Source organism: Rhodococcus sp. NPDC127527 (genome assembly GCF_042672245.1).
Classification (GTDB): Bacteria; Actinomycetota; Actinomycetes; order Mycobacteriales; family Mycobacteriaceae; genus Rhodococcus_G.
In genome coordinates this window covers 1-111,862 of sequence record NZ_JBHXVP010000013.1, presented here as the reverse complement: position 1 = coordinate 111,862, position 111,862 = coordinate 1, and the positions used below count along the sequence as shown (strand labels likewise).

Below are 111,862 nucleotides of genomic sequence, written 5' to 3'. Positions count from 1 at the left end.
CTGCGTGCGTCCGTCGGTGAGGTGTGGGACAAGGGCGCCGCCGCGGTGTTCGAGGTGAAGGTCGAGTGCGAGTACTTCGTGGCGACCTGGTCGCTGTTCGCGCCCGGCTACGGCGGATTCGGCGGCGAGCGGGGCCCGTCCAAGCCCCCGGCGCCGGAGGGTGAGCCGAACCTGTCGACGGACCTGGCAACCTTCGAGACCCAGGCCGCGCTCTACCGGTTGACCGGCGATCTCCACCACATCCACATCGACCCGGCCGCAGCCGAGCGCATCGGCCAGCCGCGGCCGATCCTGCAGGGCCTGTGCACCCTGGCCGCGAGCACGCTGCCGCTGGCACGCGCACTGGGTGCGCACCCCGCCGACCTGGTGGAGCTGTCGGGACGGTTCTCCGCGCCGGTGTTCCCCGGCCAGGTCCTGCCCGTGCGCGGCTGGCGCGACGGCGACGCGGTCGAGTTCGAGGTCGGCGCGGACACCGTGGCGATCGCGGGCGCCCGCGCCCGGTTCGCGGGCTGACCGGGATGGCCGTCGCCAACCCCGCCGACTTCACCGGCACGTCGGTCCTGATCACCGGCGGTACCAAGGGAATCGGCCGCGTCGTCGCGGAGACCTTCCTCGGGGCCGGCGCTCAGGTGACCGTTTGCGCGCGAAGCGAACCCGAGACAGTGCCCGAGGCCGACGGTCGCCGGGCCGCGTTCGTGCCGGTGGACGTCCGCGACGCGGACGCGGTGCGCGCCATGGTCGAGTCCGCTCATGCCGCGATGGGCGGCCTCGACGTGCTGATCAACAACGCCGGCGGCTCGCCCGACGCCGACGCGGCGGAGGTCTCGCCGCGGTTCGTCGAGAAGGTCGTCGCGCTGAACCTGTTGGCACCCTTCTACGTCGCGCAGGCCGCGAACCGGCTGATGCAGCGGGAGAACGGCGGCTCGATCGTCAACATCGGGTCGGTGTCCGGCCAGGACCCGCAGCCGGGCACCGCCGCGTACTCGGCGGCCAAGGGCGGGTTGCTGGTGCTGACCAAGGCGCTGGCACTCGAATGGGCGCCGAAGGTGCGTGTCAACCACATCACCACCGGGCTGATCCGGACCGAGGCCGCGGCCGCGGTGTACGGCGCGGACGGCGGTGCCGCCGTCACCAAGACACTGCCGATCGGGCGGATGGCGGTGCCCTCGGACATCGCGGGCGCGTGCCTGTTCCTGGCCGGACCGCTCTCCGCGTACGTGAACGGTGCGGACATCGCCGTCCACGGCGGCGGCGAGTACCCGGCGCGCTACCTGGCCACCCATCCGGAAATCGGCTGAATCACTTCATGATCGGAGCATGAGCATGGGAATCCTGGACGGCAAGGTTGCGCTCGTCACCGGAGCGGGACAGGGCATCGGCCGCGGCATCTCGCTGGCGCTGGCCAAGGAGGGCGTCGCGATCGCGGTGGCCGGTCGCACCGAGTCCAAGCTGCACAAGACGGTCGCGGAGATCGAGGAGTTCGGTGGCCGCGCGATCCCGGTCCGCTGCGACGTCTCCTCCGGCGACGACATCGTCGCGGCGGTGGAGCGGACCGTCGGCGAGCTCGGCGGCGTCGACATCCTGGTGAACAACGCCAACGACTCCAAGCCCGGTCGGCTCCTCGACGTGGTCGACGCGGACTTCGAGCGGGCATTCGCCTCGGGTCCGCTGGCCACGCTGCGGATGATGCGGGCCTGCCATCCCCACATGGTGGCGCGTGGCGGCGGATCGATCGTCAACCTGGTGACCTCGGCCGCGGTGCGGTGGGACGCCAGCAACTACGGCGTCTACGGCTCCGTCAAGGAGGGCATGCGGGTGCTCACCCGTGCCGCCGCGGCCGAGTGGGGACGCGACGGCATCCGGGTGAACAACGTTGCCCCGCACGCGATGACGCCCGCGCTCGAGTGGTGGATGGACAAGAACCCGGAGGAGGCCGCCGAGTTCGTCGCCGGCATTCCGCTGGGCCGGGTCGGTGACCCGGAGGCCGACATCGGCCGCGCGGTGGTGTTCCTGTGCTCCGAGGACGCCCGCTACCTCACCGGCGCCACCGTCCCGCTCGACGGCGGCCAGTCCCGCTGGGGGTGATGCGAGGGCCTCTCAGCGTTCTGCCAGTTTGGCTGAGTAGATTTCGCTCAATGCACGCTCGACTCGTCACCGCGCCCCGCAACTGGCCGCTCGGCCTCGCCGCCCTCATCGTCGCGGTGGGCATCCTCGGCGTGTTCGGGCCGTGGGACATGAGCGACAACCCGATCATCCGAGCGTCCACCTCGCTGTACCGCTCGGTCGAATCGGCCACCGCCACCTGGCCCAGTGGATCGGGCACCCTCAGTGATCTCGTCGCCGAGGCAGGGCTGGTCGCCCTCGCCGGGATGCTGGCGCTCGCGCTGTGGTGGGGGCGGAGCAGTCCCCGCACCCTCGGGGTCGGCCTCGCGGCCGGTGCCGGCGTCGTCGGGTCGGCGATCGCGACCCTCGCGGTCAAGTCCGTGATCACCGAGGAACGCCCCTGCACCGCCGTCCCCGGTGTGCACGCGCTGTCGAAATGCCCGCCCCTCGGCGACTGGTCGTTCCCCAGCAACCACTCGGGCATCGCCGCCGCGCTCGCGACGGCGGTGGTGCTCACCGCGTACGCGGCCGGGCGGGTGTGGCTGTCGGTGCTGGCTGTCGTGACCGCACTGGTCGTCGGTGTCTCCCGCGTGGTCAGCGGCGTGCACTACCCGCACGACGTCGCCGCCGGACTGGTCTTCGGAACCTGCATCGCGTTGGCTTTCGCGGTGTTCCTGACGCCGGTGACCACGATGCTGGTGCAGCGATACATGCCCGTCCGCGCTCGGACGCGTTCCGCCCCGCGCGAGTCGGTCTCCTCCTAGGGGTCGGGCGTCAGCGCGCGCTCGACGGCGTCGGCGGCCGCGGCCGGGTCCTCGTGCTCCCACACCCGGACCACCACCCAGCCCGCCTCGGCCAGTCGGACGTCGGTGTCCCGGTCCCGCGCGACGTTCGCGGCCAGCTTGTCGGCCCACCACTGCGCGTTGTTCCTCGGCTGCGTCGCGTGCTCGGGGCAGCGGTGCCAGAAGCAGCCGTCCACGAAGACGGCGACCCGGGCGGCCGGGAACACCAGGTCGGCGCGTCGGCGCATCCCGGGCAGCGGCGCCCGGTCGACCCGGTAGCGGCGCCCGCGGCGATGCAGCTCGCGGCGCAGCGCCATCTCGGGGGCGGTGTCGCGGCGGCGCTGGGTCCGCATCCGCTCACGGGTCGACGGGGAGTCGGGGACCGGCGAGGGCATGCCCCGATTGTCTCGCAGCGCGTCAGTCGTCGCCGTCGTCGTCCGGATCCGACCAGGACGGTGCGAACCGGTTGCGGCGTTCGACCTCGCCCCGGACGATCGCGACGAACTCGTCGAACGAGAGCGTCTGCTTGACCGTCGGGCGTCCGTTGCGCGGCGGGGCCTCCTCGACGTCGAAGAACCGCACCGCGCCGCGATCCGGTCCGTCGGTCTCGTACAGCCCGATGAAGACCCGCTCGAACAGGTCGTAGCGAGTGTCCTCCGCGCCGAGGTCCACCCACGCCCGCTCCGACAGCCCGTGCACCGGTCGTTTCCCGCGGCCCGACCGCTTGGACAGGGTCATCACGTGGTGGGCGAACGACGACTTGCCGGTGTCGCTGGTCTTCGCGGGGTCGCCGTCGTCGCACGTCGCGTACGGCTCGAACATCACCGCGATCAGGACGCTGTAGGGCTGACGCTGGTGCAGCACCATCGCCTCGCCGCGCAGCTCGTGGTCGTTGCGCACCACGTTCTTCGTCCACCGGCCGAGCCGGCCGGACTTGGGGCTGTAGTCCTGGAAGCTGTAGGTCTTGATGGACACGCACAGCACCAGGCCGAGGGTGGGGTCGATCGTCTTGACGTCCAACCGTTTCCGGCCCTTCACGACGTCGATCTGGGCTTCCTGGCCCGCGCCGGTCGCGGTCGGGGTGATGTCCGGGTAGGTGGGGCGCAGCGCGTCCGCCACGGTCTGCGCGAGCTCGTTGGACAGTCGCTGCGCGTAGTTCTTCTTGGCGTCGCGCTCGGCCCGCGCGTCCGGCTTGTCGCCCGCGCCGTCCAGGGCCCGGCGCAACGGGGTGCTGCCGAGGCTCTCGCGCAGCATCGCCTCGCTCAGTAGCGCGTCCTCGGTGAGGTACTCGCTCACGCGGCCCTCGCCGGGTCGCCGCCCATGCGCTCGAGGTGCTCGGCGACGTCGTCGAGGAAACCGGGCACGAACCGCAGGTTCCCGGCGTTGGCGCGGCGCAGGAACCCGGCCGTCGCGCGGGCGGAGAGCAGCTTCGAGTCGTCGAGGAACCCGCCGAGATCCTCGTACGGGTGCTGGACCGGCCAGGTGCTCAGGTCGGCGCGGTGCGCGGCCCCGCCCCGACCCCAGGCGGCGGTCGGCCAGGGGTCGCCGGGCTTCAACGGCTTGTCCGCGGCGCCGTCGTAGGGCACGGGATCGGCCAGTCGCTCGCCGACCCACGACGACATGCGGGTGCTGACCGCGTTGCCGACCAGCTTCCACCGGTGCCCGGAACGCAGTCCCGGAACCTCGAGTGCGGGCAGCGTCCAGTCCGGGTCGAAGCCCTGCAGGCGTTCGGCACCGACGATGCCGGGGGTGACGATCTCGCCGGTGAGCAGCCGGACCGCGGGCGGGCTGGCGATGCCGATGGTCGACCCGCCCTTGAGGGTCGGCACCGCGTTGACGGCCCAGCCGAGTCCGCGGACGCCCTCGGTCCAGTAGAAGCCGCACGGGTGGTCGCCGGGTTCGCCCTCTGCGGCCGGTCCCGCGTCGTCGGCGAAGAGCACCTCGCGCGGGTCCTCGGTGCGGGAGGCGAGCATGAGCACGCGCTGGCGACGCTGCGGCAGGCCGAATGCGCGGGCGTCGACCACCCGGTACGCCCACATGTAGCCGAGGTCGTCGAGCGCGGAGGTGACGTGCCGCATCGCGGCGCCGCGGCCGAGCTGCAGCATGAACGGGACGTTCTCGAGCAGCAGCCAGCGCGGGCCCTTCTTGCGTTTGACCAGCCGGAACACCTCGTCGACCAGGCCCGAGCGGGAGCCGGTGATGCCGACCGTCTTACCGGCCTGGGACAGGTCCTGGCACGGGAAGCCCGCGGTGACCAGCTCGATGCCCGCGGGCAGCGAACGCAGGGCGGTCACGTCGGAGTGCAGGTCGGCCTCCGGGAACCGGGCGGCGAGCACGGCCTGGGCGCCGGCGTCGATCTCGCAGTAGAGCTCGGTGTCCCAGCCGTGCTCGCTCAAACCCAGTTCGAGTCCGCCGATGCCGGCGAACAGCCCCACAGCGCGCCCGCTCACATGACTCCTTAGTGCCGTCCTCAGATGTAAGGACCGTACCCGGCCACACCGACAGACCCATCCACAGCGATCTCCCCGATGTCACAGTCGTTCGACGACGACTACCGAATGTGACATCGGGGAGGTCGGGGCAGGTGTGGGGAGCCGGGGTCAGCGGGAGACGAGGGGGAGGCGGCGGCGGGGCTTCGCCGCGGCCAGCAGCTCGTCGACGTCGGTGATCTTGACCCGCGGCCGACCCGTCGCCGCCCCGCGGGACCGTTCGGCCGAGTCGATCGCCCGCCAGCCGCGGTAGTCGATGCGGGCGGGCTGGCGCTGCCCGACGAGCTTGGTCAGCTCCCGGCGACTGCCGACCTGTCGGACCAGGTGGCCCGCCTGGAAGTCCTCGAACAGTCGGGCGACGGTGTCCTTGGCGCACGACTTGTTGGTGCCGATGACACCGGACGGCCCGCGCTTGATCCAGCCGGTGACGTAGACGCCGTCGACCGGCGCACCGCCTGGCCCCGCGAGTACCCGGCCGTGGTCGTTGGGGATCGTGCCGCGGCGCTCGTCGAACGGGACGCCCGGTACCGGGACCCCGCGGTAGCCGATCGACCGCAGCACCAGCGAGGTGGGGACCGTCTCGGTGTCCCCGGTCGGTCGGGCGCTCAGCGTGCCGTGCTCGTCGGCGACGAGTTCGTTGCGCACCACGGTGACGGCGTCGGCACGGTCGGTGCCGAGCACCGCGGTCGGTGACGCCAGGTACCGGAACACGATCCGCTTGCGACCGGGATCGGTCGTCCGTCCGGAGAACTCGCGTGCCAGCTGCACCTTGAACGCCGTCGACGGCTCCAGCTCACCCCTTGCGAGCTGCCCGGCCGTCGCCTCGTCGAGTTCGAGTTCGGCGGGGTCGACGACGACGTCGACGCCGGCCAGGTCGCCGAGCGCCAGGAACTCCGGCGTGCTGTACGCCGCCTGTGCGGGTCCGCGCCGGCCCAGCAGGACCACTTCGCGAATATTGCTGTGGCGCAGCGCCTCCAGCGCGTGGTCGGCGATGTCGGTCTTCGCCAGCTCGTCGACGTCCATGGTGAGGACGCGGGCCACGTCGAGCGCGACGTTGCCGTTGCCGATGATGACGGCGCGCTCACCGGACAGGTCGAACCGGGCGTTCGCGTGGTCGGGGTGCCCGTTGTACCAGGCGACGAACTCGGTCGCGGCGTGGCTGCCCGGCAGATCCTCGCCGGGGAGGTCGAGCCGACGGTCGCTGGACGCGCCCACCGCGTAGATCACCGCGTGGTGGTTCGCCAGCAGGTCCTCGTGGGTGAGGTGCTTGCCGATCTCCACGCCCAGGTGGAACTGGAAGCCGTCCTTGGCCGCGGTCCACTCGAACGCCTCGGCAATCACCTTGGTGCCCGGGTGATCCGGCGCGACGCCCGCCCGGATCAGGCCCCACGGGGTCGGCAGCTTCTCGAACATCTCCACCTCGACGTCCGAGTGGATGAGCAGTTCCTCCGCCGCGTAGCACGCGGCGGGGCCCGCGCCCACGATCGCCACCCGCAGCGTCCCGAGGTCGGTCCGCTTGGCCTCGGCCGGCTGCAGCGGCTTCCAGCCCTCCTGCAGCGGGTACCGGTCGTAGTAGTTCGCGTTGATCTCCGCGTACCGGGCGTCGGACTCGCCGAGCTCGTCGGCCGGGAAGATCGCCGCAACCGGGCAGGCGTCCACGCAGGCGCCGCAGTCGATGCAGGTGTCGGGCTCGATGTACAGCATCTCGGTGGTCGCGAACTGCGCCTCGTCCGGTGTCGGGTGAATGCAGTTGACCGGACAGGTCGCGACGCAGGAGGCGTCGTTGCAGCACGCCTGGGTGATCACGTATGCCATGGGAGTCGTTCCTCTGTGCAGGAGCTGGGGCGTGGGGGCGGCACCGCCGTCAGAGCAGGTTGACCCGTTTGTAGAGGATCTTGCTGGGGCCGCCGACCAGACCGGACTCGGTGAGGAAGTGCATCAACTTGGCGCCGGACCTGCGCACCGTGTCCTGGTAGTGCCTGTTGTTCTTGGCCTCGGCGATCGCGCGCTGCGGGTCGAGGCCGGCGTTCGCATAGACGTCCTTGCGGATCATCGACTTCATGACGAAGTACACGACCACCGCGGTGTTGACCCGCTCGACGGCGAGTCGGGCCCGGCTCGCACCCTGCAGGCGCCGGCCCACCTCCTCGCGGGCGAACCGGATGTGCCGGGCTTCCTCGAGCACGTGAATCTTGCTGACGGTGCGGGTGACCGGCTGGACGCGCTCGTCCTTCATGAAGTCGCGCTGCATCATGTCGAGGATCTCCTCGGCGGCCATCACGCTGGCGTACGCGTTGGCGCCGCGGAAGTAGCTGCCCCAGATCCGGCCGAGCTTGTGGATGACGGGGTGCGGGCCGTAGCTCGGCATGCCGAAGCGCTCGCCGGCGCGGGCGAACATCACCGAGTGACGGCATTCGTCGGCGACCTCGGTGAGGGCGAACTGGACGTGCCGGGAGTGCTTGTCGCGGCCGTAGACGTCGCGCAGCAGCATCTGCATGAGCAGGATCTCGAACCACAGGCCGACACTCGAGACGCTCGCGGCCTCGTGCTTGGTCAGCTCGACCTTCTGCGCCATGGTCATCTCGTCCCAGAGCGCGGTGCCGTAGAGGGTGCTCCACTCGGGGGTCAGCCCGAACTTGTCCTCGGGCAGCGGCGCCTCCCAGTCGACCTCGATCATCGGGTCGTACGACTTGCGGGCGGAGGACGCCAGCAGGCGGCGGGCGGTCTCCTCGCGATCGGAGACCGCGGGGCGCTGCACGGGGAGAGCGGTGGTCATGTCGGCCCTTCGTTTCATGCCACGAGACGCGCGACGGCGTTTATGTGACAACGAGTAACAGGTAATGCGACTGTACTCGCGCCGCCCGCCTGTGACAACTGTCACCGCGCACAGCTCGAGGCAAGAAAGTTTGGGTTGCCGAACTTCTTGATATGGTGAGGCAAATAACGGTTCCGGCTGCGGGGGTTGACGTGGAAAGTGTGCGCACGGTCGATCTCGCGACCCCGCCCACCCGCAGGGGGCCGGGTCTCGGACGACTCATCGCACTGGTGGGACCGGCGTTCGTCGCGGCCATCGCCTACGTCGATCCCGGCAACGTCGCCGCCAACCTGACTGCCGGCGCCAAGTACGGCTACCTGCTGATCTGGGTGCTCGTGATGGCCAACGCGATGGCGGTACTCGTGCAGTACCTGTCGGCGAAGCTCGGTCTGGTGACGGGACGTTCGTTGCCGGAACTGCTCGGCGACCGGCTGCGCCCCGCCCAGCGGAAGGCGTTCTGGCTGCAGGCCGAACTGGCCGCCGTCGCGACCGATCTCGCCGAGGTGATCGGCGGCGCGATCGCGCTGAACCTGCTCTTCGGAGTGCCGCTGCCGCTCGGCGGCCTGATCACCGGCGCGGTGTCCATGGCCATCCTCTCCACCCAGGCTCGCGGCCAGCGGACCTTCGAATTCGTGGTGATGGGACTGCTCGCGATCATCACCCTGGGCTTCGTCAGCGGTCTGGCGTTCACCGACGTGTCCGGGCGGGACGCGATCGCGGGCCTCGTGCCGCGCTTCGAGGGAACCGAGACCGTTCTGCTCGCCGCCAGCATGCTCGGGGCCACCGTGATGCCGCACGCGATCTACGTGCACTCCGCGCTCGCGCGGGACCGGCACGGCAGGGGGATCAAGGCCGCGCTGCTGCCGCGACTGCTCAAGGCGACCAAGCTCGACGTCGGCGCGGCGCTGGTCGTCGCCGGCACCGTGAACATCGCGATGCTGCTGCTCGCCGCCTCGGCGCTGCGCGGAGTCGACGGGACCGACACCATCGAGGGTGCGCACGCCGCGATCTCCTCGGCGCTCGGCCCCACGGTCGCGGTGATCTTCGCGGTCGGCCTGCTCGCCTCCGGGCTGGCGTCCACCTCGGTGGGCTGCGCCGCCGGCGCCGAGATCATGCAGGGGCTGCTGCATTTCCGCATTCCCATGCCGCTTCGCCGGATCCTCGTGCTGATTCCCGCGCTGGTGATCCTCGCGATCGGCGCGGACCCCACGATGTCGTTGGTGATCAGTCAGGTGGTGCTCAGCTTCTGCATCCCGTTCGCACTGGTTCCGCTGGTGCGGATGACGTCCGAGCCCGGGCTGATGGGCGAGCACGTCAACCGTCGCGGCACCGCGATCGCGGCGTGGGCGGCGACCGCGGTGATCGTGGCCCTCAACGTCGCGCTGCTGGTGCTCACCGTCTTCGGCTGACCGCGGTCAGTCGCGATCGGTGAGCGAGACGAGATCCGAACTGTCGTCCGGGATCGCGTCGTCGGTTCGCCTCCGTCCCGGCGCACACACCCCGACCACGACGGCTGCCATCAGCAAGATGGCGCCCAGCGCGCGCGCCGCGTCCGACATCCCGTCCATGAAGACCAATCGCGCGAACGCGGCGAGCTGATCACCTTGCGGCCCAGCCATCTTCGCGACCTGCAGCGCCGCGGCGAGCGACGAGCCGACCGGTTCCTTCGCCGGCTCCGGCACCGCCTGCACGGCCGGCTCGATCCCCCGGCTGTAGGTCGCGGCGAGCAGGCTGCCCGCGAGCGCGATGCCGACGGCGGCACCGATCTCACGGGTCGTGTCGTTGACGGCCGACGCCACGCCCTGCTTGTCGTCGGGGGTGTTGTCGACGATCGCGTGGGTCGCCGGTGCGGTGCACAATCCGACGCCGACCGAGTAGATCAACAGGGCGAGGACGGTGGCGCCGTAGCCGCTGTCGGCGTCGACCCGGGCGAACACGAACATGCCCAGGCCGGCGAACACCAGCCCGGCCACGCTCAGCCAGCGCAAACCCACGCGGGGCAGCAGCCACGGGATAGCCGCCGAGAGCAGCATCGTCGGCACGATCATCGGTGCCAGCGCGAGACCGGACTGCAGCGGGCTGTATCCGAGCACGAGCTGCATGTACTGCACGATCAGGTAGAACAGTGCGAACGACGCGAGGAACTGCAGCGTGATCGAGGCGGCGCCGGCACCGAACTCCCGGTTTCCGAACAGTCGCACGTCGAGCAGTGGTTCGGCCCGCCGCAGCTCCACGACGGTGAACACCGCCGCACACAGCACGCCGACCACGAGCGCCGTCATCGGGAGCGGATCGGTCCAGCCGCGGATCGGGCCCTCCAGCATGCCGAGCACGAACAACCCGACCGCGACGATCGCCAACGCGGCGCCGGGCAGGTCGAAGCGCGGGGGACTCTGCTCCCGGGACGGGGCGATCGTCCACGAGACCGCGAACAGGGCAACCGCCACGCCCGTGAACCCGACGAAGATCGACTGCCACGACCAGTGCTCGAGGAGAAGCCCGGAGACCAGCAGGCCGGCGATGCCTCCGGATGCGGCGACCCCCGACCAGATCGCGACGCCGCGGGCCCGGTGCTCGGGAGGGAAGGTCGCGGTGAGCAGGGACAGCGTCGCGGGCATCACCAGCGCCGCTCCGATGCCGCCGACGGCCCGGAACGCGATCAGCCACGTCGGGGAATCGAGCCAGACCGGTCCGGCGGACGCGACCGCGACAATCGCCAGCCCAGCCAGCAGCACGCCGCGCCGCCCGAACCGGTCGCCGAGCGCGCCCGCGGGCAGCAGCAGTGCCGCGAGCGTGAGGGTGTAGCTGTCGACGATCCACGTCAGCTGGCTCTGGGTCGCCCCGGTCTCGAGCGCCATTGCAGGCAGGGCGGAGTTCAGGGCGGCCGCCGCAGCGATCACCATCGCCACCGCCGAACACACCACTGTCAGCGTCCACACCTCACGCGCCGACATGCGGACGTTGCCGGACTCGGTGCGTGCGGTCATGTGTGGCCTCCCCGATCCAAACGAGACTGTCAGTATTGTTTGTAGAACGGGGGTTTCACAACCCCGAGATTCGTTCGGAGGTGACATGGACCGGGGAGATGTCGTGGACGCCGATCCGCGCGAGGACCCACGCAAGGCCCGATCCCGGGCACGGCTGCTCGATGCCGCGACCACGCTCCTCGCGCGCGGCGGCGTCGAGGCCGTCACCATCGACGCGGTCACCCGGGCGGCCAAGGTCGCGCGCGCAACCCTCTACCGTCACTTCGACAGCGGTACCGAGTTGCTCGCCGCGGCGTTCGGCCGGCTGATCCCACCCGCCTCGGATGTTCCGGACGGCCTCGACCTGCGCGACCAGCTCGTTTCGCTGCTCACCCGGCAGGCCCGGCTGATCGAGGAGGCACCGATGCAGCTCACCGCGATGTGCTGGCTGGGTATGGGGCCGGGACTCGGTGAGGCCGGCGACGCGGCCGACCACCCCGAGTTGCGCTCGCTGCGTCGACATATCGCCGAGCAGTACAAGGCGCCGTTCGACCGGGTGTTCGCGAGCGCGGCCGGTCGGGAAGTGCTCGCCGGGGGCGACTACGAGCTGGCCCTTGCGCAGTTGCTCGGACCGCTCGTCTTCACCCGGTTGGCCACGCTGCCGCCGCTCGGACCGGAAGCGTGCGCACGAATAGTCGACGACTTCCTGGCGGCGCGGGCCACCTCGCACTGACGCCTTTCGCCGATCAATCGACTCGTTCGCGTGCGCGGGACGGTCGGGGGCGCGGATACTGGATCCAGCGCGTCTACTCAGCGCACGCCACAGATCGCAATCGCAGGTCCGCTCGTAGTGGGTGTCCGATCCGCACCGCGTACGGCGGTCGCCTGCGAGGGCGAACCCCTCCGGGAGGGACGAACATGGCCAAGAAGGTTGTAGTGCTGATCGCGATGGCGGCGGCGGCTCTCGGATATCTCGGCGTCGGCCCCGCGGCCGCTGCGTCGCCGGCGGTGCTCGGTGGCGGGTCCGGGATGATCATCGCCAACGAAGCCCTGTGCACGCTGACCACCATCGGGCACGACAACGCGGGCAGGCTCGTCGGCATCACCGCCGGTCACTGCGGCGAGCCCGGCGGCGCGATCGTGCCGGAGTACCGCGAGGACGCAGGCGTCGTGGGCCACATCGTCGGCAAGAACCCCGAGCTCGACTACGCGGTGATCCAGTTCGACCCGGCGAAGGTCGCGCCGGTCAACCACGTCGGCAAGGTCACCATCACCAATATCGGTGCGCCCGCGAGCTTCCCGGACGTGGTCTGCAAGGAGGGCCTGCGCACGGGCAACACGTGCGGCATCGCCTGGGGTGACCTGCTGCAGTCGCACGAGACCTGGACCCAGATGTGCGTTATCGAGGGTGACTCGGGAAGTCCCGTCGTACGCGGTACTACTCTGGTCGGCATGGTGAACGCCTATGTGGGTTTCGCGTGCCTCGGCCCGGAACTCGGTACCAACCTCGACAGCATCATGAACGACATCAACGCCAACGGCGGTGTCGGTGCGGGCTTCAGGCCGATCTAGCCGCAGATGCCACCTCGTAAACGCAGCGGTGACCATCTCACCGAGCAGGACCTGAACAATCTCTCCGAAGCACTGGCCACAGGCAAGCGCGCCACCGTCTACCTGATCGACGCCACGCCGAGCCTCGGGATTCCCGCCGGGTGCTCGGCGAAGGTGGTGTCGATCGACGGCCGGACCGTGCTGATCCGGCCGAAGGGCGTCAACGACGAACTGCCCTACGAGGCAGACGAATTGCGTCTGACCCGCCAGCCGGCGAAGGCGGCCCCGGTGAAACCGGCGGCGGCGTCTGCCGCGAAACCGCGGTCGAGCACCGTCCAAGAGGTGGAGGCTCGGGCCGCCGCGTCGCGGGCGGCCGCCGCGCCGAAGGTCTCCTCGCCGAAGAGCGCGACGCCGAAGACCGTGACCACGGCGGCCGAACCTCCTGCCGCAACCACCCTCACCGCACAACCGAAGGCGCCCGTGACCACACCCAGCACCGACCCCGCCGGGGCCGGCACCCCGGCCCCCGCCAAGCGAGCGCGCCGCGCGAAGGATCCCGCCAGTGTGAGCGTGACCCTGCACGCCGAGGCCGGCAACGAGTGGACGGTCACCGTCACGCACGGCGAGCGGCGTCCGGGCAAGGCCGCGCCGGTGACGGCGGACGCGGTCGAGCGCGCCGTCGCCGAACTCGGTGACGCCGCCGCGCAGCAGGCGGTCGCGGCGGTGCTCTCCGCGGCCCGCGAGGCGGCGGCCCAGCGGGTCGAGGAGCTCAGTCGTCAACTGGCCGAGGCGAAGAGCGCACTCGAATCGCTCGGCGCGGACGGCGCCTGATCGAAGGAAGGACCCGAGGATGGCCGAAACCCAGTCCGTCGCAGAACTGTTCGCGCTCGAATCGCTGATCTCGGACGAGGAGCGAGAGATCCGTGACAGTGCCAGGAGATTCGCGGCCGATCGGATCCGTCCACACATCGCCGACTGGTTCGAGGCCGGCCGGCTCCCTGTTCGGGAGCTGGCCCGCGAACTCGGCGAACTCGGCGTCCTCGGCATGCATCTCGACGGTTACGGATGCGCGGGCATGGACGCGACGGCGTACGGACTGGTGTGCCTCGAGCTCGAGGCCGCCGACTCCGGGATCCGCAGCCTGGTCTCGGTGCAGGGATCGCTGGCCATGTTCGCGATCCACCGGTACGGCTCCGAGGAACACAAGCAGCGGTGGCTGCCGCCGATGGCGTCGGGTGAGGCACTCGGTTGCTTCGGGCTCACCGAGCCGGACTTCGGATCCAATCCCGCGGGGATGCGCACCCACGCCCGCCGGGACGGCGGCGACTGGATCCTGCGCGGAACGAAGATGTGGATCACCAACGGGTCGGTGGCGGACGTTGCCGTGGTGTGGGCGCGCACCGATGACGGGGTCCGCGGCTTCGTGGTGCCCACCGACAGCCCAGGTTTCAGCGCGCCGGAGATCAAGCACAAACTCTCACTGCGCGCCTCGGTCACCGCGGAACTCGTCCTCGACGACGTCCGGCTGCCCGCCGCGGCGATGCTGTCCGAGGCACGGGGGTTGTCCGGGCCGCTCGGCTGTCTCAACGAGGCCCGGTTCGGCATCGTGTTCGGCGCCCTCGGCGCCGCCCGTGACTGCCTCGAGACCGCGATCGACTACGCCCGCTCTCGCGAGGTGTTCGACAAGCCGCTGGCCGCCTTCCAGCTGACTCAGGCCAAGCTCGCCGACATGGCGCTCGAACTGGGCAAGGGCCAGTTGCTGGCGCTGCACCTCGGACGGCTCAAGGATCTTCACGCGCTGCGGCCCGAGCAGGTCAGCCTCGGCAAGCTGAACAGCGTCCGGGAGGCGATCGCCATCGCCAGGGAGTGCCGAACCATTCTGGGTGCCAACGGCATCACCCTCGAGTATCCGGTGATCCGGCACGCCAACAACCTGGAGTCGGTGCTCACCTACGAGGGCACCTCGGAGATGCACCAGCTGGTGATCGGCCAAGCGCTGACCGGGTCCTCCGCGTTTCGCTAGCCGCTCTTGCGTGGAGCGCTTGCCGCGAGGCAGTGTGAAGGTCGAGGGGGCCGTGACCTGAGCGGAGCCGGACATGGACACCACGACGACCGAGATCGCACCGGGCATCTACCGATTCTCGACCTACGTCGACGACGCCAACCTGGTGATGAACCAGTACCTGATCGACGGTGACGAACCGCTGCTCTTCCACATGGGCCAGCGCGCGCTGTTCCCCAACACGTCCGCCGCCGTCCACCGGGTGGTCCCGCTCCACCGGCTCCGGTGGCTCGCCTTCGGGCACGTCGAGGCCGACGAGTGCGGATCGATGAACTCGTGGCTCGAGGCGGCACCGCACGCGCAGGTGGCGCACGGCGCGCTGTCGTGCTTCGTCCAGGTGGCAGACCTGGCCGACCGACCGCCCCGATCCCTGCAGGACGGCGAGGTGCTGGACGTGGGCGAACGGCGGGTCCGTCATATCGACACCCCGCACGTGCCGCACGGCTGGGACGCCTGCCTGGTGTTCGAGGAGTCGACGTCGACGCTGCTGTGTGGCGACCTGTTCACGGCCTTCGGCAGGCATCCCGACGTCAGCGACAGCGAGATCGTCGGCCCCGCAATGGCCGGGGAGGAGATGGGCCATGCGACGGCATTGACTCCGGCCCTCGGTCCGACGATCCGGTCGCTGGCAGACCTCGAGCCGACCACCCTCGGCCTGATGCACGGGCCGGCCTTCACCGGGGACTGCGCGGGCGCGCTGCGCGACCTGGCATCGGAATACCAGGGACGGTTCGAGGCGGAACAGGAGCGACTGCGCGAACCGTCGTAGGCCTCAACTCCGTCGCAGCGCGTACGCCTTGAGCCGGCTGAACCCGCGCACCCGCAGCGAGCGCAACGACCGGAGGTGGAACCGCGGGTTGCTGCCGAGCGCGTCGGCCAGTGCGGAGTCGACGAGCACGGTGCCGGGTCTGGCCGAACTGGTGAGGCGCGCAGCGATGTTCACCACCGAGCCGTAGACGTCGCCGAAACGGACCAGGACGTCGCCGCGAGCCAGGCCCACCCGCAGGTTCGGCAGTTCCTCGGTGCTGGCGGCCGCGTCCTGCAGGGAGAGCGCGATCGCGGCGGCGTCGGCGGGCTCTTCGACGGCGAACATGACCTCGTCACCGACGTTCTTGATCACCCAGCCGTGACCCTGGCTGATCACGTTGGTGACGGTGGACTCGAAGTACTCGAGCAGTTCGGTGAGCTCGGTGATGTCGATGCGGCGGGTGAGGCTGGTGTAGCCGACCATGTCCGCGAAGCCGATCACCAGGTTGCGGCTGTCCACCTCCTCACCGCGATTGCCGAGGAACCGGGCGGCATTCGACGCCAGGTGCCTGCGCCACACGTACGACTGCAGGCTCTGCAGGGTCGGCAGCATCTGTTCGGCGACGAGGGTGGCCTGGGCCGCGACCGCGTGCACGTCGGGGGGTTGGCCGGAGTCGCGATGTTCGAGCCGGTCCAGGATGTGACTGTTGAGCAGTCCGAGTTGCCACTCGGCTAGGCGTGAAAAGGCTTGTCCCAGAGCGCGGGTCACGGACACCTCGAGATCGGGATCGATGATGCCGCGGTCCACGAGTGAGGTGATGCCCTTCAGCGCTTCGACGTCGGCGTCGGTGAACATGGCTGCTTCCGCACCCACGTCCGCGGCGAACCCCATGGCCACCCACAGCCGCTGCACCCGTTCGAGGGGGATGCCCGACAACTCGGCGACCTGCTCCCGGGTGTACTTCATCTCGCCGCCGAGCAGGTTCCGCTCGACCTCCGCCTGAATCATCGCGAACTCGCGGGCCTGCCGCCGTTCGCTCGCGTGTTCAGCCACACACCGCCCCGTTCGACGCCGACCCGACCAGCTTCGCGTACTTGGCGAGTACGCCGCGGGTGTAGCGGGGCGGCAACGGTTCCCAGCCCTGTCGCCGCCGGTCGAGTTCGTCGGCGTCGACCATCAGGTCGAGGGTGCCGCTGCTGACGTCGAGCCGGATCCGGTCACCGGAACGGACGAACGCGATCGGCCCGCCGTCCACCGCCTCGGGTGCGACGTGGCCGACGCACAGGCCCGTGGTGCCGCCGGAGAACCTCCCGTCGGTCAGCAGCAGCACGTCCTTGCCGAGCCCGGCGCCCTTGATCGCCGCGGTGATCGCCAGCATCTCCCGCATGCCGGGCCCGCCCTTGGGGCCCTCGTACCGGATCACCACCGCGTCGCCGGCGGTGATGGTGCCGTCCTCGAGCGCGTCGAGCGCGGCCCGCTCGCGGTCGAAAACCCTTGCGGTGCCGGTGAACACGTCGGACTCGAAGCCCGCCGACTTCACCACCGCCCCGCCCGGCGCCAGCGAACCGGAGAGGATGGTGATGCCGCCGGTCGGGTGGATCGGATCGCTCATCGCCCGGAGCACCTTCCCGTCCGGGTCGGGCGGGGCGATGTGGGCGAGGTTCTCGGCCATCGTCGCGCCGGTGACGGTCATGCAGTCGCCGTGCAGCATGCCCGCGTCGAGCAGCGCCTTCATCACCACGGGGACGCCGCCGATGTGGTCGACGTCGACCATCACGTGGCTGCCGAACGGTTTGACGTCGGCGAGGTGCGGGACCTTGGCACCCACGCGGCGGAAGTCGTCGAGCGTGAGGTCGACGTGCGCCTCGTGTGCGATGGCGAGCAGGTGCAGCACCGCGTTCGTGGATCCGCCGAACGCCATCACCACCGCGATCGCGTTCTCGAACGCCTCCTTGGTGAGGATGTCCGAGGTGGTGATCCCGCGGCGCAGCATCGCCACGACGGCCTCGCCGCTGCGCCGGGCGTACCCGTCCCGCCGACGGTCGGTGGCCGGCGGGGCGGCGCTGCCGGGCAGCGACATGCCGAGCGCCTCGGCCGCGCTGGCCATGGTGTTCGCGGTGTACATGCCGCCGCAGGCGCCCTCGCCCGGGCAGATGGCGCGTTCGATCGAGTCGACGTCCTCCCGGCTCATCAGACCGCGGGAGCAGGCGCCGACGGCCTCGAACGCGTCGATGATCGTCACCTCCCGCTCGGAGCCGTCCGACATCTTGGCGATCCCGGGCAGGATCGAGCCCGCGTAGAGGAACACGCTGGCCAGGTCGAGGCGCGCGGCGGCCATCAGCATCCCGGGCAGCGACTTGTCGCAGCCGGCGAGCAGCACCGAACCGTCGAGCCGTTCTGCCTGCATGACGGTCTCGACACTGTCCGCGATGACCTCCCGGGACACGAGCGAGAAGTGCATGCCCTCGTGCCCCATCGAGATGCCGTCGGAGACAGAGATGGTCCCGAATTCGAGGGGGTAGCCGCCCGCCGCGTGGACACCGTCCTTCGACGCCTTGGCGAGGCGGTCGAGGGACAGGTTGCACGGAGTGATCTCGTTCCACGAGGACGCGACGCCGATCTGGGACTTGCCCCAGTCGTCGTCGCCCATGCCCACCGCGCGGAGCATGCCGCGCGAGGCGGTCTTCTCGAGGCCGTCGGTGACGTCGCGGCTACGGGGTTTGATGTCGGGGCCGTTCGGATCCTGGGACACGCTGCTCATCATCCTCCGGTCGGGTCTGCGCGGCGCGGCGAATCGGCATCGCGGCCGGTCAACGCCAGCAGCCGGGTCTGCAGCGGAGCGTCCGCGGACACCTCCACAGGCGCGGCGAACAGTCCACTGGCGCTCAGCATCTCGCGCTGGGCGTCGAGCACCTCCCACACCGCCTCGACCAGCGTGGGGTCCAGCGTCTCGTCCAGGCCCGCGGCGCGGGCGAGGTCCCAGCTGTGGATGGCGATGTCGGAAACCTGTTCGCGCAGATAGTGTTCCACCGTGACGGTGCCGTACGACAGGTGCACCGGGGCCGCCGGCGGGGCCACCTCCCAGGCCGCGGCCGCCAGCCCCGAGAAGCGGTGCCACTCCGCCGCCAGATCGGTCCCGAGCGGATGCACCCGGTCGCCGGCCTCCGCGAGGGTCAGGCCGCTCAGGAGCGGCGGAATCCACTGCTGCTCGACGACGACGTGCCGGACCAGGTCGGCCACGTCCCACTCGGTGTCGGGGGTCGGCGCGTCCCAGTCGGTGACGGCGTCGACCCGCGACCCGAACTCCTGCATCGCCCGGCGGGCGAGCGCGAGCCATTCGAGTGCCACCGCGTCTGCCCTACTGCGCGGGTGCGGGCTTGATGACGCTGAACACGGCCCCGGTCGGGTCGGTGAGCACGGCCATCCGGCCGACCGTGGGTACGTCCATCGGTTCGACCATGACGCTGCCGCCCGCAGCGTTCGACGCCGCGACCGTGGCGTCGGTGTCGTCGGTGGCGAAGTAGACGTGCCAGTGGGTCGGGACCTGCGGCATCCGCGGGGGTGTGCAGCCTCCGACCTGCGCATCGCCGACCAGGAGCAGTGTGTACTTCTCGCCGCCCGGCATCTCCTGCTCCGACGAGCCGGTGCCGAGCACCGCCTGGTAGAACGCCATCGCCTTGGCCGGGTCGGGCGTGATCAGCTCGTTCCAGGTGAGGGTGCCGGCCTCGTTCACCAGCGACGCGCCGATGTGCTGGCCCGCCTCCCACAGGCCGACCACCGCGCCGGTCGGGTCCGCCACGAACGACATCCGGCCCGCTTCCCCGACGTCGTCCGGTCCCATCAGGACCTGGCCGCCGGCGCCTGCGACCTTGGCCGTTGCCGCGGCGGCGTCGTCGGTGGCGAGGTAGGTGTTCCACATCGACGGTGTGCCGTCCGGGACGCCCGGCGGTTGGCCGCCGACCGCGGCGACGTAGTTGCCCCGCAACCGCGCCATCGAGTACACGCCCCCGCCGGGGTTGGGCATGTCCTCGAAATCCCAGCCGAACAGGGCCGAGTAGTAGGTCTTCGCGGTGTCGGGATCCTTGGCCGACAGATCCACCCAACAGGGGGTGCCCTGCACGTAGCTCGACCGTTCGGGCATGACGATGTCCTTTCGCAGAGAGGAATCGATCCACCGGTCACGTTTCCAGCCCGCGGCCAGTTTGGAAAGGGGTCAGCGGTGGTCGTCCGGGACCAGTACCGGCGCGGCGACGTCGCAGTGCGGGCGGCATTCGATCGAGTCCGGGTGTTCCACAACGGGCTTCGCGGCGGGGATCAGCACCGCCGCGATCGCGGCGCCGGCGAGCAGGAGTCCCGTACAGATCAGCATTGCGACGTGGAAGCCGTCCGAGAACGTCTGCGGGTCGGTGTAGTTCGTGCCGGCGATGCCCGCCAGTCCCGGCAGCGCCGCGACCGCCAACAGCTGGCTGGTGCGGGCCACGGCGTTATTGACGCCCGATGCGATACCGGCCTGGTCGGTGGACACTGCGCCCAGCACCGCGCCGGTCAGCGGGGCCACCAGTGCGGACAGGCCCAGGCCGAACACCACGACGGCGGGCAGCACGTCCTGCACGTACGAGGAGCCGGGGCCGATCCGCAGCATCAACAGCAGCCCGGCCGCCGCGATCAGCGGCCCCACGGTCATCGGCAGTCTCGGGCCGTGGTGTTGCGCGAACCGTCCGGCCCGTGCCGAGAGCAACAGCATCAGCACGGTGATCGGCAGCGTGGCGAGCCCGGACGCCAGCGGCGAGAACCCCACCGCGAGCTGCAGCTGCAGAACCAGCAGGAAGAACACGCCGCCCAGTGCCGCGTACACGGTCAGGGTCACCAGGTTCGCCGCGGTGAACACCCGGGAGCGGAACAGTGACGGAGGGACCAGCGGATTCTCGGAACGGATCTCCACCAGCACGAACGCGACCAGCAGCACCGCGCCGCCGACCGCCCACTCCCACTGGGCGGCGATCAGGCCGTAGGTGAGGGTGGCCAGGCCGAGGACGGCCAGCGCCGCGCCCGGCAGATCGAGCCGGCCGTGGGCGAGCGGATCCCGACTCTCCGGGACGTGCCGCGCGGACACCAGCACGACGGCCAGCGCGAGCGGCAGGTTGAGCAGGAACACCGCCCGCCAGCTCGCGGCCTCGACCAGCCATCCGCCCAGCAGCGGCCCCGCGGCCGAGGCGACCCCGCCCAGGCCGGACCACAGCCCGATCGCCGAGCCCCGGTCGTCGGGGTCGATCGCCGCGGAGAGCAGCGCCAGACTGCCGGGGGTCAACAGGGCCGCGCCGACGCCCTGCAGGATGCGCGCGGCGATGAGCAGTTCGATGTTCGGCGCCACGCCGCACAGCAGCGACGCGACCGCGAACCAGACCGTGCCCCAGACGAACACCTTGCGGCGGCCGAGGCGATCGCCGAGCGCGCCCGCCAGCAGGATCAGTGACGCCAGGGCGAGGGTGTAGCCGCTGAGCACCCACTGCAGGTCCGCGACCGTGGCACCGAGGTCCTCGCCGATCCGGGGGAGCGCGATGTTGACCACGGTCGAGTCGAGCATCGCCATCGACGACCCCAGGACGGTCGCCAACAGCACCCAGCGTCCGGTGGCCGAGCGCAGGCGGACCGTCGCGGCGGGCGAGTCCATGCACCGCAGGTTACATGCGGCTGCGCCGCACTGTGCGCGGTTGACGAGTGCCTGGACTCGTGAACCGCGCACAGGCGCGAAGCGCCTACTTGTAGTCGTAGAAGCCGCGGCCGGTCTTCTTGCCGAGGCGACCGGCGTCGACCATCCGGCGCAGCAGGGCCGGCGGGGCGTAGTGCGGCTCCGCGAACTCGCCGTACAGCGACTCCGACGCGGCCAGCGCGATGTCGAGGCCGACGGTGTCGAGCAGCGTCAGCGGGCCCATCGGGTAACCGCAGCCGCCCTTCATGGCCGCGTCGATGTCCTCGGCGGTCGCGTAGCCGGACTCGAGCATCCGCACGGCCTGGCACAGGTACGGGATCAGCAGCGCGTTGACGATGAAGCCCGACCGGTCGCCCGCCTGCACGGTGGTCTTGCGCAGGGTGTTCTTGGCGTACTCGGTGACGGCGGCGGCGGTCTCGGGCGCGGTCACCAGGGTCGAAATGATCTCGACCAGCGGCATCACCGGCACCGGGTTGAAGAAGTGCACGCCGACCACCCGGTCGGGGCGCGAGGTGGCGCCGGCGACCTTGATGACGGGGATCGAGGAGGTGTTGGTCGCCAGGATGCCGGACGGCTTGACGATCTTGTCGAGCTTGCCGAAGATCTCGTACTTGAGCGCCTCGATCTCCGGGGCGGCCTCGATGACCAGGTCGCGGTCCGCGAACTCCTCGATGTCGAGGGTGACGCGCACGCGGGCGATGGCGGCGTCCGCCTCCTCCTGCGTGATCTTGCCCTTCGCGACGCCGCGGGAGATCGACGACGCGATCCGCTTGGTGGCCGCATCCGCGAACTCCTGCTTGGTCTCGAGCACGAGGACCGAGCTTCCGGCCTTGGCACACACCTCTGCGATGCCGGCACCCATCGTGCCGCCACCGATCACTCCGACTAGCTCCACTGTCATCTCTCCAAACCCGTGTCGGTCGTCTTGTCTCGGGAGGTCATTCTGCTACGTGCCGGTAACAACGCTCGTCGCGGTCCGCAACTCGTTCTTGCGGATCTTCCCCGTGGGCGTGCGCGGGAGGTCGGACGCGAAGGCGATGTCGCGCGGCACCTTGTAGCCCGCGAGCAGACCGCGGGCGTAGTCGACGAGTTCCTCCGCACCGACGGTCGCACCCGGCCGGAGCAGCACGAATGCCTTCGGACGCTCACCCCACTTGTCGTCCGGTACGCCGATGACCGCGACGTCCGCGACCGCGGGATGGGAGATGATCGCCTGCTCCACCTCGACGGTGGAGATGTTCTCCCCGCCCGAGATGACGATGTCCTTGGCGCGGTCCTTGAGCTGGATGTAGCCGTCCGGGTGCATCACGCCGAGGTCGCCGGTGTGGAACCAGCCGCGGTCGAACGCCTCGGCGGTCGCCTTCTCGTCTCGGTAGTAGCCGAGCATGACGTTGTTGCCGCGTAGGACGATCTCGCCCATCGACACGCCGTCGGCGGGCAGGTCACACATCTGCGGATCCACCACCCGGGCCGTCTCGGCCTGCAGCATCCCGACGCCCTGCCGCGAGATCAGGACCGCGCGCTCGGCCGGATCCAACGCCACCCACGACTCCTGCGGCTCGCAGATCGTGTACGGCCCGTACACCTCGGTCAGCCCGTACACGTGGACGACGGTGACGCCGAGCGCCTCGAGCCGCCCGATGATCGTGGGAGACGGGGGCGCGCCGGCAGTGGTGATCCGCAGCGGGGTGGTCAGCGGATGCGCCCGGTCGGCGTCGGCGATGGTCGAGCAGACGGTGGGGGCGCCGCACAGATGGGTGATGCCGAGGTCGTCGATGGCATCCCAGACCGCGTCGGCACGCACGGCGCGCAGGCACACGTGGGTGCCGCCCGCGGCGGTGACCGCCCAGGGGGTGCACCAGCCGTTGCAGTGGAACATCGGCAGCGTCCACAGGTACTTCGTCGCGCCGGTGAAGCCGTTGTGGAAGGTCTCGCCGAGCGAGTTCAGGTACGCCCCGCGGTGGGAGTACATGACGCCCTTGGGCTTTCCGGTGGTGCCGGAGGTGTAGTTGATCGCGATGGGCTGCTGCTCGTCGGCGACACCCCACACCAGCGGCTCCGCGTTCGCCGCGTCGGCGGTGCGCAGGAAGTCGTCGTAGACCGAGGTCGCGACCCCGGCGACCGGCGCGTCGAGCGTGATCGTCGAATCGGGGATCTCCACGATCTCCCGCACCGAGGGCACCCGGTCCCGCACGGTCGCGACCGAGCCGAGGAACTCCGCGTCGACGAACAGGATGGCCGCGCCGGAGTGGTCGAGGATGTACTCGAGTTCCGGCCCGGCCAGCCGTGAGTTCAGCGCGATCAGCACGCCACCGGCCAGCGGCACCGCGAAGTGCGCCATCAGCAGTTCGGGGGTGTTCGGCGAGAGGAAGGCCACCCGGTCGCCGGGTTCGATGCGCTCGCGCAGCGCATGGGCGAGCTGCTCGACCTCCGCGCCGAACTCGCGGTAGGTGTAGTGGCGGTGGCCGTGCACGATCGCGGTGCGGTCGGGGAACACCGCCGCCGAGCGCTCGAGGAAACGCAGCGGGCTCAGCTCGGAATGGTTGGCGGTCTGTGCGGCGGGCATGTGACGACTCCGTGTGACGGGGCTTACAGGTGGTCGCCGACGACGGTATGGCCCACCTCGAGCGGCCCGCTACCCTACGAAGTGGGTATGCCGATGAACGAGACCTTGAGACCGAGCGACGAGGACGCGCTGCGCGGCGAGCTGCGTGCACTGCGCGCGTCGACGCCGTTTCCGGTCCTGTTCGGTGGATCTGTGGCGAACGGACGGATGGTGTTGTCGGGGTTCGCGGGCACCCGCAGTCGGATTCTGCGCGGCCTGACGATCGACGCCCGCTGCGGGCTGGGCGGTCGGGCGATCGCGGAACAGCGGCCGGAGGCAGCCCCGGACTACTTCAATTCCAGCCACATCACCCACGACTACGACGTACAGGTCGCGCGGGAGGGCATCGAGTCGCTGCTGTCCGTGCCGGTCGTGGTGCGTGGGGTGACCCGCGCAGCGATCTACGGCGGGCTGCGGTCGCGGCGTCCGATCGGTGACGTGATGGCCGACTCGGTGCTGACGTCCGCGAAGCGGCTGGCCCGAGAGATCGAGATCCGTGACGAGGTGGACCGCAGGGTCGGGCTGATCGCGAACGCCGCCGAGTCCACCGGACCCGGCCGCAGCACGGCGGAGTCGGAGCGGATCACCGAGAGCTATCTGACGCTGCGGGCGCTCGCGGAGCAGGTCGGTGACGAGTCGGTGGCGGAGCAGTTGCGGTCGGTCGAAAAGACCCTGCGCTCGCTGACCGCGTGCACCGCAGGCGCTCCACCGATCGTGTTGTCGCCCAGGGAGTCGGACGTGCTCGCCCACGTGGCGCTCGGCTGCCGGAACGCCGAGATCGCCGAGAGGCTCTCGCTCAGTGTGGAAACCGTCAAGACCTACATGCGAAACCTGATGGGCAAGCTCGAGGTGAGCAGCCGTCAGGAGGCGGTGTTCGAGGCGCGTCGGCGCGGGCTGTTGCCGTAGCCGCCCGCCCCCTCGGACCTCCCCAATGTCACATTGATTTTCGTGAGCCGAACCACTGTGACATCGGGGAGGTCGGGGTGGGCTATTCGTCGCGGGCGCTGATGCCGGCGATCGCCTCGCCGGTGGGGGAGGACGCCGAGTTCGAGGTCATGATCGTCTGCCGGTAGTGCTCGGCGGAGCCGTCCGGGCGACGCTCGAACAGGTCCACCGCGTAGGCGCCCGGCCCGGCCTTGCGGGCGAGTACGCAATGCGTTGTGCCGAGCGGGATCTGGGCGATTCCCGTGGTTATCTGCTCGGCCGAACCGACGCGGGCGCCGGTCGCGACGAAGGTCCGGGCCAAGGCCCCGTCGCGGGCCCGGTAGTAGGCGTCCTCGAATGCGGCGATGGTGGCTGCGCCCGCGTCGGCGGAGTCGAGGGCCGCGGGTTCCCCCGCCGCCAGGCCCGTGCACCACGGACTCTCCACGGCCGCAGCCGGTTCCGGGTTGTGGTCCCGATGCAGGATCAGGGAGACGGCGGTGCCGCTGGCCACGGCGAGCACGACGAAGGCGACCGCCGCGACCAGCGCCCGGCGTCGGCGACGGGGCGCGCGGTCCGTCGGCGGCGGGTCGTCGAAGGGCTCGACGGCATCGTCTGCGGCCGCGTGCGACGGGGCGAGCCAGTCACTCGATCGTTCGGCGGCCGCGGGATCCGGGATCGGGACATCGACCGACGCCTGCTGGTCGCCGGCGGCGATCCAGGCGTCGTTGCTGTACGGCGACGACGGTCGGGTACCCACGATGTCTCCTCACCGGACCCCGCGTGCGGGTTCTCAGGGGGCTAGCCCGGCGTGGACGGCGTTCAGGACGTCGGCGACGGCACCGGCGGCCGGCTGCACGGCCCGACCGAGGTCGGCGCCCGCGGTCTCGATCCGGGCCACCGCATCCGCACCGGCCGGGTGCGCGAGCGCGGCGGCCCGGGCGACGGCGACCTGCGCGTTCGTGTCCGCGGTCAGCTGAGCCAGTTGCTGCGGCGCGGCATCGGCGGCGGTGCGCGCCACCGCGACGACCTCGGGGCCGCCGGGCGCCGTCTCGACCCGCGTCACGGCCTCCCCGGTGGCGGCGGTGATCGCGGCCGGGTCGACGACCGGGGCGTCCGGGATCACGAACTCGGCCGGCTCGGTGCTGGTGTCGCCCGCGCCGAACGCGGTGCCGGCCACCCCACCGAGGACCGCGCCGACGGTGCCGGCGACCGCGGCCACGGGGATTCCGGCGGCGGCTGCGCCCGCTGCGGCGCCGACACCGGTGCCGATTGCGCCGTTGGTGACCGTCCCGACGCCCGGCCACACGACGGTGCCCATGCCCATCCCGATGTTGCCACCGATCGTTCCGCCGATCAGCCCGCCGACCACCGCGGCGGGCACCCCTGCACCGACCGCACCGATGACTCCACCCGCCGTTGCACCGGCGATCGTCGCCGCGGCGACCTTGTCCGAGCGTGCGGCCTCGACACCGATCGAGCGCCAGAACGTGGACACCTGCGCCTCGGCCACGGCCGCGGTGTTGTTGGTCTTGTCCATGTCGTCCCTGCTGAGCCAGTTCGGCTTCGCGGCGATGAAGTCACCGAGCCGCAGCATGTCCCGCGGGGCCTCGATGGGGGCGACGGGCGCGACGGACTCGGGCAGGTGCAGCTGCGCGGTGGCGGCGGGCGCGACCGGGGCCTCGTCGTAGGTGGGCACGGCCCGGGTCGGGACGTTGTCGTACTCGACCGGCGGCGCGACCCAGTACTGACGGGGTTCGGCGGGCTCAGGTGCCGGTTCGGGCAGCGGCGCGACCTCGGGCGCCGGCGCCGGCGTGGACTCGCCGACGCCGGGCTGTTCGGCCTCGTCCGCCATCACACCGGGCTGTACCGGCGCGGCCAGCGCGGTGCCGGCGCCCGCGACGGCGATGGCGAGCGGAATCGTGCCCGCAACTGCCACCCGTTCGGCCGCGAGACGCAGCCGACTCGTGAACGTGTGTTTCCCCATGGTTCCCCCCGATGGTGCTGTCATGTTCAGTTCTGTCGCGGGGGTGTGTATCGAGACGCGCGACCACCCACGTGCGCCGTCGGCGCCGTGGACCTGGTCGATGCGATTGCGGCCGAAAGCCGCTGAAATCCCCCCCGCGTCTACCCCCGACCGGCGAGTGTAGCGGGTTCGGGAGAATCGTCGTCGGAACGCACCGTCACGCTGACCCGCCCGGACCGGTCGTACTCGACGCGGCGGACCTGGGTTCCGAGTTCGGTGACGATGGTGGCCAGGACCTCCCGGCCGGCGGGTAGGGCGCGGGCGGTGAGGGTTCCGTCCTCGCACGCGTCCAGTTCGGCGACCAGCCCGGACCGGATCCGAGCGACCGATTCGGTGGACGCGGCGGCGAGGCCGCCGTCGTCGAGCAGGACGACTCGTGCGCCCCGTCGCCGCGCCGAGTCGGCCGCCGCGCACACCGCCTCGTCCGAGGCGAACACCGGCGCCCGCAGGGTGTCGCGCAGCCGGGATTCCAGCACCGCGCACTCCTCGCGTTCCCGCGGGGAGAACTCGTGCCCGTCGGCGGAGGCCTGGAGGATCGGGCGGGCGAGGCGGTCCAGCCGGGAGAGCTGGGTGTCGCGTTCGCGCAGCATGGCCTGCGTCATGGCCTCGTCGGTGGCTCGATCGGATTCCCGCTCGCGCAGCCGCGACACCGCGAACCCGACCTTCCGGATGCTGTAGGCGAAGAAAACCGACATCAGGACGGGGGCGAGGTTGATCGAGGCCAGTCGGATCCCGGTGCCCCAGCCCTGCCCGGTGGCGTCGGCCCAGGCGCCGCTCGTGACGATCATCAGCGCCGCGCCGGTGAAGGCGTACACCGCGCGGCCGCGGACCGACATGTAGACCAGCACCACCGTCACCGCGCGGATCTGCCAGGCGGAGTCCAGCGTCCAGCCCGGCACGGGTAGCTGCCACAGGACCAGCACGCATGCGATCGGGCCCAACGCGGTCAGCGCAAGGGTGTGCACCGTCGGTAAGGGGTCGCCCGGCACGAGGATGATCACGGCGGCCCCCGCGGTGACCAACACCGCGGCCAGGACGGTCGGCCAGACGCGGTGCACCCCTTCGAGATTGGTGAGCGCCGCGATGGTGAAGCTGAGACAGAACAGTGCGACGAGCACCTTCGCGGCGGGCCGGTCCATGCCGAGCAGGACGCGCGCGTCGCGGAAGTCTCGGAGGTCGCGGGGCCCGGTGCCGGTCACGACGGTGCCGTCCAGCGCAGGACGACCCGGGTTCCGCGGTGGGGAGCGGAGTGGATCTCGGCGCTGCCGCCGGTCACGGCCGCCATGCGCGCACGAATGTTCACGCTGATCCCCAGCCCGTACGGCGGAACCCGGTCGGGGTCGAACCCCCGGCCGTTGTCTGCCACCAGCACCTGCACGCCGTCGGTGTCGACGTCGACGGCGACGATCCGGTCGGCGGTCCCGTTCGCACCGTCCGCGTGCTGCATGCTGTTGCGGAGCGCCTCGGCGGCGGCGGACGCGATCGCGCGACACGCTTCGCGAGGAATGGTGACGGGCGATGCGATTCGGAGGTCGACGTCGACGGCACCGTCCTGGTCGACCTCCATCAGCGCGGAGCGGATCAGGGCGACCGCTGCGTCCGCGTCGAGGGCCTCGGTGGTGACGTCGCTGGCGCGCAGACGGTCGAGTTCGCGGAGCGCGACGCCCGATTGCGCGCCGAGCTGGTCGGTGTTGCCGTGCCGCGCGATTCCGAGCAGCGTCGACATGACGTTGTCGTGGATGAGCGCGTCGAAGCGCTTGCGCTCGACGTCCCGCGCGGCGATGGCGGCGGCGGCCGCGGACTGCCGCATCGCGGCGGCGCGGGTGCGGTCGAGGGTGCGTCCGGACTGGACTGCGGCGATGGTCGCGACGACGAACATGCTGTTGGTCATCACGACGTTGAAGATCTCCGGCAGCAGGGTGCTGGTCGGGCCGTCCCGGGTGACGTGCCGGATCACTTCCGCCCCCACGGAACTGACCGCGAGATACAGCACGGCGGGGGCCGGACGCCAGCACGCCGCCGCCGCCATCCCCACCAGCCCGGGGATCGCGGACATCCATATCTCACGGGTAGCCGGGATGTGCCCCTGCAGCGCGGGCAGCCAGCCGGCCATGGCGACGAGATACGTCGCGGCGGCGAGCGACGCGAACGCGCGCACCCACCGCAGGTCCGGGGCGTAGCTGGCCGGCCAGAGGGCCAGAAGGGGAGCGAAGACGATGACGACGGCAGGCAGTGTGTACCACGGCGCCAGTGCGCGGGACTGGACGACGACGACGGGGATCAGCACCACGCAGAAGAACAGGGCCCCGCTGCCGAGCACGCGGGCGAAGGTGCGGATGACCCACGCTTCTGCGTCGCCTACCTGGCAGTCGTGACCGGTCATTCGTGCCGGTCCGGCGGGGAGTGGCTCACAGCTCGTCGAGCGAGATCAGCCCGTCCTGCACCGCACGGGCGACGAGCGCGGCCTTCGTCGGGGCCGACCTGCCGACCTGGCTGTACTTCGCGCGGATGCGCGACAGGTGGGTGTTCACCGTGCCGATGGACAGGAACAGGTCGGCGGCGACGGTGTTCTTGGAGTCGCAGCGCAGCCACCGCAGCAGCACCTCGATCTCGCGCGGCGACAGGGAGGGCTTCCGCAGGGGATTCGGTCGCGCGACGTGCGCCGTCGGTCGGACCGCAGGTGCGACCGATCGATGGCGGTACTGGTCCAGTGCAGCAGTCATTTCTGTACTCCCTGGGGCTACGACCGAAAACGGGGGCCCGACCCCGCGTCACGAGTCCCCTTCGCAGTGCAACGGTAGGGGTTTACTCGCCGATTGCCGAGACAGCACTTTCGTGCCCGTAGAAATAGGGGCAGGCTCAGCGTTGTGACCCTTCGGTGCGCGGTTGCCCCGAGATCTCGGTGGCCGCGGGGTGACCGTTGTGACAGAACTCCATGCGCCGGACTCCGTCCTCGCTGTTCACCAGGACCGTCGCCATCGACGTGCGGCCCGGCGGCAGGACCCGAACGGTGACCGCCCCGTCGGGCACCGCCGCCAGCTCCTCGGCGACTGCCGCGAGGACTCGGTCGCGCGTGGCCTCGTCCGCGCCGTCCAAAGCCCCGTCGTCGAGCAGGATCACTTCGACACCGCGGCCGCGGGCGGCGCGGGCGGCCAGGTCCACCGCGGGATCGGACAGGCCCGGGGCCCGCAGCAGGTCGCGCAGATGTGCCTCGAGCAACCGGCACGCGAGGCGCTCGTCCTCGTCGAGGTCGGCGCCGCTGCCGATTCGCTCGAGCAGCGGCCTCGCCAGTTCGTCGAGTCTGCCCAGCTGACGGTCGCGTTCCTCGAGCACGGCGGAGTCCGCGGCCTCGGCGGCGACCCGCCGGGTGGTCTGCTCGCGCAGTCGGAAGATCGCGCTCGCCGACGGGCGGATGGTGTAGCCGAAGAAGGTCGCCATCAGCAACGGGGCGACGTTGATCACCGATATCGCGAGCCCGTGAGCGACGCCCTGCCCGGTCAGTGCCGACCACACCGCGCAGGTGGTCATCATCGAGGCCATCCCCAGCCAGGCGAAGCCGGCCCGTCCGCGCACACCCATGAAGGCGAGGATCGCCGTGGCCGCGCTGAGCGGCCAGGTCTGCATCGGATTCTCGATCGGGATGGGTAGCTCGCCCAGCACGAGGGCGCTCGCGACCGGGCCGATCGCGGTCAGCGCCAGCGTCGGATAGAGGGGAAGCGGGTCGCCGGGTACCCGGATCAGGGTGATCGCGCCCAGGCTCACGATCAGCACGGCGACCAGTACCGGCCCGAAGCTCTCGATGCCCTGGTGGGAGACGATCGCGATCATCAGGTAGGTCAGCGAATAGAACCCGACGATGATCCGCGCGGCGGTGCTCTTCATCCCCAGCATGTCCGGGACGTCCTGGTCGACGTCGGGGCGCGTCACGGCCCGCTCCAGGTCAGGTGCACCCGGGTGCCCTCGGAGGGGCGGGAGTCGATTCGCGCCGAACCGCCCGGCAGTTGCCGCATGCGTCCGACGATGCTGACCGCGACGCCGAGCCGGTGCGGAGGAACCGTTCGCGGATCGAACCCCTTCCCGTTGTCGGAGACCCGGACGGACAGGAGGTCGGGGGTCATCGCGACCTCGACGGCCCGGTCCGCGTCGTCGCCGGCGTGCCTGATGCTGTTGCGTAGCGCCTCCGCCAGAGCGGCTCCGACGGCGCGGGTGGCCTCGGCGGGCATGGTCAACGCGTCGGAGTGCTGCCTGCGATTGACCTTCAGGACGACGTTCTCGTCTACTTCCGTCGCGGCGGTCCGAAGGTGCGTGAGGATTTCGGCGCTGTCGAAGCGTTCGTGCAGACCGGTGCCCGTTCGGAGCGCGTCCAGTTGCCGCATGGTGATCGTCGCCTGCCTGCTGACACTCGCCGTCGCGCCCAGCCGGGAGGCCGACAGCAGGGTCGACATGACGCCGTCGTGGATGAGGGCGTCGAACCGTTCCCGCTCGACGGCGCGCGCGCGTCGGGCTGCTGCCGAGGCGGCGGCACGGTGGGTTGCGTCGGTGGTCTCGTCGAGCAGTCGGCCGGTGTGCAGTGCCATCACGGCCGCACCGACGAACAACGTGCAGTACATGATCGCGAAGGCGATGTCGGGAATCAGCGGACTGGTCATGGCCGGGTCGCGGGCCACGTAGTTCATGAGTTGTGCTCCGGCGCAGGCGATCACCATGTACCCGAACGCAATCGCGGGTCGCCAGGCGGCGACCGCGGCGAGGCTCGCCACTCCCGGGAACGTGGACAGCCACACGCCCTGGCCGTTCATCAACGGCGGGCCGTTCCACGCCAGCGGCCAGGTCGCGATCGCGACCAGATAGGCGACCGCGGCGACCGCCCCCGCGACGCGCAGCGCACGGGTGTCGACGGCGATCGTGGCCGCACCGAATGCAAGTCCCGATCCGAACACCGCCGCCGCCGCGAGCGGGGTCCACCACCAGTCGAGCAGCTCGGCCTGACCGAGAATCGAGGGCAACAGGAGGAGAAGGTAGAAGACGTACCCGACGCTGGTGAAGCGCGCGAACACCCGCAGGATCCGGTCGGTGGCCTCGCGGCGGGTCCCGACCGCGACGGCCCCTGCCGTCATCCGTGGTCGGGGTGCTGAGGGACCGGCAGCCAGCCGTCCTCCACGGCGCGCTTGTACAGGTCGGTCTTGGTGCGTGCGGGCCTGCCCGCCTCCGCGTACTTCGCACGGATGCGCGCGAGGTAGTCGTTGACGGTGTGCGGGGCCAGTCCGGTGAGGCTGGCAACTCGAGCGGCTTTCTCTCCGGATGCATAGAGCGCCAGCACATCTCGCTGTCGTGGGCTGAGCCCGACATCGAGCAGTCCGGGGTCGCCGTCGATCGCGGCGGCCCATTCCGTGGTGACGACCTGCTCGCCGCGTGCGGCCGCGGTGATCGCCGCCACGACGGTGGCGCTGGGCTCGGACTTGCGCAGCACTCCGAGCACCCCGGCCTTGGCGGCGAGTCGAACGAGGTAGGGGTTCTCCGCGCCGGTGAACACGAGGGTCTCGAGGCCGGCGTCGCGCAGCTGCTCGACGTTCGACTTGGGTGACGACCCGTCCGACAGTCGCAGGTCCAGAATGACCAGGTCCATGGGGGCGGCCTGTGCGAGCAGTTCCGGCACGGTCGCCGCCGAGGCGGCGATCTCGAGGTCGGGCTGGTCGGCGAGCATCGTCTCGAGTCCGATCACCACAGATTCGTGGTCCTCGACGATGCCGATCCGGCGGGGGCCTGTGTCGGATCGGTCGTCAGTGTTCGCCGCGTCTTCTGTCATCTGTGAGTCCTCGCACGCCATGCACATCGCCGTTCCGTTCGGGAAGTCTGCAGCAAACCGCAACAGTCGACTCGGACGGCGAAATTCGGATGAATCGAGACGATTCTAGGACGGGCCGACTCGTCGGACGGCGGATGGCCGAAATCGGTATCGAGGCGCGGTGAATCGACGCTACGGCATGAATCCGGAAGTCGGTATCTGCCGAATGAGGGACATGGGTTTGGTATCTGATGTAACAAATATCCGCTGGTAGGCGATGGTGTCGCCGTTAGGGAGGCGAAGGATGAAGGGGCAACTGGACAGGCGACCAAGATCATTTGAACGTTTGACCAGAAAACGCACGATCGCGTCCCTCGGCTGTGATAAACACTTCCAATCGCGAACCGGAATCCGGCCATGGGCGCAGGCTTGATGGACGCCAGTTACGACGTCGCGACTTGAACAGAGCACGGATGTACGAAACCGAGCCCACCCGACCTGGGCGCACGTAACCCGATCCGATCTCCCGTACTGTCCTCGACCCCCCGATCGGGGGTCCGACGAAAGCTGAGCACATGAACAAGCAGACCAAGGGCGCCATCGCCGCCGGCGCGGCCGCACTTCTCCTTGCCGGTGGTGCGGGCACCATGGCCGCGTGGAACTCCTCCCAGACCGTCGGCGGCGGAGCCGTCAGCTCCGGTACTCTCTCGCTCTCGCAGGGCACAGCGGGTGCGTGGAAGGCGAACGGCACCGCCATCGACATCACCACGTTCAAGGCCGTTCCCGGCGATGTCGTCACCTACGACGCCACCTTCCTCGTGGGCGCGAAGGGTAACAACCTGCACGCGACGCTGAAGGCCGATGCCAACTCGATCACCGGCGACGCCGACCTGAAGGCTGCACTGAACCCGACCGTCACCGCGACCGTCGATGGTGTTGCACTGCCGTCGAACGGTTCGGGCGCCGCCATCACCACCGCGCAGGATGGGAAGACGGTCGCGGTGAATGCGGTCTTCACGTTCAATTCCGCCACCGCAGGTACCACTGCGCAGGGACAGAGCGTCAGCCTGGCCAACTTCAACGTCAACCTGACGCAGGACTAGTCGCCCGAACCGCTCGCTGCACTGCGGCGAGCTTCGTGGACGCCGGCCGAACGACCTAACCCCCGATCGGGTTCGTTCGGCCTGCGTCCACGAAAACCCTTTGAAGCCAACGAGTTCGATTCCATGCGCGCGCCGCGCCCACCTGCTCGACCACGCACGAAAGGCCCACCGAATGTCGCGTCATGAGGTTCCCAACACTCCGTCAGGGTTCGGTGCCCGGGCGCGATCATTCCTGTCCGGCGGCAAGCCGCGGGCCATCGCGTCCCTGGGCATCGTGCTCGGCCTCGGCGCGATCGGCACCCTTGCCGCGTGGAGCGACTCGGCGACCGCGACCTCCGGCGTGTTCAGCACCGGCTCGATCGACCTGCAGCTCAACGGAAACCAGGGCAACCCGAGCGCGTACGCGTTCGCGTCGCTGACTAAGACCGGCATGATGCCGGGCGACTCGGTGGCGGCGACCCTGCCGGTACAGAACACCGGCACGACGCCGTTCAACTACACCATGGTCGCAAACGCGACGTCCTCGGCCCTGGCGCCGCAGCTGAAGGTCCTCGTCTCGACCGGTACCTCGAACGGCACCGCCTGCAGCGGCGGCAGCGTGATCGCGAACAACCTCGCTCTCACCTCCGGCGGTGCGACCAACCTGATCCAGACCGCGCGCCCGCTGGCCACCGGCGCCAGCGAGACGCTGTGCTTCCAGGTGACCCTGGACCCGAACGCCCCGGTGTCCGTCCAGAACCAAACTGTGAACACCTCCTTCAACTTCAACGCGACGACGGCCTGAGCGCGCCATGACGATTCACGAGAACCCTCCCGCCTCCGGCCGCTCCCGCGGCCGTGAGATCGCCCTCAACGTCGGTGCCATCGCCGGCCTGATCTGCGTGCTGGCCGCAGCGGCGTCCTTTCTGTTCGGTATCAAGCCGCTGGTCTTCCGCTCCGGCTCGATGTCTCCGGACATTCCGACCGGCGCCCTCGCCCTGTCGAAGGCCACCCCCGCAGCTGACCTCGCGGTCGGCAACGTGGTCAGCGTCGAGAATGACCAGGGCATCCGAATCACGCACCGCATCAAGGAAATCGTCTCGACCGACGGGGTCAGTTCGGTCCTGATCCTCAAGGGTGACGCCAACAAGGATGCCGACATCTCGCCGTACACGGTCACCGAGGCCGATCGGGTGTTTTTCAGTGTGCCCGGGCTCGGCTACGCGGTGTCCTGGTTGTCCTCGCCGGTCGCGATCTTCCTGGGCGGTAGCCTCGTCGGCGGCGTCATGGTGCTCGCGTTTGGGCCGTCGGCCAAGCGTAAGAACGACAACGACTCCGACTCGGATGCCGGAAATGGTGGCGGGGGAATGCCCGGGGCGCACGAGAGCATTGAGGAGCCGGAGCCGGAGCCGGTTATGGACGCGCACAGCGGATTCGAGGTACCGACCGAGCAGTTCCGCGCGCCGAACTTCTCGCTGCGCCGCCTCGTGCCCGCCCGTTCTGCGCTGGCGGCCGGGGCGCTCGGCCTCGCTGCCATGCTCGGGATGACCGCCGGCACCAGCGCGGCATTCACCGACACCGCCGGGGCGGCGAGCTCGTTCGCCTCGCGGAGCACCCTCGTCCCGGCGCCACAGTACCTGGGCTGTTCGACCTGGGGTAGCAACAGCGGCCAGACACTGCGGTGGAAGCACCTCGGTCCCGGATACACCTACCAGGTGCAGTTGATCAACGCGTACAGCAGTACGGTGGCACCGTCGATCCCGGCGAACAAGGGCGATACCGTCACCCTCGACATCAGCACCTACAACAACATCTACAAGACCGCAGCGACTTCGTACGTCGAGGTCCGGACCATCCGCAACGGCGTGACCGGCACGTCGTGGATCGGCGAAAAAATCTATTCGAGCACTATTTGGAGCGCCTGGTGCAACGGCGCACATGTGGGCGGCTCCGACCAGAGCTCGCTCACCGCCCCGAGCGGTGGTGGCACCGACACCATGGCGGCTCGGATGGCGGCGCCCGCCCCGTCCACGACTGCGGAGCCGACCACGACGACGGCTACCTCCACCACTACGGCGGCACCGAGCACGACCACCACCCCGGCGGCACCGAGCACGACCACCACCCCGGCGGCACCGACCACGACCACCACCCCGGCGGCACCGACCACGACCACGACCATCGCGCCGACCACCTCGACCGAGAAGTCCGCGGCGGCAACGGAAACCACCACCACGACAACGGAGGAGACCGCGGCGGCGGTCTCCGCCCCGTCGGGCGATCTCGCGATGACGAACGTCTCGACGTCCGGCAAGTACACGGCGGCGGTGAGCGGCACGTCGGCGACGATCACCGACAAGTCGGGCGCACAGACCTTCTCCGGCACGGTCGGCACGAAGGCGATCGTGCAGTGGGCGTCGGGCTCGGATCAGCTGTGGATCGTCGACGGCTCGAAGCTGTCGGTGGTCGATGCGGCCACCGGCAAGCAGACGTCCGTCGACCCGTCCTCGAGCACGGTGCCGGCCGAGGTTGCCGCACTGGTCGCCAAGTAGGAGGGTCCAGCAATGTTGCCGTATTCCTCTGCCCCGCAATGGGTACTACGAAAGCTGACCAGCAGATGAACATGAAGACGAAGGGCGCGATCGCGGCGGGCGCTGCAACCGTCCTGCTCGCGGGCGGCGCGGGCACCATGGCCGCGTTCAACGCCGGCGGTGGCGTCGGCGGCGGCACCGTCGGCGCAGGCAGCCTGGCGCTGTCGCAGTCCGGGGCTCCGGCCTGGACCGACCAGAACGGTGCGATCGACGTCGCCACCTACCGGGCGGTGCCGGGTGACAAGGTGACCTACACCGCCACCTTCACGGTGACGGCCAAGGGCACCAACCTCGTTGCGAACCTGGGCGCCGACAGCGGCACCATCACCGGTGACCCGGCGCTCAAGGCGGCGATGGCCACCGCCGTCACCGCCAGCACGAACGGGGTGTCGTTGCCGTCGAACGCCGGAGGTGCCGTGATCACCCCCGCGCAGGACGGCAAGACCGTCAATGTCAAGGTGGTGTTCACGTTCAACCCGGCCACCTCCGGATACGTGGCGCAGACCGCCCAGCTGGACCTGTCCAACTTCAACATCACCCTGAAGCAGGTGTAGGCACCATGTCGAACAAGACTCGTTGGTTGGCCATCGGCGGTGCGGCCGTTGTCGGGGTGGCGTTGCTCTCGGCGCAGCAGACCGGTGCGCTGTGGACCCAGAGCCAGACCGTGGACGCGGGCACCATCCACTCCGGCATCCTCGACCTGTCGGTCGGTGGCAGCGGGCTCAGCTCGTACCCGTTCACCGCGCTCGCCGGCGCGAACCTGATGCCCGGCGGTTACGCGCAGGCGCCGGTGAAAGTCTTCAACTCCGGCAACGTGCTGATGAGATACAAGCTCCTCAACGGCGTCCAGTCGAATTCGGCTGTGCCTCTGGACCTCACGGCCTCCATCGTCGCGAACGAGGCGGCCTGCCCGACCACCGGCAACCCGACCGGGGCGACGCAGGTCTACAGCGGTCCGTTGATCGGAGCGTCGTTCGCCGAGCGGACCGTGCAGCCCGGCGGGACCGAGGTGCTGTGCCTGCGCGGCACGGTCGGCGCGTCCGCGGCGCCCAGCCAGAGCACCACGGCCACGTTCACGTTCTCCGCACAGTCTCGCTGAGTGAGGTTCGATGAGTGACACGGTGCAGGGCAAGACCGGGGACCAGGATCTCAGCGCCTGGGGGTGGGTCAAGAGCATCGTCTCCTGGCTCGTGCTCCTGGTGCTGCTGGCGATCCTGGCCCTGACCATCGTGGTCCCCCGGCTGACGGGGTCGACACCCTACACCGTGCTCACCGGCTCGATGCGGCCCACCTACCCGCCCGGCACCCTGATCGTGGTGAAGCCGCAGGATCCGCTCACGCTGGGGGTGGGGGACGCGATCACCTTCCAGAAGGAGTCCGGGAACCCGGAGGTCGTGACGCACCGGATCATCGAGTCGCGACAGAACTCGAAGGGCGAACGCAGCTTCGTCACCCAGGGTGACGCGAATCCGTCACGGGACAAGAACCCTGTTGTCCCGGAACAGGTTCGAGGCAAGGTCTGGTACAGCGTCCCGTATCTCGGCTATGTCAACAATGTCATCACCGGCCAGCAGCGGGCGCTGATGATCACGGTCGTCGTCGGGGGCCTGTTCCTCTACGCCGGCTGGATGTTCGTCGGTGCGTTCCGGGACCGCCCCCGCAAGGGCGACGACGACGGGTCCGGCTCCGACGGCCCCGCGAACCCGGTGGCGACCGCGAACCCTGTGGCGAACGCGAATCCTGCAGCCGCCGCGACGGTCCGCTTCGCGCCGCGGGTGCCCGCGACGCCGGACCAGCGGTTCGTCGACGCGGACACCATCGTCATTCCCCGGATCGAAAGCCGACACCGAGCACCCTGATCGCGAACGAAACGGCGAGGACTCGATCTCGCCGGTACGCCCCGAACGCCCAGGCGGAGAGTCGAACCGTCTGGGCGTTCGTGTGTTCCTGAGCGGAATCAGGCGTCGCCCAGCACACCCCGCGGAAGGCACAGGCAGAACGGGTGCCCCGCCGGATCCAGCAGCACCCGGCACAGGGCGGGTGCGTGCTGCACCGACGCGACCCGAGCCCCCAGGCGCACCGCCTCGGCCGAGGCGGAGTCCAGGTCGTCGACGACGAGGTCCAGGTGGATCTGTTTCGGCACGGCGCTGTCCGGCCACGACGGTGCCCGGTAGTCGGCCACGCGGATCGCGGTCAACAATCCATGCGGGAACTTCACGGTGACGTACTTGTCGCTGGAGTGCGCGATCCCTCCTCCGAGCATCCCGCACCAGAACGCCGCGAGGCTCGACGGCTCGTCACAGTCCAGGGTTATCGATCCCATGCGGGCAACGGTCATCCCTGCACGCTACCGAAACGCGGGGTGCCGTGGCGGCGCCAATTGCGCCGCGCGCCAAACGAAACGAGCGCCTGCGGTGACCGGGGTCGGTCACCGCAGGCGCTCGTCGCGGAGCTGGGTTACTGGTCGGACGATCAGCTGCCGAAGATGCTGCCCACCGAGCCGGCGGAACCGGTGTTGCCGCCGGGGGCCGGATCGGTGATCGTGATCGTCTTGGGGTCCGAGGTGGCGCCGGCGTGGGTGGCGTCGCCCGAGTAGACGGCGGTGATGACGTGGTCACCCGCGGTGGGGAAGATGTTCGTGAGCTCGACGACGCCGCCCACCACGGCCTTCGGGATGCCGATGTTCTTCGTGCCGTCCTTGAACTGGATGGTGCCGGTGGCGTCGGCCGGGGCCACGACCGCCTTCAGCTGCACGCCGGCCGAGGTGAAGGCGGTGGCGGGCACGGTCAGCGTGACGCTGCTCTGGCCGAGCGCGGGCGCGCCGACCGTCACGGTGAAGGCCGCGGAGGTGGAGGTCTCGAAGCCCGCGGCGCCGGAGTAGACGGCGGTGATGCTGCGCGCACCCTGGGTGGTGAAGGTGTGGGCGAGCGTCGCGGTGCCGTTGGTGACGGTGACAGGGCCGCCGAGGTCGGTCGTGCCGTCCCTGAACTGGACGGTGCCGGTGGCCTCGGCCGGGGTCACGGTCGCGGTCAGGTTGGCGGCGACACCGGTGGTCGCGGTGGCCGGGCCGGTGACGGTGGTGGTGGTCGCGACGCCCGCCGGATCGACCTCGAAGTCGATGGTGAAGTTGGGGTCGACCGAGGCGTTCTGGGACTCGTTGCCCGCCGTGGTCGGCATGCCGACCACGAGCAGGACCTTGGCGCTCTGGCCGGGCGCGAGGTGGATCGACTGGAGTTCGGTGCCCGGCTCCGCGACGCCCTGGACCAGGTTGACGATCCCACCGGTCGCGTCGTTGATCTCCGCCCGCACGTAGGCCTGGACGTCCGGTGCGTTCTTGGTCCAGTTGCCGAGGTACACCTGCAGGGTGCCGCCGGTGGCGGTGGTGTTCTTCGCCCAGAATTTGGAGGTGGCCTCGCCGCCGGGGATCAGCGTGCCCTGGAGGGCGGGGATCTGGTCCGTCCCGCCCCAGGTGGAGTTGTCCGCGGAGTACTGGATGAGGTTGGCATCGGCGTGCGCGGCGGCCGGCATCAGCACGGCGGCGAACGCCGCCAGGAACAGAGCTGCGACTGCGCCGCCGATGGCAGTGGCAAGCCGCGTGAAGCCGCCCTGCGTGTTGATGGAGGTGGTCATTGCGGCAGCGTAATTGAAGAATTAGTCCAAGCGTCCAGTTTGTAGAAACTTGTATCTTCGTCCAGCGCCGACGGCCGTAAGCTACCCGAACGAGTCGGTGTCGGCCGTTCGACTGCGGTGTCGGCGTGTCTCGCGGGGCGCGCCGACCGTCGGCGGGTCGGCGCGGCGTCCACCCCGCTGAGCAGGCCCGAAAAGATCTTGAGCGGGTTCTCATATTCTGGCGGGTCACCGCGGCGATTCGTCCAATTGGTGGGGTATCGGTGCCGGGAGTAGGGTGTCGAGGTCCAGCAGAGTCGATGGAAGAGGGAGGTGTGGCTTGTCGTGAAGGGCCAACCTCCCAGTACCTGCCGAAGTCGTCGCTGAGTCCTAGGGCGCAGCGCACTCGCGCAGCGGCGATTTCGTGATCACCACACCGCACGTCGACACCCAGCGTGCTGCCCGTGCATCCGACTTACGCGAAAGCCGTTTCCCATGCGTGACAAGCGACCCTTCCGCCCGCTGCTGCCCAGCCGCGCCGCCGACCCCTCCCGCGAGCTGATCGCGCCCGAGCATTCGATGGCGCCCCACCACACGCCGCCGGCCCGAGTGGTCGTCGCGCCGGTGGAAGCCAGCGTCGTCAACAGCGCCGTCTATCGCGACGGTCGCCGGATCGAGACGCCCGTGAACCTGGCCGACGCGCTGCGCAGCCTGCCCGACGCCTCGTCGATGGCGTGGATCGGGATGTACCGCCCCGACGAGGAGCAGCTGCTCGCCGCGGCGGTGCAGTTCGGCCTGCACGAGCTCGCGGTCGAGGACGCCATCGTCGCGCACCAGCGGCCGAAGCTCGAACGCTACGGCGACACCCTGTTCGTGGTGTTGCGCGCCGCGCGTTATGTCGACGAGACCGAACGCGTCGACTTCGGTGAACTGCACATCTTCTGCGGCCCGACATTCGTCCTGACCGTGCGGCACAGCGAGTCTCCCGACCTCTCTGCCGTCCGCACCCGCATGGAGAACGACCCGGACCTGCTCAGGCTCGGGCCCGAGGCGGTGCTCTACGCCATCCTGGACGCGGTGGTCGACGGGTACGCGCCGGTGGTCGCCGGTCTGCAGAACGACATCGACGAGATCGAGACCGAGGTGTTCAGCGGCGATCCGAAGGTGTCGCGGCGCATCTACGAACTCACCCGAGAGGTGATCGAGTTCCAGCGCGCCACCCGTCCGCTGCTCGACATGCTCAGCGGTCTGTCCGCCGGCTTCGAGAAGTACAAGACTGACGAGGAACTGCAGCGCTACCTGCGCGACGTCACCGACCACGCCACCACCGTCGTCGAGCGAGCCGACGGGTTCCGTCAGCTGCTCGGCAACATCCTCACCGTCAACGCCACGCTCGTCTCGCAGACCCAGAACGAGGAGATGTCGGCGCTGACCCAGGCCAGCTACGCGCAGAACGAGGAGATCAAGAAGGTCTCCGCCTGGGCCGCAATCCTGTTCGCGCCGACCCTGATCGGCACCGTGTACGGCATGAACTTCGACTCCATGCCCGAGCTGCACTGGGCCGGCGGCTACCCGATGGCGCTGATGATGATGGTGCTCACCTGTTTCGGCCTGTACACCGTGTTCAAGCGCCGGGGATGGCTCTAGCCTGTACAGACGTGCCGACGCGGCCATACGCTGGATGGACTCCGTCCCTCGAGAGTGAGGATGAGCCGATGAGCAATCACGTGTACAGCGTCACCGAGGTGGTCGGATCCTCGAAGAAGGGTATCGACGACGCGATCGCGGGGGCGGTGGCCAGGGCGAACGAGACCGTCCGGAACCTGGAATGGTTCGAGGTGGTGCACACCCGCGGGCACATCGAGAACGGGAAGGTCGGCCACGTGCAGGTGACCCTCAAACTGGGGTTCCGGCTCGACACCGAGTAGTTCGGCGCGCCAATCGGTCCCGGGTGGGCGACTATGGGTGGGTGGACCTGCCGCTGACCCCGCCTCTGCAACCGATGCTGGCGAAGGCCGCCGCGAGCGTGCCGCCGCAGCCCGACGGCGCAGAGCCCGAGTGGTCGTACGAGCCGAAGTGGGACGGCTTCCGCGCCATCGTCTTCCGCGACGGCGACGAGGTCGTGCTCAGCTCCCGCAGCGGGAAGGACCTGGGCCGCTACTTCCCGGAGATGCTCGACGCCATCCGAACCGAACTGCCGGACCGGTGCGTCCTCGACGGTGAACTGGTGGTCCCGCGCGAGGTGGACGGCCGCACCCGTCTGGACTGGGAATCGCTGTCGGAGCGTATCCATCCAGCCGCCAGCCGCGTGTCGCTGCTCGCCGAGCAGACGCCGTCGCAGCTGGTCGGCTTCGACCTGCTCGCCCTCGGCGACGAGGACCTCACCGGCCGGCCGTTCGGGGACCGCCGCGCCGCCCTCCTCGACGTGGTCGGCGGCGGACCGTCCTGCCACGTCACCACTGCGACCACCGACGCCGCCCAGGCCCAGCGCTGGTTCAGCGAGTTCGAGGGCGCGGGGCTCGATGGTGTCGTCGCGAAAAAGCTTGCCGGACCGTATCTTCCGAACAAGCGGGAGATGATCAAGGTGAAGCACTCGCGGACCGCGGACTGCGTGGTGATCGGGTATCGGCCGCACAAGAGTCAGCTGGGGATCGGGTCGATGCTGCTCGGCCTCTACGACGGCGACGACATGCACTTCATCGGCGGCGCTTCGGCGTTCACCGCTACCCGACGCGTCGAACTGCAGGCCATCCTCGACCCGCTGCGTCTCGGCGAGGACGTGGTGCACGACGGCGAGGCCAGCCGGTGGTCGGCGGGCAAGGACCGCCAGTGGGTACCGCTGCGGCCGGAGCTTGTGATCGAGGTGGCGTACGACCAGATGGAGGGCGACCGGCTGCGGCACGCCGCACGGTTCCTACGGTGGCGACCGGACCGCGACCCGCGGTCGTGTACCTACGAGCAGCTGGAGGTTCCGGTGCGCTACGACCTGAGCGACGTACTGGCAGGAGAGAAGTGATGGCCAAATCGGCTGCGATCGAGCTGGACGTCGACGGGATCCCGGTCCGGCTGTCGAGCCCCGACAAGATCATGTTTCCGCAGCTCGGCGCCGAGGGCGGCTCCAAGCTGCATCTCGCCGAGTACTACCGGACGGTCGCCACCTTCGGCGGCGGCGGCATCATGACCGCGCTGCGTCAGCGGCCCACCCACCTGCAGCGGTTCCCGGACGGCATCGAGGGCGAGGAGGTGTACCAGAAGCGGATCCCCGCCAAGCACCCCGATTTCGTCGACACCTGCACGGTCACCAACCCGAACGGCCGCACGGCAGACGCCCTGCTGGTGCGCAGTCCCGCCGACATCGTGTGGGCGGCGCAGATGGGCAACGTGACCTTCCATCCGTGGCCGGTGCGCGGTGCGGACACCGACCGGCCCGACGAGCTGCGCATCGACCTGGACCCGCAGCCCGGAACCGGGTTCGCCGAGGCGCGGGCGGTCGCGCTGGACCTGCTGGCGCCGCTGCTCGACGAGCTGGGGCTGGTCGGCTACCCGAAGACCTCCGGCGGGCGCGGGGTGCACGTGTACGTGCGGATCGAGCCGCGCTGGGACTTCATCGAGGTGCGACGCGCGGTGATCGCGCTGGCCCGTGAGATCGAGCGCCGCGATCCGGCCCGCGTGACCACCGCCTGGTGGAAGGAGGAACGCGGGGAGCGGATCTTCGTCGACTTCAACCAGACCGCGCGGGACAAGACGGTCGCCTCGGCGTACTCGGTGCGCAAGACCCCGCGAGCGACGGTGTCGACGCCGGTGACGTGGACGGAACTGGCGGACGTCGAACCGGACGACTTCACCATCGCCACGGTCCCGGACCTGCTGGCTCGGCGGGGGGATCCCGCCGCCGGCATCGACGCGGTCGCGCACACGCTCGACGCACTCCTCGAGATGGCCGAGCGGGATGCCGCGAACGGGCTCGGGGACATGCCGTATCCGCCGCAGTACCCGAAGATGCCCGGCGAGCCGAAGCGGGTGCAGCCGAGCCGCGATCGGGACCGGAAGTAGGGCGTTTTCGGTCCCCCTTCGCCGGACTTCGACAGTAGGCTCAACACGATCGGAAATACATCGTCACACGGCAGTTCACACGCGAACGTTCGGAGGATGAGATGACCGAGAGCCCCATCGTCGACAGCAACGAGGCGATCCTGCGGATCGCCAAGGACGTGTGGTGGATGCTGCTGATCCGCGGCATCGTCGCGATCGCGTTCGGCATAGTCGCGATCGCCTGGCCGCACGTGACGGTCAAGGCGTTGATCGTGGTGGTCGGTGTGTTCTGGATCGTCGACGGAATCGTCTCCGCGGTCCGAGCGGTGCAGGCCCGCAAGGTCGTGCAGAGCTGGGTGTGGTGGCTGGCTGCCGCACTCGTGTCGGTGACCGCGGGCATCGTCCTGTTCGTCTGGCCCGACCTGACCGCCCTCGCGTTCGCCTACCTGATGGGATTCTGGGCGATCCTGCTCGGTGTCCTCGAGGTGATCGGGGCATTCCAGGTGATGGCCAACGGGGGGCAGTGGATCGGGTCGATGGTGGCCGGCGTTCTCGCCCTGCTGTTCGGTCTGATCCTGGTGATCTGGCCGGGCTCGGGCATCACCGGACTGATGTGGCTCGTCGGCGGCTTCGCCATCCTCTTCGGAATCCTGTTCCTGGTCGGGGCATTCCAGGTGCGCGCAGCGGGCAAACGCGCAGGCGTCGTGTGAGACCGTGACCGAGAAGTCGGCGCGCATCCGCTCATTCGGTGAGGCCGCTCGGCCGCCGACGCAGATGCACGTCGACCCCCGGTTCCTGCGTCTGGCGGATGCGTTCTTCGAGCTGTACCGAACCCCGGACAACGGGGGCGGTGCGCTCGCGGTGTACCTGTACGGAGAGCCGGTGCTGGACATCTGGGCGGGCTGGGCCGACCGGGACCGGCGGTGGACGAGGGACACCATGGCGTTGTCCTTCTCCACCGGCAAGGGTGTCGCCAGCACCGTCGCGCATCGCCTCGCCGAGCGCGGCGTGCTTGCCTACGACGAGCCGGTCGCCAGCTACTGGCCCGAGTTCGCGGCGGCAGGCAAGCAGGGCATCACCGTGCGGGACATGCTCACTCATCGCGCCGGTCTGCACCGGGTGCGCGGGCTGGTGCCCGGGCGCCGTGGACTGCTCGACTACGACACCGTCGTCGATGCGCTGGCGGCCGCGGCGCCGGATCCGCGGCGGCTGCGCGCGCCCGGCTACCACGCGGTCACCTTCGGGTGGCTGGTGGCCGAGACGATCACCCGGGCCACGGGTCGGGACTTCGTGGACGTGGTGCGAGACGAGATCGGGAAACCGCTGGGGGTCAGCGACTTCTGGTATCGGGTACCCGTGGACCAGCGTGGCCGGATCGCGAAGCTGTTCCCGCACATCGCACCCGGCGGGGTGCCGTGGGGACTGACGTCGTCGGTGCTGTCGCGGGTGCGCCCGTTGCGCGGGCTCGCCGAGGCGGCGATGCCCGACGGCTTCGACGAACTGGTCCGAGACCCGGCCGTCCACGACGCGGTGATGCCGGGTTGGAACGGGGTCTTCACGGCGCGCGCCCTGGCCAAGATGTACGGGGCGATCGCCAACGGCGGCACCATCGACGGCGTGCGCTTCCTGGCACCGGAGACCATCGCGCAGATGGGAACCGTGCAGACCCGCGGCCGCGACTACGTTCTCGGCGCACCGGTCAACTGGCGGCTGGGCTACCACCCGGTGGTCGTCGCGAACCGGGTCCAGCCGCGGGACGCGTTCGGGCACTACGGGGTCGGCGGCTCGGGCGCATACGCGGACCCGGCCACCGGGCTGTCGTTGGCCTTCGTCACCAACCGGATGGGCAATGCCCTCACCGCACTCGGTGATCTTCGGCTCGCCCGGCTCGCGGCGAAGGCTCAGGCGATCGCGACCGTGCTGTAGACCGACATCAGGACCGCCGCGCGGCCGGAGGTGAACCGGACCGGCCGCCTGCTCGTGTCGACTTCATGGACCAGCGCACGGCACCGCCGCATCCGCGACCGGTCGCTCTGCACGCCGCCGCCTGCGCCCTCGACCTGGATCGCTACCTGCGCTGGCGCCGCGACCGTGACGGCGACCCGTTTCTGCTGGCCATCCCGCACTACGGAGAAACCCTGTTCACCGGCAGCGCGGACGGCGCCGAGGAACTCTTCCGTCTGCCACCGGGGCTGTCGACGCCGCCACTGCCGAATCCCATCGAGCCGCTGGTCGGCGCGAACTCGCTGATTCTGCTCTCGGGGGACCGGCATCGCCGGGAACGCCGGTTGATGATGCCGGCGTTCCACGGCGACCGGATGCGCGAGTACGGCCGGATCGCCGTCGACGCCGCGCGCGGCGAGATGGACCACTGGGTGCCGGGCGTCCCGATCCGGGTCCGCGAGTGCGCCCGCGCGATCACCCTCGGCGTGATCGTGCGGGCGGTGTTCGGCGTCACCGACCCGGGCCGTCGCGACGAGTACACCCGCGCCGTGACTGGGTTCCTCTCCGCGTACGGACTGCCGCTGGTGCTGGCTCCGGTGTTGCGGCGACCGCTTCGCGGCAGGGGACCCTGGGCCAAGTTCGTCGCGCAGCGGACCAGGTTCGACGCGCTGCTCGTAGCGGAGATCCAGAGCCGTCGGGAGCGGGACGGGGCCGGTCGGTGTGATCTCCTCGGCCTGTTGACGGCGGCCCGCTACGAGGACGGCACCGGCATCGACGGCGCCGACCTGGTCGAGGAACTGCGGACCCTGCTCGTCGCCGGTCACGAGACCACCGCTACCGCGGTCACGTGGGCGCTGTGCCATCTGCACCGCGAGCCGCGGGTGCGTGCGAGGCTGCTGGCCGAACTCGACGATCTGGGACGTGACCCCGGTCCCGACGAACTCGATGCCGCGCCGTACCTCGGCGCGATCTGTCAGGAGGTGCTCAGGCTGCACCCATCGGTTCCCGTCGTGCTGCGCAGGCTGACCGGCCCCGGTGCGGTTCGAGGGGTGTCCCTCGAAGCGGGTGACACCGCGGGCGTGGCGCTGAGCCTGCTGCACTCGGACCCGCGGGTCTTCCCGGATCCGGCCCGCTTCGACCCGAATCGGTTTCTCGGCCGGCGCTACTCGCCGCACGAGTACGCGCCGTTCGGCGGTGGGAACCGGCGCTGCGTCGGGGCCGCGTTCGCCGGGTACGAGATGCGGATGGTGCTGGGCACGATCATGACGCAGGCGCGCCTGCGCATGCCAGACCGGGACCGCCGCCGCCCGCCACCGGCCGCGGTGCCGCACGACATAGCGACCGGCCCGCGCAGGCCCGTGGTGCTGGACTATCTCGGCCCGCGCTGACCGGGCCGGCACCATCGCGTCGGCGGAATCAGGACTCGGGGACTGGAATCTCCATTCCCCGTCTTCGGATGACGTTCAACGGGTTTCGGACACCGGTAGCGCGAGGAGTGGGCCGCCGGTGTGCAGGTCCGCGCCCGACGCGGGGAGGGACCTACTCGTACCGTGCAGGGGCCGCGGATCGGTTGCGCTGGTGATGCGGGCGACGGTTTCGTCGATCGCCTCGATCGCCTCGGTGCGGCTGTAGTCCTCGTGCGCGAAGCTCTCCCATCCGGTGAGCAGGCTCCACCACAGCATGTGCCGCACCCAGCGCACCTTGAGGTTGCTGCTGAAGGTGCCGTCGGCGCGGCCGCGCTCGAGGAGGTCGAACAGCGGCGCGTCGATGGTGCTCAGGCGGACCCAGAACGACTCGTGGGACAGGGCCTGCGGATCGCCGTAGATCAGCGCCAGCAGGGGGCCCAGGTCGAAGCACTCGTGGCTCATCCGGCGCAGCGCGGCGTCGGCCGGACCCTCCTCGGGCCTGGCCCTGATCTGCGCCGCGCTGAGTTTGTCGAGCGCGTCCTCGCCGAGTGCCCGGATCAGGTCGTCGCGCTCGGGGTAGTAGCGGTGCAGAGTGCTTCGACCGACGTCGGCTTCTGCGGCGATGTCGCTCAGCGGCGCCGCCGCGTTCTTGCTCAGGACCTCGACGGCGGCGTCCAGGATCGCCCGGCGGGTGCGGGCGCGAGTTCCCGATTCCTGGGCGGATTCCGACGACATGGACACGACTTTAGCAGCGTGAACGTTCGAACTGATACTCCAATTGACAGAAATGGGACACCGATGTTCCACTGATGGGCATGACTGACTCGCCCGCGCAGACTTCCTGGGTCAACGTGAAACTCCTGTGGTCGTTCATCCGGCCGCACCGCCGCACCCTGTTCCTCGGCATCGTGCTCGGCCTGGTGTTCACCGCCGCGGGGCTCACGCTGCCGATGGTCGTCAAACTGCTCCTCGACTCGATTGCCGAGGGCAAGAGCATGACGGGGCTGATCATCGCGCTGGTCGTCATGCTCGTCGTCGCCGGCGTCATCGGATACATCGAGCTGAACCTGCTGGGCCGGCTCGCGGCCCGGGTGGTGTACGACGCGCGAGAGTCGATGGTGCGCCGGTACTTTCGGGCCACCGTCGGCAGCCTGACCAAGCGCTCGTCGGGCGAACTCGTCACCCGCGTCACCTCGGACACGGTGTTGCTGCGCGAAGCGGCGTCGTCGAGCCTGGTCGAACTCGTCAACGGAGCGGTCGCGATCGTGGGCACGCTGATCCTGATGGGCTTCCTCGACCCCGTTCTCCTGGGGGCGATGCTGGGCGCGCTCGCCGTGGTCGCGGGGTGTTCGGCCGCCGTGATGCCGATGATCGCGAAGTCCGAGCGGGCAGCGCAGGAGTCCGTCGGCCGGCTCGGTGGTGGTCTCGAGGGCGCGCTGCGCGCCATTCGCACCGTCAAGTCCAGTCGAGCCGAGTCGCGCGAGGTCGAGCGGATCATCGTCGACGCCAAGGAGTCGCAGTTGCACTCCGTGCGGGCCGTGCGGGCGGGCGCGCTGGTCTGGGCGATCTCGAGCGGCGGCATGCAGATCGCGCTGGCCGGCATCCTGGCCTTCGGTGCGTGGCGGGTCGGATCGGGTGCCGTCGCGGTCTCGAGCCTGATCGCCTTCCTGCTGTACGCCTTCCAGCTGCTCGACCCGGTCTCGCGCCTGTCGCGCAACGTCGCGACCATCCAGTCCGGAATCGCCGCCGCCGCGCGGATCCGCGAGGTCCAGGCCCTCGACCTCGAGGATCACGACGAGTCGGCCGAGATCCTGCCGTTGCGCGCCGCGCCCGACGTGCCGCTGCTCGAACTCGTCGACGTCACCGCGAAGTACGCGCCCGGTGCGCGGCCGGCGCTGTGCGGCGTCAGCGCCAGCATCCCGGCCCGGGGTCACACCGCGATCGTCGGACCGTCGGGAGCGGGCAAGACCACGATCTTCTCGCTGCTGCTGCGGTTCCTGCACCCCGAGACCGGACAGATCCGGCTGGGCGGCACACCGTACTCGGAGCTCTCGTTCGAGCAGGTGCGCTCGCACCTGGCGTACGTCGAGCAGGACACGCCGGTGGTCCCCGGCACCGTTCGATCGAACCTGCTGTTCACCTACCCGGAGGCCACCGAGGAGGAGGTGTGGGACGCGCTGCGCGCCGTGCACCTCGACGAGACCGTCCGCGGGCTGGAGAACGGCCTCGACAGTGACCTGTCGTCGACGAACATCTCGGGTGGGCAGCGACAGCGGATCGCGTTGGCCCGAGCCATCGTTCGTCGACCGGACATTCTGATGCTGGACGAGGCAACCGCCCAGCTCGACGGTCGCACCGAGGCCGCCATCCACGAGGTGATCCGCGAGCTCGCGGAGACCGGCGCCGTGCTGACCATCGCCCACCGGCTGTCGACGGTGATCGACGCGGACCAGATCCTGGTCATGGACGAGGGCCGGATCCGGGCGCAGGGCACCCACGCCGAACTGATGGCCTCCGACTCGCTCTACCGCGAGCTGGTCGCCGCGCTGCGGATCGGACCCGCGGTCCCGGTCGCGGTGTAGTCGCGGTACGGCTGCGGGGTCGGCGGGCCGGCGGTACTCTCGGGCGATGGTAGGCGTCGCCTTCGAAAAGCCGGAACCCGCCGACGATCGGCGCAGACGAGGCAAGGCGCTGCGCGCGCGTGTCCCGCGCGGCGCCCACGGTGAGTGGCAGGCCCCCGCTGGGCGACCCCACCCCGCCGACGTCCTGGACCAGCAGAACGCGCAGCGTGTGCCCGAGCTCGTACCGCTCCGCTACGAGCGAATGCTGGTTTCGCCCTTCACCTTTCTGCGCGGGTCGGCGGCGATCATGGCCTGGGACCTCGCCCAGGGGCCGCGCACGGACCTGATGGTCGCGGCCTGCGGTGACGCCCACCTGGCGAACTTCGGGCTGTTCGCCGGACCCGACCGGCGACTCGTCTTCGATGTCAACGACTTCGACGAGGTGCACCGGGGCCCGTTCGAGTGGGACGTCAAGCGACTCGCGGTGTCGGTGGCGGTGGCGTCGGAGGACAACGGGCACAGCGCCGCCGATGCTCGCACCGCGGCGCGGACGGTCGCGCAGACCTACCGCGAGGTGATGGCGCGCGCGACCAGCATGACCGCACTGGACGTCTGGTACACGCGGCTCGAGGCCGACGCCGTGATCGACCAGCTGCGCGACGACCTCGGCAAGCGCCAGCTCGGTGTCGCCGAGGCGTCGATGGCGAAGGCCGAGCGGCGCACCCAGCTCGGTTCGCTCGAGCGTTTCGCGCGGCCCACCGACGGCGGATTCCGGCTCAAGGAGGACCCGCCACTGGTGGTCCGGCTGCCGTACCAACGGCACGTCGAGGTCACCACGCTGCTCACCGACGCGTACGAGAACTACCTCGCCACCCTCGCCACCGACCGCAGACAGCTGGTGACGCGGTACCGCTTCCAGGACATCGCAAGGAAGGTGGTCGGGGTCGGCTCGGTCGGCACCATGTGCTTCATCGCACTGTTCATCGGGGATACCGCACGCGACCCCCTGTTTCTCCAGATCAAGGAGGCTGGGCAGTCGGTGCTCGCGCCGTACGTCGAGGGCACCCACTACACGGATCAGGGGCAGCGGGTGGTGGACGGCCAACGGTTGATCCAGAGTGCGTCCGACCCGTTCCTCGGCTGGTTCACCGGGTCGGGCCCGCTGGGCCGCGACTTCTACGTCCGTCAGTTGCGGGACAAGAAGGGCGGCTTCGACATCGCGTCGATGCGACCGCCGGGGATGCAGGTGTACGCGCGCCTGTGTGCGACCGCGCTGGCCCGTGCGCACGCGCGTACCGGAGATCCGGTGGCGATATCCGGATACCTCGGCAGCGGAACGGTGTTCGACGGCGCGATCGAACGCTGGGCGGCCGCATACGCCGAGCAGAATCGAAGCGACTATCACGAGGTGCGGCTTCGCCGCAGTGGTGCGGTCGCGGGGTCCTGAGACTCCACAATCGCACCACTGCGCCGCAGGCGCATCACCAGATGCGTACCCGCTGTTCGGGTTCCAGGTAGAGGGCATCTCCGGGTGTGACCTCGAACGCCTCGTGGAAGGTGTCCAGGTTGCGCACCACGCCGTTGCAGCGGAACTCCGGCGGGGAGTGCGGGTCGACGGCGAGGCGGCGGATCGCCTCCTCGTTACGGGCCTTGGTCCGCCACACCTGCGCCCAGCCGAAGAACACCCGCTGCAGGCCGGTGAGTCCATCCAGTTCGGGAGGGGTCGTGCCGTCCAGCGCGATCCGGTACGCCTCGATCGCGATCGACAGCCCGCCGAGGTCGCCGATGTTCTCGCCGATGGTGAACTCGCCGTTGACCTTGTGGCCGGGCAACGCCTTCGGCTCGAAGTCGTTGTACTGCTCGATGAGCGCCTTCGTCCGCTTGCCGAATTCGGCGCGGTCGGCGTCGGTCCACCAGTCGATCATGTTGCCGTCGCCGTCGTACTTGGCGCCCTGGTCGTCGAATCCGTGGCCGATCTCGTGCCCGATCACCGCGCCGATCCCGCCGTAGTTCGCGGCGTCGTCGGCGTTCGCGTCGAAGAACGGGGGCTGCAGGATCGCGGCGGGGAAGACGATCTCGTTCATCCCCGGGTTGTAGTAGGCGTTGACGGTCTGCGGGGTCATGAACCACTCGTCGCGGTCGACCGGTCCGCCGAGCTTGGCGAGGTCGCGGTCGTGGTCGGCGGCATAGCCGCGCCGGTAGTTGCCGACCAGGTCGGAACGGTCGATCGTCAGTGCGCTGTAATCACGCCACTTGTCGGGGTAGCCGATCTTAGGGGTGAACTTCTCCAGCTTGGCGAGCGCGGCCTGTCGAGTGTCCGGGCTCATCCACTCGAGCTCGGAGATGTTGCGGCGGTATGCCTCCTGCAGGTTCGCGACCAGCTCCTGCATCCGCGTCTTGGCCTGGGGCGGGAAGTGCCGCTCGACGTAGAGCTTGCCGACCGCCTCGCCGATCAGGTCCTGCACCAGGGTCACCCCGCGCTTCCAGCGCTCGCGGTTCTCCTCGGCGCCGGTGAGGGTGTGGCCGTAGAACGCGAAGTTCTCGGCGACCACGTCCTCGGTGAGATACGGTGCGCGCGAATGGATCACCTGCCACGCGGCCCAGGCCTTCCACTCGCTCAGCGGGCGCTGCGTCCACAGTGTGGTCAGCGAGGTCAGGAAGCTGGGCTGGCGGACCACCAGTTCCGCGAATGTGTCGGGTGTGCCGCCGATGCCGGAAACCCAGGCGTCCCAGTCGAATCCGGCATTCTCGCGGATGAGGTCGTCGAGCGTGACCAGGTTGTAGCTCAGCTCGGCGTCCCGTCGCTTGACGACGTCCCAGTGACCTGCGGCGATCGCCGTCTCCAGGTCGAGGATGCGCGCGGCGTCGCCCGCGGGATCGGGCCGTCCCGCGAGCTCGAGCATCCGCTGAACGTGCGCCAGGTAGGCGTCGCGGATCTCGGCGTAGGAGTCCTCGCGGTAGTACGACTCGTCGGGCAGGCCGATCCCCGACTGGGTCAGGTGCACGAGGTAGCGCGCCGAGTTCTTGGCGTCGGTGTCGACGTAATTGCCGATCGCCCCCGAGACTCCGGTGCGCTGGAGGCTGCCGAGCAGCCCGGCCAGGGTGGACAGGTCCGCGGCGCCGTCGACGGCGGCCAGTTCGCCGGCGATCGGGTCCAGGCCGACGCGGTCGACCGCGTCGGTGTCCATGAACGAGAGGTACAGGTCGCCGATGCGCTGGGTGTCCGTGCCGTCCGCGCCACCGGTGTCGGCGGCCTCGGTGATGATCGCGCGAACGTCGACCTCGGCCTGGTCGTAGAGGGTGCGGAAGGCGCCGTCCACGGCGCGGTCGGCGGGGATCTCGTAGTCGTCCAGCCACTGCCCGTTGACGTGTACGAAGAGGTCGTCCTGGGCGCGGACGCCGTCGTCGAGGTGGGTGAGGTCGATTCCGGAGCGAGTCATGCACTCCATCATGGACCAGGAATCGCGGGCGTGAGCGGTCGGTTTCCGAGTACGTCAGCGGGGCGGGACGGGGATGGAGGTCGGGACCTCGAGGGTGATGGAGTACCGGTCCTCGATGTTTTGCCGGAACTCGTCCTCGCAGCGTTGCAGCTCCGCGCGATTGTTTCCCGCGTCGCGCACGCAGTCCACGTAATCGCGCCCGCCGATCCGGTTGAAGAACCCGACGCCGACCACGATCAGCACGATCGTGATGATCACCGCGGCGATGCCGAGCAGGATGCCCGCCAACGACATGCCGCCGTTCGTCGCGGTCTGCTTCTTGAACTGCGACCGGCCGATCACGCCGAGAATCACCGCGAGGACACCGAAGACGAATCCGCCGATTATCGTCCATACCGTGACGACGCCGAGAATGCCGAGGATCAGGGCGGCGATGCCTGCACCGTTTCGCGGCGAGACCGGTGCCGCGGGGTAGGGCTGCGGCGCGTACTGCTGTCCGCCGGGGTATTGGGGTTGCCCGCCGGGATACTGCTGTCCGCCGGGGTACGGGGGTTGCCCGCCGGGGTACGGGGGTTGCGCTCCCGGATACGGGGGTTGCCCGCCGGGATACTGCTGTCCTCCCGGGTACTGGGGCGGCTGGCCGCCGGGGTACCCGGGTTGTCCGAACTGCGGATACTGCTGTCCGTGCGGCGGCTGACCCTCGGGCGGGCTCGGCTCGTCGGGAGGGTTGGGCGGCGGAGTCGTCATCAGTTTCTCCTCGGGCGTGAACCGTGGGCACCAGACAAACGATCGTCCCCGCAGACTAGCCCGCCCGTCTCTGCCGTGCCCGGGTTCCGCCGCCGCGTGGCGTCGAGGTCTTTGGGCTACGAGCTGCCGAACAGGTTCTCGACGCTGCCGACGGTGCCGACAGTGCTGCCGAACGAACTGCCGTTCTCGGAGCTGCCACTGTCGGAGCTGCCGAGGTCGGAGCTGCTCGCGCTGCCGGAGGAGAGGCCGCCTTCGGCCCCGATGCGGAAGTTGCGGATGTAGGTCGACACCGTGGTGGTGCCGGGCGTGATGCAGTTCGTCAGCGCACCGTAGGCACCGTCCTCGAGGCCGTTCAACGTCGCGACGGCGGACTTCTCGATGCCGCTGCTGAGGAAGCGGATGGCGGGATCGAACGTCGGATTACCGCCTGCGGTCGCCGCCGGGATCACCTTCGGATACACCATCGCGGAGCCGTCGTCCGTCTTGACTCCGGGGAAGACTGTCGGCTTCTGCCCGGACGAGTCGAGCGACTTCTGCATCGCCTTCGCATCCAGCTTCCCCTTCACCACGACCGGTGTCATGCACACGACCCGGGCGTCCGCAGGCGGGGCCACGGTCACGAGCGCGTCGTGTCCGGTCACGTCGGCGGTGAGAATCGGGGAGTTCTCCGACACCGCGAACGCGGCCGCCGTCGGCTCGGCACCGGCCACCGCGGGGGTGGAAAGCACTGCCCCGGCCAGGATTCCCATGCCGGTCAGGGCCATCCGGATGGTGGTCTGCGCCTTCATTCTTCTCCTCGACGTCGCTGGGCGGCGGCGCCCGGCGGACGCACTGCCGCGCCCACCGTAGAGCAGATCACCCGCTCTGTCTGTCGTTCAAGGGAAGTAAAAGTGATCGGGTGCTGGATCAGAGCAAGTGGACACTCGCCGAGGCCCGGGCCAGGAGCCGGCCGGTGGTGTCGGCGAGCTTGGTCTCGACGAGTGCGAGCCTGCGCCCGGCTCGCACCACCGCCGATTCGACGTGGACCGCGGGGCCGTCGGCTGCGGGAGATCGCACGAAGTCGATCCGCAGGTCGAGTGCTCGGTAACCCTGTCCGGGACCGGTGAGGGTCTGCCCGGCCAGCCCGGTCAGCAGGTCCGCGGCCGAGATCAGCACGCCGCCCTGGACCGACCCCATCGGGTTGGCCATCCAGTCGGCGGGTGTGAACTCCGCGACCACCCGGCCGTGCTCGACCACCGCGAGCTCGACGCCCAGGAGCCCGGCCAGCGGGCCGCGCGCGATCGTGCGCGCGGCGATCGCCTCGACCACATCGAGCCCGCCACGATCGATGAATTCCGCTGCGTCCGTGACCGGTTCCGGCTCGGCGACGGGCAGTGGCCGTCCCCGAAGCACCTCCTCGGCGTGCGTCGAGCCGCGGCTGACGACGACGCCACGCGAGGCCAGCACGGCGAACACCTCGCCGCCGGCGGCGCGCAACTCGCCCGCGGCCAGTCCGATTCCGGTGTCGAGGTCGACCTGCACCGCGTGACCACTGGCCTCGACCGTCCCGTGGTCGGGCAGGGGTGTCGCCATCGCCGCGCTCACCTGGGAGAGCACCACCTGGGTTCCCGGTGGGACGGCCGTGCCCACCGCGCCGCCGGGGACCGCGTCGACGAGCACGCCGACGGAGCCGAGGACCGTGCGGCCCCGGTGGTCGTGGAACCGTGGGCCGACTTCCTGCTCGAGCCGGAGCCGTCCGGGTTCGAGTTCGAGTGGCCGGACGCCCATCAGTGCGTTGAGCCGGTCCTCGCGCAGCGTATCGGGGGTCGTCATGGGTATCTCTCTATCACCAGAGCTGGACGCTGGACCCACTGCGGGCCAATAGCTCTCCGCCCGATCCGAGTAGCCGGGTCTCGATCAGCGCGATCCGGCGCCCGGCCCGCACGATCTCCGACTCGACGCGTATCGGCCGGCCGTCCGTGGCGGGCGAGCGGACGAAGTCGATTTTCAGGTCCAGCAGTCGGTACGACTTCCCGGCGCTGGTCAGGATCTGTGCGGTGAGTCCGGTGGTCAGGTCCGCGGCGGCGAAGAGCACGCCGCCCTGCACCGATCCGATCTGGTTGCTCATCCACGGCGCGGGCGTGAATCGAGCGGAAATGGTTGCGTCGGAAACCGATTCCACCTCGAGCCCGATCAATCCCGCCAGCGGGCCGCGTGGGATGGTCCCCGCGGCGATACCGCGGACGACGGCGCGTCCGTCGAGTCCGGCGACCGACTCCGGGTCCGCCGGCTCCGGGGCCGGTATCACCAGTGCCGGGGCCGGGCCCGAACGGTCGTCGTTTCGGGCGGCGCGGGTGACGACGACACTGCGGGCGAGCAGGCTCACCGCGGTGGTGCCGTCCGCGGCGGTGACGCGCCCGGTGGACAGCCCGGTGCCGGCATCGAGGTCGAGGTGTTCGGTACTGGCTCGCGCAGTGAGCGCGCCCGCGGCGGGCAGGGGCGCGGCAACTGCGGCGGTGAGTTGTGAGACGACGGTCCGGTTGCCCGGGGGGAGGGCGGCGAAGAACGCGCCCGCGACCGCGGTGTCGGCGAGTACGCCGACCGACGCCAGCCCCGACAGGCCGCGGTGGTCGTGGAACCGCGGACCAGTCTCGCCCTCCAGGACGGTGCCCGTGGGCGACATGGCGAGCACTCGGACGCCCATCATCGTGTTCAGGGGGTCCACGCCACGCGGGCGGGTCGGGGTTGCCGTCATGGTTACTCAGTAGCAGCCCGCGGCTCGTCGTGGGGAGACCGGGTCCCGGACGCCGGGACGCACCGGGGTCGTCGGGAGGTGAACTGTGGCGGCGAGCTCAGCCGCCGAGGCGGGTGTGCATCTCCCACACCAGCACCTCGGCGGGGGCGTCGGCGGACAGTCGCTGCCCGCCGGTCGCGGTGAATCGCGCCGCGTCGCCCTCCGTCAGACGGCCGGTGCCCTCGAGGGTGACCTCGCCCTCCGCCACGAACAGGTGCAGGTACGGCGACTCGGGAAGGGTGACCGTGTCGCCCGCCCGCATCCGTGCGACGTACAGGGCGGTGTCGGAGTTCGCAATGCTGATGGCGGACTGCCCGCGGTGCTTGCGCATCCCGGAGGCCACCGGCACCAGGCCGCCGCGCATCAACTCGTCGTCGATCTCGAGTTGCTCGTAGCCGGGGGTCACGCCCGACTCGTCCGGAAGGACCCACATCTGCACGAAGCGGACCGGCTCGGCATGTTCGGGGCTCGGCGAACCCGCGAGCCGCCAGGAGTCGTTCTTCTCCGAGTGCAGGATTCCGGTGCCGGCGCTCATCCGCTGCGCCAGTCCCGGATAGATGACGCCGGAATGCCCGATCGAGTCCTGGTGCACCAGGGATCCCCGCAGCACCCAGGTGACGATCTCCATGTCCCGGTGCGGGTGGGTGTCGAAGCCCTGACCGGGCGCGACGATGTCGTCGTTGTTGACCATCAGCACGCCGTGGTGGGTGTTGTCGGGGTCGTAATGCTGGCCGAAGGAGAACGAATGCCTGGAGTCGAGCCAGGAAACCCGCGTCTCGAGTCGATCGCCTGCGCGGCGGATGTCGACGTGCGGGGTCGTCAGTGCCGTCATGGGTCCTCCTCCTCGTATTTCGGTGTTCAACAGTACGGACGTCCGCCAAGTTGGCGTCACCGTTGACCGTCCCGATGCGTGAACGATGCCGTGCAGGGGCGAAACCGTGACGATCGTGAAACCGAACCTGGGCCGGTCAGCCGTTCAGGCTCGCGTGCATCTCCCAGACCAACACCTCGGCCGGTTCGGTCGCCGTCAGCCGATGTCCGCCGGTGCCGGACAGTCGCAGCGAGTCCCCGTGCGAGATGGGGCCGACACCCTCGACGTCGACCGCTCCCGCCGCGACGAAGACGTGACCGTACGGGGCGTCCGGGATCGTGACCGACTGCCCCGCACGCAACCGTGCCGCGTACAGCCCGGCGTGCCGGTTGTGCAGGCCGATCGCGGCGTCACCGCGGTGCCGGGGCAGACCGGACGCCACGACCACCAGCGCGCCGGCATCGAGTTCGTCGCCGATCGGCAGTTCCTGGTAGCTCGGCTCGAGGCCGGCCTCGTCGGGCGGAACCCACATCTGCACCACGTGCACGGGTTCGGTGACGCGGGATCCGTCCGCACGCCAGCGGTCGTTGCGCTCGGAGTGCAGGATGCCCCGGCCCGCGCTCATTCGCTGCGCGAGACCGGGATACACGACACCCGAGTGCCCCTCGGAGTCCTGGTGGACCAGGGATCCGCTGAGCACCCAGGTGACGATCTCGGCGTCCCGGTGCTGGTGCATGTCGAACCCGGACATGGGATCGACGATGTCCTCGTTGTTGACCACGAGCAGCCCGTGCGCGTTCGCAGCCAGGTCGAAGTTGCCCGCGAAGGGAAAGCTCTGCCTGGAGTCGAGCCAGCCGTAGTTCTGGTGCGCGCGATCGCCCCCGCGCTGGACGGCAATCGAGGGCATCGTTACGCCAGGGTCTCGTGGGCGGCGGGGATCGAGCCCAGCCGGCCCGCCTGGAAGTCCTCGAACGCCTGGATGACCTCCGCCTTGGTGTTCATCACGAAGGGCCCGGCCATCGCGACGGGCTCGCGGATCGGCTTGCCGCCCAGGATGAACACCTCGAGGGACTCGGTCCGCGAGTCCTGGGTGTCCGCGGCCGCGACGGTCAGCGTGTCGCCGCGCCCGAAGACGGTGGTCTGGCCCATCCGGACCGGCCTGCGCTCGGCGCCGACCGTGCCCTCGCCGGCGAGGACATAGGCGAGCGCGTTGAACTCGGGGTTCCACGGCAGGGTCAGGCTGGCCCCGGGCGCGATCGTCGCGTGCACGAGGCTGATCGGGGTGTAGGTGGAGCCGGGGCCGTGGTGGCCGTCGACCTCACCGGCGATGACCCGGATCAGGGCGCCGCCGTCGGGGGAGGACAGCAGGGCCACCTTGTTGCCGGTGATGTCCTGGTACCGGGGTGCGGCCATCTTGTTGTCGCGCGGCAGGTTCACCCACAACTGCACACCGTGGAAGAGTCCGCCGCTGACCACGAGGTGCTCCGGAGGGGTCTCGATGTGCAGGATGCCGCCGCCTGCGGTCATCCACTGGGTGTCGCCGCCGCCGATGACGCCGCCGCCGCCGTTGGAGTCCTGGTGCTCCATGATCCCGTCGATCATGTAGGTGACGGTTTCGAAGCCGCGGTGCGGGTGCCACGGGGTGCCCTTGGGCTCGCCGGGGGCGTAGTCGACCTCGCCCATCTGGTCCATGTGGATGAACGGGTCGAGGTACTTCAGGTCGATGCCGGCGAAGGCGCGGCGCACCGGGAAACCCTCGCCCTCGTAGCCGATGGGGGCGGTGGTCAAGGCGAGCACCGGACGCGCGGTCGCGTCGGGCGCGGGCTCGGCGACGCGGGGCAGCGCGAGGATGTTGTCGACGGTCACGGCGGGCATGGGGACTCCTCCGGGTCAGTAGTTGATTGTTCAACTAGTTCACCGTAGCTCAACGCTGTGCCGGTGGCGATATTCCCGGCCCGGGGGAGCGCCGAGAATCTACGTGGACTCCGGCGACAGCAGTTGCTCGGACAGCACCTCGAGCGCCTGCCTCGCGTAGCCGCGCCACATCGCGGTGACCAGCGGCATGGCGTAGGCGCCGATGCCCTTGGGGTGCAGGACCCATCGCCAGGTGATCGCGGTTCCGGTACCGCTGGGGGCGAACTCCCAGCGTCCGTCGATGCTGTCGACCAGCGGCCGCAGCGGGCCGGTGATGTCGCTGAGGCGGTAGCTGAACGAATGCGGTCCGTCGACGTCGGTCAGAACCTCGCGCATCGTGCCACCGTCGGTGGTCACGACCGTGCGCGACTGTCCGACCCGACCCCACACCCCGTCCTGTCCGCGGACCTCCTTGATCGGCGGAAGCAGGCCGTATCGCCGCGAGAAGATCACGGTCAGGGGGATCGGCAGCGTGGCGTCGAAGGCGCCCTCCACCGTGACCGGAATCGCGCGCGACTGCTCGACAGTGATGGGACTGGCCATGACCCGAGCCTAGAGCTGTGCGCGGCTCGCGGCGGGATGCGCGATCCGCTCGCGTCCGTCCGGGTTGTGCCGATCGAGGATCATCCGCAGGCCGCGGTGGCGGGCGGCGAGCTCGTGCCAGCTGTCGCTGGGCAGGTCGCCGACGTCGAACATGTCGTCGACCTGCGCCTGCGCCATCCGGTCCCAGTGATGCTGCAGCGCGAGCAGGAGGTCGTCGCGGTCGTCGAAGACCCGGGCGAACCGCGGGTTCCAGGGCAGGTGGCCGTCCGGATTCCGTTCGATCTCGTCGCAGATCTCGAGCAGGAGCTGGATGCGCTCGCGGGTGCGAGTCGGAGTGAACGTGCGCGTGGTGTTCATGACGGGCTCCTCGTCGGCTGTCGTTTCGATGTGCCCAACGCTATGGACGCCCTGCGGTGCCGTCGTCGTGCCGGAGGAGGGACCTGCCCTGCGACCGCGGCAGGCATCGGCCTGCGACCACGGTAGGAGTGGGACTGCTCCTCCGGAGGGATCCGCCGGCCGGGTTTGCTCCCTACGCTGAGGGGGTGGGATTGCTGGTGTGGTGGCGGTCGCGATACGAGAGTCGGGCACCCGAGGGGGTGCGCGACTACCCGTGGTGGCTGCCGACCTGCATGGCCGGGATCATGATCGTGGTCGCGGTGATCGCCGTGGCGCAGCGGGGCGAGCTGATTCCGCCGGGGCCCGCGGCGGTGGCCGGGCTGATGACCATCGTCGCCTGCGTCGGTCAGCTGATCACCGGCAAGCCGTGGCCGCCGGCGGTGATGACGGCGGCAACGATCGGCGGAGTCGTGTGGCTACTGCTCGATCCGGTCCAGCAGGATTTCGCGCCGGTACTGCTGATAGTGATGGTCGGCACCGTGACGGCAACCGCCGGGGCGTGGTGGGGACTCGCCGCCGGCGTCGCGAGCATGGGCGCCCTGATCACGGTCGCGGTCACCGCGGAGCTGGCCGACGTCGGGATCTACGTCGGCGGCGTGCTGCTCGGTTTCGAGGTCGGGTTCGCGTTGCTGTGGCAGAACCGGGCCCTCGAGGCCGAGCGCAGTGGCCAACGCGCCGAGTGGGAACGGGCCACCATCGCCGAACGCCAGCGCATCGCGCGGGACATCCACGACGTGGTGGGGCACTCGCTGAGTGTCACACTGCTGCATCTGAGCGGCGCGCGGCACGCCCTGGAAAGCGATCGGGACGTCGACGAGGCGATCGACGCGTTGCGGGACGCGGAACGCGTCGGCCGGGAGGCGATGGCCGACATCCGCCGCACGGTCGGCCTGCTCGCCACCGAGGGGACCGACTCCGCGGCACTGCCCGGTGTCGAGGACATTGCCGCGCTGGTCGAATCCGTCCGTGGTGCGGGACTTTCCGTGAGCTATCGGACCGACGGCTCACCGAACGTGTCACCGGGTACCGGACTCGCGCTGTACCGGATCACTCAGGAGTCGCTGGCCAACGTCGCCAAGCACGCGCCCGCGTCCGCGGCGGCGGTCCGGTTGGAGTTCACCGCGGCGCAGGCTCGCGTGACAGTCGAGAACGGGCTGGCCACCAGGCCACGCGGTCATCGGCGGGCGGGATCGGGACTGACCGGCATGGCCGAACGTGCGGCCCAGCTCGGCGGCACCGTCCAGGCCGGTCCCGATCCGAACGCGCCGCGATGGGTTGTCGACGCGCGGCTGCCGGCCAGCGGCGCCACCCGTGTCGCAGACTGCGCGTGGAAGGTGGTGACCGGCGATGTCAACAGGACCAAGTGATTCCGGTGATCCGATCCGGGTCATGCTCGTCGACGATCAGGAACTCGTCCGCTCGGGACTGCGCCGGATCCTGCGCCAGCGGGACGGATTCGCCATCGTCGCCGAGTGCGCCGACGGCGACGAGGTGCAGGACGCAGTGGCCGAACACCCGGTGGACGTGGTGGTGATGGATCTGCGGATGAAACGGGTCGGCGGCATCGAGGCCACTCGACTGTTGCGGCGGCGCGGTGACGATCCGCCGGTGCTGGTGCTCACCACCTTCGACGACGACGAGTTGCTCTCCGGCGCGTTGCGGGCGGGGGCCGCCGGATTCGTGCTCAAGGACGCCGGCGCGGAGGAGCTGATCCGCGCCGTCCGCGCGGTTGCCGCGGGCCGGTCCTGGCTCGACTCGATGGTGACCGGCAGGGTGCTCGCCGCGTACCGGGCGACGCCGCCGGCGCAACCCGCGGCCGAGGCCACGCCCGAACGGCTCACCCCGCGCGAGACGGACGTGCTCAGGTTGATCGGTCATGGGCGCAGCAACGCCGAAATTGCCCACGCGCTGGTGATTTCCGAGCTCACGGTCAAGAGCCACATCGGTCGGATCTTCACCAAGCTCGACCTGAGGGACCGTGCCGCGGCGATCGTCTACACCTTCGACCACAACATCGTTCGGCCCGGCACCAGCTGAAGTTCCGAACTCGATTCCTACCTGGGTAGGAGGAAGGATTACGACCGCGGCAGGACGACGCCAACATGGACGAGACCTAGCGTCGAGGGAACACGAACGTCACCTGCCTGACGGACCCGTCGCAATCATGTTGCGGTGGAGGGGAGTTGGTTGTGCTCACACGTATGGCCGCCGCCGTTGTCCGGCGTCCGAAACTGGTGCTGGTCGTCGCGCTGCTGGCATTGATCGTGCTGGGCGGACTCGGCGCGTCCGCCCCGAAACACCTGCGCGGCGGTGGATTTGCCGATCCGGCGGCACCGTCGAGCCAGGCGAATGCGCTGCTCGAATCGAAATTCCAGGCCGGGGACCGAAATCTCGTCTTCCTGGTCACCTCGCCCGCGGGGGTCGACGGCGCGGAGGCACGGTCGGCGGCGGACCGGACGATCGCCGCGCTCGAGCACGAGGACGACGTCAGCCAGGTGGTGTCGTACTGGACGATGCCTGCCCCCTTCGCCGCCCAGTTGCGGAGCACCGACGGCCGAATCGGGGTGGTCGCGGCACATGTGGCCGGCGACGACGCACAGGCTCCCGAGCGGGCGGCGGAGATCGCCGCTCCGCTGACCGGACGCATCGGCGCGGTCGACGTGCAGGCCGGTGGCCTGGCGTTGGGTATGTACGAGGTCAGCGAGCGCATCTCGCACGATCTACTCGTCGCCGAGGCGGTCGCGATCCCGATCACCGCCGTGGCGTTGACCTGGGTGTTCGGCAGCCTCGTCGCCGCGGCACTGCCGGTCCTGCTCGGGCTGGCGTCGATTGTCTCGACGCTCGGGATGCTGCGGCTGATCTCCGAGGTCACCCCGGTGTCGGTGTACGCGTTGAACATGACGACGGCACTCGGGCTGGCACTGGCCATCGACTACAGCCTGTTCGTCGTCAGCCGCTACCGGGAGGAACTCGCGGCGGGTGCGGACACGCCCGAGGCGATCGTGCGCGCGATGGGGACCGCCGGGCACACCGCGGTGGTCTCGGCGGCGGCGGTGACCCTCTCGCTGGTGGTGCTCGTGATCTTCCCGCTGTACTTCCTGCGTTCGTTCGCCTATGCCGGGCTCGCCGTCGTGGTGGTCAGCGCCGCCACCGCCGTCCTGGTGCTGCCGGCCGCGTTGGCGCTGCTGGGAAATCGCGTCAACGCATGGGACCTGCGGGTCGCGGTCCGTCGCGCGCTGCGCCGACCGCCACCGCGGCCGTTCGAGTCGGAGTCCCCGTTCTGGGGGCGGGTCGCCGAGACGGTGATGCGGCGTCCGGTCGTGTTCGGCGCGGCGGCGCTGCTGTTTCTGCTGATCCTCGGTGCGCCGGTCCTGGCGATGCGAGTGGGCCTACCCGACGACCGCACCCTGCCGGCGGCCGCGTCGACCCGGTTGGTGGGCGACACGGTGCGGACCGAATTCGCCGGCGGCCCCCAGACCCAGTTGACCGTCGTCGTGCCCGACACCACCGCGGCCCCGGACGCGCTCGGGTCCTATGCCGCCGCGCTGTCGAGAGTTCCCGGCGTCACCGCGGTGGTCTCGTCCGAGGGAGTCGCCGTGTCCGGACGGTCGGTCTCGGCCGGATCCGCGGCGATCACCACGCCGATGACGCGGGGCGACAGTGCGTACCTGTACCTGGAGAACGGCGTCGAGCCGTATTCGTCGCGGGGGCAGCAGCTGGTGGGGGAGGTCCGGGCGGTGCCCGCGCCCTGGCCGGTGCAGGTCACCGGGCTCGCGGCGGAGAACGCTGACACCACAACCGCACTCGTCTCCCGACTACCGTTGGCCGCGGCGCTGATCGCCGTGCCGATGCTGGTCGTGCTGTACTTCTTCACCCGCAGTGTGGTGCTGCCGGTCAAGGCGCTGCTGCTCACCCTGCTGTCGTTGACGGCCACGTTCGGGGCGATGGTCTGGATCTTCCAGGACGGTCACCTCGCCGGCCTGTTCGGTGTGACCGCCACCGGCTATCTCTCCGCGGCCATCCCGATCCTGATGTTCTGCCTGGCGTTCGGGGCGTCGATGGACTACGAGGTGTTCCTGCTGTCCCGGATTCGCGAGGAGTGGCTCGCGAGCGGGGACAACACGCGCGCGGTCGCTCGCGGCCTGGCCCGGACCGGGCGGATCATCACCGCCGCCGCGGTCATCATGGCGATCGTGTTCATCGCCGCGGCCACGTCGTCGATCTCGTTCATAGACCTGTTCGGCGCAGGCATGGCGCTGGCGGTGTTGATGGACGCCACCGTGGTTCGTGGGGTGCTGGTGCCCGCGTTCATGCGACTGTTCGGCGCCGCGAACTGGTGGCCCTCGCGCGGACCCGACCGAACCGCAGAGGCCTCGACCCACGACGAGCACACCCCCGCCGGCGCGTTCCGCGCGCAATAGCGGCGGTGTGACGACTCGGCGAAGGGCTGAGCGGGCGAGGCGACCGGAGAGGTCACAGCAGATTCGCAGGCGCATGCCGGGGCGGTGTCAGGAAGCGTCCAGACAATGGCGAGGCGCCGCTCTTCGGCAGCGCAGGGAGTCTCAACGCGGAGAGATTGGACGAGAAATTGATCAATGCCACTGTCATCCAGGACTTGATTCAGCTCCTCACCGACGTGATGGCCGGCGCGGGAAACAGCAACGGAACGGGTACCGGTACCGGTACCGGTACCGGTACCGGAACGGGCACCGGCAGCCTCGGCAGCCTCAGCGGCTAGTACCCCGTGCGTTCGATGCTCGGGGCGAGAGAGCCCGCCCCGAGCACCCACCCGCTGTCGGGATCACACCCGCGCTGGACGGGAAACGCACGTGTGATCTCGACAGAAGGTGTGTGTGGTCGAGAGGCGGCAGGGTCAGGGCAGCAGCACGAACTTTCCGCTCGGATGCGGGCTCTGCAGTTCGGTGTGCGCCTGCGCGGCGGCCTCGAGTGGGAAGGTCTTCGCGACGAGAACGTCGAGCTGGCCTCGTCCGGCGAGTTCGACCAGCTCGGACCTGGCCTCCTGGCGGATCCGGGCGCTCTCGGGGCTGCCCCCGCCGATCGCCGGGAAGCCGTCCTGCGCGGCCCGGCCGAACGCGACGATGGTGACGATGCGGTTGCGGTCCGGCACGAGGGCGAGCGAGGCGTCGACCGCCTCGTCGGTGCCGGCGGTGTCGAACGCGGCGTCGACCCCGTTCGGGGCGGCGGCCCGTACCCGGTCCAGCAGTCCGTCGCCGTACGCGACGGGGACCGCGCCGAGGCCGCGCAGGTAGTCGTGTTTGGACTCGCGGGCTGTGCCGATAACCGTGGCCCCGCGTGCGACCGCCAGTTGGACGGCCATCGCGCCGACCGCGCCGGCCGCGCCGTGGACCAGCAGGGTGTCGCCGGACGTGATCTGGGCGGTGGTCAGCGCGTCGACTGCGGTCGTGCCGGTGACGAGAAGTCCGGCGGCCTGCTCCCACGACAGTGAGGGCGGCTTCGGCAGCACGTCACCCGCGTCGAGGTTCAGCAGCTGCGTGTAGGAACCCTTGCCGGGGTTGACGATCACCTCGTCGCCCACCGAGAGCGGTCCCGCGGGCCCGGCCGCACCGTCGCCGACCGCGACGACCACACCCGCCCCCTCGAGCCCGGGGCGGACCGGCAGGGTGCCGGGGTCGGAGCCGAAGGCGCCGCTGTACGACTTGTAGTCGAAGGGGTTGACGCCTGCGGCGCGGAGTTCGACCTGCACCTCTCCGGGGCCGGGAGCCGGCACCTGATCGTCGATCACGGTGAGGACTTCGGGCCCTCCGAACGCTGTCGCTACCACCGAATTGGCCATGTCCTGGCCAACGACCGGGCGGCTGTGGTCTATTCCGGACCACGGCACCCGACGATCTTCCTGCACCAAGAACAATTTTGTACTCGGTGCAAGTTCGGGTCTATTCTGGAACCATGACCACCCCATCGGGCCTGCGTGCGGCGAAGAAGCTGGAGACGTGGCGTTCGCTGCGGTCCGCCGCCGTGGAGCTCGTCTCGGCCCGGGGGTTCGACGCGGTGAGCGTCGAGGAGATCGCCGCTGCGGCGAACGTCTCCAAGAGCACCCTGTTCAACTACTTCGAGTCCAAGGAATCGCTGCTGCTCGACCCGGACCCCGAGGACGCCGTGCGTTGGCGCACGCTGGCGCAGGCCCGGCCCGCGGACGAGCCGATGTGGGAGTCGTTGCGGGAGATCGTCGTCGGCTGCGCCGGGCGCGACGGTTCGAAACTGTTGCTGCGCAAGAGCATGATCGAGCAGTGCCCGGCACTGTTCCAGTCCGCGTGGGCGTCGAGCGAACCGTTCCGGACCTTCGTTCGCGGTTGGGTGGCGCAGCGGCTGGCCGCGGACGACGACGCCTACCGGGTCACCCTGGTGGTCAATGTCGCCTTCGCGATCGTGCACGCCGCGTACCGCTCCTGGGATCCGCGGCGGGGTCCCGACCAGTTCACCGACCTGGTCCGGGACGGGTTCGCGGCAGTCGGTGCCGGATTCCTCGAACTCGGCGGACCGCCCGTCGATCGCTTACCCGGACAGATCTGAGGCGGCCCGGTGAATGCCCTCCTCGAGCGACTGCAGACCCTCGACTCCCTGGTGGTGTACGCGGTGGTCTCGGGGCTGGTGTTCACCGAGGACGCGCTCCTGCTCGGCTTCTTCGTCCCGGGCGAGACCGCGGCGATCGTCGGCGGCGTCGTCGCGAGTCAGACCCACGCGCAGCTGTGGCTGATGATCGTGCTCGTGGTCACCGCGGCGGTGTTGGGCGACACCGTCGGCTTCGGGATCGGTCGCCGCGTCGGCCCGCGCATCCTGCAGCTGCCGTTCCTGACCGGGCGCCGACGGCTCGACGGGGCGCAGGAGCTGCTGCGCAGGCACGGCGGGCCTGCCGTGTTCGTCGGACGGTTCGTTGCGTTCATCCGCACCGTGATGCCCCCGCTCGCGGGGATCAGTGGGATGTCCTATCGCCGCTTCCTGGCCTTCAATTCCGTTGCGGCACTGGGCTTCGGTGCCGGGAACGTGCTGCTCGGGTTCGCGGCCGGAAACTCCTACGAGAAGATCGAGAAGGCGGTGGGCGGCACCGGTGTCCTGATCGCGGGGGTTGCTGTCGCGGTGGCGATCTGGTGGTTGCGCCGGCGGCGCGCCGCGAGCCTGACCGCCGCTGCGGAATCGGCCGCGGCCGAGGGCGCACTCACCGGGGGAGCGTGACCCGTCAGTCGACGCAGGGGGTGCCCTGGTCGGCGGCGATCGGCGCGCCCTGCGGACCGGCGGTCGGGGCGGCCGGCGCGGGGGCAGCAGCGGAACCCGCCGTGCGGGTGGTCGGCGGAACCTGGGTGGTCGGCGGGGTGAGGTCGACGCCGATGCTGTCCGGCCCGAGCGTGAGCGCGACCCGGTTCGCGGGCAGCGCGGAATCGGCGACGGCGGTGACGCCGTACCGGTCGGCGAGCGTCCCGGCCAGGCCCTCGCCGCCGCCGCCGTACCGCACGCTGGTCGTGGTGACGGCGGCGCCGGTGGACAGCGTGCCGGTCCGGTACCCGAGGTTCGCCATCTCGGACGCGGTCGAGGCGGCCAGCCCCGCGTGGTCGGTGCCGTTGACCACGTCGACGGTCTCGTGCCCGGACGGCTTGGGCACCGCGGCGGTCGTGGTCGGCCAGCCGGTCGCGTCGCCGGTGGCGAAGAGCCGGCTCACCTCGGTGCGCAGCCGGGTGACGTCCACCTTGTTGACGTCCTGGCCGTCGACCGTCGCGTACCCCTCGATGGGCAGGGTGTAGAAGTCCAGGTCGCCGCCGGTGAGATTGGTCGCCTGCGAGGCGAACTTCACCGGGTCCATCCCGGAGTCGATGACGATGTCCTTCTTCGCCACGTCGACCAGACCCTGCATCTTGCCGAGGTTGCCGATGACACCCGTCGACTTCAGGTTGGAGATGACGGCGGAGATGAACGCCTGCTGACGGTGGGTACGGTCGAGGTCGCCGTTGTCGAGCCCGTGCCGCTGCCGCACGAATGCGAGCGCCTGCGAGGGATCGAGGGTCTGCTTGCCCGCGGGGAAGTTCGCCCCCGAGTAGTCGTCGTGCACGGGCGCGTTGAGGCACACCTGGAGGGGGCCGAGGGCCTGGGCGATGTTGTAGAAGCCGATGAGGTTGACCTCGGCGAAGTGGTCGATCGGCACGTGCAGCAGATTCTGCACGGTGGTCAGCGTGGACTTCCGTCCGACCTCGCGGGAGCGCTGCTCGAGATCGGCGGGGTCGGTGACCCCCGTGCCGCGCAGCCGCGTCTCCTCGTCCGCCTTCGCGAGCCCGTACGCCTCCTTGATCTTGCGCATGCCGTAGCCGGGGACGTTGACGTAGTCGTCGCGCGGGATCGCCGCCGCGCTGGCCCTGCTGCCGTCGCCCGGCACGTGCAGCAGCAACAGGGTGTTGGTGTTGTATCCGCCGACATCGCTGTCGCCCGCGTGCAGCTTGTCGGTGACGAACTGTGCGGGCAGGTCGCTGCCGTCCATCGCCTTGCGGCTGTCCAGGCCGATGAGCAGGATGTTCGTGTCACCGTGCACCGACCGAGGGGCGTCGGGTGCGAGCGCGTTCAGGGCGTCGGAGGTGTACATCCCCGAGGTCAGGCCGGCCTGCGCGGCCCAGCCGATTCCGACGCCGGCCAGCACCACGGCCGACATCGTTCCGGCCGCGATGCGCATCCCTCGGAGGCCGACGGGTGAGCGCTCGACGTTCCGCCTCGGTTGCCGGCTGTGCCTGGCGCGCCCGTGGGCCCGACGCGGCCCGGGGCGACCCGGCGACGCCGAGGTGGAGGAGTACGACACGAAGGCCACGGTACCCATCGACGTCGGGACGTCCCGACGGCCTCGGCCGGGCGGGCGACGGTGGTCGCCAGGGCCTGGGAACTCCTTTACCTGGCCTTACGATCCACCGTCGACAATCGCGAGGCGAGTTGCCCATCCGTTGACGATGCGTTGGTGTGCTGTTGAATCAGTCTGTGACACAGGATATTCCGAGAAACTGGGGATTGGTGGGGCGCGCTCGACCGGGCACACTGGTGCGGTGTCGTTCGTCGATGTCCCGCTGACGTTGTCCACCGCCGCCACGTCCTGGCGGTGGGACGTCCCGACCCTCGCGGTGGTGACGGCACTCACAGCCGGCTACTGGCGCGCGTACGCGACGGCCGCGCGCCGCGGCGAGGGCGTCGGCAGGGGTCGGTTGCTCTGCTTCCTGCTCCTCGGCTGCGGGGTGTGGCTGGTCGCCGCGCTCAGCTTCGTCGGGGTGTACGCCGACACCCTGTTCTGGGTGCGGGCGCTGCAGGTGGTGCTGCTGCTGTTCGTGGTCCCGTTCGGTCTGGCGCTGGGCAAGCCCGTCACGGTCCTGCGCGCCAGCCTGGGCGAGACCGGCCGGGCGCGGGTGGACACGGTCGTGGGCAGCCGGGCCGCGCGAGCCCTCACCTATCCCGCCACGACGTCGCTGGCGATGCTCGCGACGCCGTGGCTGCTCTACCTCACCGGGTGGTACCCGGCGGTGCTCGAACATCAGGGTGTGGACCAGGTGACCCGGCTGGTGCTGGTGGGCGTCGGGTTCGGCTACTTCTACTCCCGGCTGCAGGTCGACCCGGTGCCGCACCGGTACTCCCAGATGATCTCGCTGGCGATCACGGTCGTCGAGGTGCTCGGGGACGGGGTGCTCGGCATCGTCATCTGGCTCGGGCCGGAGATCGCGGCGGAGTACTACCAGCAGTTCGCGCGCAGCTGGGGTCCGGACCGGCGCACCGACCAGGCGATCGGCGCCGGCATCCTGTGGCTGCTCGGCGACGTGATCGGCATCCCGTTCCTGCTGGTGCTGATGCGGGCGTTCAGTCTCGACGACCGGGCGCAGGCCGAGGCGGTCGACGCCGAACTGGACGCGGGGGAGCTCGTGCGCACTCCCGTCACGGCGGATGCTCCGGGCCTGTGGTGGGAACAGGACCCGCAGATGCAGGAGCGATTCCGGAGGCGGTAGGTCGACCGGCCACAGAGAAATCTCATACCCCTGCCACCGTCGCCCCACATATCCCCAGTAGGTTCGGGAGTATGGTTGCCGCACATGTGAATCCGTCCCGTCTACGCCGGTGGTGGCCGGGTCTGGCGCTGGTCGTGACGTTGCTGGTCGTGGCGGCGGGTGCGGCCTTGTGGATCGGGTCGGACCGCTCCGCGGGCAGGGTCGTCGCGATCGTGAACCAGGACGCGGGGACGGTGACGGCGGGCAAGCAGGTGCGGACCGGCGACCAGGTGGTCGCCTCGCTGCAGGAGTCGGACGCGTTCGACTGGGAGGTCGTCGACGCGGAGGCCGCCACGGACTCGAAGTACCTCGCGTCGGTGACCATCCCCGAGGACTTCTCCGCGACGGTGGCCTCCCTCGGCACGACCGCGCCCCGCCAGGCTCAGCTGTCCGTGCACCGCAACGGCGGCTCGGCCGGCGACGCCGACGCGATGTCCGCTCTGATGACGACGGTCTCGGAGCAGACCGGCGCGAACGGCATCAAGAACCTGCTCAGCGGCATGTCCTCGGCGCGCAGTCAGCTGCAGCAGACCCTGCTGCCCGCCCAGGTGCTCGCGACCGCGACCGGCGCCGCGGACACGCAGGCCCAGCAGCTGCTCGGCAGCGTCGATTCCGTGCTGCCGTACCTGAAGACCGCAAACGACGGCGCCAACCAGCTGGTGGACGTCGCGGGCAAGGTGTCGGGGATGGTCGGGCAGGCGAGCGGACCGGCGGGCGAGCTGTCCGACCGGCTGTCCTCGCTCGGCGTCACCATCGGGGACCTCACCACGGGCACGGCACGACTGCAGGACGGGCTCGGCGCGGCGACGAAGGCCCTGCGTGCATCCGGGCTGGACACCGCCAACGTGGCCGGGACCCTCGAGCGCACGGCCGCCGACCTCGGCCAAGTGTCCGCACAGCTGAAGTCCGTCACCTCGTTGCTGGGCGCGGGCGTCGGTCCGGACACCGACCTCGGTGACGCGGTGCGCAGCGGATTCGACCAGTTGCGGGACGTGTCGGCGCAGCTGAGCAGTGCGGGCGAGCAGTTGCAGGCCGGGATCGGGCCGATCGCGGAGCAGGCGCCCGCGATGCTGGGTGAGACCAAGAGTCAGATCCTGACCGGCATCACGCAGCTCAAGACCGTGTCGGCTCAGCTCAGCGATCAGCTCGGCAAGGGTGTTGGTGCAATTCCGGTGCGCAATGCGGCTCAGCAGCAACAGATTTCGGCAGTGCTCAGTTCGCCGGTGTCGGTCGTCCAGACCGGCGGAGCCGCGGACCCGGGGATCCTGACCGCGCGCAATGCGGCGATCGGTTTCGCCGTCACCACGATGCTGCTCGCGTGCGCCCTGGTGTGGTCGCTGCGACGCGGGCGCCCGGTGTCCGTTAATCCCGTGGCGAACTCGGTGGATGCGTCATAGTGGGGCAATGCCGACCACACGGAACGCGACCACCCGGACCCTGAGCGTGGCGGCGGCCGCCGCGGTGTGCGCACTGACGGTGGCGGGGTGCGGCACCGAAGCGACGGTGGGTGCCGGCGGACCGCCGCCCGGCATCAGCACCCAGGCCACCGGGAAGGCGACCGGCACCCCCGACACCCTGACGGTGACGCTCGGCGTGCAAACGCGGGGCGCCGACGCCAACGGGGCGCTGGCCGCCAACGCGGAGAAGGCGACCGCCCTCGTGGACTCGCTGAAGTCGAAGGGTGTCGACGCCAAGGACATCCAGACCAGCGGGCTGTCCGTGCAGCCGACCTACGGTCCCGACGGCACGATCACCGGCTACCAGGTCGGTAACCAGGTGACCGCGACCGTGCACGACATCGGTCGGTCGGGCGAGCTGATCGACGCGGCGGCCGCCGCGGCGGGCGACGCGGTACGCGTGCAGCAGACCAGCTTCTCCATCGCCGACGACGGCGAGCTGCGCGAACAGGCCCGGTCCCGGGCGGTCAAGCAGGCGCAGGCGCAGGCCGATCAGATCGCGTCGGCCGCCGGGGTGGGTCTCGGTGCGGTCCGGTCGATCACCGAGATGCCGGCAGGCGGACCGACGCCGATGCCGGGGGCGGCCATGTCCGCCGACCGCGTTCCCACGCCGGTCGAGCCGGGCAGTCAGGAAGTCGCCGTTACCGTCGAGGTCGTCTACGACGTCGACTGACCCTTCGGCTCAGCGCACCGCGTCCCACCGGTCCGGATCGCACTCGAGGGTGGACCGGTCCCAGTTCCCCAGGTCGGCGGCGGCGCGGTAGGTGTCGTGCAGGAACTCCAGCACCGTGGCGTCCGGGTCGGCCGCCTTCCGCACCGCCTCGTAGGGGAGCAGGAACTGCTGGAACTCGGTGCTGTAGAAGGCATCCCGTGGGCCGACCGGGTAGTCGGCGAAGCCGTCCGGCGCCGGGTAGGCGTACGAGTAGAAGGCGCCCTCCTCGCCGCCGCCCGGCCAGAAGCCGCAGCTGCTCAGCTCGTGCGAATACCCCTCGACCATCACCCAGTCGCCACAGTTGGGGGCCCCGCCCGGATGAGTCGGTGCGGACCGGCCGGAGAACCGGGTGCACGCCAGATCCAGTGCACCCCAGAAGAAGTGCACGGGACTGACCTTGCCGACGAAGTGGGAGCGGAACGTCCTGAAGACGCGGTCGGCCTGCACCAGTTGACTCCAGAACAGGCGCGCCGCATCGGGGTCGTAGGCGCAGTGCACGGTGTCCTCGGCGAACGGGATGGCCGGCTCGACCTCGTTGGGGGTGGACTGGATGTGCACCTCGATCCCGAGGTCGGCGAGTGCCTGCATGGTCTCGGTGTGGAACTGTGCGACCGACTTCGGTTCCAGCGCAACCGCACCCGCGCCACCGTCGCTGGTCCTCAGGTGCAGCTGGTTGCTGCAGAAGTCGAACTCGATGTCCAGGGCCCGGGTGCCGTACGGGATCGCGCCGGTGCTCAGTCCGCGCGCGGTGACGTACGACGTCACCTGCCACCAGTGATTGACCAGGGGCGAGAGAGACAATCGGACCTTCCCGACAATCTGGGTCCACATGTGCAACGTGTCGCGGGTCTCGGTCCAGTCGGCCACGCGTAGCGCGGGCCATGCCGGGGTGGTCGGGTTGTGCTCGTTCACCGTGCCTCCGTCCGGGTGATCGGTCACCGGTCGTTCGGATTCAGCTGGAGCGTGGTTCGACGACCCGAGTCTATCCACCGTCGGCGCAGTTCGGCAGGGCGCGAGTCAATACCGGCCGTCCCCGCCGATCGCGGCCTAAGCTCGACCCGTGGCACACACCGAGTCCTCGTTCATCGGCAATCACGGCACCCGCATCGAATACGACGTCTGGACCCCGGACGGCCCGCCCGTCGCGGTGCTGGTGCTCGCGCACGGGTTCGGCGAGCACGCCCGCCGCTACGACCACGTGGTGGAGCGACTGGTCGGGCTCGGTCTCGCGGTGTACGCGCCCGACCATCGCGGGCACGGACGGTCCGGCGGCAAGCGCGTCGAACTCAAGGCCTGGACGGACTTCACCGACGATCTGCACCGGCTCGTCGGCATCGCGACCACCGAACACCGAGGCCTCGACCTCTACCTGCTCGGCCACAGCATGGGCGGTGCCATCGCGCTGTCCTACGCCCTCGACCACCAGGATCTGCTGACCGGGTTGATCCTGTCCGGACCCGCAGTGGACGTGACCACCGGGGTACCCGGCGTCGTCGTCGAGGTCGGCAAGGTCGTCGGGCGCGTCCTCCCGTCGCTGCCCGTGCAGTCGCTCGACGCCAACCTGGTCTCCCGCGACCCGGCAGTCGTCGCCGCGTACAAGGCCGACCCGCTGGTGCACCACGGAAAGGTTCCCGCCGGGATCGCGCGCGGGCTGATCGTCAACGCGGAGTCGCTGCCCGAGCGGCTGCCGACCCTGCGGATCCCGCTGCTGTTGCTGCACGGCAGCGAGGACGGCCTGGTCAACGTCAACGGTAGTCGCATGATCGCCGCGACCGTCGGCTCGGACGACCTGACCTACACGGAGTACCCGGGGCTGTACCACGAGGTGTTCAACGAGCCCGAGCGCGAACAGGTGCTCGATGACCTGGTCGGATGGCTGCGGCCGCGGTTGAAGAACTGAACCGGTCGTAGGAAGGTATCGCCGTGTCGCAGTTGACTCATCGCACCGTCGCGCTGAACGGGATCGACATGCACGTCGCCGAGCAGGGCACGGGACGGCCGGTGGTGCTGTGCCACGGATTTCCCGGGCTCTGGTTCACCTGGCGGCATCAGATCGAGGCGCTCTCCTCGGCCGGCTATCGGGTGATCGCGCCCGACATGCGCGGATACGGCGGCACCAGCGCGCCCGTGGACCCGGGCGAGTACGACCGTCCGCACACGGTCGGGGACATGGTCGGACTGCTCGACGCGCTCGACATCGACCAGGCGGTGTTCGCCGGCCACGACTTCGGTGCGCACCTGGTGTGGGATCTGCCCGCCTGGGCGCCCGGCCGGGTGTCGGCGCTGATGCAACTGAGCGTGCCCCGCACCCCGCGACTGCCGGTCCGGCCGAGCGTCGGGTTCGCGTACCTCGCCTCCCAGCACTTCGCGCACGTGCACTACTTCCAGGAGCGGGGTGTCGCGGACCGAGAACTGGGGGAGCATCCGCGGGAGTTCCTCGCGAAGATCTTCCACGCGCTCAGCGGCGCGAACCGCTACCTCGACTGCTGGGACTTCCCGTCCGAGGGCAACGGCTACCTCGACGTGCTGCCGGAACCGCCTGCGCTGCCGTGGAACTGGCTCAGTGAGGGCGAGTTCGCGTACTACGTGGGCGAGTTCGGCCGGACCGGATTCACCGGCGGGCTGAACTGGTACCGCGCCGAGGACGCGGTGTGGGCGCAGAACGAGAGCCTGCACGACCGTCCGATCGAGTTGCCGGTGACCTTCATCGCCGGCGCGAAGGATCCAGTGCTGGAGATGATGGGCCGGGATCCGTTCGCCGCGATGCGGAGGCTGGTACCGGGACTGGTGTCGACCCACGTGATCGACGGCGCCGGGCACTTCGTGCAGATGGAGAAGCCCGCCGAGGTGAACGCGGCGATGCTCGAGTTCCTGACTGGCCTGCCCGGCTGACCTCCCGCGACCTTCCCGAATGGCCCATTCGTTCGGTCAGAGTGAACGAATGGGCCATTCGGGAGGCGTGGCGCGGGGCTACTCGATGGTTGCGAGCGAGGCGAGCGTGCCGGAGCAGGCGTCGGCCACCTCGGCACCCTTCTTGTCGAAGTGCGCGGTGAAGAAGTCGGCGTGATCGGCATGCTCGTGGAAGTGGTGCGGGGTGAGCACCGCGGAGAACACCGGGACGTCGGTGTCGAGCTGCACTCGCATCAGACCGTCGATGACGGCCGACGCGACGAACTCGTGCCGGTAGATGCCGCCGTCGACGACCAGGCCCGCGGCGACGATCGCGGAGAACCGGCCGGTGCGGGCGAGGCGCTGCGCGTGCAGCGGGATCTCGAAGGCGCCGGGGGTCTCGAAGTACTCGATCTCGGACGGGTCGTGGCCGAGCTCACGCCACCGCGCGGTGAAGGCGTCACGCGCGTGGTCGACGATGGACCGGTGCCAGGTGGCCTGGACGAAGGCAATGCTCATGCACCGATGCTAGAGCCGGGCGACGGTGGGACACCAGGGGGGGAGGGCCGCGACCCCGAGTTTCCGTACCAGTAGGTTTGAATATGGTTGGTGTGCAGCCGGATTCGTCCAGCGTGCCGATTCGCGGGGCGTCCGTACAGTGGGAGCATGGACAAGCCCGGCGTGACACTCGAGAACTCCGACGCGGTTTACGACTACTACCTTGGCCACCAGCAGAATCGGCTGCTCGCCAAGGCGGCCTACGCGACGCTCGCGGCGCGGTTCCGCCCCCGGGTCCGGTACGCCGAGGGCGCGCGGGAGCGGCTGCGCGAGCTGGTGCGCTCGAACACCCGACTTGTGCTGGCCGTCAATCACCTGACCGAGCGGGATCCCTACACGGTGGCGGGGGCGGCCTGGTGCAGCCCGCTGCGACCTGTCATCGGGCGGACCCGGGTGCTGGCAAAGGACGAGCTGTTCGCCGAGCCCAAGCGGCGGGACCGCATCGACCTGATGGGCAGCATCCCGGTCTTCCGCGGCAAGAACCACGGCATGCGGGCGGTCAACGCGGCAGGTCAGCGGATGATGGACGTGTGCGCCGAACGATTGCGCCGGGGCGACGACCTGGCCATCTTCCCGGAGGGCACCTGCAACGAGGACGACCCGGCCCGGCTCCAGCGGATCGGCAGCGGCATCGGTCACATCACCAGTCGGGCGGTCAAGCTCGGCGTGCGTCCGGCCCTGGTGTACATGGGGATCAGCTACGGCCCCGGCGTCGACCGGCACGCCGACGACGCGGCGGTGCGGGGGGCCAGCGTGTTCTTCGCGGCGCCGGTGACGGACCTGCCCGACAAGCCTGCCGAGATCGCCCGACTGGTGCAGGCGGGGCTGCAGGAGGCCGTCGACGATGCGGTTGCGCGGTACTGAACCGGGACGCGCTCCGGTTCCGCGACGTCAGGTCTGGCGATCCGTCAGCGATCGCGCGGTCAACTGGTCGACGAACTCGCGGAAGAACGGGGTGTCCTCGAGTAGTTCGAGGATGATGCCGGGTGCGGCGGCCGAGCGGAAGTAGCAGTAGCGCTGGCCTGTGGCGTCGGCGCCGTCGGCGAACAGTTCGAGCCCGTTTCGCTGTGCGTGCTCGGTGTCCTCGACGATGTTCTCGCTGAGGGTTGCCACCCGCTGCAGGCCGATGATCGGCTGATTTTCCTGGTCGTGGAAGGGCGACGGGCCGTCGCCCTTCGCCTGCAACAGCTCGACCAGCATGCCGGCGTGGACGGTGAGCGCGACGTCGACCGGCAACGAGATCTTCCTGCCGCCGTAGTTCATGGTGAGGGTCAGCCCGCGGAAGACGCTCCACGGCCCGATCCCGACCTGCTTCTCCCAGAAGTTCAGTAGCGTGTCGAGATCGTCGGTGGTGTAACTGATCTGCCTGACGGGCCCGAGCCATGACATCGCACTTTCCTTCCGTGGCAACGCTGTTCGTTGGGGTGGCCGCTGAGGCAACCATAGGCTGCGGCCACGCGGAGCCGAGGCGCTTCTCGAACAGTCACCGGCCCTGGGCGCACCCCGCCGAGATCGTGGCGGGGTGCGCCGTCCGCTCACTGCTGCGTGACCAGCACCTTCACCTCCGTGTCACGTCCTTCGCCGCGGAGCAGGTGGATGCCCTTGTCGAGGACCTCGTCGAGTCGGATGCGACTGGTGACGAGGGGAGCCGGGTCGATCCTGCCGTCCGCGACGGCGTCGATGACGGATCGGAAGTCGTCCCGGGTGTAGGCGAAGCTGCCGGTACACACCTTCTCGGTGACCATGAACGTGCCGGGATCGATGTCGATCGCCTCGTGGTACATCGCGACCGCGACTGTTCTGCCGCCTTTCCGGAGCGCGTCGAGGGCAGGCATGAAGGTCGCCTTCCCCACCCCTGCAGCGTCGAACGACGCGTCCACGCCCTGGCCCGCGGTCACCTCTCGCGCGTACGAGACGGGATCGACGGCCCGCGGGTCGATCGCGTCGGCGCCGAGCGCTGCGGCCAGCGCGCGTCGCCCCTCACTCACCTCGCTGACGATGACGCGCCCAGCCCCGTGGGCCTCGAGACACAGGAGCAGCCCGAGGCCGATCGGTCCACCACCGACGACGAGTGCGGTCTGGCCCTCGACGATCCCGCTCTGACGCACGGCGTGCCACGCCACGCTCAACGGTTCGATCAGGGCTCCGGTCTCCGGAGTGAACCCGGCGGGGAGAACGAAGACCTTCGGGGCGGGTGCGACCACGTACTCGGCGAATCCGCCGCCGCCCCCGTTGACGCCGAGGAAGGCGCTCTGCTCGCACAGGTTGGGCTCGCCTCGCACGCACGCGGGGCAGGTGCCGTCTTCCAGGTTCGGCTGAACCGCGACCAGCGCACCGATCGGGATTCCTGCCACGCCGCTACCGATCTCGGTGACATATCCGGAGAACTCGTGGCCGAGCACGTGCGGTCCGTGCTCGCCGATCAGCGGATGCGGCCAGTCGAGCGGTACCGGAGCGGTCTCGTAGAGGGCGAGGTCGGAACCGCAGATTCCGGTGCAGGCGATGCGGATCTTGACCATTCCGGGACGGATCTCGGGCTCCGGGATCTCGTCCAGACGGGCGTCGGAAGCGCCGTGCAGACGCAGACCGAGCATGGGTCCTCCTAGCTGTGGATTCGACTTTTGTGGCTCGGGGTCACCAGGAGGAGGCGTCGAGCACGATCTTGCCGTGCACGCCGCCCGCGAGAAGGTGCTCGTAGGCCGCGCGGGTGTCACGAATCGGGAAGGTGCGCGCCACCTTCACCTCGATCCGTCCGTCGGCCGCTGCGTCGGCCAGTTCCGCGAGGTCGTTGCCGCTCGGCGTGACAACGAGGTAGCGGCCACCGAGTGCCTCTGTCTGGGGTGCGGCGACCGATACCGCACGTTCCGGATTCCCCACCAGAGCAACGAGATCCGCGAGGCACTCGCCGCCGTAGGTGTCGACGAGCGAGGTGGTTTCGGGGTCGACCGCGGGCAGGCGCAATGCCAGGTCTGCGCCGTAGGGGACGGGTTCGGCTCCGAGGTCTCGGACGTAGTCGACGCTGTGCGGCGAGCAGATTCCGACGACCTGCGCGCCGGCCAGCTTGGCCAGCTGGATCGCAACGGTGCCGATACCTCCGGCGGCTCCGTTGATCACGACCGTCTCGCCGGCCTTCGGCGAGACGGCGCGGATGCATGCCAGGGCCGTGAGGCCGGCCGTGGGTAGGCAGGCCGCCTCGGCGAAACTCAGCTCGGTGGGCTTCGCAGCCGTGACCGCGGCCGGCACGGGCACGAGCTCGGAGAACGCTCCGACGAAGGGGGCAGCCGACCCGATGACCTCGTCGCCGACCCGGAAGTCCGTGACGTCGTCACCGATCGCGACGACGGTCCCCGACAGGTCGGAGCCGGCGACGGCGGGGAACTGAACCGGCGCGTAGTCCGCCAGGTACCCGGCTGTCGTTTTCCAGTCGACGGGATTGACGGACGCGGCGACGAGGCGAACCAGCACGTCACCGGGGCCGACCGGGCGATCGGCGATCTCGGACAGTTGGAGTACGGCGGGCGTGCCGTACTCCTGGTACACAACGGCTTTCATGATGTTTCTCCTGACAGAGGATGTGGAACGAGGTGCTTCGCGCGGCCCGGGTGAGCCGCCGGTGCGCGTTCAGGCGTCGGAGTTCGCCGCCGCCGCGCGTTCGATGTTCTCGGCGACCTCCGCCTCCCAGCTCTGCACGGCGCGGGTGGTGTCGATCTCGAACTCAAAGCGGCGGACCATGTCGTCGGTGACGTCCTCGACGTCCACGTAGAACTGCTGGTACCAGCGACGCTGCTGATAGACCGGGCCGTCCTCCTCGGATAGGAGGGGGTTGTCGATGCGGGCCTTGTTCTTCCAGATCTCGACGTCCTGCTCGAAGCCCATCTCGACGCCCTCGACGAACTTGGCGTCCATGCTGTCGTTCTCCTCGGCGGAGAGCCCGGGGATCTTCTTGACGATCGCGCCGTACTGCAGCACGAAGGAGTCGGGGCCGACCGGGTAGTGGGAGTTGATCAGGATGGTCTCGATCGTCATCCCGTTGGCCTCGCTCCAGAGGCGGTCGATCATGTAGGACGGCCCGTAGTAGGACGCCTCCGACCGCAGCGCGGAGTTCGGGTCGTCGTAGCTGGTGCCGACGACCATGTCCTGGCGCGGGGTGGAATGCATGATCTGGGTGGCGACGTGGCCCTCGAAGACGTTCTTGAAGTACCTGGGGAAGGCGTAGTGCACGTAGAAGAAGTGCGCCATGTCCACGTTGTTGTCGACGATCTCGCGGCAGTGCGAGCCTTCGACGAGCTGGGTGTTCCACGTCCAGTCGGTCCACTCGTCGGTGCCGTAGCCCTCGATCTCCGGGATGCCGACCTCGTCGGTGGGCTTGCTGCCCTGCGGGTCGTGCCAGACGAACAGTTGGCCGTTGCGCTCGAGGGTGACCCAGGAACGAGTCCGGGCGAGCGGCGGGACCCGGCGGGCGTACGGGATGTCGGTGCACTTGCCGTTGCCGCCCCAGCGCCAGTCGTGGAACGGGCAGGCGATGGAGTCGCCCTTGACGGTGCCCTGTGCGAGGTTGCCGCCCATGTGCCGGCAGAAGGCGTCGAGCACGTTGAGCTTGCCGTCGGACTCGGACTGGAAGACGACCAGCGACGTGCCGAAGGCGTCGATCTGGTGCGGCTTACCGTCCTGGAAGGTCTTCAGCAGGCCCAGGCAGTGCCAGCCGCGGGCGAAGCGGGTGGGATTGCTGCCGGACTCGATCTCCCTGATCTCGTCCGAGTCGGTGATGTTGGACGTCATGCTTGGTTCCTTACGTCGAATGTGGGTTCCGCGTCGCGGACGTCAGGCGATGGGTCGGACGGGGTCGGAGCCGTCCCAGGTGCGTGCCTGCTCGATCCCGTGCGCGACCATCGCGCGCATCCCGTCGCTCTGGATGTACTCGAAGACGGCATCGGGCTGGGCGAGCGAATGGACGTACGCGACCCGGGTGCCGGGGCCCTCCGCCGCGAAGAGCACCTCGAGGCCCCTTTCTCGTGCGGAGGCGAGGGATTCGTCGAGATCGTCTGTGATCCAGGCGATGTGGTGCGGGCCGATCTTCGGCTCGCCGGACTCGGTCGCGTAGGGGGAAGGAGTCGACGAGGTGATCTGCATGAGCTCGATCTGGAGTTCGCCCGTGTAGCCCATCGCGACGTCCATGGTCACCGTGGTGTCCTGCCCCGCGTAGCGGCCCTCGAGTGCGACGTCCCGGAAGACCGTCCACGGGCCCACGCCTGCGTGTTCCACCCAGTGCGCGACGCTGCTGTCCAGATCGGTGACGACGTATCCGATCTGCATGGCGGGTTCGGGGATCTGGTTCATCGGACCTCCTCAGGTTGTCGAGTTGGTTGAGCTGTCGGGGCGGCCGCTTCGACGAGTCGGGAAGGCATTCGGGCTGAGGTCCCACCCGTACGCGGCGGCTCTGTGTTACAAAATATGAATGCAAGATTTCAGTGAAGCGCGTGATCTTAACCACACTCCACGCGACGCGGCAAGAGCCGGTTCCGTGGACTTTTCGCCCCGGGCCTCGGTCGACCGGAAGTCCCCGCCGACCGAGCGGGTCGTGCAGATCCTGAACCTGCTGGCAGACACGCCGAGTGAGCGCCTCACGCTCACTCGAATCGCGGCCGCGCTCGGCCTGAACAAGCCGACCTGCCTGGGCATCCTCAGCGCGTTGACCGAGGCCGAGTTCGTTACACGCGACGACGCGAAGTCGTACGGGCTCGGGCCGGCGCTGCTGCGCCTCGGGTCGGCGGCCGAGTCGGGTCTGGCGAATCTCGATCTGGTCCGCCCGTTTCTGGCCGACCTGCACGACCGGCTCGGAGTGAGCTGCATCCTCACGGCTGTCCACGGCGGTCAGATCGTGATCCTCGACCGGCTCGGCCCCGCCATTCCGGGCGACCGCCGCGACCTCGTCGGCGAACGGTTCCCCCTCTCGCCGCCGCTGGGCCTGGTGAACGTCGCGTGGGAACACGACAGCATCGTGGACGCGTGGCTCGAACGCCCTCCGCTGGCACCCCTGCCCGCGAGCGAGGACGCGGTCCGCGCCGTCATCGCCAGCGGCCGCCGGCACGGCTACATCGTCGAATGCCTGAGCGCCTCGACCACGTCGAGCGTGGTCCTCGCCAGCCTGCTGGTCTCCGGCATGCCGCGGAGGGTGATCGACGAGCTCCGCCGGCACCTGCCGCCGGTGGACTGGTCCGAGTTCGTCGCGACGATGCCGGTCGACCGCGCGGCGACTCTGCCCGTCGCCAACATCAGTGCCCCGATCTTCGACCGGCACGGCGCGCAGCAGTACACCCTGACGCTGGTCCCGGAGCGGGCGGACGCCACCGTCGCCCAGTGCCGGGACTGGGCCGCTGCCGTCGTCCGTGCCGCGCGCGACGCGTCGTCGGCGCTCCGTGGCGGCTGACTCCACGCCCCGATGCATACCCCCTTGGGTATGCTTGGGCGAGACGACGAGAGAGGGACTCCCATGCAGCAAGTGGATCTGACTGGCCTGGACGAGGCGTTGGCGGCGGGCGCACCGGTGATCGACGTGCGCGAGGCCGACGAGTACGCGCAGGCCCACGTGCCCGGCGTGACGCTGATCCCGCTCAGCGAGTTCGTCGGACGTGTCGGCGAGATTCCTTCGGCGCCAACCGTGTTCGTGATCTGTGCCATGGGTGGCAGGAGTGCGCAGGCTGCGAACTTCCTGAATGCGTCGGGCATCAACGCGGTCAACGTCGTCGGCGGCACCGACGCGTGGGTCGCCTCGGGCCGGCCGGTCGAGACCGGGGCCTGACAGTCGGAGCCCCCGCGGTCCGCGGGGGCTCCTTGGTGTCAGTAGTTCAGCACCAGGTTGTGCCGGCCGGGGTTCATCCAGCCGGTGACGACGGCCTTCGCCGGATTCTGCGCAGTGCCGCCGCATCCGACGACGACCCTGAAGCGTCCGGCGTCATAGGTGGTGAACGTGTAGTTCTGGGTCCAGCCGGCGCCGGCGCCGTCACTGAGCTTGCTCGGCCCGGACTCGCCCTTCTCGCTGGCGACCCAGGCGGCAACCGGCCGCGACTTCTGGCTCGCGGAGTTCTGGCAGGTCACGGTGCCGAAGATGGTCTGCGGCGTCAACGCCTGTGCGGACGGCGCCGCGACGACGGCGGCCGCGGCAGCGAGGGCCGCGGCGGCAGGTGCGGCCTTGAGGAAGCGCATCTGGATCCCTTCGATTGCGTGGGCTTTCGAAATCGACCGATGCAGAGTCTACGACCGCAATCCCGGTGCGGGGTCCGAATCGGGCTCAGCGCCACGCCCGGTCGTAGGCGTTCTCCTCCGCCTCGCGGGCGGCGCGGCGCTTCGGGTTGTCGAGTTCCATCGGCAGTCCGTTCTTCTGCAGCCGCCGGGCCCGGTTCTGGTGGATGTAGACCACCGAGTAGAAGACCGCGAGCGACAGCCCGAGCAGGACCATCGCCCCGCGCAGCCACAGCGGGCCGGGGAAGAACATGAAGGCCACGTACAGCGGGACGAACGGCACCTGGGCTCGGACGAGGTGCCGGATCACGTAGTGGTCGCCGGTGATGTCGTTGACGACCCAGTCGTTCATCGACTCCGGTAGGCGCGCGCCGCAGGCGTACGCGATCCACTGCAACGGGTTCGGTCGGGTGGCGCTCATTTCTCCAGTGCTCCTGCCTCGAGTGCGGCCTTGTTGATGTCGGTGAGAACGCGGTGCAGCTCCTCGAGCTGCGGCAGCCCCACTCCGAGCGCCGCGACGACGGCAGGGGGGATCCGTTCGGCCTGCGCGCGCAGTTGGCGTCCGGCCTCGGTCAGGTCGACGACCAACGACCGTTCGTCCTCGGCGCTGCGGCTGCGGGTGATCAGGCCGGAGGTCTCGAGCCGCTTGAGCAGTGGCGAGAGCGTCGGCGAGTCCAGTTGCAGCGCGGCGCCGATCGACTTCACCGACATGGGCGCCTCGCCCCAGAGCGCGAGCATCACCAGGTACTGCGGGTGGGTCAGGCCCATCGGCTCGAGCAGCGGCCGGTAGACGGCGAGCACCGCCCGGTTGGCGACGGCCAGCGCGAAGCAGACCTGACGGTCCAGTGCGAGCGGGTCCGATTCGACTGCGGTCATGGAAAGAAGCGTACACGAATAGATCGCGCACTAACTAAATTTGTAATGCGCATCCTGTGATGCACATCCATTGAATGGGGGTTCATGTGCGGGGTTCGGCCCGGAACGAGCCAATGAACCCCCATTCAACGCTTCGTGGAACGGAGAGGGAGGAGGGTGGGGGTGTCGGCTGTTACGGGCGGCGACCGAGGCAGGCGGCGAGCCGGTCGATCGCGGGCGCGTCGTCCGCGACCTCCTGGGGCGGTCCGAAGGGGCTGCGGTCGGGCGGGATGGCGGACAGCTTGCTGCGGGTGAATTCGAGCTCCTGCTCGGCCAGCGCGTCCGGAAAGTGGACCTCCTGGCCGGTTGCCCGGGCGAGGTCCCAGCCGTGGGTGAGGACCTCGGTGATCCGCAGGTGGAGCGCCACGATGCCGGGGACCGTGCCGAAGGGGACTGTGATCTGCTGCTCATGCGCTCCTGGTTGCCGAAACGCCGCGAGCACCGCGTCGGCGGCCTCGCGGTAGGCGGCCACCGGGTCGGAACCGAGCGACTCGACTGGTGGCGGTCCGGGGATGCCAGCCGGCTGGCGTCGGCTAACGACCTCGGCAAACATTGTGTTGCCCGAGACCAGGTGGGCGACCAATTGGCGGACGGTCCACTCGGTGCACGGGGTGGGTGCGTCCCACTGGTCGTCCCGAACGGCGGCGACCAACCGTGTCGTGTCGGCCAGGACTCGGGCGAGTTGGTCTTCGGGGGTGGGAGCCATTCATCCGTCGTACCACCGCCGGCGCCCGAGCGGAACCTGCATCGGGCGGAAGCGGGGGAAGAGGCGGCTCCGCCGCAGTGGTGCGGTTGTGGACGCCCTGGACTCCGTAACCGCACCACTGCGCGTCAGCGCATCTGGGGGCGATACTGGGAGATACAGACATCTGGGGTGCGGCGGACAGGGGCACAACGTGGACGGGAATGTGTACGACGCGGTCGTCGTCGGGGCCGGATTCGGCGGCATGGGAGCCGCGATACAGCTCAAACGGCTGGGCCTGACGAATCTGCTGATCCTCGAGCGCGAGGCCGAGCTCGGTGGCACCTGGCACGTCAACCGGTATCCGGGTCTGGCCGTCGACATCCCGTCGGTGAGTTACTCCTACTCATTCGAGCCCAACCCGAACTGGTCCCGGCTGTTCGCGCCGGGCGCGGAGCTCGAGCGGTATGCCGGGCACGTCGCCGACAAGTACGACCTGCGCCGGCACATGCGTTTCGGTGCGGTGGTCGAGGGTGCGCGCTGGGACGAGGACGCGCAGCGCTGGGTGGTCGCCATCGAGGGCGGCGAGCAGGTCGTCGCGCGGTGCCTGCTCACCGCGACGGGATTCCTGTCCCAGCCGCACCTGCCGGACATCCCGGGTATCGACTCGTTTGCCGGCACTGTCGTACACACGACCGCCTGGGACGACGGGCTCGACCTGACCGGGACCCGGGCGGCGATCATCGGCACCGGGGCGACCGCCGTTCAGCTGATCCCCGAGGTGGCGCGCCGGGCGGCGGAGCTGACCGTGTACCAGCGCACGCCGATCTACGTGGTGCCGAAGGTGGACGTGCCGATCCCGCGGCCCGTCCGGCGACTGTTCGCTCGGGTTCCACTGGTGCAGAAGGGGGCTCGTGCCGTCAGCGGGGCGTTGCTGGAGCTGCTGATGGTCAGTGCGGTGCTGCACTTCAAGCAGGCGAAGCTCCTCAACAAGGGGGCGGCGCTGGCGTCGCGGGTCTTCCTGCGGGCGCAGGTGGGCGAGAAGGACCTGCGCCGCAAGCTCACCCCCGACTACGACTTCGGCTGCAAGCGGCCGACATTCTCCAACAGCTACTTCCGGACGTTCACCAAGCCGCACGTGCATCTCGAGACCGGAACCATCGCGCGCGTCGAGCCGGACGCCGTCGTCACCGCGGACGGTCGCCGCGCCGAGATCGACACCCTGATCCTGGCCACCGGCTTCAACCTGTGGGATGTGAACTTCCCGGCCATCGAGGTGATCGGACGCGAGGGGCGGAACCTGGGAAAGTGGTGGCGGGACAATCGGTTCCAGGCGTACGAGGGCGTTGCGGTGCCGCACTTCCCGAACTTCCTGACCCTCGCCAGCCCGTACTCGTACAGCGGGCTGTCGTACTTCACCACCATCGAATCGCAGATGGCGCACATGGACCGGTTGTTCGGGGAGTTGCGGCGGCGCGGCGCCGACGTCTTCGAGGTCACCGAAGAGGCCAACGCGAAGTTCCTCGACCGGATGACCGCCAAGCTCGACGACTCCGTGTTCTACGGCGGCAGTTGCCAGACCGCGCGCAGCTATTACTTCAACCAGCACGGTGAGGCGGCGATCCTGCGGCCCACCTCCACCGCCAACGCGTTCCGGGAGGCGCGGAGCTTTCCACTGGGTGACTACGAGATGCGTTCGTACTCGACGGTGAAGTAGCCGTCGGTCGGCTGCGGGTTGGCGTCTCGCAGGGCACACACCTTGTAACGAGGTCGCACCGGCGTTACGCCCACAGTGGGGGTGTGACGTCGGCACAAGGTGTGTGAGGCGGTTGATGTCGCGCGAACCCACTCACCACTACGGTGTTGGATGGTCACATGTCGACGAACGATGCTCTGCCGATCCGGCTGCCGCGGGTGCTGCGGGACGGCGACGACGCCGCGGCCGTGGACGTGCTGCAGGAGTACTTCACCCGCAAGGTCGTCAAGACCGGTTACCTGAGGACCGGTGCGCTGTGGGACACCTGGGATCCCAGTGGCCGCCGCGATGCCGACCGCGACGTCTTCACCGCCGACGACCTCGTCGCGGTGACCCTGTTGTCGGTCCAGGTTCCGGCGCAGGGAGCGCTGATCCTGTTGGGGGAGAAGCATTCCGAGTTGTGTGATCTGCTCGCCGAGATCGGTCCGGACCGGGATCTCGTCGACGAGGCGGAGGTTCTCACGGAGGATGCCCCGCAATGGCGGCTCGAGACCGCACTCTGGGAGATTCACGGCATCGGCCGCACCATCGCGTCCAAACTGATAGCCCGCAAACGACCGCGCCTGCACCCGGTCTACGACGAGGTCGTCGGCCGGGAACTCGGCACGAAGGGCGCACACCTCGAACCGATGAGGTGTGCACTACGGGCGCGCGACGGGGAACTGCACCACCGGCTGATCACCCTGCGCGAGCGGGCGGGACTGCCGGAGTCGGTACCGGCGGTGCGCATCCTGGACGTGCTGGCCTGGATGCAGGGCAAGAAGTACCTTCCGCGAACCGGGTGAGCGGACGGGGTGGCTGTTTGGGCGAGGTACGCGGGTAGCGAACAGGAGATCGTCGCCCGGTCGCGCGTCGTCGTGGTGACCGGTCCCGGCTCGGTGTTGGATGGGTGCATGTCTATGTCTGGGAGCCCGGTACCGGGCGTGGTCGTACCCGACTCCGTCCATGACGCACTCGACGTGCGGGGATGGGCGGTGCGCGCAGCGTCGACACGGGGGAGCACGCACCCTTCCGACCTGACCCCCCGCCAGGACGCGTACGCCGTGCGGCAGGGCAACGGTCGGATCGTGGCGGTCGTCTGCGACGGACTCGGCGCGATGGATTACTCGCACCTGGCCGCGGAGGCGGCGAGCGCGGCACTCGCGGACCACCTGCTCACCGCCGAACTGGAGGTCTCCGGGGACTGGACCGCGCACTTTCGGGTTGCCTCGCTGGCGGTGACGCGGGCCGCGGGTGCCCTACTCGGCGACCGCGCACCGAGCCTCGACGAGGTCGCCGACGTCATGGCCACCACCGTGACGGCCCTGGTCATCGAGGGCGTCGACGGTCCCGGACCGTGGCTGGCCCACGCCGCCACCGTCGGCGACAGCAGCGCGTGGTGGCGTCGCACCCGCTCCGGTGCGCTGGACTTCGAACCGTGGCTGTTGATGTCCGGTGGACGATTGACCCGCCGCGAGGTCGCGACCTCACGGGCTCTCGCGTTGCCGGTGCCCGACGACGCGGTCGTCGCGGGGACGAGTTACGAGATCGGTCCGGAGGAACTGCTGGTGGTCTGCAGCGACGGCGTCGCCGACGCGTTCGACGACGGTGGCAGCCCCGTCGCCGCAGCTTTCGCCGCCGGGTGGACCAATCCGCCGCGCCTGACCGAGCTCGCGCATCGCGTCGCCTTCGAGTCCTCGCGGTCGGCGGACGACCGCACCGTGGTTGCGGTGTGGACGCCGCGGTGACACGGTGCTCGGGCGCCGGCGAACTTGGCCACAGTCCGGAAGGCAGGCAGCGTCTGTCCTCACGGCGATGCCGAGGAGGTGCTCGACGAAGCCGGATCCGGCCCGTCAGAGCAGGTCGTCACCCGGCGCTTCCCGGGTGACCATCGAGCGTGACGAACCGCCGGAGCTTTCCGGTCGATTCGTGTCGCTCGAGCTGGCCGACGACGCGGACGCGCACCTCCGGATCCGGCAGCCCATGCCGGCGCAGTGCGGCCACCATCGACGAAGTCAGTGTGGCCGTGTCGGGTTGGCCCACCACGAGGATCTCTGCCCCGGCGCTGGACTGCCGAACCTGGTACTCGGAGATACGAGGATCGGTGCCGAGCACGTGGCGGAACGCGCTCGCGGGTACCGTGCACGCCCCATAGCGGAAGTCGTCGTCACGGCGGCCGGCGATGTCGGCCACCCGCACGAATGCGCTTCCGCAGGAGCACTTTCCAGGTAGCATCGTGACCTGGTCGCCGAGGTCGTAGCGAATGAACGGGAATGTCCGGTTGGCGAGCCCCGTGGCAAGCGTCCTGGCGGCGGGCTGGTCGTCACCGACCGGCACCCCGGCCTCGTCGACGCGTTCGAGTATCACCTCGTCCTCGCATACGTGCAGCCCGCCGGCGTGCCCGCATCCGACCGCCTGCACGCCGATCTCGGTCGACCCCCAGAGGTTGTGGACCGGCACGTGCCAGGCATCACGCACCGCCTGTCGATCCTCGTCGAGCAGCGGCTCGGAGTTCGTGCTGACCCGGGCAAGCCCGGGCAAGCCGGAGCTCCAAGTCTCCCGCCAGGGCTGCGCGCGCAAGCCGGCCCACCACCGTCGCGTACCCGACGAGATGGGTGGGCCGGGCGGCCGCGACCGCGGCGAGGACCTCGTCGAACGGTGCGCGAGCGGGGATCACGACCGTGTCCATCCCCGGTGCGGTCGCCACGTCGAACAACGGCGTGCTGGCATGCGGCGGCTCACCGGCGGCGAGCACCGCGAGGCGGGTTGCACGTTGCGGCGGCGGACCCCGCCGCTCCTCCCGCGCCTGGAATCGCCAGGCAAGGCAGGCGAAGGACACGAACAGCTCCCAATCCCACGCGTACACACCCCGCACACCGCTCGACCCGCCGGAGCTGAAGATCTGCTGACCGCCCGGCGTGTACGAAAACCACGGTTGCTCGGCCAGAATGCGCTCTGCCTCATGGCGGTCGAGGTCGGGGACCGTCGCGATGGAGTCCCACTCGTCCTGGGCTTCCTGTTTGGTCATCGCCGGCAGCCTCGTCAGGTCGGCGACCGTCGCGGAGGACGGATCGACGTCACGCAATCGTCGCGAGTGAAAGGGTGACCGCTCGCGGGCGTATCCGAGCAGCGCCCGCAGCCGCTGGTCGCGGTAGCGCTCGATCTGTTCCCGCGACCAGTCCAGGCGCCCGATGTGGTCCACGAACGCCGCTTGAACCGCATCGATGTGTGCGCCGCGCACGCGCTCATATGCCGCTCTTTCGCGCACCTGATGACTGTTGTCGTGGACCGACCGGGACATCGCTCTCCTCCGTGCCAGAGGCAGATCTTGGGTCAGCTCGTGTTCCCGCCGACCAGTCTTCCACAGCCGCGCAATCAGATCACCTCTGCGAACGTGCCGTTGGCGGTTCACGGAGCTGTTGCGTAGGTCCCCGGGTCGATGTCCTTGCCCGCCAAGAAGACTCCGTCGCCCCTGATGAGTGTTGGGCGGCGGTCCGTTCCTTCGGCAGCAACGCCTGCACGCGCTGCACGATCGAGGCGATGCGCCCCGAACGGGTCCGACCACGCGAGGACGCCGATACCGACGCCGAACAGTCGCGCCGCGACTATCGCGCGGGTAGACGGCCAGCGGTGCGGCTTTGCGGTGGTCGCGGACGCGATGACCGCCGCGGAGGAGTCCGTGCGGACCGGTGACGGACGCCGGGGGCCCGAGGCCGCGGAACGGGTCGGGGAGGTGGTGCGCGCCGCCGCGGCCGTGGTCCGGGCCCGTACCCGGCGCAACCGGAGGATCGGAGACAAGTGAGCGTCGATGTCCGGAACCGGGAGGGCGGCGCTGATTCTCAGGTCACCAGCGTCCAGGTGCCGCACCGCCGCGCGGTGAAGGCGACGTCCGAGGCGCGGATCGTCACCACCGCGGGGCCGTTCTCGTTGCCGTTGGCGAGGATCTCGTCGAAGTCGCCGCTGGTGCCGCTCGACCGCTGCCAGTAGCACCCGCTGGTGCCGCTGTTGCGGTAGGTCCCCGGATTGATGTCCTTGCCCACCAGGAAGATTCCGTCTCCCTTGATGGTGTGCCGGGCCGCCTCCCGTTCCTTCGGCAGCAGCGCCTGCTCACGCTGGGCGAGCTGTCCGCTGAGGCTGTCCAGCTGAGTCTTGCGGGTGTCGAGTGCGGCGTTCTCGGTCCGGATGCGGTCGGTCAGCCCCTTCTCGCGCTGCTCGACCGACTGCTCGCGCTGTGCCGTCGACTGCTCCAACTCGGTCGCGGCCTGCTCCCGCTGCTCGATCGAGGCGATGCGTTCGCCGAACGGGTCCGACCACGCGAGAACGCCGACGACGACGCCGGCCACCAGCGCCGCGACCATCGCGCAGACCCACGGCCACCGGTGGGGCTTGGTGGGGTCTGCGTCCGGCGTCGTGGGATCCGGCGGCTGCGCGCTGGGGAAGTACTCGGTCACGTCGAGCTCCTGTGCATACGAACGAGGTCGCGCGCCAACGGGTTGGTCCCGTCATTGCGCGACGCGCCCCCGACTTTGCGAGAGCCGCACAGACTGACAGAGGGCACCGACAGGTTCTGTCGCCGGTGCCAATTGCCGACCGCTGGGCCTGATTTCTGTAGTACCCCGCGGCTCGAGTTCATCGGCTCCGCACGGTGAGGCACCGTGCTGTACCCGGTGGTGGCGCGGTGGTCGGCTCGCGCCACACGCGACCCCTCGCGGAGATTCCGGTGCCCGTGGAATCGACGACGCGGTCGACGCCGCGAGCGCGTGACATCGGCGCCGAGACGGTCGCGATGTGAGCGCTGACACAGGCCATTTCGCGGTCGGCGGGTGTCGAGTGATGCTTTTCGCCCCGAATGTCCGATCGGGATCGATCTGCCAGGAAACGTGAAGGTTCCCAGCATTGCGAACCGATTCGACGTGCGGGTACCAATGAGGTGTCACTCAGTCGTGCAACGTATTTCGGAGCACCCTGATTCGGCAACACACCCCCTCGACAAAAGGAGTACTTCCATGGGTTCGTCGAACGATCAGCTCGGTCAGATCGGTTCCATCGCAGGGCTCGGCGCCGTCGCGCTCGCCGCGATCTGGGCAGGCACCGGGCTCGTGTCGATGTCCTGACGCACGTCGCTGCAGGCAGGCGTCCAGCCCGTGCCCGATCGGGCACGGGCTGGACCTACAGGTATTGCGCCCGCCAGGCGAGCACCCCGGTCCCCACGCACACCCCCGCCATCAGCACCACCCACACCCATCGCGGCAGATGGGTGAGGGTGCGCAACTGATCGAGATCCGATCGGCCCGACCAGGTTCGGGCGACCTCGACGACGGTGCGCAGGTTCCCGATCAGCAGCAGCCAGATCACCACGTAGCCGAAATGCAGTTGCAGGGTGGGCGATCCGTAGTAGGCGACGGCGCCGATGGTCGATCCGGACGCGGCGAGCACCAGCAGCCCGAAGACGTTGCGGATGAACGGCACCATCGCCACGATCAGCGCGACCGCACCCCACAGCAGCACCCGGAGTTGACCGGCGGCGATCAACGCCGCCCCGCCCAGGCCGAGCAGTGACGGCGCCAGGTAGCCGGCGGCTGCGGTCAGCACCATTCCGGGCCCGCGCGGCTTGCCGCGGGAGAGAGTCAGCCCAGAGGTGTCCGAATGCAACCGGATCCCGGTCAGCCGCCGCCCGGTCGCCACCGCTGCGACGGCGTGCCCGGCCTCGTGCACGAGTGTCACCGCGTGGCGAGTCAGCCCCCACAGCGGTCCGACCAGGACGAGGGCCGCCGCGACGGCGATCGGGAGGTAGGCGGACCACTGGTCCCAGTACGAGTTCACCCGACCATGGTGCCAACCACGGCCGGATCGCCCGCAGCGGCCGCCGCGATCCTCAGTCCTGGATCCGGTGGAACGGCCGTGCCTGTTCGAGCTCGAAGGCCAGTTCCAGCAGGGTCCGCTCGTCGCCGTGCGCTGCGGAGAAGTGTGAGGCAAGCGGTAGTCCGGCCTCGGTCTGATGCAGGGGCAGCGAGATCGCCGGGCCGCCCGCGGCGTTGTTCAACGGGGTGAACGCCGTGTAGTCGACCAGCTTGCGGAACAGATCGTCGAAACTCTGTGTCGGAGAAAGATATCCGAGCATCGGGGTGGTGTGCGCGACCACGGGCGAGAGGATCACGTCGAACCTCGCGAACGCGTCCGTGTAGGCCCGCTGGGTGCGACGCAACCGGTACAGCGCTCGCGGTGTCTTCGCCATGTTCTTGCGGTACATCGTCGCCAGTCCCCGAGAGAGGTTGTCGGTCTTGGACTTGTCGAAGTCGGAACCGAGCATCTTCTTGCCCCCGCTGTGAATCGCGAAGGACAGGAACCCCCAGTACAGGCCGAAGTCCTCGACGAAGGACGGCCCGACGGGCATCGGCGCCTCGTCGACGTGGTGTCCGAGCTCGGCGAGCAGGTCCGCGGTGGCCCGGACCGAGTCGCGGGTCTCGTCGTCGGTCCGGAAACCGTTGACGGAGTCGAGGATCACCCCGATCCGCAGGCGGGTCGAGCTGGGGCCCTCGACGAGCCGGATCGGCGGGAGTTTCGGGTTGCGGTAGTGGCTCTCGGCCGCCGCGTAGTACCGGGCCGTGTCCCGCACCGTCCGCGTGACGACGCCCTGCGCGACGACCCGGATCGGCATCGACTGGTCCATCGGGTCGGCCACCGTGCGCCCACGGGTCGGTTTGAGGCCCACCAGCCCGCACGCGGCGGCCGGGATACGGATGGAGCCGCCACCGTCGTTCGCGTGCGCGATCGGCACCACCCCGGCCGCGACCAGGGCCGCGGAGCCCCCCGACGAGGCACCCGAGGAGAAGGCGGGGTTCCACGGGTTGTGCACCGGTTCGGCGCCCGCGTACTCGGTGGACGCGCTGAACCCGAACTCGGGCAGGCGGCTCTTGCCGAGCGAGACCAGCCCCGTCGACAGCAGCTGCGTCACAACGTCGCTGTCGCGGTCGGCCGGCTTCGGGGTGAAGGCGGCGCTGCCCTGCCCGGACGGCAGGCCCGTGACGTCGACGTTGTCCTTGACGACGGTGGGGACGCCGCCGAACACGCCCCGACGCGGCGAAGCGGCCTGCGAGAGGGCGCGGTCGTAGTCGGGGAACTGCACGGCGTTGAGCCGCCCCTGCACCGACTCGGCCCGCTCGACGGCCGCCTGCATCACCTCGCGGGCCGAGGCCTGCCCCGACGCGATCAGCTCGGCGACGCCGGTGGCGTCGAGCTCGCCCATGGCGTCGTCGCGAAAGGCGTGGACTCTGGTGCTGTCGGTGTTCATGGCGTCCTCACGGGTCGCGGGTGCGGGTGCTCGCCAGCCTAGGCGGGCGGGTCGATCTCGGACAGCCCTTCGGCGGTGAGTTCGAGCCATCGGGTCGGTCTGATCTCCCGCAGGAACGGAAGGTCGTGGCCGGCGACGAGGAGCGCGCCCCGGAACTGGGCGAGGGCCTCGGTGAGATGTCGGAGGCTGGGCAGGTCCAGGTTGTTGGTCGGCTCGTCGAGCAGCAGCAGTCGCGGCCCCGGCTCGGCGAGCAGGATGGTCGCCAGCGCGGCCCGCAGTCGCTCACCGCCGGACAGTGCCGCGGCAGGCACGTCGGAGTCGCGGCCGCGGAACAGGAACCGGGCGAGTCGGGCCCGGACCTGCTCGTCGGTGGCGTGCGGAGCCGCATCGGCGACGTTCTCCGTGAGCGTCCTGGATTCGTCGAAGACGTTGAGGCGCTGTGGAAGTACCCGCCACGGCACCAGGGGCGGTGCGGCGGCGACGGCCCTCATCAGGGTGGTCTTGCCGACCCCGTTCGGCCCGATCAGGGCGATGCGTTCGGGTCCGGCGACGGTCAGCGACACGGTCTGCCCGCTCGGCAGGGTGACGTCGTCGAGTGCGACCACCCGCTGACCCGGGTGTACGACGCTGTCCGGCAGGTCGATCCGGATCTCGCGGTCGTCGCGCACGAGCTCCTGCGCGTCCGTGAGGGTGCGGCGGGCGTCGTCCAGCTTGTCCTGGTGGTTGCTGCGCAGCTTTCCTGCCGACACCTGTGCCTGCCGCTTGCGTTCACCGGCGAGGATCCGCGGAATGCTCGACTCCATCTTCTTGCCGTAGCGCTGCCGACGATCGATCTTGGTCTGCGCCTCGACCAGCTCGCGACCCTGCTTGCGCACGTCGGCGCGGGCGTCCCGGACCGCGGCCCGCGCCGCCTCCTGCTCGGATTCGACGGTCTCGCGATAGTGCGTGAAATTCCCGCCGAAGAACCGCAGGTCGCCGCGGCGCAGTTCCGCGATCGTGTCCATCCGGTCGAGCAGATCGCGGTCGTGGCTGACCACCACGGCGACACCGCCGAACTGCTCGACCGCCGCGTACAGGCGCGCCTTGGCCGACAAGTCCAGGTTGTTGGTGGGTTCGTCGAGGAGCAGCACCTGCGGATCGCCGAGCAGCGCGGCGGTCAGGCCGAGCAGCATCGTCTCGCCACCGGACAGCGTTCCGACGGTGCGGCCCAACGCGTCCGGCGTCGGTGCGACATGCGCGAGGCCGAGCCTGTCCAGGCTGGCGACGGCGCGTTCCTCGATGTCCCAGTGGCCCGTGGCGAGGGCGAAGTCGTCCTCGGTTCCCTCGCCGGACTCGATGCGGTGCAGTGCTTTTCGCTGTTCCGCGATGCCGAGAACGGCGTCGACCGTGCGGTCAGGGTCGAGAGTGAGGTCCTGACGGAGATAGGAGAGGGCGCCGGTGACCGTCACCGAGCCGCGATCGGGGTTGAGGGCGCCCGCGATCAGTCGCAGCAGGGTGGACTTGCCTGCGCCGTTGTGTCCGACGAGACCGGTACGGCCGACCGGGAACACGGCGTCGACGCCGTCGAAGGCCTGTTCGCCGTCGGGCCAGGAGAAGGCGAGGTCGGACAGGGTCAATGAGGGCACGGATGCTCCTTCGAGGATGGGTGCGAGGCGCACGGGTACTGCCAGTACCGCGGCGCAGGGAACGCGTCACAACCTCTAAGCGAGCAAGGGCCCTTCTCCGATCGTCGACAACAGGATGGTGACCAGGTTAGGGCGGCAGGGCGGGGGCGGCAAGCGAATTAGGCGTGGAAGGCGCTCAGATCTGCGGGCCCTCGGTGCGCAGGTCGTCCACCTTGCTCATGGCCTCGCGCAGTTCCGCGAGCCACTCCTCGGCGTGCTGACCGGCCAGTTTGACCGTCCAGGCCAGTGCGTCCGCCCGGGACCGGGCCACCCCCGCGTCGACCAGGGTGTCGAGCACCTTGCGTTCGGGCTGGCGCAGCCGGGTCATCACCGGGACCGCGAGGTGAGTGAACAGCACGTGCTGCGCGCCGAGGGTCACTCCCCACGCCACCTTGCGGCCGTACCGGGCCTCGGCCTCGTCGGCGATCCGCATCCGGTCGGCCCGGGTGCTCTCCCGGAACCGGGAGATCCGGCCGTCGATCGCGGCGGGGGAGTCGTCCTCGGGCGCCGGCAGTTCACCGGTCACCACGATCTCCTCCCGGTCCACCTCCACCGTCGCGGGGCCGGTGAACCAGTCGTCGGGCAGGCGCCCGGCGAACCACTCGGTCGCGTCGGAGGCGTCGGGAGCCTGCGCCTGCTGCCATCCGCCGGGCCGGCCGAATCGGCGCCCGCCGTGTCCTGTGTGTCCCATCGTCCTCACCTCGTAAATTGCATTGATTACTTGATTACAACGCTACGCCCGTCATCCGGGAGGCGCCACGGCGCAGTGGTGTGGTTGTGGAGTGCAGGGCCTCCGTAACCACACCACTGCGGCGAAGCCGCATAGTCTCGAGGCCATGCGAATGAAGCTGGGTGTGGCGATCGTCGCGGTGTCGGGACTGGTCGCGGTGACCGCGGGGTGCAGCAGCGGGCCGACGGCGACGGAGACGGCGGCGCAGCAGTTCGCCGACGCGCTCACGCAGCGCAATGCGCAGGCCGCGGCCGCACTGACCTCGGATCCGACCGCAGCGGCTGCCGCCATCGGGCAGATGTTCGACGGGCTGGCGCCGCAGGACGCCAGGTTCACGGTTGCCTCCACCGACAGCGACAAGGGCACGTTCGAGATCGCCGCGAACTGGGCCCTCGGCGCCGCGCCGACAGCCCCGACCACCACCGCCGGCGCCCCCACCACGGCCGCACCCGCCCCGCAGCCGCCCGAGACGTGGACCTACACCACCACCGGCGGCGGACAGGCGGTCGCCGACGGCGGCAAGATCCCGTGGAGCCCGCAACTTCTCGCACCGGGGCTGACCGCGGACACCACGCTGCGCTACACCACTCTGTCCGGCGGATCCCCGAAGGTGCTGGCCGACAACGGCTCACCGTTGATGGCCGAGCAGACCGTCACCCTGGTGAACATCGACCCGGCCAAGACCCCGGACCCGGCCGCCACCGCCGGTGCGCTCGCCCCGCTGCTCACCCCCGTGGCGCCGCCCGTCACCGCCGCATCGCTGCAGTCGGACATCACCGGAGCGCAGGGCAAGACCGTCACCGCGATCACGCTCCGCGACGCCGACCTCGCTCCCATCGCCGAGCGGCTCGCCGCCGTCCCGGGGGTCACCCTCGTCAAGCAGACCCGCTTGCTCACCGTCGACAAGGCCGTCTCGTCCCCGGCCCTCGACGGGCTGCGTGAGCTGTGGCAGCAGGGCCAGGACGCCACCGCCGGCTGGGCCGTGCAGCTGGTGCACGCCGACGGGTCCGCGGACAAGGTCGTCGGGCGCGACGGGACCGCCGCCCCCGACATCGCGAGCACACTCGACCCGGCGGTGCAGTCGGCCGCGCAGGCCGCGATCGCGTCGCTGCCGCAGCAGGCCGCGATCGTCGCGATCCGCCCGTCCACCGGTGCGGTGCTCGCCGTCGCGCAGAACGAACCCGCCAACGCGCAGGGGCCGATCGCGCTGACCGGCCTGTACCCGCCCGGATCGACCTTCAAGACCGTCACCACTTCCGCTGCGCTGCAGCAGGGTTCGGTCACCCCGGACACGGTGTTGCCGTGCCCCGGCACGGCGAACATCGAGGGCCGCACCATCCCCAACGACGACAAGTTCGATCTCGGCTCGGTGCCGCTGCACACCGCGTTCGCCCGCTCGTGCAACACCACCATGGGGCAACTCGCCGTGGGCATGCCGCCCGCGGCCCTGCACGACGCCGCCCTCCAGTTCGGGCTCGGCGTTGACTACGTGACGCCCGGCCTCACCACCGTCACCGGCAGCGTGCCCGCCGCGGACACCCCCGCGCAGCGCGTCGAGTCCGCGATCGGGCAGGGGCAGGTCACCGCCTCCCCGTTCGGGATGGCGATGGTGGCGGCCTCCATCGCGCGCGGCGGCACCCCGCTGCCCGAACTGGTCGTCGGGAAACCGGGGGTGGCCAACACCACCCCCGCGCCGGCCCCGCCCGCCGTCACCGACCAGCTGCGCACGATGATGCGCGAGACGGTGACCGGCGGCACCGCGACACAGCTCGCGGACATTCCCGACCTGCGTGGCAAGACCGGCACGGCAGAGGTAGCCGGCGGACCGGCGCACGGCTGGTTCGTCGGTACGGACGAGGATCTGGCCTTCGCGGTGTTCATCGCCGGCGCGGACAGTTCCGGTCCGGCCGTGGACGCGGCCGGCCGGTTCCTCCGGCCGATTCAGGCGCAGATCCCCCGGTAGCCCGGGCCCGCGTTCGGCCCCGACTCATCGAGTGAACGGATCGTTCGTTCGGTCTGATCGAGTGAACGCTTCCGTTCACTCGATGGGGGAGCGGGCGTGCGGATCAGATGCACCAGACGAGCGCGGCGGACCCTACCGGGACGCTGAAGCACAGGCTCACCGAGCCCCATGCGGGAGTCGCCCCCGAGACTTCACTGGCGGCGGCGACGGGGGCCGCGATGACACCGATCGAGAGGACGACGGCGGTGGCGGCGAGGATTTTCGTGATTTTGGCGGACATCGTGCTCACACCTCGAGCTGGAAAATAGCTGTCGGGTCACACCTGCTGTGACTCCGTAACCATCGTCCGCCCACGGCGCTCGGACGCACAAGGGCTCGGTTCAGTGCACGCCGCGCATCATCCGGCTGATCCACGGGGACAGCAGCACCATCACCACGCCCACCGCGATGGACGCCGCGCCGATCCAGGTGAAGTACGGGGCCTCGTTGTTCTCGTCGTAGTACTTGGCCAGGGTGCCGGCCATCGACGATCCCAGTGCCACCGACAGGAAGAACAGCGCCACCATCTGTGTGTGAAATGCCTTGGGCGCGAGCTTCGTCGACAGCGACAGGCCCACCGGCGAGAGGAACAACTCGGCGAAGGTGAACAGCAGCAGGATGAACATCAGACCCAGCAGCGGCGCACTGTTGGGTCCGCCGCCCGAGAACGGCAGGAACGCCAGGAAGGCCAGGCCCATGATGATCGTGCCGGCCGCGAACTTCAGCGGCGAGGACGGCTGGCGCGGGCCGAGTTTCGTCCAGATCGTCGCGAAGACGCCGGCGAAGACGATGATGAACACCGGGTTGATGGACTGCACCCACGATGCCGGGAAGTCCCAGCCGAACAGATTGCGATCGAGCCGCTTGTCGGCGTAGATCGCGACCACCGTGAACTGCTGCTGGAACAGCGACCAGAAGGCGGCGCTGGCAAGGAACATCGGGATGAACGCGATGACACGGCTGCGCTCGGTGCTGGTGATCTTCTTGCTGGTCAGGATCACCAGGAAGTAGACGACCGACGCGGCGATGGTCAGTCCGACGACGACGTCGGACAGGTTGCCGGTGGTGATCACCCCGGTCAGGCAGAGCGCGAGGACCACGAGCAGGGCGACGACGCCGATGGCGGCGAAGCGCAGCCGCTGCGAGTGCGGCATCGGGTTCAGCGGCCGCTGACCGATGTCGGCGAGGCGCTTGCGGCCGACGGTGTACTGGATGAGCCCGAGCGCCATGCCGATCGCGGCGAGCGCGAAGCCGGCGTGGAAGCCCCAGTTCTTCTGCGCCCACCCGGTGAGCAGCGGGCCGATGAGTGCGCCCAGGTTGATGCCCATGTAGAAGATGGAGAAGCCCGCGTCGCGCCGATCGTCGTTCTCGGCGTAGAGGTCGCCGACGAGGGAGGTGGCGTTCGCCTTGAGCCCGCCGCTGCCGACGGCGATCGCGATCAGTCCGACGCCGACGCCGGCGAGCCCGGGAATCGCCGCGAGCGCGATGTGCCCGCACATGATCAGCACGGCGCTGTAGAACAGCGTGCGCTCGGACCCCAGTATCCGGTCCGCAACCCAGCCGCCGAGGATGGTGGACAGGTACACCGTGCCGCCGTACGCGCCGACGATGCTGGTCGCGGCGACCTGGGAGATGCCGAGCCCGCCGTCGGCGGCCGAGTAGTACAGGTAGTAGATGAGGATGCCTTGCATCCCGTAGAAGGAGAAGCGCTCCCACATCTCGACGCCGAACAGGTTGGCCAGCGCGAACGGCTGACCGAAGAACCCGTGGTCGGACTTGGGGTCCCGGGGTGGCGACTCGAGCTCGCTCATCGGAAAACTGTCCCACGCGGGCCGGGCTCACGCCCAGTCGAAACGCAGTTGCCGGCCGGACCGCGCCGTGGTCAGTGCGCGGTGGAACGTTTGCGCACGAGGGCGTAGATCGCCCGCCAGCCCAGCAGGAACAGCGCCAGCACGCAGGTGGCCACGACGATGAAGCTGAACGCGGTGCCCTGGCCGCCGATCACCCGCAGGATCATCCCGCCCGCGACGGTGCAGAGCCAGATGATCACCCCGGCCGGGAACACCGAGGCGGGCACGGACTTGTTCCGATACAACGCCTCGTTCGCCGCCCACCCGATGGCCAGCCCGCCGAGGAACGGCCAGGCGGTGCTGGCGAGCCCGGCGAGGGCGTTGGCCTCGTCGTGGCTGCGGCGGCCGATCGCGCAGAACACGACGACGAGCACGATGTCGACGACCAGGGCGGGGAGCACCTTCTTCACGCCGACCAGGGTATGCCTGTCGAGTCCCGTCCCTCTGGGCGGGACAAACGGTCCACCGAAGTGCCGGACGAACCTAGCGTGTGGCGGATACTTCCGATCGAACAGACCTCCAGGAGGCAGTGGGCATGACGCAGTGGGATGAAGAATGTGACGTCCTAGTGGTGGGGTCGGGCGGCGGCGGCGTCACCGGCGCCTACACCGCGGCCCGCGAGGGCCTGTCGGTGATCCTGGTCGAGGCGACCGACAAGTTCGGCGGCACCACGGCGTACTCGGGCGGCGGCGGCGTGTGGTTCCCGGTCAACCCGGTGCTGAAGCGCGCAGGCACCGACGACACCATCGAGGACGCGCTCGAGTACTACCACGCCGTCGTCGGGGACCGCACCCCGCGCGACCTGCAGGACGCGTACGTCCTGGGCGGCGCGCCGCTGATCGAGTACCTCGAGCGGGACGAGAACCTCAAGTTCGAGATGCTGCCGTGGCCCGACTACTTCGGCAAGGCGCCGAAGGCGCGCCTGGACGGCCAGCGCCACATCATGCCGTCGGTGCTGCCGGTGGCCGAGGCCCCCGAGCTGCGCGACGTCGTCCGCGGCCCGCTGGACGTCGACCGGCTCGGCGCACCCGCGCCCGACGACTACTTCATCGGCGGCCGCGCGCTGATCGCCCGGTTCCTCAAGGCGATCGAGAAGTACCCGAACGCCAACCTGAACCTGAACACCGCGCTGGCCGAGCTGGTCGTCGAGGACGGCGCCGTGGTCGGCGGCATCGTCGAGCGCGACGGCGAGCGCACCGCGATCCGCGCCCGCAAGGGCGTGCTGCTCGCGGCCGGTGGCTTCGAGGGCAACGACGAACTGCGGCAGAAGTACGGCGTCCCGGGCGAGGCCCGCGACACCATGGGCCCGTGGGCCAACCTCGGCAAGGCGCACCTGGCCGGCATCGCCGCGGGCGCCGACACCGACCTGATGGGCGAGGCCTGGTGGTCGCCGGGCATGACCCACCCGGACGGACGGTCCGCGTTCGCGCTGTGGTTCACCGGCGGCATCTTCGTCAACCAGGACGGCAAGCGGTTCGTCAACGAGTCCGCGCCCTACGACCGGCTCGGCCGCGACATCATCGCCCAGATGCAGGACGGCACCGCCACGCTGCCGTACTGGATGGTCTACGACAACAAGGAGGGCGAGGTGCCGCCGGTCAAGGCCACCAACGTCTCCATGGTCGAGGCCGAGAAGTACCAGGCCGCCGGCCTGTGGCACAGCGCGGACACCCTCGAGGAACTGGCCGAGAAGATCGGCGTGCCGGCCGAGAACCTGGTCGCCACCGTCGCCCGGTTCAACGGATTCGTCGCGGACGGCGTCGACCCGGACTTCGGTCGCGGCGACGAGGCCTACGACCGCGCGTTCTCCGGCGGCGAGCCGCCGCTGGTCACCGTCGACCAGGGCCCGTTCCACGCGGCCGCGTTCGGCATCTCGGACCTGGGCACCAAGGGCGGGTTGCGCACCGCAGTCACCGGGCAGGTCCTCGACCCGTCCGGCAGCCCGATCGCCGGCCTCTACGCGGCGGGCAACACCATGGCCGCGCCGTCGGGCACCGTCTACCCCGGTGGCGGTAACCCCATCGGCACCAGCATGCTGTTCAGCCACCTGGCGGTGCTGGACATGGCGGCCGACAGCTAGACGCACGAGCAACGCGCCCACCCCGACCGGACGGTCGCGGTGGGCGCGTTGCGTTGTGGGGAGTGGATCAGGCCTGCAGGCCGGCCTCGATCTCCAGGGTGATGGTGATCTTGTCGCCGACGACGGCTCCGCCGCCCTCGAGCGGCATGTCGATGCTGATGCCGAAGTCCTTGCGGTTGATCACGGTGCTGGCCTCGAAGCCGGCGACCGGGCCGTTGCCCATGCCCGGGTTCACGCCGTTGAACTCGAGCTTGAGCTCGACCGGGCGGGTGACGCCGTGCAGGGTGAAGTTGCCGTCGACCACGAAGTCCTCGCCCTTGGCGCGAACGCCGGTGGACGTGAAGGTGGCGGTCGGGAACTGCTCGGCGTCGAAGAAGTCGGCGGTCTTGAGGTGGCCGTCGCGCTGCTCGTTGTCGGTGGTGATGGAGGCGACCTGGATCTGCGCGTCGACGGAGGGGGTGCCGTCGGCGGCGACGGTGACGGCACCGGAGAAGTCCTGGAAACGGCCGCGAACCTTGCTGACCATGAGGTGGCGGACCGAGAAGCCGACGGTGGAGTGGCTGGCGTCGATGGCCCAGGTACCGGGGGTCAGGGCGGGGATGGCGATGGCGGTGGTCATGGGGGCTCCTCGATACGTGGCTAGGTGATTGAAACTTCAATCTCTTGCTGGGTCCAACCGTGCCACCGTCCGGAACCTTCCCGCAACCCGATGTGGTGTCCGTCACACAATGGTGCTTCCGGGGGTTCTCCCGAATGTCCCATTGATTCGGTTGACCTGAACCAATGGGACATTCGGGAAGTGGGGGTGTGGGGTGGTCAGGCGACGGCGGGGGCGTGGGCCCGGGACGCTGCGGCCAGCACGGACCGCAGCGCGGAGGCGGTGACCGAGGAGTCCAGGCCGATGCCCCACCGGGTGTCCCCGTCGATCCGGCACCGGGCGAACGTCACCGCCCGGACGTCACTTCCCTCGCCGAGCGACTGCTGCACCATGCTCAGCACCTCGACGTGACGGCCTTGCGCGGCCAGGATCCGCGTCAGGGCCTCCACCGGTCCGCCGCCGATCGCCTCGCCGGCCAACGGGGCCCCGTCCAGCGAGCCGCGCACCCGCACCCGGTCGCCCTCGTCGAGGTGCTCGACGGTCCACTGGGTGAGTTCGACCCGGTGGAAGTACTTGTCCTGCAGCATTTCCCACAGCTGCTCGGACGTCGCCTCGGCGCCGCTGGCGTCGGTGGCCCGCTGGACGTGCCGGGCGAAGTCGATCTGCAACGCCCGCGGCAGGTCGATGCCGTGGTCGCGCTGCAGCAGATACGCGATGCCGCCCTTGCCCGACTGGCTGTTCACCCGGATCACCGCCTCGTAGTCGCGGCCCACGTCCCGCGGGTCGATCGGCAGGTACGGCACCTCCCACGGTGCGGTGGCCGGATCCTCGCCGGCCGCCGCGGCGCGGGCACGGTGGTGCGCGAAGCCCTTCTTGATCGCGTCCTGGTGGGTTCCCGAGAACGCGGTGTAGACCAGGTCGCCGCCGTACGGATGCCGCGGGTGCACCTCGATCCTGTTGCAGTGCTCCACCGTTCGTCGAATCGCGTCGATGTCGGAGAAGTCGATCATCGGGTCCACGCCCTGGGCGTGCAGGTTCAGGGCGAGGGTCACCAGGTCCACGTTCCCGGTGCGCTCGCCGTTGCCGAACAGGCAGCCCTCCACTCGCTGCGCCCCGGCGAGCACCGCCAGCTCGGCGCAGGCGACGCCGGTACCGCGGTCGTTGTGCGGATGCACGGACAGGATCACCGAATCGCGGCGGTCCAGGTTGCGGTGCATGTACTCGATCTGGTCGGCGTACACGTTCGGCGTCGAGATCTCCACGGTGGCAGGAAGATTGTGGATCACCGGCCGGTCGGGGGAGGCCTCCCACAGGGCGGTGAGGCTGTCGCAGACCTGCAGCACGAAGTCGGGTTCGGTCAGGTTGAACACCTCGGGCGAGAACTCGTAGCGCACCCCCGGTTGGTGGTCGCCGCCGCGAGCGACGTCCTCGGCGGCGTCGACGATCAGGCGGTGCAGCGCCTCCCGGTCGTGTCCGAGCACGACCTCGCGCCACGTCGGCGCGGTCGCGGTGTACATGTGCACCACGACATTCGGCAGCCCGCGCACCGCCGCGTAGGTCCGCTCGACGAGGTCGGTGCGGGCCGCGGTGAACACGACGATCGTGACGTCGTCGGGCACCAGGGCCTGGTCGACGAGGGCGCGGACGAAGTCGAAGTCGGTCTGGCTCGCGGACGGGTAGCCGACCTCGATCTCCTTGTAGCCCATGGCAATCATCAGTTCGAAGAGGCGGCGCTTGCGCTGGGGGTCCATCGGTTCGGCGAGGGCCTGGTTGCCGTCGCGCAGGTCCACCGGCACCCACAGCGGCGCGACGGTGGTGCGGTTGGCCGGCCAGGTGCGCTCGACGAGCGGCACCGGCACCCGCTCGGAGAACGGGCGGTAGCGGTGCGAGGGCATGGGGGACGGGGTCTGGCGATTCCAGTTCACGGCGGGGGCTCCTGATGTGGACGGTCGGTCGACCGGCACGGCGGAACCCCGCGGCGGGGAGCCGGTCCGGTCAGACCCCGCCGCGGCGGTCGAGGAGCAGTCCGCGAATGGCCACGACCGGTACGCTAGGCGAAATCAACTTGTCTGACAACCCGAGGAGTTCGTGTGGCCGCTCCGTTGCGCCGAAACCTGCTGGCCGATCAGGCCGCGGACCTGCTGGTACGCCGGCTGGCCGCCGGCGAGTGGGAGGTCGGGGCGAAGCTGCCGGGGGAGACCACCCTCGCCGCCGAACTGGGGGTGGGGCGATCCACCGTGCGCGAGGCGCTGCGGATGCTCGCCGGGCAGGGGTTGCTGCGGGCGCGGCAGGGAGCGGGCGTCTTCGTCGAACGCACCGAACCGGTCCGGGGAGACGGATGGGAATCGGTGCTGCGCGCACAGACCATCGCGGCGGTGGTCGAGGTCCGCAACGCCATCGAGGTCGAGGCCGCCCGGCTCGCCGCCGGGCGGGCCGACGAGGAGGACGTGCGGGCGATGCGACGCGCACTCGACCGTCGCGGGGAGGCGTTCGCCGACGGGGACCGCGAGTTCGTCGACGCCGACATCGACGTGCACCGGGCGGTCGTCGTCGCGGCCCACAACCCGGTGCTGACCGAACTGTTCGAGACGTTCGTGCCCCGGCTGACCGACGCGATGGTCGAGATGGTCGAACTACTCGGCGTCCGAGATCGGGATCCGGACCCCGACGCCGACGAGCACCGGGCGCTGGTCGATGCGGTCGTGTCGGGCGACGCCGAGGCCGCGGCGGCGATCAGTCGGGCGCACCTGGAGGCGATGTTGGCCGCGGTTCGGCGGCAGGATCGATGAGTCGGTCGGAGGGCTGACTCTCCTGCAGTGACTGCTGCTCGGCACGCTCGAGTTCGACGTCGAACTCCAGGTCCTCGTGCTGGTGCCCGCGGAAGAGGAACAGGAACACGACCCAGCCGGCCAGCGCCACGAGGATGAAGCTCACCCCGCGGTAGACGAACGCGGCCGCGACCGCCTGTGAGGCACTGATGCTGGCGGCGGTGGTCAGCGTCGCGATCAGGGTGGCGTCGACGAACACCAGGCCGCCGGGCGCCAACGGGATGGTCGCGACCGCCTTGCCCGCGGCGAACGCGATCAGCAGCCCCGACAGCAGCGGATCGGCCCCGATGGCGTAACAGGCGAACGCCAGGCACACCACGTCGCCGATCCGGTGCACCGCCGACCAGCAGAGCGTGATCGCGCCGTCCTTCTTGCCCAGCTGTACCGACTCGAGCTGGGCCAGCGTCTCGCGCACCGCGTGCATCCCGGTGTCAGCGGGCTTGCCGCGCATCGAGTTGACCCGGACCAGCGCCCAGCGGGCACCGGACTCGATCGAGCTCGGATGCGAGGAGACGTAGCGGACCGCGACGATCAGGGCGATCAGCCCGACGACCGAGAACGTGAGCGTGAACGGGCTGACCGAGCCCCCCACCAGGAGCGCGCCACCGAAACCGATCAGGGCGAGCCCGGCGGCCGCGATCACTCCGGAGATCGCCAGCTGCCAGGACGCCACCACCGGGCTGGCTCCCCAGCGCCGGGTCTCCCGGTAGGTGAAGGCGGTGGAGAAGACCTGGCCCGCGGGCAGCGTCACCGCCATCGCCGTCGACGCGTAGACCACCGCGACCGACTTGCGCTGGATGACGTCGACACCGCCCGCGTGCAACAGCTGCTTCTGCACCCGGCCGTACCCGCTGAGCGAGACGGCCTGCGCGAGGATGCAGGCGGCCAGCCAGCCCCAGTGGATCTCGGTCAGCGCCCGCCAGGACTCGTGCAGCCGCGGCCACAGGTACAGGCCCTCCGCGAACAGCAGCGCGACCACGAGGACTCCGGCCACCCACTTGACCCACCAGAAGCGTCCGCGGCGACGTTCGGGGACGTCCGCGTTCGGGTCCGGCTGCGGCGTTACCACTAGCCCAGACTAGCCAACAGCCGGCGAATTGCCCGCAGACACCGGACCGGCAGTTACGGGTACCGGATAGGGCTGGCCAGGTGCGTGACCCGATTCCGGCCCCGCAACTGCACCTGCTCGCCGAGCTCCCACTGGGCCTGCTCCTCGTCGTCCGCGAAGTACACGGCGCTGGTCGAGGCCAGTACCCGGCTCGGACGCAGCTTGGCCAGCTCGGTGAGCCGGGACGCCTCGTTGACCGGGTCGCCGATCACCGTGTACTCGAATCGCTCGGCGGCACCGATGTTGCCGGCCACCGCGAGCCCGGCCGACACGCCGATGCCGATGTCGAGTCCGGTGATGTCGTTGAGCGCGAACCGCAGCTCCCGCGCGGCGGCCAGTGCCGCGGCCGGGGCGTCCGGTCGGTCCAGCGGGGCGCCGAAGATGGCCAGTGCCGCGTCACCCATGAACTTGTTGACGAAGCCGTGATGACGGTCGACCACGTCGACCACCACCCGGAAGAACTCGTTGAGCAGGCTGACCACCTCGCCCGGCGGCTGCTCGGCCGCCGCCCCGGTCGATCCGACCATGTCGACGAACAGCACCGCCACGAACCGCGTCTCGCCGCCGAGTTCGGTGCCGAACTGCAGCGCGCGACGCGCCACGTCCTCGCCGACGTGCTGGCCGAACAGCTCGCGGAGCACCCGCCGCTCGGCCGAGTCCTGCATCATCCGGTTGAAGCCGACCTGCAACCGGCCGATCTCGCTGCCGTCGAACACCTCGACCTGCACGTCGGTCGCACCGCGCTGGACCCGTTCGATGGCCCGGCGCAACTGGCGGATCGGGTCGGAGATCTGGCTGGCCGTCAGCATCGACAGCACGAATGCGGTGGTGATCGTCATCCCCGACAGCAGCAGGATCGCCACGGCCAGCGAGTTGGTGGAGAACTGCAGGTCGGTGCTCAGCTGGGTGGCGCAGAGCAGGATGATGCCGATCACCGGCATCAGCGTGCCCAGACCCCAGGTCATGGCCATCCTGGTGCCGACCCCCGGCGCGAGCGTCCGGTCGAAGCGGCCCTCGCTCAGCGCCCGTGCCGCCACCGGCCGCAGGATGCGCTCGCCGAGCATGTACGTGAAGCCGAACGTCGTGGTCGCCGCCATGCACACCGTCACGATCACCGCGACGGCCAGCTCGGGCATCTCCGAGGCGGTCAACGCGACGAACAGGATCCCGCCGATCACCCACAGGATCAGGTGCACGATGGCCTGGCGGAGCGGGGCGTGCAGGGCGGCCATCTGCTCGCTGCGGGTGGGGGGTCCGCCGCGCAGCTGCCACCGGATCACCGAGCGCAGCATCAGCGCGGCCGCGCCGAGGCTGACCACCCCGGCCAGGATCAGGTAGATGCCGAAGACGATTCCGTTGCGCAGCCGGTCGGCCACGATCGCGGCCGACTCGGTGATCGGCAGCCCGTACCGGATGAACGCCAGCACCAGCACCGCGCCGATGAAGTTCGCCAGGATCATCGACCCCATGTAGAGCGGCCAACGACTGCGCATGGTCAGCGCGACCGCTCGATAGGAGGATGCCAGCACAGCGACCAATTTAACGCGGTGGTGGGGACCGTCGACGACGCGGACTCGGGAAACGGCCGTCCGGGCACGTCCCGCAAAACCCACGTCCGGCCGATAGGCTCGCGCGGGTGACCGCGAAAGAGTCGCCCCAGACTCAACCGCGGGGCGCCGACGCCGCGTCGGTACACCCGTTGGTCCGAGTCGGCGCCGAGTGGACCTGGCGACTGCTGGTGCTCTTCGCCGGCCTCCTGACCCTCGGCTACCTGGTCCGCAAGCTCGACACCGTGCTCATCCCCGTCGGCCTGGCGCTGCTCGGCGCCGCGCTGCTGTCCCCGCTGGTCGACTGGTTCCAGCGCAAGGGCGTCCCGCGGTCGGCTGCGGTGATCGTCGTGCTGATCAGTGCGATCGGCATCGTCGCGGGCATCATGACCTTCGTCGTCGAGCAGTTCGTCACGGGAATCCCGGGTCTGACCGAGCAGTTCACCCACTCGATCAACCAGATCCAGGACTGGCTGACCTCCGGACCGTTCCACTTCTCCGAGGAGCAGATCCGGAACGCCGGCGACTCGGCGGTCAAGTCGATCCAGAACAACCGGGAGGCGCTGACCAGCGGCGCACTCACCACCGGCAAGGTGATCGGTGAGCTGTTCACCGGCGCCGCGTTGACCCTGTTCACCCTGATCTTCTTCATGTACGGCGGCGACCAGGTCTGGGAGTTCGTCACCCGGATCGTCCCCACCCGCTCACGGCAACGAGTCCGACTCGCCGGCAGCCAGGGCTACCGCTCGCTGGTCGGGTACGTCCGCGCGACGGTCGCGGTGGCGGCCGTCGACGCCATCGGCATCGGTGCGGGCCTGGCGATCCTGGGTGTCCCGCTGGCCCTGCCGCTGGCGTCGCTGGTGTTCATGGGCGCGTTCATCCCGATCGTCGGTGCATTCTTCGCCGGGTTCGTCGCCGTCCTCGTGGCACTGGTGACGAAGGGCCTGATCACCGCACTGATCACGCTCGGCATCATCATCGGGATCATGCAGCTCGAGGGGCACGTCCTGCAGCCGCTGATGCTCGGCCGGGCGGTCCGGTTGCATCCGCTCGCGGTGGTGCTGGCGATCGCCACCGGCATCGTGCTCGCCGGCATCGTCGGCGGTCTGCTCGCGGTACCGACCGTCGCGGTGATGAACACGGCGATCCGGTCGCTGCTCGCCGCGAACCCCGAGGAGGTCCCCGACGAGGTCGACATCGAGGACCCGCACCTGCCCCTGTTCCCGGTCACCCCGGACGAACCCGAGTAGGTCGGTTCCGCCACCTATTCTGGTGCCATGGAGGCAAGGGATCTGCGGGTGTCCGATGCGGAACGCGAACACGTCGGGCAGTTGCTGCAGCGGGCGGTCGGGCAGGGGATGCTCTCACTAGGGGAGTTCACCGAACGGATGGACACGGCACTGGCCGCCCGGACCCGCGGCGAGCTGAACGCGGTGCTCTACGACCTGCCCGGGATGCGGGTAGTCACGGACGAGGCGCCGCCGCAGCCCGCGGCACCGGGTCCGATCTACGCGTCGCCGACGCCCGTGCCTGCGCCGACGAACGTCGTGCGCGCGACCCTGACCTCGGTGACCCGGAAGGGTCCCTGGCACGTTCCGCCGACGCTCCACGTGAGCAGCAAGCTGTCCACGGTCACCCTCGACTTCAGTGAGGCGGTGATGCAGACGCAGGTGGTCGAACTGATCCTCGACGACTTCTGCGGGAATACCACGCTGATCGTCCCGCCCGAGGCGACCGTCGACCTCAACGGAGTCGACACCGTCGGCGGCAGCGCGACCAACCGGGTGCGCACCGGGCCTCAGCCCGGACCGTTGCACCTCGTGGTGCGCGGAAAGGTCCGGTTCGGGTCCATCACGGCCAAGCACCCGTTCGGGACGGCGTGGAAGCGGATGCTCGGCTGAGTCACTCGCGTTTCTGCCGGGCCAGCAGTTCGCTGACACTGACGGTGGGCGCGCCCTCGGTGTGACGATGCCGGCCGGGCTCGACAGGCTCGACGGTCTCGTTCGCGGGCGCGGGGGCCGGTGCCGCGGGCGCCGGCGCGACCCGTGGGGGGACCGGCGGCGGGACGGGCGCGGCCGCCCGAGGTGCGGGCGGTGTGGGCGCGGGCATCGGGGCGGTGGCCGCGGGCCTGGCCTGCGGCGGAACCGGGCGCGGCGGGAGGACCGGCCTCGCCGGTGCCGGCTGCGGCGAACCGTTCGCCGTCGCCCCGTGCCCGTTCTGCGAGATCGCGTTCTGCGCCAGACCGTTCTGGGCTGGCCCGCCGTGCTGCCCGGTCGGGACCGGAACGTTCGCCCGCTCGCGGGCCGGCATCCGCAGGTCCTGCAGCCAGCTCTCGATGGGGCGTTCCTGCGCGGACGGTGTCGACTCCGCCGCCCGAGGCGCGGGTACCCGCACCGCCGGAGCCGGGGGCTCCGGCTCGGGGCGCGGCGTCGTCGCGCGGGGGTTCGAACCCATCATGGGGATCGGTTCGGTCAGCGGCTCCCCGACCAGCGGTTCCACCGTCTCCGCGATGCGGGAGGCGGCCGCGGTCCGCGGCGGCAGCACCCGCTCGACGGCGTCGCGGGTCAGCGGCTTCGACGTGCGGGCCGCGACCGGCGCGGGCGGCGCCATCGCGATGCCGACCGCCGCGATCTCCGGCACGTTCTCCGGCATGCGTTCGTCGTCGAGGATCGGTTCGCCGAGGCCGAGGCGTTCCTGGATGCGTTTCATCCAGGCCGGGGCCCACCAGCAGTCGTCGCCGAGCAGTTTCATGGTGGCCGGGACGAGGAACATCCGGATCAGGGTGGCGTCGATGATCAGGGCGGCGATCATGCCGTAGGCGATGTACTTCATCATCACCAGTTCGGAGAACGCGAACGCGCCGGTGACCACGATCAGGATCAGGGCGGCGGCGGTGATGATGCGGCCGGTGTGCGCGGTCCCGACCCGCACGGACTCGGTGGTGGACGCGCCCTGGGCGCGGGCCTCGACCATCCGGGAGAGCAGGAACACCTCGTAGTCGGTGGACAGGCCGTAGATGATCGCCATGATCAGCACCAGCACCGGCGACATGATCGGGCCGGGGGTGAAGTTCAGTATCGACGAGCCGTTGCCGTCGATGAAGATCCACGTGAGGATGCCGAGGGTGGCGCCGAGGCCGAGCGCGGTCATCAGCACCGCCTTGATCGGCAGCACCAGCGACCCGAACGCCAGGAACATCAGCAGGGTGGTGAGCAGCACGACGATCGTCACCATCAGCGGCAGGTTGTCGAGCAGCGCGGCGATGGAGTCCTGCTCGATCGCGGGGGTGCCGCCGACCAGCATGGTGACCCCGTCGGGGACGTCGATGGCGCGCAGGTAGTCGATGGTCGCCTTGGAGTCGTTGCGGTCGACCAGGCCGGCCTTGAAGACGGTGACCCCGTCCTTGGTGGGGTTGTTGACGGTGAACTTCTCCACCAGACCCGGCGCGGCGCTGGCCTCCTTGACGATCTGGGTGATCTGCGCGCCCTGCGCGCCCTCGATGACCAGCTTGACCGGCTCGGAACGGGAGTT

General features: G+C 69.8%; 109 protein-coding genes and 1 pseudogene (1 of these 110 cut by a window edge). 49 read left to right on the top strand and 61 right to left on the bottom strand.

Going from position 1 to position 111,862, the window contains the following annotated elements; all coding sequences use genetic code 11:
* The 4 genes in view from ACFVH2_RS20380 to ACFVH2_RS20365 are tightly spaced (at most 50 nt apart) and all read left to right on the top strand, a layout consistent with a single transcriptional unit that may run on beyond the window.
* A protein-coding gene (locus ACFVH2_RS20380; protein ID WP_378425084.1) for a MaoC/PaaZ C-terminal domain-containing protein crosses the window boundary here: on the top strand, window positions 1–513 show its 3' portion. The gene continues 300 nt to the left of window position 1, outside the view; the window shows 513 of its 813 coding nt (coding positions 301–813); its start codon lies beyond the left edge, outside the window; it ends in the stop codon at window positions 511–513.
* 5 nt (window positions 514–518) lie between these two features.
* Window positions 519–1,298 carry an SDR family oxidoreductase gene (locus ACFVH2_RS20375; protein ID WP_378425086.1) on the top strand — a complete coding sequence of 260 codons (780 nt, stop codon included), beginning with the start codon at window positions 519–521 and terminating at the stop codon, window positions 1,296–1,298.
* 25 nt (window positions 1,299–1,323) lie between these two features.
* Entirely contained in the window at window positions 1,324–2,085 is a 762-nt protein-coding gene (locus ACFVH2_RS20370; protein WP_378425281.1) for an SDR family NAD(P)-dependent oxidoreductase, read from the top strand.
* Window positions 2,086–2,135: 50 nt separating this feature from the next.
* Entirely contained in the window at window positions 2,136–2,867 is a 732-nt protein-coding gene (locus tag ACFVH2_RS20365) for a phosphatase PAP2 family protein (RefSeq protein WP_378425088.1), read from the top strand.
* Here ACFVH2_RS20365 and vsr read toward each other — a convergent pair.
* From vsr to ACFVH2_RS20340, 5 genes are all read right to left on the bottom strand, one after another.
* Window positions 2,864–3,280 carry a DNA mismatch endonuclease Vsr gene (vsr, locus tag ACFVH2_RS20360; RefSeq protein ID WP_378425090.1) on the bottom strand — a complete coding sequence of 139 codons (417 nt, stop codon included), beginning with the start codon at window positions 3,278–3,280 and terminating at the stop codon, window positions 2,864–2,866. The two genes, ACFVH2_RS20365 and vsr, sit on opposite strands and share 4 nt — an antisense overlap.
* A 22-nt stretch (window positions 3,281–3,302) precedes the next feature.
* Window positions 3,303–4,181, bottom strand: a complete 879-nt coding sequence (locus tag ACFVH2_RS20355) for a hypothetical protein (RefSeq protein WP_378425092.1) — start codon at window positions 4,179–4,181, stop codon at window positions 3,303–3,305.
* The gene (locus ACFVH2_RS20350; protein ID WP_378425094.1) at window positions 4,178–5,335 is read right to left on the bottom strand and encodes a DNA cytosine methyltransferase; all 1,158 of its coding nucleotides are present in this window, start codon (window positions 5,333–5,335) and stop codon (window positions 4,178–4,180) included. The genes ACFVH2_RS20355 and ACFVH2_RS20350 overlap by 4 nt, the downstream gene beginning before the upstream one ends.
* Before the next feature lie 150 nt (window positions 5,336–5,485).
* The gene (locus ACFVH2_RS20345) at window positions 5,486–7,189 is read right to left on the bottom strand and encodes an FAD-dependent oxidoreductase (RefSeq protein ID WP_378425096.1); all 1,704 of its coding nucleotides are present in this window, start codon (window positions 7,187–7,189) and stop codon (window positions 5,486–5,488) included.
* Window positions 7,190–7,238: 49 nt separating this feature from the next.
* Entirely contained in the window at window positions 7,239–8,150 is a 912-nt protein-coding gene (locus ACFVH2_RS20340) for a diiron oxygenase (protein WP_378425098.1), read from the bottom strand.
* 200 nt (window positions 8,151–8,350) lie between these two features.
* On the opposite strand from ACFVH2_RS20340, the gene ACFVH2_RS20335 reads away from it, so the two are divergent.
* Window positions 8,351–9,598, top strand: coding sequence for an Nramp family divalent metal transporter (locus tag ACFVH2_RS20335; RefSeq protein WP_378425100.1), 1,248 nt, complete (start codon window positions 8,351–8,353; stop codon window positions 9,596–9,598).
* 6 nt (window positions 9,599–9,604) lie between these two features.
* On the opposite strand, the gene ACFVH2_RS20330 is transcribed toward ACFVH2_RS20335, so the two are convergent.
* Entirely contained in the window at window positions 9,605–11,176 is a 1,572-nt protein-coding gene (locus ACFVH2_RS20330) for an MFS transporter (protein WP_378425102.1), read from the bottom strand.
* Window positions 11,177–11,261: 85 nt separating this feature from the next.
* Between ACFVH2_RS20330 and ACFVH2_RS20325 the strand changes: the two genes are divergently transcribed.
* The 5 genes from ACFVH2_RS20325 to ACFVH2_RS20305 all read left to right on the top strand — a co-directional run bounded on the left by ACFVH2_RS20325 (window position 11,262) and on the right by ACFVH2_RS20305 (window position 15,537).
* A complete protein-coding gene (locus ACFVH2_RS20325; RefSeq protein ID WP_378425104.1) occupies window positions 11,262–11,888 on the top strand; it encodes a TetR/AcrR family transcriptional regulator in 627 nt (208 codons plus the stop codon).
* A gap of 185 nt (window positions 11,889–12,073) precedes the next feature.
* The gene (locus tag ACFVH2_RS20320) at window positions 12,074–12,727 is read left to right on the top strand and encodes a serine protease (protein ID WP_378425106.1); all 654 of its coding nucleotides are present in this window, start codon (window positions 12,074–12,076) and stop codon (window positions 12,725–12,727) included.
* 6 nt (window positions 12,728–12,733) lie between these two features.
* Window positions 12,734–13,537: a translation initiation factor gene (locus tag ACFVH2_RS20315; protein WP_378425108.1), complete on the top strand. Its 804-nt coding sequence runs from the start codon at window positions 12,734–12,736 to the stop codon at window positions 13,535–13,537.
* A gap of 19 nt (window positions 13,538–13,556) precedes the next feature.
* Complete coding sequence (locus tag ACFVH2_RS20310; protein ID WP_378425110.1) at window positions 13,557–14,729, top strand: acyl-CoA dehydrogenase family protein; 1,173 nt, start codon at window positions 13,557–13,559, stop codon at window positions 14,727–14,729.
* A 73-nt stretch (window positions 14,730–14,802) separates the two neighbouring features.
* Window positions 14,803–15,537 (top strand): MBL fold metallo-hydrolase, encoded by a 735-nt coding sequence (locus tag ACFVH2_RS20305; protein ID WP_378425112.1) that lies wholly within the window; start codon window positions 14,803–14,805, stop codon window positions 15,535–15,537.
* Window positions 15,538–15,540: 3 nt separating this feature from the next.
* On the opposite strand, the gene ACFVH2_RS20300 is transcribed toward ACFVH2_RS20305, so the two are convergent.
* The 7 genes from ACFVH2_RS20300 to ACFVH2_RS20270 all read right to left on the bottom strand — a co-directional run bounded on the left by ACFVH2_RS20300 (window position 15,541) and on the right by ACFVH2_RS20270 (window position 23,792).
* A complete protein-coding gene (locus tag ACFVH2_RS20300) occupies window positions 15,541–16,569 on the bottom strand; it encodes an adenylate/guanylate cyclase domain-containing protein (protein ID WP_378425114.1) in 1,029 nt (342 codons plus the stop codon).
* Complete coding sequence (gene ilvD, locus ACFVH2_RS20295) at window positions 16,562–18,277, bottom strand: dihydroxy-acid dehydratase (protein ID WP_378425116.1); 1,716 nt, start codon at window positions 18,275–18,277, stop codon at window positions 16,562–16,564. The genes ACFVH2_RS20300 and ilvD overlap by 8 nt, the downstream gene beginning before the upstream one ends.
* A complete protein-coding gene (locus ACFVH2_RS20290; RefSeq protein ID WP_378425118.1) occupies window positions 18,277–18,864 on the bottom strand; it encodes a TIGR03086 family metal-binding protein in 588 nt (195 codons plus the stop codon). The genes ilvD and ACFVH2_RS20290 overlap by 1 nt, the downstream gene beginning before the upstream one ends.
* Window positions 18,865–18,874: 10 nt before the next feature.
* A complete protein-coding gene (locus ACFVH2_RS20285; protein ID WP_378425120.1) occupies window positions 18,875–19,657 on the bottom strand; it encodes a VOC family protein in 783 nt (260 codons plus the stop codon).
* 72 nt (window positions 19,658–19,729) lie between these two features.
* Window positions 19,730–21,187: a DHA2 family efflux MFS transporter permease subunit gene (locus ACFVH2_RS20280; protein ID WP_378425122.1), complete on the bottom strand. Its 1,458-nt coding sequence runs from the start codon at window positions 21,185–21,187 to the stop codon at window positions 19,730–19,732.
* Window positions 21,188–21,272: 85 nt separating this feature from the next.
* The gene (locus ACFVH2_RS20275; RefSeq protein WP_378425283.1) at window positions 21,273–22,121 is read right to left on the bottom strand and encodes a 3-hydroxybutyryl-CoA dehydrogenase; all 849 of its coding nucleotides are present in this window, start codon (window positions 22,119–22,121) and stop codon (window positions 21,273–21,275) included.
* Between the two features lie 51 nt (window positions 22,122–22,172).
* Window positions 22,173–23,792, bottom strand: a complete 1,620-nt coding sequence (locus ACFVH2_RS20270; RefSeq protein ID WP_378425124.1) for a long-chain-fatty-acid--CoA ligase — start codon at window positions 23,790–23,792, stop codon at window positions 22,173–22,175.
* Window positions 23,793–23,885: 93 nt separating this feature from the next.
* Here ACFVH2_RS20270 and ACFVH2_RS20265 point away from each other — a divergent pair, with 93 nt between their 5' ends.
* The gene (locus tag ACFVH2_RS20265) at window positions 23,886–24,737 is read left to right on the top strand and encodes a response regulator transcription factor (protein WP_378425126.1); all 852 of its coding nucleotides are present in this window, start codon (window positions 23,886–23,888) and stop codon (window positions 24,735–24,737) included.
* Between the two features lie 82 nt (window positions 24,738–24,819).
* On the opposite strand, the gene ACFVH2_RS20260 is transcribed toward ACFVH2_RS20265, so the two are convergent.
* The 8 genes from ACFVH2_RS20260 to ACFVH2_RS20225 form a co-directional block, all read right to left on the bottom strand.
* Window positions 24,820–25,512: a hypothetical protein gene (locus ACFVH2_RS20260; protein ID WP_378425128.1), complete on the bottom strand. Its 693-nt coding sequence runs from the start codon at window positions 25,510–25,512 to the stop codon at window positions 24,820–24,822.
* Between the two features lie 33 nt (window positions 25,513–25,545).
* Window positions 25,546–26,739, bottom strand: a complete 1,194-nt coding sequence (locus tag ACFVH2_RS20255; RefSeq protein WP_378425130.1) for an insoluble domain protein — start codon at window positions 26,737–26,739, stop codon at window positions 25,546–25,548.
* 140 nt (window positions 26,740–26,879) lie between these two features.
* Window positions 26,880–27,977, bottom strand: coding sequence for a hypothetical protein (locus ACFVH2_RS20250; protein WP_378425132.1), 1,098 nt, complete (start codon window positions 27,975–27,977; stop codon window positions 26,880–26,882).
* Window positions 27,974–29,161, bottom strand: a complete 1,188-nt coding sequence (locus ACFVH2_RS20245) for a sensor histidine kinase (protein WP_378425134.1) — start codon at window positions 29,159–29,161, stop codon at window positions 27,974–27,976. The genes ACFVH2_RS20250 and ACFVH2_RS20245 overlap by 4 nt, the downstream gene beginning before the upstream one ends.
* A gap of 25 nt (window positions 29,162–29,186) precedes the next feature.
* Window positions 29,187–29,501 (bottom strand): response regulator transcription factor, encoded by a 315-nt coding sequence (locus tag ACFVH2_RS20240; protein ID WP_378425136.1) that lies wholly within the window; start codon window positions 29,499–29,501, stop codon window positions 29,187–29,189.
* A gap of 136 nt (window positions 29,502–29,637) precedes the next feature.
* Window positions 29,638–30,705 (bottom strand): hypothetical protein, encoded by a 1,068-nt coding sequence (locus ACFVH2_RS20235; RefSeq protein WP_378425138.1) that lies wholly within the window; start codon window positions 30,703–30,705, stop codon window positions 29,638–29,640.
* A complete protein-coding gene (locus ACFVH2_RS20230; RefSeq protein WP_378425140.1) occupies window positions 30,702–31,895 on the bottom strand; it encodes a sensor histidine kinase in 1,194 nt (397 codons plus the stop codon). Before ACFVH2_RS20230 ends, ACFVH2_RS20235 begins: the two co-directional genes overlap by 4 nt.
* Window positions 31,892–32,584, bottom strand: coding sequence for a response regulator transcription factor (locus ACFVH2_RS20225; RefSeq protein WP_378425141.1), 693 nt, complete (start codon window positions 32,582–32,584; stop codon window positions 31,892–31,894). Before ACFVH2_RS20225 ends, ACFVH2_RS20230 begins: the two co-directional genes overlap by 4 nt.
* A 554-nt stretch (window positions 32,585–33,138) precedes the next feature.
* Between ACFVH2_RS20225 and ACFVH2_RS20220 the strand changes: the two genes are divergently transcribed.
* The 6 genes from ACFVH2_RS20220 (at window position 33,139) to ACFVH2_RS20195 (ending at window position 38,095) form a co-directional block, all read left to right on the top strand.
* Window positions 33,139–33,666 carry an alternate-type signal peptide domain-containing protein gene (locus ACFVH2_RS20220; protein ID WP_378425143.1) on the top strand — a complete coding sequence of 176 codons (528 nt, stop codon included), beginning with the start codon at window positions 33,139–33,141 and terminating at the stop codon, window positions 33,664–33,666.
* A 172-nt stretch (window positions 33,667–33,838) separates the two neighbouring features.
* Window positions 33,839–34,450, top strand: a complete 612-nt coding sequence (locus ACFVH2_RS20215; RefSeq protein WP_378425145.1) for a SipW-dependent-type signal peptide-containing protein — start codon at window positions 33,839–33,841, stop codon at window positions 34,448–34,450.
* A gap of 7 nt (window positions 34,451–34,457) precedes the next feature.
* A complete protein-coding gene (locus ACFVH2_RS20210; protein WP_378425147.1) occupies window positions 34,458–36,197 on the top strand; it encodes a hypothetical protein in 1,740 nt (579 codons plus the stop codon).
* 38 nt (window positions 36,198–36,235) lie between these two features.
* Entirely contained in the window at window positions 36,236–36,790 is a 555-nt protein-coding gene (locus ACFVH2_RS20205; RefSeq protein WP_378425149.1) for an alternate-type signal peptide domain-containing protein, read from the top strand.
* Window positions 36,791–36,795: 5 nt separating this feature from the next.
* Window positions 36,796–37,335 carry a hypothetical protein gene (locus ACFVH2_RS20200; protein ID WP_378425151.1) on the top strand — a complete coding sequence of 180 codons (540 nt, stop codon included), beginning with the start codon at window positions 36,796–36,798 and terminating at the stop codon, window positions 37,333–37,335.
* Between the two features lie 10 nt (window positions 37,336–37,345).
* The gene (locus ACFVH2_RS20195) at window positions 37,346–38,095 is read left to right on the top strand and encodes a signal peptidase I (protein WP_378425153.1); all 750 of its coding nucleotides are present in this window, start codon (window positions 37,346–37,348) and stop codon (window positions 38,093–38,095) included.
* A gap of 98 nt (window positions 38,096–38,193) precedes the next feature.
* Here the strand turns inward: ACFVH2_RS20195 and ACFVH2_RS20190 are convergent, their stop codons facing one another.
* Together ACFVH2_RS20190 and ACFVH2_RS20185 are read right to left on the bottom strand one after the other, a co-directional pair.
* A complete protein-coding gene (locus ACFVH2_RS20190) occupies window positions 38,194–38,574 on the bottom strand; it encodes a VOC family protein (protein ID WP_378425155.1) in 381 nt (126 codons plus the stop codon).
* Window positions 38,575–38,708: 134 nt separating this feature from the next.
* Window positions 38,709–39,866, bottom strand: a complete 1,158-nt coding sequence (locus ACFVH2_RS20185) for an Ig-like domain-containing protein (protein WP_378425157.1) — start codon at window positions 39,864–39,866, stop codon at window positions 38,709–38,711.
* Window positions 39,867–40,421: 555 nt separating this feature from the next.
* Between ACFVH2_RS20185 and ACFVH2_RS20180 the strand changes: the two genes are divergently transcribed.
* The 7 genes from ACFVH2_RS20180 to ACFVH2_RS20150 all read left to right on the top strand — a co-directional run bounded on the left by ACFVH2_RS20180 (window position 40,422) and on the right by ACFVH2_RS20150 (window position 47,206).
* Window positions 40,422–41,489, top strand: coding sequence for a magnesium and cobalt transport protein CorA (locus ACFVH2_RS20180; protein WP_378425284.1), 1,068 nt, complete (start codon window positions 40,422–40,424; stop codon window positions 41,487–41,489).
* A 68-nt stretch (window positions 41,490–41,557) separates the two neighbouring features.
* The gene (locus ACFVH2_RS20175; RefSeq protein ID WP_142098513.1) at window positions 41,558–41,770 is read left to right on the top strand and encodes a dodecin; all 213 of its coding nucleotides are present in this window, start codon (window positions 41,558–41,560) and stop codon (window positions 41,768–41,770) included.
* Window positions 41,771–41,811: 41 nt separating this feature from the next.
* A complete protein-coding gene (locus ACFVH2_RS20170; RefSeq protein WP_378425160.1) occupies window positions 41,812–42,858 on the top strand; it encodes an ATP-dependent DNA ligase in 1,047 nt (348 codons plus the stop codon).
* Window positions 42,858–43,895 (top strand): non-homologous end-joining DNA ligase, encoded by a 1,038-nt coding sequence (gene ligD / locus ACFVH2_RS20165; RefSeq protein WP_378425162.1) that lies wholly within the window; start codon window positions 42,858–42,860, stop codon window positions 43,893–43,895. Before ACFVH2_RS20170 ends, ligD begins: the two co-directional genes overlap by 1 nt.
* A 101-nt stretch (window positions 43,896–43,996) precedes the next feature.
* On the top strand, window positions 43,997–44,584 hold the full coding sequence (locus ACFVH2_RS20160; protein ID WP_378425164.1) for an HdeD family acid-resistance protein: 588 nt from the start codon (window positions 43,997–43,999) through the stop codon (window positions 44,582–44,584).
* Window positions 44,585–44,648: 64 nt separating this feature from the next.
* Complete coding sequence (locus ACFVH2_RS20155) at window positions 44,649–45,800, top strand: serine hydrolase domain-containing protein (RefSeq protein ID WP_378425286.1); 1,152 nt, start codon at window positions 44,649–44,651, stop codon at window positions 45,798–45,800.
* Between the two features lie 65 nt (window positions 45,801–45,865).
* Entirely contained in the window at window positions 45,866–47,206 is a 1,341-nt protein-coding gene (locus tag ACFVH2_RS20150) for a cytochrome P450 (protein ID WP_378425166.1), read from the top strand.
* Window positions 47,207–47,281: 75 nt separating this feature from the next.
* On the opposite strand, the gene ACFVH2_RS20145 is transcribed toward ACFVH2_RS20150, so the two are convergent.
* Window positions 47,282–47,959, bottom strand: coding sequence for a TetR/AcrR family transcriptional regulator (locus tag ACFVH2_RS20145; protein ID WP_378425168.1), 678 nt, complete (start codon window positions 47,957–47,959; stop codon window positions 47,282–47,284).
* Between the two features lie 80 nt (window positions 47,960–48,039).
* On the opposite strand from ACFVH2_RS20145, the gene ACFVH2_RS20140 reads away from it, so the two are divergent.
* Together ACFVH2_RS20140 and ACFVH2_RS20135 are read left to right on the top strand one after the other, a co-directional pair.
* A complete protein-coding gene (locus tag ACFVH2_RS20140) occupies window positions 48,040–49,806 on the top strand; it encodes an ABC transporter ATP-binding protein (RefSeq protein WP_378425170.1) in 1,767 nt (588 codons plus the stop codon).
* Between the two features lie 46 nt (window positions 49,807–49,852).
* On the top strand, window positions 49,853–51,232 hold the full coding sequence (locus tag ACFVH2_RS20135; RefSeq protein WP_378425172.1) for a DUF2252 domain-containing protein: 1,380 nt from the start codon (window positions 49,853–49,855) through the stop codon (window positions 51,230–51,232).
* Window positions 51,233–51,266: 34 nt separating this feature from the next.
* Here the strand turns inward: ACFVH2_RS20135 and ACFVH2_RS20130 are convergent, their stop codons facing one another.
* The 10 genes from ACFVH2_RS20130 to ACFVH2_RS20085 all read right to left on the bottom strand — a co-directional run bounded on the left by ACFVH2_RS20130 (window position 51,267) and on the right by ACFVH2_RS20085 (window position 60,370).
* Window positions 51,267–53,234 carry a M13 family metallopeptidase gene (locus tag ACFVH2_RS20130; RefSeq protein ID WP_378425288.1) on the bottom strand — a complete coding sequence of 656 codons (1,968 nt, stop codon included), beginning with the start codon at window positions 53,232–53,234 and terminating at the stop codon, window positions 51,267–51,269.
* A 45-nt stretch (window positions 53,235–53,279) separates the two neighbouring features.
* A complete protein-coding gene (locus tag ACFVH2_RS20125) occupies window positions 53,280–53,972 on the bottom strand; it encodes a DUF4190 domain-containing protein (protein ID WP_378425174.1) in 693 nt (230 codons plus the stop codon).
* A 116-nt stretch (window positions 53,973–54,088) separates the two neighbouring features.
* A complete protein-coding gene (locus tag ACFVH2_RS20120) occupies window positions 54,089–54,760 on the bottom strand; it encodes a hypothetical protein (RefSeq protein WP_378425176.1) in 672 nt (223 codons plus the stop codon).
* Window positions 54,761–54,878: 118 nt separating this feature from the next.
* The gene (locus ACFVH2_RS20115; protein ID WP_378425178.1) at window positions 54,879–55,784 is read right to left on the bottom strand and encodes a hotdog fold thioesterase; all 906 of its coding nucleotides are present in this window, start codon (window positions 55,782–55,784) and stop codon (window positions 54,879–54,881) included.
* A gap of 13 nt (window positions 55,785–55,797) precedes the next feature.
* The gene (locus ACFVH2_RS20110) at window positions 55,798–56,706 is read right to left on the bottom strand and encodes a PaaI family thioesterase (protein WP_378425180.1); all 909 of its coding nucleotides are present in this window, start codon (window positions 56,704–56,706) and stop codon (window positions 55,798–55,800) included.
* Window positions 56,707–56,803: 97 nt separating this feature from the next.
* Complete coding sequence (locus ACFVH2_RS20105) at window positions 56,804–57,577, bottom strand: pirin family protein (protein ID WP_378425182.1); 774 nt, start codon at window positions 57,575–57,577, stop codon at window positions 56,804–56,806.
* 136 nt (window positions 57,578–57,713) lie between these two features.
* Window positions 57,714–58,463 carry a pirin family protein gene (locus ACFVH2_RS20100; protein ID WP_378425184.1) on the bottom strand — a complete coding sequence of 250 codons (750 nt, stop codon included), beginning with the start codon at window positions 58,461–58,463 and terminating at the stop codon, window positions 57,714–57,716.
* Window positions 58,464–58,465: 2 nt separating this feature from the next.
* Window positions 58,466–59,431, bottom strand: a complete 966-nt coding sequence (locus tag ACFVH2_RS20095) for a pirin family protein (RefSeq protein ID WP_378425186.1) — start codon at window positions 59,429–59,431, stop codon at window positions 58,466–58,468.
* Between the two features lie 99 nt (window positions 59,432–59,530).
* The gene (locus tag ACFVH2_RS20090) at window positions 59,531–60,013 is read right to left on the bottom strand and encodes an SRPBCC family protein (protein ID WP_378425188.1); all 483 of its coding nucleotides are present in this window, start codon (window positions 60,011–60,013) and stop codon (window positions 59,531–59,533) included.
* A 9-nt stretch (window positions 60,014–60,022) separates the two neighbouring features.
* Complete coding sequence (locus ACFVH2_RS20085) at window positions 60,023–60,370, bottom strand: hypothetical protein (RefSeq protein ID WP_378425189.1); 348 nt, start codon at window positions 60,368–60,370, stop codon at window positions 60,023–60,025.
* A gap of 185 nt (window positions 60,371–60,555) precedes the next feature.
* Here ACFVH2_RS20085 and ACFVH2_RS20080 point away from each other — a divergent pair, with 185 nt between their 5' ends.
* The 4 genes from ACFVH2_RS20080 to ACFVH2_RS20065 all read left to right on the top strand — a co-directional run bounded on the left by ACFVH2_RS20080 (window position 60,556) and on the right by ACFVH2_RS20065 (window position 65,147).
* Window positions 60,556–61,776 carry a sensor histidine kinase gene (locus tag ACFVH2_RS20080; protein WP_378425191.1) on the top strand — a complete coding sequence of 407 codons (1,221 nt, stop codon included), beginning with the start codon at window positions 60,556–60,558 and terminating at the stop codon, window positions 61,774–61,776.
* Window positions 61,757–62,446 (top strand): response regulator, encoded by a 690-nt coding sequence (locus ACFVH2_RS20075; RefSeq protein ID WP_378425193.1) that lies wholly within the window; start codon window positions 61,757–61,759, stop codon window positions 62,444–62,446. The genes ACFVH2_RS20080 and ACFVH2_RS20075 overlap by 20 nt, the downstream gene beginning before the upstream one ends.
* Window positions 62,447–62,598: 152 nt before the next feature.
* The gene (locus ACFVH2_RS20070) at window positions 62,599–64,830 is read left to right on the top strand and encodes an MMPL family transporter (RefSeq protein ID WP_378425195.1); all 2,232 of its coding nucleotides are present in this window, start codon (window positions 62,599–62,601) and stop codon (window positions 64,828–64,830) included.
* A gap of 155 nt (window positions 64,831–64,985) precedes the next feature.
* Complete coding sequence (locus ACFVH2_RS20065; RefSeq protein ID WP_378425197.1) at window positions 64,986–65,147, top strand: hypothetical protein; 162 nt, start codon at window positions 64,986–64,988, stop codon at window positions 65,145–65,147.
* A gap of 135 nt (window positions 65,148–65,282) precedes the next feature.
* Here ACFVH2_RS20065 and ACFVH2_RS20060 read toward each other — a convergent pair whose 3' ends face one another.
* Complete coding sequence (locus tag ACFVH2_RS20060; RefSeq protein WP_378425199.1) at window positions 65,283–66,224, bottom strand: NADP-dependent oxidoreductase; 942 nt, start codon at window positions 66,222–66,224, stop codon at window positions 65,283–65,285.
* Between the two features lie 113 nt (window positions 66,225–66,337).
* Here ACFVH2_RS20060 and ACFVH2_RS20055 point away from each other — a divergent pair, with 113 nt between their 5' ends.
* Both ACFVH2_RS20055 and ACFVH2_RS20050 read left to right on the top strand, forming a co-directional pair.
* Window positions 66,338–66,961, top strand: coding sequence for a TetR/AcrR family transcriptional regulator (locus ACFVH2_RS20055; protein ID WP_378425201.1), 624 nt, complete (start codon window positions 66,338–66,340; stop codon window positions 66,959–66,961).
* A 9-nt stretch (window positions 66,962–66,970) separates the two neighbouring features.
* Window positions 66,971–67,621 carry a DedA family protein gene (locus ACFVH2_RS20050; protein ID WP_378425203.1) on the top strand — a complete coding sequence of 217 codons (651 nt, stop codon included), beginning with the start codon at window positions 66,971–66,973 and terminating at the stop codon, window positions 67,619–67,621.
* 4 nt (window positions 67,622–67,625) lie between these two features.
* On the opposite strand, the gene ACFVH2_RS20045 is transcribed toward ACFVH2_RS20050, so the two are convergent.
* Window positions 67,626–69,101 (bottom strand): LCP family protein, encoded by a 1,476-nt coding sequence (locus tag ACFVH2_RS20045; protein ID WP_378425205.1) that lies wholly within the window; start codon window positions 69,099–69,101, stop codon window positions 67,626–67,628.
* A 361-nt stretch (window positions 69,102–69,462) separates the two neighbouring features.
* Here ACFVH2_RS20045 and ACFVH2_RS20040 point away from each other — a divergent pair, with 361 nt between their 5' ends.
* The 3 genes from ACFVH2_RS20040 to ACFVH2_RS20030 all read left to right on the top strand — a co-directional run bounded on the left by ACFVH2_RS20040 (window position 69,463) and on the right by ACFVH2_RS20030 (window position 72,576).
* Window positions 69,463–70,407, top strand: a complete 945-nt coding sequence (locus ACFVH2_RS20040; RefSeq protein WP_378425207.1) for a cytochrome c oxidase assembly protein — start codon at window positions 69,463–69,465, stop codon at window positions 70,405–70,407.
* Window positions 70,408–70,478: 71 nt separating this feature from the next.
* Complete coding sequence (locus ACFVH2_RS20035) at window positions 70,479–71,843, top strand: hypothetical protein (RefSeq protein ID WP_378425209.1); 1,365 nt, start codon at window positions 70,479–70,481, stop codon at window positions 71,841–71,843.
* Window positions 71,844–71,850: 7 nt separating this feature from the next.
* Complete coding sequence (locus ACFVH2_RS20030) at window positions 71,851–72,576, top strand: SIMPL domain-containing protein (protein ID WP_378425211.1); 726 nt, start codon at window positions 71,851–71,853, stop codon at window positions 72,574–72,576.
* A 9-nt stretch (window positions 72,577–72,585) separates the two neighbouring features.
* Here ACFVH2_RS20030 and ACFVH2_RS20025 read toward each other — a convergent pair whose 3' ends face one another.
* Window positions 72,586–73,527 (bottom strand): DUF5996 family protein, encoded by a 942-nt coding sequence (locus tag ACFVH2_RS20025; protein WP_378425213.1) that lies wholly within the window; start codon window positions 73,525–73,527, stop codon window positions 72,586–72,588.
* A gap of 148 nt (window positions 73,528–73,675) precedes the next feature.
* Between ACFVH2_RS20025 and ACFVH2_RS20020 the strand changes: the two genes are divergently transcribed.
* Window positions 73,676–74,515 carry an alpha/beta hydrolase gene (locus ACFVH2_RS20020; protein WP_378425215.1) on the top strand — a complete coding sequence of 280 codons (840 nt, stop codon included), beginning with the start codon at window positions 73,676–73,678 and terminating at the stop codon, window positions 74,513–74,515.
* A 17-nt stretch (window positions 74,516–74,532) separates the two neighbouring features.
* On the top strand, window positions 74,533–75,507 hold the full coding sequence (locus ACFVH2_RS20015; RefSeq protein WP_378425290.1) for an alpha/beta fold hydrolase: 975 nt from the start codon (window positions 74,533–74,535) through the stop codon (window positions 75,505–75,507).
* A gap of 78 nt (window positions 75,508–75,585) precedes the next feature.
* Here the strand turns inward: ACFVH2_RS20015 and ACFVH2_RS20010 are convergent, their stop codons facing one another.
* Window positions 75,586–76,023, bottom strand: coding sequence for a 6,7-dimethyl-8-ribityllumazine synthase (locus ACFVH2_RS20010; RefSeq protein WP_378425217.1), 438 nt, complete (start codon window positions 76,021–76,023; stop codon window positions 75,586–75,588).
* A 147-nt stretch (window positions 76,024–76,170) separates the two neighbouring features.
* On the opposite strand from ACFVH2_RS20010, the gene ACFVH2_RS20005 reads away from it, so the two are divergent.
* On the top strand, window positions 76,171–76,926 hold the full coding sequence (locus tag ACFVH2_RS20005) for a lysophospholipid acyltransferase family protein (protein WP_378425219.1): 756 nt from the start codon (window positions 76,171–76,173) through the stop codon (window positions 76,924–76,926).
* Window positions 76,927–76,953: 27 nt separating this feature from the next.
* Here the strand turns inward: ACFVH2_RS20005 and ACFVH2_RS20000 are convergent, their stop codons facing one another.
* The 5 genes from ACFVH2_RS20000 to ACFVH2_RS19980 form a co-directional block, all read right to left on the bottom strand.
* Entirely contained in the window at window positions 76,954–77,451 is a 498-nt protein-coding gene (locus ACFVH2_RS20000; RefSeq protein ID WP_378425221.1) for a VOC family protein, read from the bottom strand.
* A gap of 146 nt (window positions 77,452–77,597) precedes the next feature.
* Window positions 77,598–78,656, bottom strand: a complete 1,059-nt coding sequence (locus ACFVH2_RS19995; protein ID WP_378425223.1) for a zinc-binding dehydrogenase — start codon at window positions 78,654–78,656, stop codon at window positions 77,598–77,600.
* Window positions 78,657–78,696: 40 nt separating this feature from the next.
* Window positions 78,697–79,614, bottom strand: coding sequence for an NADP-dependent oxidoreductase (locus tag ACFVH2_RS19990; protein WP_378425225.1), 918 nt, complete (start codon window positions 79,612–79,614; stop codon window positions 78,697–78,699).
* 69 nt (window positions 79,615–79,683) lie between these two features.
* The gene (locus ACFVH2_RS19985; protein ID WP_378425227.1) at window positions 79,684–80,841 is read right to left on the bottom strand and encodes a Rieske 2Fe-2S domain-containing protein; all 1,158 of its coding nucleotides are present in this window, start codon (window positions 80,839–80,841) and stop codon (window positions 79,684–79,686) included.
* Between the two features lie 42 nt (window positions 80,842–80,883).
* Window positions 80,884–81,399, bottom strand: a complete 516-nt coding sequence (locus tag ACFVH2_RS19980) for a VOC family protein (protein ID WP_378425229.1) — start codon at window positions 81,397–81,399, stop codon at window positions 80,884–80,886.
* Window positions 81,400–81,583: 184 nt separating this feature from the next.
* On the opposite strand from ACFVH2_RS19980, the gene ACFVH2_RS19975 reads away from it, so the two are divergent.
* Complete coding sequence (locus ACFVH2_RS19975; RefSeq protein ID WP_378425230.1) at window positions 81,584–82,489, top strand: IclR family transcriptional regulator; 906 nt, start codon at window positions 81,584–81,586, stop codon at window positions 82,487–82,489.
* Window positions 82,490–82,552: 63 nt separating this feature from the next.
* On the top strand, window positions 82,553–82,861 hold the full coding sequence (locus ACFVH2_RS19970; RefSeq protein ID WP_378425232.1) for a rhodanese-like domain-containing protein: 309 nt from the start codon (window positions 82,553–82,555) through the stop codon (window positions 82,859–82,861).
* 38 nt (window positions 82,862–82,899) lie between these two features.
* On the opposite strand, the gene ACFVH2_RS19965 is transcribed toward ACFVH2_RS19970, so the two are convergent.
* The 4 genes from ACFVH2_RS19965 to ACFVH2_RS19950 all read right to left on the bottom strand — a co-directional run bounded on the left by ACFVH2_RS19965 (window position 82,900) and on the right by ACFVH2_RS19950 (window position 84,922).
* Complete coding sequence (locus tag ACFVH2_RS19965; RefSeq protein WP_378425234.1) at window positions 82,900–83,265, bottom strand: hypothetical protein; 366 nt, start codon at window positions 83,263–83,265, stop codon at window positions 82,900–82,902.
* 85 nt (window positions 83,266–83,350) lie between these two features.
* Complete coding sequence (locus ACFVH2_RS19960; RefSeq protein WP_378425236.1) at window positions 83,351–83,722, bottom strand: DUF5313 family protein; 372 nt, start codon at window positions 83,720–83,722, stop codon at window positions 83,351–83,353.
* Window positions 83,719–84,177: a MarR family winged helix-turn-helix transcriptional regulator gene (locus ACFVH2_RS19955; protein ID WP_378425238.1), complete on the bottom strand. Its 459-nt coding sequence runs from the start codon at window positions 84,175–84,177 to the stop codon at window positions 83,719–83,721. Before ACFVH2_RS19955 ends, ACFVH2_RS19960 begins: the two co-directional genes overlap by 4 nt.
* A gap of 172 nt (window positions 84,178–84,349) precedes the next feature.
* Window positions 84,350–84,922, bottom strand: coding sequence for a TIGR03086 family metal-binding protein (locus ACFVH2_RS19950; protein WP_378425240.1), 573 nt, complete (start codon window positions 84,920–84,922; stop codon window positions 84,350–84,352).
* Between the two features lie 190 nt (window positions 84,923–85,112).
* Between ACFVH2_RS19950 and ACFVH2_RS19945 the strand changes: the two genes are divergently transcribed.
* The 3 genes from ACFVH2_RS19945 (at window position 85,113) to ACFVH2_RS19935 (ending at window position 88,381) form a co-directional block, all read left to right on the top strand.
* On the top strand, window positions 85,113–86,615 hold the full coding sequence (locus ACFVH2_RS19945) for a flavin-containing monooxygenase (protein ID WP_378425242.1): 1,503 nt from the start codon (window positions 85,113–85,115) through the stop codon (window positions 86,613–86,615).
* A gap of 158 nt (window positions 86,616–86,773) precedes the next feature.
* A complete protein-coding gene (locus ACFVH2_RS19940) occupies window positions 86,774–87,439 on the top strand; it encodes a DUF6308 family protein (protein ID WP_378425244.1) in 666 nt (221 codons plus the stop codon).
* Window positions 87,440–87,547: 108 nt separating this feature from the next.
* Window positions 87,548–88,381 carry a protein phosphatase 2C domain-containing protein gene (locus ACFVH2_RS19935; protein WP_378425246.1) on the top strand — a complete coding sequence of 278 codons (834 nt, stop codon included), beginning with the start codon at window positions 87,548–87,550 and terminating at the stop codon, window positions 88,379–88,381.
* A gap of 118 nt (window positions 88,382–88,499) precedes the next feature.
* Here the strand turns inward: ACFVH2_RS19935 and ACFVH2_RS19930 are convergent.
* A pseudogene (locus tag ACFVH2_RS19930) lies at window positions 88,500–89,934 on the bottom strand (phenylacetate--CoA ligase family protein).
* A 342-nt stretch (window positions 89,935–90,276) separates the two neighbouring features.
* Here ACFVH2_RS19930 and ACFVH2_RS19925 point away from each other — a divergent pair.
* On the top strand, window positions 90,277–90,435 hold the full coding sequence (locus ACFVH2_RS19925; RefSeq protein ID WP_378475722.1) for a hypothetical protein: 159 nt from the start codon (window positions 90,277–90,279) through the stop codon (window positions 90,433–90,435).
* 37 nt (window positions 90,436–90,472) lie between these two features.
* Here ACFVH2_RS19925 and ACFVH2_RS19920 read toward each other — a convergent pair whose 3' ends face one another.
* The 5 genes from ACFVH2_RS19920 to ACFVH2_RS19900 all read right to left on the bottom strand — a co-directional run bounded on the left by ACFVH2_RS19920 (window position 90,473) and on the right by ACFVH2_RS19900 (window position 96,279).
* Window positions 90,473–91,084, bottom strand: a complete 612-nt coding sequence (locus ACFVH2_RS19920) for a hypothetical protein (protein ID WP_378425250.1) — start codon at window positions 91,082–91,084, stop codon at window positions 90,473–90,475.
* 718 nt (window positions 91,085–91,802) lie between these two features.
* On the bottom strand, window positions 91,803–92,456 hold the full coding sequence (locus tag ACFVH2_RS19915; RefSeq protein WP_378425251.1) for a M50 family metallopeptidase: 654 nt from the start codon (window positions 92,454–92,456) through the stop codon (window positions 91,803–91,805).
* Window positions 92,457–92,508: 52 nt separating this feature from the next.
* Window positions 92,509–93,924 carry an amidase gene (locus ACFVH2_RS19910; RefSeq protein WP_378425253.1) on the bottom strand — a complete coding sequence of 472 codons (1,416 nt, stop codon included), beginning with the start codon at window positions 93,922–93,924 and terminating at the stop codon, window positions 92,509–92,511.
* Between the two features lie 38 nt (window positions 93,925–93,962).
* The gene (locus tag ACFVH2_RS19905) at window positions 93,963–95,549 is read right to left on the bottom strand and encodes an ABC-F family ATP-binding cassette domain-containing protein (protein WP_378425255.1); all 1,587 of its coding nucleotides are present in this window, start codon (window positions 95,547–95,549) and stop codon (window positions 93,963–93,965) included.
* Between the two features lie 175 nt (window positions 95,550–95,724).
* Window positions 95,725–96,279 carry a hypothetical protein gene (locus tag ACFVH2_RS19900; RefSeq protein WP_378425257.1) on the bottom strand — a complete coding sequence of 185 codons (555 nt, stop codon included), beginning with the start codon at window positions 96,277–96,279 and terminating at the stop codon, window positions 95,725–95,727.
* A gap of 151 nt (window positions 96,280–96,430) precedes the next feature.
* Here ACFVH2_RS19900 and ACFVH2_RS19895 point away from each other — a divergent pair, with 151 nt between their 5' ends.
* Window positions 96,431–98,281 (top strand): penicillin-binding transpeptidase domain-containing protein, encoded by a 1,851-nt coding sequence (locus tag ACFVH2_RS19895; protein WP_378425292.1) that lies wholly within the window; start codon window positions 96,431–96,433, stop codon window positions 98,279–98,281.
* Window positions 98,282–98,384: 103 nt separating this feature from the next.
* Here the strand turns inward: ACFVH2_RS19895 and ACFVH2_RS19890 are convergent, their stop codons facing one another.
* From ACFVH2_RS19890 to ACFVH2_RS19880, 3 genes are all read right to left on the bottom strand, one after another.
* Window positions 98,385–98,561 carry a hypothetical protein gene (locus ACFVH2_RS19890; RefSeq protein WP_378425259.1) on the bottom strand — a complete coding sequence of 59 codons (177 nt, stop codon included), beginning with the start codon at window positions 98,559–98,561 and terminating at the stop codon, window positions 98,385–98,387.
* 100 nt (window positions 98,562–98,661) lie between these two features.
* Entirely contained in the window at window positions 98,662–100,131 is a 1,470-nt protein-coding gene (locus tag ACFVH2_RS19885) for a peptide MFS transporter (protein ID WP_378425261.1), read from the bottom strand.
* Window positions 100,132–100,202: 71 nt separating this feature from the next.
* The gene (locus ACFVH2_RS19880) at window positions 100,203–100,580 is read right to left on the bottom strand and encodes a DUF3054 domain-containing protein (protein WP_378425263.1); all 378 of its coding nucleotides are present in this window, start codon (window positions 100,578–100,580) and stop codon (window positions 100,203–100,205) included.
* Between the two features lie 125 nt (window positions 100,581–100,705).
* Between ACFVH2_RS19880 and ACFVH2_RS19875 the strand changes: the two genes are divergently transcribed.
* Window positions 100,706–102,250, top strand: coding sequence for an FAD-binding protein (locus ACFVH2_RS19875; RefSeq protein ID WP_378425265.1), 1,545 nt, complete (start codon window positions 100,706–100,708; stop codon window positions 102,248–102,250).
* A 67-nt stretch (window positions 102,251–102,317) separates the two neighbouring features.
* Here the strand turns inward: ACFVH2_RS19875 and ACFVH2_RS19870 are convergent, their stop codons facing one another.
* Complete coding sequence (locus ACFVH2_RS19870) at window positions 102,318–102,869, bottom strand: YceI family protein (protein ID WP_378425267.1); 552 nt, start codon at window positions 102,867–102,869, stop codon at window positions 102,318–102,320.
* 197 nt (window positions 102,870–103,066) lie between these two features.
* Window positions 103,067–104,743: a 2-isopropylmalate synthase gene (locus ACFVH2_RS19865; RefSeq protein WP_378425294.1), complete on the bottom strand. Its 1,677-nt coding sequence runs from the start codon at window positions 104,741–104,743 to the stop codon at window positions 103,067–103,069.
* A 195-nt stretch (window positions 104,744–104,938) separates the two neighbouring features.
* Here ACFVH2_RS19865 and ACFVH2_RS19860 point away from each other — a divergent pair, with 195 nt between their 5' ends.
* Complete coding sequence (locus tag ACFVH2_RS19860; protein WP_378425269.1) at window positions 104,939–105,637, top strand: FadR/GntR family transcriptional regulator; 699 nt, start codon at window positions 104,939–104,941, stop codon at window positions 105,635–105,637.
* Here ACFVH2_RS19860 and ACFVH2_RS19855 read toward each other — a convergent pair.
* Window positions 105,582–106,745: a YbhN family protein gene (locus ACFVH2_RS19855; protein ID WP_378425271.1), complete on the bottom strand. Its 1,164-nt coding sequence runs from the start codon at window positions 106,743–106,745 to the stop codon at window positions 105,582–105,584. The two genes, ACFVH2_RS19860 and ACFVH2_RS19855, sit on opposite strands and share 56 nt — an antisense overlap.
* Before the next feature lie 53 nt (window positions 106,746–106,798).
* Window positions 106,799–108,253 carry an adenylate/guanylate cyclase domain-containing protein gene (locus tag ACFVH2_RS19850; RefSeq protein ID WP_378425295.1) on the bottom strand — a complete coding sequence of 485 codons (1,455 nt, stop codon included), beginning with the start codon at window positions 108,251–108,253 and terminating at the stop codon, window positions 106,799–106,801.
* A 167-nt stretch (window positions 108,254–108,420) separates the two neighbouring features.
* Here ACFVH2_RS19850 and ACFVH2_RS19845 point away from each other — a divergent pair, with 167 nt between their 5' ends.
* Complete coding sequence (locus tag ACFVH2_RS19845) at window positions 108,421–109,581, top strand: AI-2E family transporter (RefSeq protein WP_378425273.1); 1,161 nt, start codon at window positions 108,421–108,423, stop codon at window positions 109,579–109,581.
* Window positions 109,582–109,608: 27 nt separating this feature from the next.
* Complete coding sequence (locus ACFVH2_RS19840; RefSeq protein WP_378425274.1) at window positions 109,609–110,232, top strand: DUF1707 domain-containing protein; 624 nt, start codon at window positions 109,609–109,611, stop codon at window positions 110,230–110,232.
* A 1-nt stretch (window position 110,233) separates the two neighbouring features.
* Here ACFVH2_RS19840 and ACFVH2_RS19835 read toward each other — a convergent pair.
* Window positions 110,234–111,862 (bottom strand): MMPL family transporter (locus ACFVH2_RS19835; protein ID WP_378475721.1); only part of this gene is annotated, 1,629 nt, incomplete at its 5' end.

Excerpts from the sequence above, each read along its gene's own strand:
- ACFVH2_RS20230 (WP_378425140.1), bottom strand. The coding sequence starts at position 31,895 with ATGACGGCAGGGGCCGTCGCGGTCGGGACCCGCCGCGAGGCCACCGAC.
- ACFVH2_RS19950 (WP_378425240.1), bottom strand. The coding sequence starts at position 84,922 with ATGGCTCCCACCCCCGAAGACCAACTCGCCCGAGTCCTGGCCGACACG.
- ACFVH2_RS20370 (WP_378425281.1), top strand. The coding sequence starts at position 1,324 with ATGGGAATCCTGGACGGCAAGGTTGCGCTCGTCACCGGAGCGGGACAG.
- ACFVH2_RS20125 (WP_378425174.1), bottom strand. The coding sequence starts at position 53,972 with ATGACGACTCCGCCGCCCAACCCTCCCGACGAGCCGAGCCCGCCCGAG.
- ligD (WP_378425162.1), top strand. The coding sequence starts at position 42,858 with ATGGCCAAATCGGCTGCGATCGAGCTGGACGTCGACGGGATCCCGGTC.
- ACFVH2_RS20345 (WP_378425096.1), bottom strand. The coding sequence starts at position 7,189 with ATGGCATACGTGATCACCCAGGCGTGCTGCAACGACGCCTCCTGCGTC.
- ACFVH2_RS20365 (WP_378425088.1), top strand. The coding sequence starts at position 2,136 with ATGCACGCTCGACTCGTCACCGCGCCCCGCAACTGGCCGCTCGGCCTC.
- ACFVH2_RS20140 (WP_378425170.1), top strand. The coding sequence starts at position 48,040 with ATGACTGACTCGCCCGCGCAGACTTCCTGGGTCAACGTGAAACTCCTG.
- ACFVH2_RS19870 (WP_378425267.1), bottom strand. The coding sequence starts at position 102,869 with ATGACCACCGCCATCGCCATCCCCGCCCTGACCCCCGGTACCTGGGCC.
- ACFVH2_RS19875 (WP_378425265.1), top strand. The coding sequence starts at position 100,706 with ATGACGCAGTGGGATGAAGAATGTGACGTCCTAGTGGTGGGGTCGGGC.
- ACFVH2_RS20215 (WP_378425145.1), top strand. The coding sequence starts at position 33,839 with ATGTCGCGTCATGAGGTTCCCAACACTCCGTCAGGGTTCGGTGCCCGG.
- ACFVH2_RS19985 (WP_378425227.1), bottom strand. The coding sequence starts at position 80,841 with ATGACGTCCAACATCACCGACTCGGACGAGATCAGGGAGATCGAGTCC.
- ACFVH2_RS20095 (WP_378425186.1), bottom strand. The coding sequence starts at position 59,431 with ATGCCCGCCGTGACCGTCGACAACATCCTCGCGCTGCCCCGCGTCGCC.
- ACFVH2_RS20110 (WP_378425180.1), bottom strand. The coding sequence starts at position 56,706 with ATGACGGCAACCCCGACCCGCCCGCGTGGCGTGGACCCCCTGAACACG.
- ACFVH2_RS19865 (WP_378425294.1), bottom strand. The coding sequence starts at position 104,743 with ATGCCCTCGCACCGCTACCGCCCGTTCTCCGAGCGGGTGCCGGTGCCG.
- ACFVH2_RS19840 (WP_378425274.1), top strand. The coding sequence starts at position 109,609 with ATGGAGGCAAGGGATCTGCGGGTGTCCGATGCGGAACGCGAACACGTC.
- ACFVH2_RS19935 (WP_378425246.1), top strand. The coding sequence starts at position 87,548 with ATGTCTATGTCTGGGAGCCCGGTACCGGGCGTGGTCGTACCCGACTCC.
- ACFVH2_RS20075 (WP_378425193.1), top strand. The coding sequence starts at position 61,757 with ATGTCAACAGGACCAAGTGATTCCGGTGATCCGATCCGGGTCATGCTC.
- ACFVH2_RS20000 (WP_378425221.1), bottom strand. The coding sequence starts at position 77,451 with ATGTCATGGCTCGGGCCCGTCAGGCAGATCAGTTACACCACCGACGAT.
- ACFVH2_RS19955 (WP_378425238.1), bottom strand. The coding sequence starts at position 84,177 with ATGACCGCAGTCGAATCGGACCCGCTCGCACTGGACCGTCAGGTCTGC.
- ACFVH2_RS20285 (WP_378425120.1), bottom strand. The coding sequence starts at position 19,657 with ATGCCCGAACGGTCGAGCTACGTGCAGGGCACCCCCTGTTGGGTGGAT.
- ACFVH2_RS20145 (WP_378425168.1), bottom strand. The coding sequence starts at position 47,959 with ATGTCGTCGGAATCCGCCCAGGAATCGGGAACTCGCGCCCGCACCCGC.
- ACFVH2_RS20160 (WP_378425164.1), top strand. The coding sequence starts at position 43,997 with ATGACCGAGAGCCCCATCGTCGACAGCAACGAGGCGATCCTGCGGATC.
- ACFVH2_RS19895 (WP_378425292.1), top strand. The coding sequence starts at position 96,431 with ATGAAGCTGGGTGTGGCGATCGTCGCGGTGTCGGGACTGGTCGCGGTG.
- ACFVH2_RS20090 (WP_378425188.1), bottom strand. The coding sequence starts at position 60,013 with ATGGCCAGTCCCATCACTGTCGAGCAGTCGCGCGCGATTCCGGTCACG.
- ACFVH2_RS20225 (WP_378425141.1), bottom strand. The coding sequence starts at position 32,584 with ATGACAGAAGACGCGGCGAACACTGACGACCGATCCGACACAGGCCCC.
- ACFVH2_RS20030 (WP_378425211.1), top strand. The coding sequence starts at position 71,851 with ATGCCGACCACACGGAACGCGACCACCCGGACCCTGAGCGTGGCGGCG.
- ACFVH2_RS20330 (WP_378425102.1), bottom strand. The coding sequence starts at position 11,176 with ATGACCGCACGCACCGAGTCCGGCAACGTCCGCATGTCGGCGCGTGAG.
- ACFVH2_RS20240 (WP_378425136.1), bottom strand. The coding sequence starts at position 29,501 with ATGACTGCTGCACTGGACCAGTACCGCCATCGATCGGTCGCACCTGCG.
- ACFVH2_RS19900 (WP_378425257.1), bottom strand. The coding sequence starts at position 96,279 with ATGGGACACACAGGACACGGCGGGCGCCGATTCGGCCGGCCCGGCGGA.
- ACFVH2_RS20185 (WP_378425157.1), bottom strand. The coding sequence starts at position 39,866 with ATGACCACCTCCATCAACACGCAGGGCGGCTTCACGCGGCTTGCCACT.
- ACFVH2_RS20105 (WP_378425182.1), bottom strand. The coding sequence starts at position 57,577 with ATGACGGCACTGACGACCCCGCACGTCGACATCCGCCGCGCAGGCGAT.
- ACFVH2_RS20310 (WP_378425110.1), top strand. The coding sequence starts at position 13,557 with ATGGCCGAAACCCAGTCCGTCGCAGAACTGTTCGCGCTCGAATCGCTG.
- ACFVH2_RS20195 (WP_378425153.1), top strand. The coding sequence starts at position 37,346 with ATGAGTGACACGGTGCAGGGCAAGACCGGGGACCAGGATCTCAGCGCC.
- ACFVH2_RS20155 (WP_378425286.1), top strand. The coding sequence starts at position 44,649 with ATGCACGTCGACCCCCGGTTCCTGCGTCTGGCGGATGCGTTCTTCGAG.
- ACFVH2_RS20210 (WP_378425147.1), top strand. The coding sequence starts at position 34,458 with ATGACGATTCACGAGAACCCTCCCGCCTCCGGCCGCTCCCGCGGCCGT.
- ACFVH2_RS20270 (WP_378425124.1), bottom strand. The coding sequence starts at position 23,792 with ATGCCCGCCGCACAGACCGCCAACCATTCCGAGCTGAGCCCGCTGCGT.
- ACFVH2_RS20135 (WP_378425172.1), top strand. The coding sequence starts at position 49,853 with ATGGTAGGCGTCGCCTTCGAAAAGCCGGAACCCGCCGACGATCGGCGC.
- ACFVH2_RS20085 (WP_378425189.1), bottom strand. The coding sequence starts at position 60,370 with ATGAACACCACGCGCACGTTCACTCCGACTCGCACCCGCGAGCGCATC.
- ACFVH2_RS19850 (WP_378425295.1), bottom strand. The coding sequence starts at position 108,253 with ATGGGGTCGATGATCCTGGCGAACTTCATCGGCGCGGTGCTGGTGCTG.
- vsr (WP_378425090.1), bottom strand. The coding sequence starts at position 3,280 with ATGCCCTCGCCGGTCCCCGACTCCCCGTCGACCCGTGAGCGGATGCGG.
- ACFVH2_RS19910 (WP_378425253.1), bottom strand. The coding sequence starts at position 93,924 with ATGAACACCGACAGCACCAGAGTCCACGCCTTTCGCGACGACGCCATG.
- ACFVH2_RS20190 (WP_378425155.1), bottom strand. The coding sequence starts at position 38,574 with ATGACCGTTGCCCGCATGGGATCGATAACCCTGGACTGTGACGAGCCG.
- ACFVH2_RS20115 (WP_378425178.1), bottom strand. The coding sequence starts at position 55,784 with ATGACGACCCCCGATACGCTGCGCGAGGACCGGCTCAACGCACTGATG.
- ACFVH2_RS19885 (WP_378425261.1), bottom strand. The coding sequence starts at position 100,131 with ATGAGCGAGCTCGAGTCGCCACCCCGGGACCCCAAGTCCGACCACGGG.
- ACFVH2_RS19940 (WP_378425244.1), top strand. The coding sequence starts at position 86,774 with ATGTCGACGAACGATGCTCTGCCGATCCGGCTGCCGCGGGTGCTGCGG.
- ACFVH2_RS20220 (WP_378425143.1), top strand. The coding sequence starts at position 33,139 with ATGAACAAGCAGACCAAGGGCGCCATCGCCGCCGGCGCGGCCGCACTT.
- ACFVH2_RS19960 (WP_378425236.1), bottom strand. The coding sequence starts at position 83,722 with ATGAGCGCCACCCGACCGAACCCGTTGCAGTGGATCGCGTACGCCTGC.
- ACFVH2_RS20315 (WP_378425108.1), top strand. The coding sequence starts at position 12,734 with ATGCCACCTCGTAAACGCAGCGGTGACCATCTCACCGAGCAGGACCTG.
- ACFVH2_RS19980 (WP_378425229.1), bottom strand. The coding sequence starts at position 81,399 with ATGAACCAGATCCCCGAACCCGCCATGCAGATCGGATACGTCGTCACC.
- ACFVH2_RS20010 (WP_378425217.1), bottom strand. The coding sequence starts at position 76,023 with ATGAGCATTGCCTTCGTCCAGGCCACCTGGCACCGGTCCATCGTCGAC.
- ACFVH2_RS20150 (WP_378425166.1), top strand. The coding sequence starts at position 45,866 with ATGGACCAGCGCACGGCACCGCCGCATCCGCGACCGGTCGCTCTGCAC.
- ACFVH2_RS20060 (WP_378425199.1), bottom strand. The coding sequence starts at position 66,224 with ATGGCCAATTCGGTGGTAGCGACAGCGTTCGGAGGGCCCGAAGTCCTC.
- ACFVH2_RS20280 (WP_378425122.1), bottom strand. The coding sequence starts at position 21,187 with ATGGACTCGCCCGCCGCGACGGTCCGCCTGCGCTCGGCCACCGGACGC.
- ACFVH2_RS20055 (WP_378425201.1), top strand. The coding sequence starts at position 66,338 with ATGACCACCCCATCGGGCCTGCGTGCGGCGAAGAAGCTGGAGACGTGG.
- ACFVH2_RS20340 (WP_378425098.1), bottom strand. The coding sequence starts at position 8,150 with ATGACCACCGCTCTCCCCGTGCAGCGCCCCGCGGTCTCCGATCGCGAG.
- ACFVH2_RS19890 (WP_378425259.1), bottom strand. The coding sequence starts at position 98,561 with ATGTCCGCCAAAATCACGAAAATCCTCGCCGCCACCGCCGTCGTCCTC.
- ACFVH2_RS20320 (WP_378425106.1), top strand. The coding sequence starts at position 12,074 with ATGGCCAAGAAGGTTGTAGTGCTGATCGCGATGGCGGCGGCGGCTCTC.
- ACFVH2_RS20035 (WP_378425209.1), top strand. The coding sequence starts at position 70,479 with ATGGTTGCCGCACATGTGAATCCGTCCCGTCTACGCCGGTGGTGGCCG.
- ACFVH2_RS19970 (WP_378425232.1), top strand. The coding sequence starts at position 82,553 with ATGCAGCAAGTGGATCTGACTGGCCTGGACGAGGCGTTGGCGGCGGGC.
- ACFVH2_RS20245 (WP_378425134.1), bottom strand. The coding sequence starts at position 29,161 with ATGACCGGTCACGACTGCCAGGTAGGCGACGCAGAAGCGTGGGTCATC.
- ACFVH2_RS20100 (WP_378425184.1), bottom strand. The coding sequence starts at position 58,463 with ATGCCCTCGATTGCCGTCCAGCGCGGGGGCGATCGCGCGCACCAGAAC.
- ACFVH2_RS19965 (WP_378425234.1), bottom strand. The coding sequence starts at position 83,265 with ATGCGCTTCCTCAAGGCCGCACCTGCCGCCGCGGCCCTCGCTGCCGCG.
- ACFVH2_RS20180 (WP_378425284.1), top strand. The coding sequence starts at position 40,422 with ATGGCGCCCCACCACACGCCGCCGGCCCGAGTGGTCGTCGCGCCGGTG.
- ACFVH2_RS20120 (WP_378425176.1), bottom strand. The coding sequence starts at position 54,760 with ATGAAGGCGCAGACCACCATCCGGATGGCCCTGACCGGCATGGGAATC.
- ACFVH2_RS20005 (WP_378425219.1), top strand. The coding sequence starts at position 76,171 with ATGGACAAGCCCGGCGTGACACTCGAGAACTCCGACGCGGTTTACGAC.
- ACFVH2_RS20200 (WP_378425151.1), top strand. The coding sequence starts at position 36,796 with ATGTCGAACAAGACTCGTTGGTTGGCCATCGGCGGTGCGGCCGTTGTC.
- ACFVH2_RS20265 (WP_378425126.1), top strand. The coding sequence starts at position 23,886 with ATGAACGAGACCTTGAGACCGAGCGACGAGGACGCGCTGCGCGGCGAG.
- ACFVH2_RS20175 (WP_142098513.1), top strand. The coding sequence starts at position 41,558 with ATGAGCAATCACGTGTACAGCGTCACCGAGGTGGTCGGATCCTCGAAG.
- ilvD (WP_378425116.1), bottom strand. The coding sequence starts at position 18,277 with ATGAGCAGCGTGTCCCAGGATCCGAACGGCCCCGACATCAAACCCCGT.
- ACFVH2_RS20045 (WP_378425205.1), bottom strand. The coding sequence starts at position 69,101 with ATGCGCATCGCGGCCGGAACGATGTCGGCCGTGGTGCTGGCCGGCGTC.
- ACFVH2_RS20325 (WP_378425104.1), top strand. The coding sequence starts at position 11,262 with ATGGACCGGGGAGATGTCGTGGACGCCGATCCGCGCGAGGACCCACGC.
- ACFVH2_RS20255 (WP_378425130.1), bottom strand. The coding sequence starts at position 26,739 with ATGGGGAAACACACGTTCACGAGTCGGCTGCGTCTCGCGGCCGAACGG.
- ACFVH2_RS20305 (WP_378425112.1), top strand. The coding sequence starts at position 14,803 with ATGGACACCACGACGACCGAGATCGCACCGGGCATCTACCGATTCTCG.
- ACFVH2_RS19990 (WP_378425225.1), bottom strand. The coding sequence starts at position 79,614 with ATGAAAGCCGTTGTGTACCAGGAGTACGGCACGCCCGCCGTACTCCAA.
- ACFVH2_RS19995 (WP_378425223.1), bottom strand. The coding sequence starts at position 78,656 with ATGCTCGGTCTGCGTCTGCACGGCGCTTCCGACGCCCGTCTGGACGAG.
- ACFVH2_RS20205 (WP_378425149.1), top strand. The coding sequence starts at position 36,236 with ATGGGTACTACGAAAGCTGACCAGCAGATGAACATGAAGACGAAGGGC.
- ACFVH2_RS20130 (WP_378425288.1), bottom strand. The coding sequence starts at position 53,234 with ATGGAGTGCATGACTCGCTCCGGAATCGACCTCACCCACCTCGACGAC.
- ACFVH2_RS20375 (WP_378425086.1), top strand. The coding sequence starts at position 519 with ATGGCCGTCGCCAACCCCGCCGACTTCACCGGCACGTCGGTCCTGATC.